At 68.4% G+C, this 82,140-nt stretch carries 78 protein-coding genes (1 of these 78 only partly in view); 54 read left to right on the top strand and 24 right to left on the bottom strand.

Features of this window, described 5'->3' with window-relative positions; translation table 11 throughout:
• Positions 1-194: 194 nt before the first annotated feature.
• Positions 195-833: a 2-phospho-L-lactate guanylyltransferase gene (gene cofC, locus ACLM5J_RS10910; protein ID WP_413656437.1), complete on the bottom strand. Its 639-nt coding sequence runs from the start codon at positions 831-833 to the stop codon at positions 195-197.
• A gap of 119 nt (positions 834-952) precedes the next feature.
• On the opposite strand from cofC, the gene ACLM5J_RS10905 reads away from it, so the two are divergent.
• Positions 953-1,720, top strand: coding sequence for a lysophospholipid acyltransferase family protein (locus ACLM5J_RS10905; RefSeq protein ID WP_413656436.1), 768 nt, complete (start codon positions 953-955; stop codon positions 1,718-1,720).
• Positions 1,717-2,718: an NAD(P)H-dependent glycerol-3-phosphate dehydrogenase gene (locus tag ACLM5J_RS10900; RefSeq protein ID WP_413656435.1), complete on the top strand. Its 1,002-nt coding sequence runs from the start codon at positions 1,717-1,719 to the stop codon at positions 2,716-2,718. Before ACLM5J_RS10905 ends, ACLM5J_RS10900 begins: the two co-directional genes overlap by 4 nt.
• Positions 2,719-2,746: 28 nt before the next feature.
• On the opposite strand, the gene ACLM5J_RS10895 is transcribed toward ACLM5J_RS10900, so the two are convergent.
• Positions 2,747-3,829 carry a trans-sulfuration enzyme family protein gene (locus ACLM5J_RS10895; protein ID WP_413656434.1) on the bottom strand — a complete coding sequence of 361 codons (1,083 nt, stop codon included), beginning with the start codon at positions 3,827-3,829 and terminating at the stop codon, positions 2,747-2,749.
• Between the two features lie 58 nt (positions 3,830-3,887).
• On the opposite strand from ACLM5J_RS10895, the gene pyrE reads away from it, so the two are divergent.
• Positions 3,888-4,442, top strand: a complete 555-nt coding sequence (pyrE, locus tag ACLM5J_RS10890) for an orotate phosphoribosyltransferase (RefSeq protein ID WP_413656433.1) — start codon at positions 3,888-3,890, stop codon at positions 4,440-4,442.
• 35 nt (positions 4,443-4,477) lie between these two features.
• Positions 4,478-5,605 (top strand): D-alanine--D-alanine ligase family protein, encoded by a 1,128-nt coding sequence (locus ACLM5J_RS10885; protein ID WP_413656432.1) that lies wholly within the window; start codon positions 4,478-4,480, stop codon positions 5,603-5,605.
• Here ACLM5J_RS10885 and ACLM5J_RS10880 read toward each other — a convergent pair whose 3' ends face one another.
• Complete coding sequence (locus ACLM5J_RS10880) at positions 5,606-6,115, bottom strand: DUF3515 domain-containing protein (RefSeq protein ID WP_413656431.1); 510 nt, start codon at positions 6,113-6,115, stop codon at positions 5,606-5,608. It lies immediately after the preceding gene.
• 2 nt (positions 6,116-6,117) lie between these two features.
• Positions 6,118-6,354 (bottom strand): Lrp/AsnC family transcriptional regulator, encoded by a 237-nt coding sequence (locus ACLM5J_RS10875; RefSeq protein ID WP_413656430.1) that lies wholly within the window; start codon positions 6,352-6,354, stop codon positions 6,118-6,120.
• A gap of 118 nt (positions 6,355-6,472) precedes the next feature.
• Between ACLM5J_RS10875 and ACLM5J_RS10870 the strand changes: the two genes are divergently transcribed.
• The gene (locus ACLM5J_RS10870) at positions 6,473-7,444 is read left to right on the top strand and encodes a thiamine-phosphate kinase (RefSeq protein ID WP_413656429.1); all 972 of its coding nucleotides are present in this window, start codon (positions 6,473-6,475) and stop codon (positions 7,442-7,444) included.
• Between the two features lie 108 nt (positions 7,445-7,552).
• Here the strand turns inward: ACLM5J_RS10870 and rpmB are convergent, their stop codons facing one another.
• The gene (gene rpmB / locus ACLM5J_RS10865) at positions 7,553-7,738 is read right to left on the bottom strand and encodes a 50S ribosomal protein L28 (protein WP_110205992.1); all 186 of its coding nucleotides are present in this window, start codon (positions 7,736-7,738) and stop codon (positions 7,553-7,555) included.
• A gap of 269 nt (positions 7,739-8,007) precedes the next feature.
• Here rpmB and ACLM5J_RS10860 point away from each other — a divergent pair, with 269 nt between their 5' ends.
• From ACLM5J_RS10860 to holA, 10 genes are all read left to right on the top strand, one after another.
• Entirely contained in the window at positions 8,008-9,681 is a 1,674-nt protein-coding gene (locus ACLM5J_RS10860; RefSeq protein WP_413656428.1) for a DAK2 domain-containing protein, read from the top strand.
• A gap of 13 nt (positions 9,682-9,694) precedes the next feature.
• Entirely contained in the window at positions 9,695-11,953 is a 2,259-nt protein-coding gene (locus tag ACLM5J_RS10855; RefSeq protein ID WP_413656427.1) for an ATP-dependent DNA helicase RecG, read from the top strand.
• Positions 11,950-12,513: a 16S rRNA (guanine(966)-N(2))-methyltransferase RsmD gene (gene rsmD, locus ACLM5J_RS10850; RefSeq protein ID WP_413656426.1), complete on the top strand. Its 564-nt coding sequence runs from the start codon at positions 11,950-11,952 to the stop codon at positions 12,511-12,513. Before ACLM5J_RS10855 ends, rsmD begins: the two co-directional genes overlap by 4 nt.
• A gap of 44 nt (positions 12,514-12,557) precedes the next feature.
• Complete coding sequence (gene coaD, locus ACLM5J_RS10845; protein ID WP_413656425.1) at positions 12,558-13,055, top strand: pantetheine-phosphate adenylyltransferase; 498 nt, start codon at positions 12,558-12,560, stop codon at positions 13,053-13,055.
• Positions 13,056-13,123: 68 nt separating this feature from the next.
• On the top strand, positions 13,124-13,690 hold the full coding sequence (locus ACLM5J_RS10840) for a YceD family protein (RefSeq protein WP_413656424.1): 567 nt from the start codon (positions 13,124-13,126) through the stop codon (positions 13,688-13,690).
• A 53-nt stretch (positions 13,691-13,743) separates the two neighbouring features.
• The gene (gene rpmF, locus ACLM5J_RS10835) at positions 13,744-13,929 is read left to right on the top strand and encodes a 50S ribosomal protein L32 (RefSeq protein WP_413656423.1); all 186 of its coding nucleotides are present in this window, start codon (positions 13,744-13,746) and stop codon (positions 13,927-13,929) included.
• 19 nt (positions 13,930-13,948) lie between these two features.
• Positions 13,949-14,659, top strand: coding sequence for a ribonuclease III (rnc, locus tag ACLM5J_RS10830; protein ID WP_413656440.1), 711 nt, complete (start codon positions 13,949-13,951; stop codon positions 14,657-14,659).
• Positions 14,652-15,524, top strand: coding sequence for a bifunctional DNA-formamidopyrimidine glycosylase/DNA-(apurinic or apyrimidinic site) lyase (gene mutM / locus ACLM5J_RS10825; RefSeq protein ID WP_413656422.1), 873 nt, complete (start codon positions 14,652-14,654; stop codon positions 15,522-15,524). The genes rnc and mutM overlap by 8 nt, the downstream gene beginning before the upstream one ends.
• Positions 15,525-15,611: 87 nt before the next feature.
• Entirely contained in the window at positions 15,612-15,821 is a 210-nt protein-coding gene (locus ACLM5J_RS10820; protein ID WP_413656421.1) for a hypothetical protein, read from the top strand.
• A gap of 50 nt (positions 15,822-15,871) precedes the next feature.
• On the top strand, positions 15,872-16,855 hold the full coding sequence (gene holA / locus ACLM5J_RS10815) for a DNA polymerase III subunit delta (protein WP_413656420.1): 984 nt from the start codon (positions 15,872-15,874) through the stop codon (positions 16,853-16,855).
• Positions 16,856-16,956: 101 nt separating this feature from the next.
• On the opposite strand, the gene rpsT is transcribed toward holA, so the two are convergent.
• From rpsT to ACLM5J_RS10800, 3 genes are all read right to left on the bottom strand, one after another.
• Entirely contained in the window at positions 16,957-17,217 is a 261-nt protein-coding gene (gene rpsT / locus ACLM5J_RS10810) for a 30S ribosomal protein S20 (RefSeq protein ID WP_413656419.1), read from the bottom strand.
• A gap of 136 nt (positions 17,218-17,353) precedes the next feature.
• Positions 17,354-18,280 (bottom strand): hypothetical protein, encoded by a 927-nt coding sequence (locus tag ACLM5J_RS10805; protein ID WP_413656418.1) that lies wholly within the window; start codon positions 18,278-18,280, stop codon positions 17,354-17,356.
• A gap of 72 nt (positions 18,281-18,352) precedes the next feature.
• Positions 18,353-18,832: a DUF4189 domain-containing protein gene (locus tag ACLM5J_RS10800; RefSeq protein ID WP_413656417.1), complete on the bottom strand. Its 480-nt coding sequence runs from the start codon at positions 18,830-18,832 to the stop codon at positions 18,353-18,355.
• Positions 18,833-18,989: 157 nt separating this feature from the next.
• Between ACLM5J_RS10800 and lepA the strand changes: the two genes are divergently transcribed.
• Both lepA and ACLM5J_RS10790 read left to right on the top strand, forming a co-directional pair.
• Positions 18,990-20,900, top strand: coding sequence for a translation elongation factor 4 (gene lepA, locus ACLM5J_RS10795; RefSeq protein WP_413656416.1), 1,911 nt, complete (start codon positions 18,990-18,992; stop codon positions 20,898-20,900).
• Entirely contained in the window at positions 20,897-21,553 is a 657-nt protein-coding gene (locus ACLM5J_RS10790; RefSeq protein ID WP_413656415.1) for an MOSC domain-containing protein, read from the top strand. Before lepA ends, ACLM5J_RS10790 begins: the two co-directional genes overlap by 4 nt.
• A gap of 17 nt (positions 21,554-21,570) precedes the next feature.
• Here the strand turns inward: ACLM5J_RS10790 and ACLM5J_RS10785 are convergent, their stop codons facing one another.
• On the bottom strand, positions 21,571-22,218 hold the full coding sequence (locus ACLM5J_RS10785) for a TetR/AcrR family transcriptional regulator (RefSeq protein ID WP_413656414.1): 648 nt from the start codon (positions 22,216-22,218) through the stop codon (positions 21,571-21,573).
• 92 nt (positions 22,219-22,310) lie between these two features.
• Here ACLM5J_RS10785 and ACLM5J_RS10780 point away from each other — a divergent pair, with 92 nt between their 5' ends.
• Positions 22,311-24,470: an arylsulfatase gene (locus tag ACLM5J_RS10780; RefSeq protein ID WP_413656413.1), complete on the top strand. Its 2,160-nt coding sequence runs from the start codon at positions 22,311-22,313 to the stop codon at positions 24,468-24,470.
• Positions 24,471-24,555: 85 nt separating this feature from the next.
• Here the strand turns inward: ACLM5J_RS10780 and ACLM5J_RS10775 are convergent, their stop codons facing one another.
• Positions 24,556-26,163, bottom strand: coding sequence for an ABC transporter substrate-binding protein (locus ACLM5J_RS10775; protein ID WP_413656412.1), 1,608 nt, complete (start codon positions 26,161-26,163; stop codon positions 24,556-24,558).
• Between the two features lie 326 nt (positions 26,164-26,489).
• Here ACLM5J_RS10775 and ACLM5J_RS10770 point away from each other — a divergent pair, with 326 nt between their 5' ends.
• From ACLM5J_RS10770 to ACLM5J_RS10755, 4 genes are all read left to right on the top strand, one after another.
• Positions 26,490-28,328 (top strand): AMP-dependent synthetase/ligase, encoded by a 1,839-nt coding sequence (locus ACLM5J_RS10770; protein WP_413656411.1) that lies wholly within the window; start codon positions 26,490-26,492, stop codon positions 28,326-28,328.
• Between the two features lie 171 nt (positions 28,329-28,499).
• The gene (locus ACLM5J_RS10765; protein ID WP_413656410.1) at positions 28,500-29,402 is read left to right on the top strand and encodes a 3,4-dioxygenase subunit beta; all 903 of its coding nucleotides are present in this window, start codon (positions 28,500-28,502) and stop codon (positions 29,400-29,402) included.
• Between the two features lie 12 nt (positions 29,403-29,414).
• Entirely contained in the window at positions 29,415-30,626 is a 1,212-nt protein-coding gene (gene hemW / locus ACLM5J_RS10760; RefSeq protein ID WP_413656409.1) for a radical SAM family heme chaperone HemW, read from the top strand.
• A gap of 27 nt (positions 30,627-30,653) precedes the next feature.
• On the top strand, positions 30,654-31,088 hold the full coding sequence (locus ACLM5J_RS10755; RefSeq protein WP_413656408.1) for an NINE protein: 435 nt from the start codon (positions 30,654-30,656) through the stop codon (positions 31,086-31,088).
• Between the two features lie 3 nt (positions 31,089-31,091).
• On the opposite strand, the gene ACLM5J_RS10750 is transcribed toward ACLM5J_RS10755, so the two are convergent.
• The 3 genes from ACLM5J_RS10750 to ACLM5J_RS10740 all read right to left on the bottom strand — a co-directional run bounded on the left by ACLM5J_RS10750 (position 31,092) and on the right by ACLM5J_RS10740 (position 33,664).
• A complete protein-coding gene (locus ACLM5J_RS10750) occupies positions 31,092-31,943 on the bottom strand; it encodes a DUF3097 domain-containing protein (RefSeq protein ID WP_413656407.1) in 852 nt (283 codons plus the stop codon).
• Between the two features lie 18 nt (positions 31,944-31,961).
• Positions 31,962-32,786, bottom strand: coding sequence for an MBL fold metallo-hydrolase (locus ACLM5J_RS10745; RefSeq protein WP_413656406.1), 825 nt, complete (start codon positions 32,784-32,786; stop codon positions 31,962-31,964).
• 191 nt (positions 32,787-32,977) lie between these two features.
• Positions 32,978-33,664 carry a hypothetical protein gene (locus tag ACLM5J_RS10740; protein WP_413656405.1) on the bottom strand — a complete coding sequence of 229 codons (687 nt, stop codon included), beginning with the start codon at positions 33,662-33,664 and terminating at the stop codon, positions 32,978-32,980.
• A gap of 137 nt (positions 33,665-33,801) precedes the next feature.
• Here ACLM5J_RS10740 and hrcA point away from each other — a divergent pair, with 137 nt between their 5' ends.
• From hrcA to ACLM5J_RS10720, 4 genes are read left to right on the top strand one after another with little or no spacing between them, the layout of a single operon-like run.
• On the top strand, positions 33,802-34,824 hold the full coding sequence (gene hrcA, locus ACLM5J_RS10735; protein WP_413656404.1) for a heat-inducible transcriptional repressor HrcA: 1,023 nt from the start codon (positions 33,802-33,804) through the stop codon (positions 34,822-34,824).
• A 29-nt stretch (positions 34,825-34,853) separates the two neighbouring features.
• Positions 34,854-36,026 carry a molecular chaperone DnaJ gene (gene dnaJ, locus ACLM5J_RS10730; RefSeq protein ID WP_413656403.1) on the top strand — a complete coding sequence of 391 codons (1,173 nt, stop codon included), beginning with the start codon at positions 34,854-34,856 and terminating at the stop codon, positions 36,024-36,026.
• Between the two features lie 19 nt (positions 36,027-36,045).
• Positions 36,046-36,810 (top strand): 16S rRNA (uracil(1498)-N(3))-methyltransferase, encoded by a 765-nt coding sequence (locus ACLM5J_RS10725; RefSeq protein ID WP_413656402.1) that lies wholly within the window; start codon positions 36,046-36,048, stop codon positions 36,808-36,810.
• A 35-nt stretch (positions 36,811-36,845) separates the two neighbouring features.
• Positions 36,846-38,102, top strand: a complete 1,257-nt coding sequence (locus tag ACLM5J_RS10720; RefSeq protein ID WP_413656401.1) for a cytochrome P450 — start codon at positions 36,846-36,848, stop codon at positions 38,100-38,102.
• 3 nt (positions 38,103-38,105) lie between these two features.
• Here ACLM5J_RS10720 and ACLM5J_RS10715 read toward each other — a convergent pair whose 3' ends face one another.
• Positions 38,106-39,143 (bottom strand): Gmad2 immunoglobulin-like domain-containing protein, encoded by a 1,038-nt coding sequence (locus tag ACLM5J_RS10715; protein ID WP_413656400.1) that lies wholly within the window; start codon positions 39,141-39,143, stop codon positions 38,106-38,108.
• A complete protein-coding gene (locus tag ACLM5J_RS10710; RefSeq protein WP_413656399.1) occupies positions 39,140-39,721 on the bottom strand; it encodes a SigE family RNA polymerase sigma factor in 582 nt (193 codons plus the stop codon). The genes ACLM5J_RS10715 and ACLM5J_RS10710 overlap by 4 nt, the downstream gene beginning before the upstream one ends.
• Before the next feature lie 140 nt (positions 39,722-39,861).
• On the opposite strand from ACLM5J_RS10710, the gene ACLM5J_RS10705 reads away from it, so the two are divergent.
• The 9 genes from ACLM5J_RS10705 (at position 39,862) to ACLM5J_RS10665 (ending at position 49,451) form a co-directional block, all read left to right on the top strand.
• Positions 39,862-40,890 carry a PhoH family protein gene (locus tag ACLM5J_RS10705; RefSeq protein ID WP_413656398.1) on the top strand — a complete coding sequence of 343 codons (1,029 nt, stop codon included), beginning with the start codon at positions 39,862-39,864 and terminating at the stop codon, positions 40,888-40,890.
• Positions 40,887-41,345, top strand: coding sequence for an rRNA maturation RNase YbeY (ybeY, locus tag ACLM5J_RS10700; RefSeq protein ID WP_413656397.1), 459 nt, complete (start codon positions 40,887-40,889; stop codon positions 41,343-41,345). The genes ACLM5J_RS10705 and ybeY overlap by 4 nt, the downstream gene beginning before the upstream one ends.
• A 6-nt stretch (positions 41,346-41,351) precedes the next feature.
• Complete coding sequence (locus ACLM5J_RS10695) at positions 41,352-42,665, top strand: hemolysin family protein (RefSeq protein WP_413656396.1); 1,314 nt, start codon at positions 41,352-41,354, stop codon at positions 42,663-42,665.
• Positions 42,658-42,963: a cytidine deaminase gene (locus ACLM5J_RS10690; protein ID WP_413656395.1), complete on the top strand. Its 306-nt coding sequence runs from the start codon at positions 42,658-42,660 to the stop codon at positions 42,961-42,963. The genes ACLM5J_RS10695 and ACLM5J_RS10690 overlap by 8 nt, the downstream gene beginning before the upstream one ends.
• Positions 42,964-43,024: 61 nt before the next feature.
• Positions 43,025-44,413, top strand: a complete 1,389-nt coding sequence (locus ACLM5J_RS10685; RefSeq protein WP_413656394.1) for an FAD-binding oxidoreductase — start codon at positions 43,025-43,027, stop codon at positions 44,411-44,413.
• Positions 44,410-45,693: a class I SAM-dependent methyltransferase gene (locus ACLM5J_RS10680; protein WP_413656393.1), complete on the top strand. Its 1,284-nt coding sequence runs from the start codon at positions 44,410-44,412 to the stop codon at positions 45,691-45,693. Before ACLM5J_RS10685 ends, ACLM5J_RS10680 begins: the two co-directional genes overlap by 4 nt.
• A 25-nt stretch (positions 45,694-45,718) precedes the next feature.
• Positions 45,719-46,492 carry a siderophore-interacting protein gene (locus ACLM5J_RS10675; RefSeq protein WP_413656392.1) on the top strand — a complete coding sequence of 258 codons (774 nt, stop codon included), beginning with the start codon at positions 45,719-45,721 and terminating at the stop codon, positions 46,490-46,492.
• Entirely contained in the window at positions 46,485-47,573 is a 1,089-nt protein-coding gene (gene era, locus ACLM5J_RS10670) for a GTPase Era (RefSeq protein ID WP_413656391.1), read from the top strand. The genes ACLM5J_RS10675 and era overlap by 8 nt, the downstream gene beginning before the upstream one ends.
• 465 nt (positions 47,574-48,038) lie before the next feature.
• Positions 48,039-49,451 carry an HNH endonuclease signature motif containing protein gene (locus ACLM5J_RS10665; protein WP_413656390.1) on the top strand — a complete coding sequence of 471 codons (1,413 nt, stop codon included), beginning with the start codon at positions 48,039-48,041 and terminating at the stop codon, positions 49,449-49,451.
• Positions 49,452-49,586: 135 nt separating this feature from the next.
• Here ACLM5J_RS10665 and ACLM5J_RS10660 read toward each other — a convergent pair whose 3' ends face one another.
• The 3 genes from ACLM5J_RS10660 to ACLM5J_RS10650 form a co-directional block, all read right to left on the bottom strand.
• Positions 49,587-50,417: a septum formation family protein gene (locus ACLM5J_RS10660; protein ID WP_413656389.1), complete on the bottom strand. Its 831-nt coding sequence runs from the start codon at positions 50,415-50,417 to the stop codon at positions 49,587-49,589.
• A 7-nt stretch (positions 50,418-50,424) separates the two neighbouring features.
• Positions 50,425-51,228, bottom strand: a complete 804-nt coding sequence (locus ACLM5J_RS10655) for a septum formation family protein (RefSeq protein ID WP_413656388.1) — start codon at positions 51,226-51,228, stop codon at positions 50,425-50,427.
• 126 nt (positions 51,229-51,354) lie between these two features.
• Positions 51,355-51,837, bottom strand: coding sequence for a flavodoxin family protein (locus ACLM5J_RS10650; protein ID WP_413656387.1), 483 nt, complete (start codon positions 51,835-51,837; stop codon positions 51,355-51,357).
• 180 nt (positions 51,838-52,017) lie between these two features.
• Here ACLM5J_RS10650 and leuA point away from each other — a divergent pair, with 180 nt between their 5' ends.
• Both leuA and ACLM5J_RS10640 read left to right on the top strand, forming a co-directional pair.
• Entirely contained in the window at positions 52,018-53,790 is a 1,773-nt protein-coding gene (leuA, locus tag ACLM5J_RS10645) for a 2-isopropylmalate synthase (protein WP_413656386.1), read from the top strand.
• A 222-nt stretch (positions 53,791-54,012) separates the two neighbouring features.
• Complete coding sequence (locus tag ACLM5J_RS10640) at positions 54,013-55,206, top strand: acyl-CoA dehydrogenase family protein (protein WP_413656385.1); 1,194 nt, start codon at positions 54,013-54,015, stop codon at positions 55,204-55,206.
• Positions 55,207-55,248: 42 nt separating this feature from the next.
• Here the strand turns inward: ACLM5J_RS10640 and ACLM5J_RS10635 are convergent, their stop codons facing one another.
• Entirely contained in the window at positions 55,249-57,903 is a 2,655-nt protein-coding gene (locus tag ACLM5J_RS10635; protein ID WP_413656384.1) for a LuxR C-terminal-related transcriptional regulator, read from the bottom strand.
• Positions 57,904-58,313: 410 nt separating this feature from the next.
• Between ACLM5J_RS10635 and ACLM5J_RS10630 the strand changes: the two genes are divergently transcribed.
• The 3 genes from ACLM5J_RS10630 to ACLM5J_RS10620 are packed head-to-tail and all read left to right on the top strand — an operon-like array spanning position 58,314 to position 60,933.
• Positions 58,314-58,709, top strand: coding sequence for a hypothetical protein (locus ACLM5J_RS10630; RefSeq protein WP_413656383.1), 396 nt, complete (start codon positions 58,314-58,316; stop codon positions 58,707-58,709).
• Between the two features lie 26 nt (positions 58,710-58,735).
• A complete protein-coding gene (locus ACLM5J_RS10625; protein ID WP_413656382.1) occupies positions 58,736-59,278 on the top strand; it encodes a flavin reductase family protein in 543 nt (180 codons plus the stop codon).
• 59 nt (positions 59,279-59,337) lie between these two features.
• The gene (locus ACLM5J_RS10620; RefSeq protein ID WP_413656381.1) at positions 59,338-60,933 is read left to right on the top strand and encodes a fatty acyl-CoA synthetase; all 1,596 of its coding nucleotides are present in this window, start codon (positions 59,338-59,340) and stop codon (positions 60,931-60,933) included.
• 3 nt (positions 60,934-60,936) lie between these two features.
• Here ACLM5J_RS10620 and ACLM5J_RS10615 read toward each other — a convergent pair whose 3' ends face one another.
• Positions 60,937-61,722: an ion transporter gene (locus ACLM5J_RS10615; RefSeq protein ID WP_413656380.1), complete on the bottom strand. Its 786-nt coding sequence runs from the start codon at positions 61,720-61,722 to the stop codon at positions 60,937-60,939.
• Positions 61,723-61,801: 79 nt separating this feature from the next.
• Between ACLM5J_RS10615 and ACLM5J_RS10610 the strand changes: the two genes are divergently transcribed.
• Positions 61,802-62,548 (top strand): enoyl-CoA hydratase-related protein, encoded by a 747-nt coding sequence (locus ACLM5J_RS10610; RefSeq protein ID WP_413656379.1) that lies wholly within the window; start codon positions 61,802-61,804, stop codon positions 62,546-62,548.
• Positions 62,549-62,659: 111 nt separating this feature from the next.
• Positions 62,660-63,316 carry a nitroreductase gene (locus tag ACLM5J_RS10605; protein WP_413656378.1) on the top strand — a complete coding sequence of 219 codons (657 nt, stop codon included), beginning with the start codon at positions 62,660-62,662 and terminating at the stop codon, positions 63,314-63,316.
• Positions 63,317-63,378: 62 nt separating this feature from the next.
• On the opposite strand, the gene ACLM5J_RS10600 is transcribed toward ACLM5J_RS10605, so the two are convergent.
• Positions 63,379-64,401: an NAD(P)H-dependent flavin oxidoreductase gene (locus ACLM5J_RS10600; protein WP_413656377.1), complete on the bottom strand. Its 1,023-nt coding sequence runs from the start codon at positions 64,399-64,401 to the stop codon at positions 63,379-63,381.
• A 108-nt stretch (positions 64,402-64,509) separates the two neighbouring features.
• Here ACLM5J_RS10600 and ACLM5J_RS10595 point away from each other — a divergent pair, with 108 nt between their 5' ends.
• The 12 genes from ACLM5J_RS10595 (at position 64,510) to ACLM5J_RS10540 (ending at position 79,344) form a co-directional block, all read left to right on the top strand.
• On the top strand, positions 64,510-65,403 hold the full coding sequence (locus tag ACLM5J_RS10595) for a ketopantoate reductase family protein (RefSeq protein ID WP_413656376.1): 894 nt from the start codon (positions 64,510-64,512) through the stop codon (positions 65,401-65,403).
• 37 nt (positions 65,404-65,440) lie between these two features.
• Positions 65,441-66,073 (top strand): TetR/AcrR family transcriptional regulator, encoded by a 633-nt coding sequence (locus ACLM5J_RS10590; protein WP_413656375.1) that lies wholly within the window; start codon positions 65,441-65,443, stop codon positions 66,071-66,073.
• A gap of 135 nt (positions 66,074-66,208) precedes the next feature.
• Positions 66,209-66,847, top strand: coding sequence for a TetR/AcrR family transcriptional regulator (locus ACLM5J_RS10585; protein ID WP_413656374.1), 639 nt, complete (start codon positions 66,209-66,211; stop codon positions 66,845-66,847).
• Positions 66,848-66,965: 118 nt separating this feature from the next.
• Positions 66,966-68,075, top strand: coding sequence for an enolase C-terminal domain-like protein (locus ACLM5J_RS10580; protein ID WP_413656373.1), 1,110 nt, complete (start codon positions 66,966-66,968; stop codon positions 68,073-68,075).
• Positions 68,076-68,102: 27 nt separating this feature from the next.
• Entirely contained in the window at positions 68,103-69,629 is a 1,527-nt protein-coding gene (locus ACLM5J_RS10575) for an ABC transporter substrate-binding protein (protein ID WP_413656372.1), read from the top strand.
• Positions 69,630-69,691: 62 nt separating this feature from the next.
• On the top strand, positions 69,692-70,636 hold the full coding sequence (locus ACLM5J_RS10570; RefSeq protein WP_413656371.1) for an ABC transporter permease: 945 nt from the start codon (positions 69,692-69,694) through the stop codon (positions 70,634-70,636).
• Positions 70,606-71,547 carry an ABC transporter permease gene (locus tag ACLM5J_RS10565; protein WP_413656370.1) on the top strand — a complete coding sequence of 314 codons (942 nt, stop codon included), beginning with the start codon at positions 70,606-70,608 and terminating at the stop codon, positions 71,545-71,547. Before ACLM5J_RS10570 ends, ACLM5J_RS10565 begins: the two co-directional genes overlap by 31 nt.
• Entirely contained in the window at positions 71,544-72,578 is a 1,035-nt protein-coding gene (locus ACLM5J_RS10560) for an ABC transporter ATP-binding protein (protein WP_413656369.1), read from the top strand. The genes ACLM5J_RS10565 and ACLM5J_RS10560 overlap by 4 nt, the downstream gene beginning before the upstream one ends.
• Positions 72,571-73,575 (top strand): oligopeptide/dipeptide ABC transporter ATP-binding protein, encoded by a 1,005-nt coding sequence (locus tag ACLM5J_RS10555; protein WP_413656368.1) that lies wholly within the window; start codon positions 72,571-72,573, stop codon positions 73,573-73,575. Before ACLM5J_RS10560 ends, ACLM5J_RS10555 begins: the two co-directional genes overlap by 8 nt.
• Positions 73,576-73,579: 4 nt before the next feature.
• On the top strand, positions 73,580-74,677 hold the full coding sequence (locus ACLM5J_RS10550; RefSeq protein ID WP_413656367.1) for an enolase C-terminal domain-like protein: 1,098 nt from the start codon (positions 73,580-73,582) through the stop codon (positions 74,675-74,677).
• A 111-nt stretch (positions 74,678-74,788) separates the two neighbouring features.
• Complete coding sequence (locus ACLM5J_RS10545; protein WP_413656366.1) at positions 74,789-78,304, top strand: indolepyruvate ferredoxin oxidoreductase family protein; 3,516 nt, start codon at positions 74,789-74,791, stop codon at positions 78,302-78,304.
• Between the two features lie 32 nt (positions 78,305-78,336).
• Positions 78,337-79,344 carry an NADP-dependent oxidoreductase gene (locus tag ACLM5J_RS10540; protein WP_413656365.1) on the top strand — a complete coding sequence of 336 codons (1,008 nt, stop codon included), beginning with the start codon at positions 78,337-78,339 and terminating at the stop codon, positions 79,342-79,344.
• 13 nt (positions 79,345-79,357) lie between these two features.
• Here the strand turns inward: ACLM5J_RS10540 and ACLM5J_RS10535 are convergent, their stop codons facing one another.
• The 3 genes from ACLM5J_RS10535 to ACLM5J_RS10525 form a co-directional block, all read right to left on the bottom strand.
• A complete protein-coding gene (locus tag ACLM5J_RS10535; protein WP_413656364.1) occupies positions 79,358-80,134 on the bottom strand; it encodes a 2-keto-4-pentenoate hydratase in 777 nt (258 codons plus the stop codon).
• Between the two features lie 103 nt (positions 80,135-80,237).
• On the bottom strand, positions 80,238-81,389 hold the full coding sequence (locus ACLM5J_RS10530; protein WP_413656363.1) for an acyl-CoA dehydrogenase family protein: 1,152 nt from the start codon (positions 81,387-81,389) through the stop codon (positions 80,238-80,240).
• Positions 81,386-82,140: the 3' portion of a crotonase/enoyl-CoA hydratase family protein gene (locus tag ACLM5J_RS10525; RefSeq protein ID WP_413656362.1), read on the bottom strand. It continues 157 nt past the right edge of the window; only the last 755 of its 912 coding nucleotides appear in the window; its start codon lies beyond the right edge, outside the window; the stop codon is at positions 81,386-81,388. The genes ACLM5J_RS10530 and ACLM5J_RS10525 overlap by 4 nt, the downstream gene beginning before the upstream one ends.

Raw genomic sequence — 82,140 nt, 5'->3', positions numbered from 1 at the left:
AGAAGGCCGCTGCCAAGAAGACGGCGACCAAGGCTGCTGCTCCGGCTAAGAAGGCCGCCGCCAAGAAGGCTCCGGCCAAGAAGGCAGCCAAGAAGTAACGACGTCGGTGATCGACTGACGTGCTTTTCGTTGCAGGCGCTCCACCGTGAGGTGGGGCGCCTGTCGCCTTTCAGCAGCGGCGTCGCCGGCCGGCGTCAGGAAGGCTCGTCGAGCCCGACCACTGCCCGGGTACGGGGACCTACACCCAGGGCGATCGCCTTAGCGAGATCGATCGCATCGTCGACGTCCTGGCGCAGCGTCCGCAACGCGCCGGTGATCTCGACGGCGCCGCCGTCCAGATGCCGTTGCGCGGAGCCGACTCCGTACTTCGGCGCGAACGCGGCCGCCTCGCTGGCCAGGTAGAGCACGGTTCCGGTCCCGGCGCTGTCGCGGACGAAGGCGGTCCCCGACGAGGGGGCCGACGCCAGCGCCTGGGCCAGGTCATCGCCTTGCAGTGCAGGGAGGTCGGCACACATCGCGGCCACCGGCACGCCGGGCCACCGGCGCTCGCTCTCCAACGCGGCCTGGGTCAGGCTCGCGTTCAGATCCCCGCTGACGCCGTCCGGCATCACCGTGCATCCGGCGTCGCGGGCTGCGGTGGCGAACTGGTAGTCGTCGGTGACGACCAGCACCTGACCGACGGTCTCGGCGCTGAGCGCAGCGCTGATCGCGTCGAGAGCGAACGCCGTCGCCAACGCCACCCGTTGCTCGTCGGGCAGATCGCCGAGACGCGACTTGCCGACCTGCGGCGGCTTGACCGGGATCAGGACGACGTACTGCACGGGGTTAGACATGATGCTCCGATTCTTTCATCCGCAAAGGAACTCTGCGTGGCCGGGAGCGCGCCAGGCCACCAGCGAGTAACCTGCAGGTTCAAGATGTGGTTCGTTGAGAGGAGCAGAGGCGAGTGAGGGTGCGCAAACTCGATCGCCCACGAGGCTGGGGCTTCGTGATCGGTGCGGGAATCCTCAAGCCGTTGCTCTACGCGACCACCAAACGTCGTTGGCTGGACGGGACGAAGATCCCGGCGACCGGTGGCTGCGTCGTCGTGGTCAACCACATGACCCACGTCGATCCGCTGACCACCGCCCACTTCGTCTACGACCACGGCCGGCTCCCGCGTTACCTGGCCAAGGCCGGCCTCTTCGACGTCCGGGTGCTGGGCACCTTTCTGCGCGGTGTCGGCCAGATCCCGGTAGCGCGGCTGACCAACGAGGCAGCCGGTGCCTACGACGCCGCGGTCGCCGCCGTCGAAGCGGGGGAGTGCGTGGTGATCTACCCCGAGGGCACGATCACCCGCGATCCGGAGTTGTGGCCGATGACCGGCAAGACCGGCGCGGCTCGGATCGCTCTGGCGACCGGCTGTCCGGTGATCCCGGTCGCGCACTGGGGCGCCCAGCAACTGCTGGCCCCCTACGCGAAGAGGCCGAGTCTCTTCCCGCGCAAGTTGGTCACCTACCAGGTCGGTGACCCGATCCAGCTGGACGACCTGCGGGCCAAGCCGATCAGCCCCGAGGTGATCCACCAGGCCACCGATCGGATCATGGACGCGATCACCGAGCTCTTGGCGGGCCTTCGTGGTGAAGAGCCGCCTGCCGTTCGATTCGACCCCCGGGCACGTGGGGTCAAGGAGATCGGCAATCCCCACACTGACGATGAGAAGGGCGGAAACCGTCGATGAGCAAAGTGGCGGTATTCGGAGCCGGTTCCTGGGGCACGGCCTTCTCCCTGGTGCTTGCGGACGCCGGCAGCGACGTCGCGCTGTGGGCACGGCGTGAGGATGTCTGCGCCAACATCAACGAGCGGCACGAGAACAGCGACTACCTGCCGGGGATCGCCCTGCCGCACCAGATCAGTGCGACCCACGACCCCGAACGGGCCGCGGCCGGAGCCGATGTCGTCGTGCTCTCGGTGCCGTCCCAGACGCTGCGCGAGAATCTGGTCAACTGGGCCCAGTTGATCCCGCCCGACGCGCTGGTCGTCTCCCTGATGAAGGGCGTCGAGCTCGGCACCTTGGAGCGGATGAGCGAGGTGATCAGTGACGTCGCCGGGATCGACCCGCGCCGGATCGCCGTCGTCACCGGGCCCAACCTGGCCAAGGAGATCGCGCGCCGTGAGCCGGCCGCCTCCGTGGTCGCCTGCTCGGACGACGACAACGCCCGCAGGCTGCAGAAGCTCACGCACAGCAAGGCGTTCCGCCCCTACACCTCCAACGACGTCGTCGGTTGCGAGGTCGGCGGCGCCTACAAGAACGTGGTCGGTCTCAGCGTCGGCATGGCGGTGGGCCTGGGCTTCGGTGACAACACCACGGCGTCGGTGATCACCCGTGGCCTGGCCGAGACCGCACGACTCGCGGTGGCACTGGGGGCCAACCCGATCACCTTGATGGGTCTGGCCGGCCTCGGTGACCTGGTCGCCACCTGCTCCTCGCCGCTCTCGCGCAACCGCAGTTTCGGCGAGAAGCTCGGCCAAGGGATGACCACCGAGGAGATCATCGCCTCGACCCGCCAGGTCGCCGAAGGCGCGAAGTCCTGCAAGTCACTGCTCGCGCTGGCGCAGCGACACGGCATCGACGCGCCGATCGCCGAGGCGGTCGACGCCGTGATCGACGGCAAGCTGAGTGCGAACGGCCTGATGGAGGCGTTCATCGCGCGCGACACCAAGGCCGAGCTGGACTGACCTGCCCGGCCACTGAGCCAGCTACGGCTCAGTGGAGATCGTCGAGGCAGCGCTCGAGGTCGTCCCAGAGGTCCTCGACGTCCTCGATGCCGACCGACATCCGGACCAGGCCTTCGGGGATGGTGGCCGGCTCCGACTTCCACCGCCGACGGCGTTCGAAGGTCGACTCGACCCCACCCAGACTGGTCGCGTTGATCCAGAGCGAGGTCTTGTGGGTCAACAGATCCGCGGCCAGAGCGCCCTCAGCCACCACGATCGAGATGATCCCGCCGAACCCGGGATAGCGGACCTCGCTGATCGCCGGGTGCGCCGAGAGGCGGCGGACCAACTCCTGGGCGTTGGCCTGAGCCCGCTCGACCCGCAGGTGGAGCGTGCGTAGGCCACGCAGGGCCAACCACGCCTCCATCGGGCCGGGGACGGCACCGATCAGGTCACGGCGTCCCTTGAGCACCCGGTACAGCTCCTCGTCCCGGGTCAGTACCGCACCCATCAGCACGTCGCTGTGCCCGGCGATGTACTTGGTGGCGGAGTGCACCACGATGTCTACGTCCAACTCCAGCGGCCGCTGGAGTACCGGGGTGGCGAAGGTGTTGTCGACGACGAGGTAGGCACCCGCTGCGTGGGCGGCCTCACGGATCGCCGGGATGTCGGCGACCTCCAACGCCGGGTTGGTCGGACTCTCGAGCCAGACCAGGGCGGCGCCCTCGCAAGCGGCGATGACCTCGTCGAGGTTGGTCAGATCGACGAGTCGGGCCTTCAACCGACCTCGGGACTCCAGGTCCGCCAACTGCATGATCGTCCCGTTGTACGAGTGCCGCGCCGCCACCACGACCTGGTCGGTGCCGACCAGGTCCAGGACCGTGGCCACCGCGGCCAGGCCGCTGGCGAAGCTCAGGCAGCGTCCGCCCTCCAGAGCGCCGAGCGCCTCCTCGAACGCTGCCCAGGTGGGGTTGCCGAACCGGCCGTACTCGACATCGCCGCCGGCGACATACGTCGAGGCGAAGGTGACCGGAACGTTCATCGGCGCGTCGGGTGTGCTCGGCGGACGTCCCACGGTGACGGCAACGGTCGCGGGTCGGTAGGAGGAAGCTGCGTCCTGGTCGTTGGCCATGGTTCTCACCCTAGTGGCGAGTTTCAGCGGCCACCGAGCGGTAGGCGATGATGGTCCGGTGACCGATGCGAACGCCGCCCAGCCCGACGCCACTCTCGCCGCAGACATCGACGCCTGCTGCCGTTTGAGCGGGGAGTTCACCCTCCGCTCCGGCCAGGTCGCGACGGAGTACTTCGACAAGTACCTCTTCGAATCGCAGCCGGCGCTGCTGGACCGGGTCGCCACGCAGATGGTCGGTCTGCTCCCTGCCGACACCGAACTGCTCGGCGGTCTGGAGCTCGGCGGTGTGCCGATCGCCACCATGGTCAGCGCCAAGACGGGTCTGCCCGCGCTCTTCGTCCGCAAGAAGGCCAAGGAGTACGGCACCTGCAAGCTGGCCGAGGGACCGGACGTCGCCGGTCGCCGGGTCACCTTGATCGAGGACGTGATCACCACCGGCGGCGCGGTCCGCGACGCGACGCGTGAGCTGCGCGCCGCGGGGGCGATCGTGACCACGGTGGTCTGCGCCATCGACCGCAGCCCTGCCGACGTGAACCCGTTGGCCGACGTCGAGCTCACCGTGCTGCCGGTTCTCACCAAGGCCGACCTCGACGCCGCGCGCGCCGAATCCTGAGCTGTTGTCGGCAACCGCTAAGGTCGGGGATCGTCATGAGTGATCCCCAGCGCCAGTCCAAGCCCGTCATCGCCGTCGTCTTCGGTGGCCGGTCCAGCGAACACGTGATCTCGTGTGCGACTGCCGGCAGTGTCCTGCAAGCGATCGACAGCGACGCCTACGACGTGGTGCCGGTCGGCATCGCGACCGATGGGCGTTGGGTCCTTCCCGACGCCGACCCGGAGAAGCTGCGGATCGTCAGCGCCACCGAACTGCCGTCGGTCCCCGGCGATGCGACGCCGGTGGCCCTCACCCCTGGCGACGGCGCGGCCCGGTTGACCAGCTCGCCCGCAGGTGAGCCGCCGCAGCTGCTCGGCAACGTGGATGTGGTCTTCCCCCTGCTGCACGGTCCGTGGGGCGAGGACGGGACCCTGCAGGGGATGCTGGAGATGTCCGGCGTCCGCTATGTGGGGGCCGGTGTCCTGGCCTCGGCGATCAGCATGGACAAGGCGTACATGAAGGTCGTGCTGACCGGTGCCGGTCTGCCGACGATGCCGTCGGTGGTGGTCACCGCCCGTGAGTGGAAGGCCGACGAGGCCGGCGCGCGGGCGAAGGTCGCCGAGCTCGGATACCCGGTCTTCGTGAAGCCCGCCCGGGCCGGCTCCTCGATGGGCATCTCCAAGGTGCACGACGCCTCCGAGCTGGAGGCGGCGATCATCGAGGCCCAGCAGCACGATCCCAAGGTTCTCGTCGAAGCGTTCGCCGAGGGTGCCCGTGAGATCGAGTGCGGCGTGCTCGGGCGCCTCGACGGTGGCGCCGACACCAGCGTCCCGGCCGAGATCAAGATCGGTGGCGACCACGAGTTCTACGACTTCGCCGCCAAGTACCTGCCCGAGGAGAGCACCCAGCTCGATGTGCCGGCCGACCTGCCGGACGCGATCGTGGCTCGGGTACAGGAGTTGTCGGTCGGCGTCTTCGAGGCGATGGGTTGCGAGGGTCTGGCCCGGGTCGACTTCTTCCTGATGCCCGACGGTTCGCTGGTGGTCAACGAGATCAACACGATGCCGGGCTTCACCCCGACCTCTATGTACCCGCGGATGTGGGCCGCCTCCGGCGTCTCCTACCCGGAGCTGGTGGAGCGTCTGATCGCGTTGGCGCTCGCCCGCGACACCGGCCTGCGCTGATCAGACACAGCGCTTGACCTGCTTGAGGTGGGCCAGCACCGCAGTGGAGACCTCGGAGAGGACCCCGGCCGGTGGGCGCCGCTCAGCGGGCACGTCGAGCCGGACGTTGGGGGTGATCCCGATCGTGGTCATGCTCAGTGGCGAGTCGGGGGAGCCGGCCTGGTCGGGGTCGATGAACCAACCCACCCCGTTGACCTCGTCGCAGGCCGAGTAGTCGTTGAACGCCGCCGGCATGTCGACGCCACAGGTGACGATCGTCGCGGGGTCACCCCACGCCCGGGCGAGCGCATCGGCGGGGTCGGTCTCGCGTTCCTCGTCGCCGTCCAGGGAGTCGGGGAGGGCATCGAGCAGCGCACGACAGGCGCGTTCGTCGGCGGCCGGCGGCCGGGGCGCGTCGACGTCGACGGCGTTGGAGCAGGCGCTCAGCGTGACGATGCTGAGGGCGGTGAGCAGGGCAGCGGGAAGAGAGGCGCGAGCGCGACGGCTCGTGCCGGTGGTGCGGTCCTTCATCGTCAGATATGCACCACAGGGCAGGTGAGTGTCCGGGTGATGCCGTCCAGGCCTTGAACCCGTGAGACGACGAGTTGGCCGAGTTCGTCGACGTTACGTGCTTCGGCGCGCACGATCACGTCGTAGGGGCCGGTGACATCCTCAGCGAGGGTGACACCGTCGAGGGCCGAGATCGCGCGGGCAACTTCTGCCGCCTTGCCGACGTCGGTCTGGATCAAGATGTAGGCCTGAACGACCATCGTTGCTCCCTGGGGTGATTTCCGGCGGTGGGACGGTGTGCCCCACTCCACGACAACCTACCTGCCATGAGGGCGTGTCGGCACCCGGCAGATGGTGGGCTGCTGGTGGGATGGGTCCATGTCTGCTGTGCCACTCGACCCTGCCCTGCCGATCTCCGAGGTCGGTGAATTCCCGCTGATCGCGGCGATCACCGAGATCTTCGAGCAGGGTGAGTCGGTGCTGGTCGGACCGGGTGACGACGCCGCGGTGGTCCGGATCCGCAACGGCCACATCGTGGTCTCCACCGATCTCCTCGTCGAAGGACGACACTTTCGGCGCGACTGGGTCCCCGCCGTCGACGTCGGTGCCCGCGCCGCCGCGCAGAACCTCTCCGACATCAACGCGATGGGCGGAGTGGCGCACTCGCTCACGATCGGCCTCGCCGCCCCCAGTGACCTCACCGTGGGCTGGGTCCTGGACTTCACCCGCGGCTTCGCGGCCGAATGTGCGAAGGTCGGCGCGAGCGTCGTCGGGGGAGACGTGACCGCGTCGAACCAGTTGACGATCGCGGTCACCGTGATCGGTGGCTGCACGGTCGCTCCGGTGCTCCGCTCCGGCGCTGAGCCCGGCGACGTCGTCGCGCTCTGTGGCCGTCAAGGCTGGTCGGCCGGTGGCTTGGCGGTGCTTGCCCGTGGTTTCCGTTCCCCCCGGGTCCTGGTCGAGGCCTACCGGCGTCCGGAGCCTCCCTACGACGCGGGACGGATCGCGGCTGAGGCCGGAGCGAGCGCGATGATCGATGTCTCCGATGGTCTGGTAGCGGATGCCGGTCACATCGCCCGCGCCTCTGGGGTCAGTATCGACCTCGTCGCGGAGAGCTTCGAGGTCGCCGAGCCGTTGCACGCCGTCGGCGCCGCTCTCGGCATGGACCCGCTCCAGTTCGTGCTCGGTGGCGGCGAGGACCACTCGCTGCTGGCGACGTTCGGTGCCGATGAGACGTTGCCGGCGGGGTGGCGGATCGTGGGTCGGGTCACCGAACCGGGCATGGACGGCCCGACGGTCACCGTCGACGGCGCACCCTATGAGGGAAGCGGAGGCTGGACCCACTTCTGACCGCGATGTCTGCGGTGCTCTGGTTCTGAGCACCGCAGCTACGCGTCGCGTGAGCGCAAACGAAAAGGGGCCCACACCGATGGTGTGGGCCCCTTTTCGTGTTCTGGGTTAGCGGGAGACCTTGCCCGCCTTAAGGCAACCGGTGCACACGTTGACGCGCTTGGGCGCACCGTTGATCGTGGCGCGGACGCGCTGGATGTTGGGGTTGAACCGACGCTTCGTGATCTTGCGCGACCACGGGCGGTTGTTGCCGAAGCCGGGCTTCTTGGCGCAGATGTCGCAGACGGCAGCCACCGTGTACTCCTGAATGGATCGAGGTTAGGAAACTTTTGAGCCGAGCTCCACACGCATGCGAGGGCCGCTCGAGCAACCGAAGTAGGTTATCCGATCAACACCGAAAGCCTGAAATCCGCAGGAATCACCGGTGCTGATACCCCTTGTCGCAGAGCTACGACAAGGGCCATCGTGCCACACCCGCGCGGAACGAACCATTAGGGTGACATCGCTGCCGGGATCGCCGGTCGCAGCGAACCGACGTCAGCTCTGTGGAGAGGGGGCCAACCGTGGTGGAGAACGCCCCCACAGATCTGCCCACGTTGGTTCGGTTCGCCGAGGCTGCGACCACGGCCCTGGCCGAGGCCCGCGAAGAGATCGACGCCCTCAACGTCTATCCGGTCCCGGATGGGGACACCGGCACGAACCTCTTCCTGACCGTCTCCGCCGCCCGGGATGCGGTGCTCGAGGTGTGCAGTACCTCGGTGGCCGCAGAACACGACAAGTTGTTGGCCGCCTACGCCGCCTTCGGTCGCGGGGCGCTGATGGGTGCGCGCGGCAACTCCGGAGTGATCCTCAGTCAGATGCTCGGCGCGATGGCGCAGCGGCTGGCCACGGTCGCCCGGGACGACGAGGCGCAGGCCGCAGCCTGGGCCGATGCGATGGTCAAAGCCACCGACGCCAGTTACGAAGCGGTCGGGACCCCCGTCGAAGGCACCATCCTGACCGTAGCCCGCGCCGCCGCGGATGCCGCCGTCGCGGCCGTTGCCGAGGCTGAGGCCGACGCCCCCACACCTCGGTTCGCGGTGGCCACCGTGATCACCGCAGCAGCCGAGGCGGCCCGCGAGGCGTTGGCGCGGACCCCGGAACAACTGCAGGTGCTCGCCGACGCCGGTGTCGTCGACGCCGGCGGCCGCGGCCTCTGCGTCGTCCTGGACGCTTTGGAGACGGTGCTGACCGGACGCCGACCGCTGGACACTGCCGTCCCGCGTGGACAGCGCACCATCCCGGTCCCGTTGCCGACCGGCGATCTCACCGCCGACGGACCCTCCTACGAGGTTATGTACCTCCTCTATGCCGACGACAAGGAGATCCCCTGCCTGCGGTCCACCCTCGCCGGACTCGGTGACTCCCTGGTCGTCGTCGGTGGCGACGGCCTATGGAATGTCCACGTCCACGTCGACGACGTCGGCGCGGCGATCGAGGCGGGGATCGACGCCGGTCGACCGCAGAGGGTCCGGGTGACCCACTTCGCGGAGCAGGTCGCCGAGGCGCGGACGCGGCCCGTCGCCGCGTCGGCCTCGGGCCGTCGGGTGGTGGCAGTGGCTGCCGGCGACGGGCTCGCCGAACTCTTCGCCGAAGCCGGTGCGGTCGTCGTCCGGGGTGGCCCGGGTGAGCGCCCCAGTACCGGGATGCTCCTGGCCGCGATCCGTGAGGCCGGCGTCAGCGAAGTCGTGGTGCTGCCCAACGATCCCGACTCGGTACGGGTCGCCGAGATCGCGGCGCGGACGGCTGAGGAAGAGGACGGCCTCCGGGTCACGGTGATCCCCAGCCAGGCGCAGGTCCAGGGGCTGGCGGCGATCGCGGTCCACGAGCCGGGGCGCTCCTTCGACCAGGACGTGTTGCACATGACGGCGACGGCGAGCCATGCGCGCCACGGCGCCGTCACCATCGCCGCCAAGCAGGCGATCACGATGGCGGGGCCCTGCGAGCCCGGCGACGTGCTCGGCGTGATCGAGGGCGACTTCGCGATCGTCGGCTCTGAGCTCGGCGCCGTCGCAGCCGGGATCGTGGATCGGCTCCTCGGCGGTGGTGGTGAGCTGGTCACCCTGGTGGCCGGAGCCGACGGTGCGGAGTTGGCGGCGTGGTGCGAGGAGTACGTCGAGTCGGAGCACCCGACTGTCGACGTGATGGTGTACGACGGGGGACAGGAGCGGTACCCGTTGCTGCTCTCGGTCGAATGACGTCGGAGGTGCGATGAGCACGATCACCCTGAACTCACCCATCGCTGCGGTGCTCGGGTCGACGGGCAAGGACAAGAAGAAGGCCGACGCCTTCATCTCCAAGCTCGGACTGGCCACCGTCGGCGACCTGCTGTGGCACTTCCCGCGTGCCTACCTGCCGACCGGAGAGATCACCGAGGTCGATCAGCTGACCGAGGGTCAGCCGTTGGCGGTGGTGGCCGAGGTGGTCAGCGCGAAGGCGTTCAGCTTCACCAACCGGGCCACCGGGCGGCAGGGTCACCGCACCGAGCTGGTGGTCACCACCAGCGGTCCGCGGCTCAAGCTCACTCTCTTCGCCAAGTCGAAGCACGTCGCCGAGTGGCATGTCAGCCAGTGGCAGCCGGGAACCAAGGGTGTCTTCACCGGCAAGGTCAGCCGGTTCCGGGAGGACTGGCAGTTGGCCCATCCGCAGATGGTGCGGATCACCGGCGACCACAACGACCACCGCGAGGAGTCGGCGCTCCTGCTCGCCGAGACGATGCGGGGTCTCTTCCCGATCTACCGGACCTCGGCACCGATCGAGACCTGGGACATCGCGCGGGTGGTCAACTTCGCGCTGAACGTCCTCGACGACCTGCCGGACCCGATCAGCAACCACGTCCGGGCCCAGCACGGGCTCGTCGATCTGAGCACGGCGCTCCGCGGCGTTCATCTGCCGGAGGAGAAGGCGGAACTCGACGCCGGGCTCCGCCGCTTCCGGTTCGCGGAGGCGCTGACCACGCAACTCGTGCTCGCGCGGCGGCGGGCCGCGACCCGAGTGCTCGGCGCGCAGCAGCGCACGGGTGGTGGCCGGCTGCTCGCCGAGTTCGATGCGCGGCTGCCGTTCACCCTCACCGACGGGCAACGCGAGGTGGGGGAGCAGATCGAAGCGGATCTGGCCCGCGCGCACCCGATGAATCGGCTGCTTCAGGGTGAGGTCGGTTCCGGCAAGACCCTGGTCGCCCTGCGCGCGATGATGCGCGTCGTCGACTCCGGTGGTCAGGCGGTGCTGTTGGCGCCGACCGAGGTCCTGGCCGCCCAGCACTACCGATCGATCGTCGCGATGATGGGCGATCTGGCTGCGGGTGGGCTGCTCGGCGGCTCCGAGCACGGAACCACGGTGACCCTGCTCACCGGGTCGATGAACAAGTCCCAGCGCACGGTCGCGATGTCGGCGATGGCGAGCGGCGAGGCCGGTCTCACCATCGGCACCCACGCCCTGCTGGAGGAGAACGTCCAGTTCGCCGATCTCGGACTGGTGGTGGTCGATGAACAGCATCGGTTCGGCGTCGAGCAGCGTGCCGCGCTCACCGACAAGGCGATCATGCCGCCGCACCTGCTGGTGATGACGGCGACGCCGATCCCACGGACCGTGGCGATGACGGTCTTCGGCGACCTGGAGGTCTCGACGCTGCGTGAGCTCCCGGCGGGACGCGCGCCGATCCAGACCAACGTGGTACCGCTGCGCGACCAGCCGGCCTGGTGGAACCGAGTCTGGGAGCGGGTCCGCGAAGAGGTCGCCAAGGGGCATCAGGTCTATGTGGTGGCACCCCGGATCGGTGGCGACGACGCCGAGGAGGGACAGGTCGACGCCGTCGACGTCGACGAGTCCGGCGAGGCGTTGCCCGGAGTCGCCGAGGGTTCGTTGACCGCGGTGGAGACGCTGCTCCCCGAACTCGTGGACGGACCGCTGGCGGGGCTCCGGCTGGCGATGCTGCACGGCCGTCTCGCCGGTGACGAGAAGGACCGGGTGATGCGGGCCTTCGCGGCCGGTGAGATCGACGTGTTGATCTCGACCACGGTGATCGAGGTCGGAGTCGACGTGGCGAACGCGACCACGATGGTGCTGATGGACGCCGACCGGTTCGGGATCTCGCAGCTGCACCAGTTGCGGGGTCGTGTCGGTCGTGGCGGGCTTCCGGGGCTCTGCCTGCTCGTCACCCGGGCCGAACGCGGTTCGGTGGCTCGTGATCGGCTCGCTGCGGTGGCTGCCAGTACTGACGGCTTCGAACTCTCCGTGCTGGACCTGGAGCAGCGCCGTGAGGGCGACGTCCTGGGCGCCGGTCAGTCCGGGTTCCGGAGCAGCCTGCGGCACCTCAAGGTGCTGCGCGACGAGAAGACGATCCTCGAGGCGCGGAGCGCTGCCGAGGAGTTGATGGAGGCAGATCCCGAGCTGCTCACCGAGCCTGGACTCCGGGCCGAGGTGGAGGCGTTGGAGCTGTCGAGCAAGTCTGACTACATGGAGCGTTCGTGACCAGGATCATTGCCGGAACCGCGGGCGGTCGTCGCCTGGAGACGCCGCGCACCGGTGAACTCACCCGTCCTACCTCGGACCGGGTCCGGGAGGCACTCTTCTCCTCGGTGGAGACCTGGTGCGGCTCGTGGTCGGGGCTGCGGGTGCTCGATCTCTATGCCGGCACCGGAGCGGTCGGTCTGGAGGCGTTGTCACGGGGTGCGGCGAGCCTCACCCTGGTCGAGCAGGACCGGGCGACGGCGGCGTTGATCAGCCGCAACGCCAAGACGCTCGGCTTCGACGCCACCGTGATCACCGCGAACGTGACCACCACACTCGGCGTTGCGCCGAGCGAGCCGTTCGACCTGGTCTTCCTTGACCCGCCCTACCCGATGTCGGACGCCGAGGTGGAGGAGACGCTGGCGGCTCTGGTCGCGAACGACTGGCTGGCCCCCGATGCGCTGATCGTGGTGGAACGCTCCGCCCGGAGCGGCGTGCCGACCTGGCCGGAGGGCATCGAGGCGGGCCGGGAGAAGCGCTACGGCGAGACCGTGCTGGGATATGGTCACACCTCACCGTGAGTCCTACTCCGACGGTGGAAGTCACGCAGCAGTTAGGGAGAACAGTGCGTAGAGCGGTCTGTCCTGGTTCCTTCGACCCGGTGACCAATGGCCACCTGGACGTGATCTCGCGGGCGGCCGACCTGTTCGACGAGGTGATCGTGGCGGTCGGCGTCAACGCCTCCAAGAACCGCTTGTTCACCCCGCAGGAGCGGATGGACATGATCTCCGAGGCCTGCCGCGATCTGACCAATGTCAAGGTCGACGGCTTCACCGGTCTGCTCACCTCCTACTGCCAGGAGCGGGACGTGCGGGCCATCGTGAAGGGCCTGCGCGCGGTCTCCGACTTCGAGTACGAGCTCCAGATGGCGCAGATGAACTCCTCCCTGGCCGAGGTCGAGACGGTCTTCGTGCCGACCAGCCCGGAGTACTCGTTCCTGGCCTCCAGCCTGGTCAAGGAGGTCGCCATGTTCGGTGGGGACGTCTCCGGTCTGGTGCCCGACTTCGTTCGGGAACGCCTGGTCGCCCGCCTGGAGGAGCGTCGGCGTGCCGGTGAGGGCTGAGCGTTTTGCTGCTGGGGCCCGATCCCAGGTAACCTTGGCGTGATTTGTACGGCGTGGGACGTGGAGAAGTGAACCAAACGCAATTGGACCCGAGAGCGCCGCTCGTGCTCGATACACGCGAGCTCGGCCGCCGCCCGGGGTCCCAGCATGAGGTACACCGATCCGTGCCTGCTCCCGCAGATCTCGGCATCGAGGTCCTCGCTGTCCCCGAAGGCTCGCCGGTCGAACTCGACCTGCGGCTGGAGGCGGTCATGGAGGGCGTGCTCATCACCGGTACGGCTACGGCCACACTGGAGGGTGAGTGTGTACGGTGCCTGGAGCCGTTGAGGGATGACCTCAACACCCGGTTCCAGGAGCTTTTCCTCAACGAGGACGGGGATTCCAACCCCGAAGACGACGAGGAGAGCGGTGTCGGTCGGCTGGTAGGCGACCTGATCGACCTCGAGCCGTTGCTGCGGGATGCGGTGGTGCTTGCACTGCCCTTCCAGCCGCTGTGTGAGGATGACTGCCCTGGGTTGTGCATCGAATGTGGTGTGCGGCTCAAGGATGATCCCGAGCACGGGCATGAGGAGCCGATCGACCCGCGTTGGGCGGGGCTGACGAGCTTCTCGGCCGAGCCGGACAACAAAGACTGATAAGCAAGTGGCAGACCGCGTGTGCGGACTGCTTGATCACGAGGAGAAAAACTGTGGCTGTCCCGAAGCGGAAGATGTCGCGCAGCAACACGCGTCACCGTCGCTCGCAGTGGAAGGCCGTCGCGCCGTCCCTGGTGAACTGCGCGAACCCCGCCTGTGGTGCCAAGCACCTCCCGCACCGTGCGTGCGGCGAGTGCGGCCAGTACGGCGCTCGTAGCGACCGTCGTCAGGTCCTCTGAGCCTTCGGGCACCAGAACCCTGATCGACTACGCAGGTCTTCGAGCGGCGCTCGGGAATCCGGAACTGGATCCCGAGCTGCTGGAGCGTGCGCTCACGCACCGCTCGTACGCCTACGAGAATGGCGGCCTGCCCACCAACGAACGCCTGGAATTCCTGGGCGACTCGGTGCTGGGTGTGGTCGTCACCGAAACACTCTTCCGGACCCACCCCGACCTGTCGGAGGGGCGTCTGGCGAAGTTGCGTGCCGCCGTGGTCAACGCTCGCGCGTTGGCTGTGGTGGCCCGCAACATCGGTCTCGGCGAGCACATCAAGCTCGGCCGGGGCGAAGACACCACCGGTGGTCGTGAGAAGGCGTCGATCCTCTCCGACACCGTCGAGGCTGTGATCGGTGCGATCTACATCACCGGCGGCTTCGAGAACGCCGGCCGGGTGATCCACCTGCTCTTCGACCCGCTGATGGCCGAAGCGGCGGAGTTGGGCGCCGGACTGGACTGGAAGACCTCCCTTCAGGAGCTGTCTGCCGAACGGAGCCTCGGCGTACCCGAGTACGTGATCGAGTCCGAGGGGCCCGACCACATGAAGTCGTTCACCGCCCAGGTGCGGGTCGGCGGAAGCATGTACGGCCACGGCGTCGGCCGCTCCAAGAAGGAAGCCGAGCAGCAGGCCGCCGAGACCGCCTACGGCGAGATCAAGGCGACGCCGGTGACCGGCGCTGCCGCCGATGCCTGAGCTTCCCGAGGTCGAGGTCGTCCGGCGTGGCGTCCAGAGCCATGCCGTCGGCGCCCGGATCGACGCCGTCGAGGTGCTGCACGACCGTCCGGTCCGTCGTGACCCGGGCGGTGCCAGCGGCTTCGTCGCGGCGATGACGGGACGCCGGATCACCGACGCCCGCCGCCGCGGCAAGTACCTGTGGCTCCCGCTGGACAACGGCGACGCCCTGATGACGCACCTCGGGATGAGCGGTCAGCTCCTCGTGCAGCAGCCCGGCGTCGCCGACGAGCGTCATCTGCGGGTCCGCTTCCTGCTCCGCGACGACGTCGGCGCGCATCGTGAGCTCCGCTTCGTCGACCAGCGGATGTTCGGCGGTGTCTGGTGTTCGCCGGGTGGGGCCGAACTGCCGGCCGAGATCGAGCACATCGCCCGCGACCTGCTCGACGAGGAGTTCGACCTCGACGCCTTCGTGGCCCGGGTCCGGCGGCGCTCCTCCGCGATCAAGCGGCTACTGCTCGACCAGACGCTGGTCAGCGGTGTTGGCAACATCTACGCCGACGAGGCGTTGTGGCGGGCACAGATCCACGGCGAGCGACCGGGGGAGAAGCTGACCGCCCGCCAGGTGCGCGAGCTGGCCGGCCACGCCCGTGAGGTGATGGAGGCGGCCCTCGCCCAGGGCGGCACCTCCTTCGACGCCCTCTACGTCAATGTCAACGGCGAGAGCGGCTATTTCGACCGTTCGCTGCACGCTTACGGACGCCAGGACGAGGCCTGCGAACGGTGCGGCACAGCGATCAAGCGGGTCGCCTTCATGAACCGCAGCTCCTACTTCTGCCCGACCTGCCAGCCGGCCCCGCGACGGCGTCGGACCACCTCAGATTGACGCTTGCGCTCCTGCGTGCGACTCTTGAAGACGGCCCGGTGCGCGCTTTCGCGACCGGCAGGTACAGGTTCTTCGAAAGGGCTTTTCATGGCCAAGGCGCTTCTCGGCTACATGAGCAGCGACCGCTCCACCGTTCGTCACACTGTTGAGCGCCTGGTTGCAGACAACCAGCAGCTGCGTCGTCAGGTGGCGGATCTGGAGGCACACCTCGAGCGGTTGCAGGCGGAGAACGCCCGGCTGACCAGCGCCGAGGCTGCGGTTCTGCTGGAGCCGATCGAGGAGATGCAGCCCGCCTGATTGATGCTCCCCGTCGTCTTGTCGGCGGGGTGTGACAGGCTGGCCTCATCATGGCTGGACCACGCGCAGCAGACGTCCTCGGACGCATCACCCTTGTCAGCGGCTCCGAGGAGTTCCTCAGCGAGCGCAGCGTCTCTGCGGTGCGTGCTGCGGTGCGCTCCCACGACCCGGAGTTCGAGTTCGCCGAGTCGATGGCGAGCGATCTGACGATGGCGACGCTGGGCGAGATGTCCGCCCCTTCGCTCTTCTCAGCCACCCGATGCGTTGTCGTCAGGGCCCTGGAGAACCTCCCCGACGAGTCCGTCGAGGGGTTGCTCGACTACGCCGCGTCCCCGGTCGAGGACGTCGCCCTGGTGCTCGTTCACGGGGGCGGCCAGAAGGGCACCGGAGTCCTCAACAAGCTCCGTAAGCTCTCCTCGGTGGTCGAGGTGAAGTCGCAGTCGCTGAAGGCCTCCGAGTTCGGCAGGTTCGTGGTCGGCGAGGCCCGCTCGGTAGGCGCTCGGATGGACGACGAGGCGGCTTCTTTCCTGGTCCAGGCGGTCGGTCAGGACCTGCGTGCGCTTGCCGCCGCGGTCGACCAACTCGCGAACGACTTCCACGGTGAACCGCTCGACGTCGAGCGGGTCAAGCGGTACTTCGGAGGTCGGGCCGAGGCGAAGTCCTTCGCCGTGGCCGACGCCGCCTTCTACGGTCGCCGATCGGCGGCCCTGGAGGAGCTCCGTTGGGCACTTGACGGCGGCACCGCCGCCGTCCTGGTCACCTCGGCGTTCGCCGGCAGCGCCCGTGGCCTGGCTCGGTACATCTCGGCGCCTCGTGGGCTCCGGGAAGGTGAGCTGGCCAAAGAGGTCGGCGTGCCGCCGTGGAAGCTGCGCACCCTGCGCGATCAGGTCCGCGGGTGGAGCCGTGACGGTCTGGCCGACGCGATCAATGCGATCGCGCGCGCGGACGCCGACATCAAGGGTGCAGCGCACGATCCTGCCTACACCCTGGAGCGACTGGTTCTGACCATCGCCGATCTGCGCGATCGTCACTAGGACGGATCGTCCCTAGGCGGCGTCAGTGCACGGGTCTAGGCTGCCAAATACAAGAAAGCGCCACTCCGGGGGAGCGGCGCTTTCTTACGAATGCAGGCGAATCAGAGGGCAGCAGCCTTCTTGCTGATCGCGGACTTGCGGTTCGCAGCCTGGTTCTTGTGGATGACGCCCTTGGAGGCAGCCTTGTCGAGCTTGCGGCCCGCCTCGCGTGCTGCAGCAACGGCAGCATCCTTGTCGCCGCCCTCAGCAAGCTCACGGAACTTGCGGATAGCCGACTTCAGACCGGTCTTGACAGCCTTGTTGCGCTCGCGAGCGATCTCGTTCTGTCGGTTCCGCTTGATCTGGGACTTGATGTTAGCCACTAGCCTGAGCCTCGATTTGTTGAAGGTACGTCGTCACGGGAAGTTCTGGGTGCGGTGCGTGCGCACGCCGCCAGGGCAGGCACCACACACGCGACTACGAACTTTAACAGTGGCCACGGGGTCGCCCAAATCGGAGTCAGGGCCGTGGCCACCCGCGTCGCTGGCAGAGCCAGTCGGCACAGGCCACGGTAAGGCGTCGTTGGTGCTCGCGCAGAAACGGCGAGTTGTGCGGGACCGGTCGGGAACAGGCCCGGGCGTACCAGGTCAGCTGGAGGGCCAGCAGAGCATCGATCTGCTCGGCGGGTACGTCCGCGGTCAGCGGTAGTGCCTCGAGCTGGTGCTGCGCATCGAGGCCGTCCGCGTAGGCCGTCGTCAGCAGCATCACGGTGTCGAGCCAGGCGGCACCGCGGGTCGGCCAGGACCAGTCGCAGAGCAGTGCCCGTTCCGGCCCGATCAGGAAGTTGTCGCCGCGGGCCTCGCTGTGCACCAGGTGATCGCCCGCGGTGGCGGTCGGGACCAGGTCGAGCAGGTCGGCGAGTCCGTCGATCGGTAGATCCGGGAAGGCGGCGAGCGCCCAGGGCAGGGAGGAGGTGACGTCGGCGTAGTCGTCGGCGAACGGAGTCAGCGCGAGGTTCGCGGGGGAGTGCGCGGCGAGTTGCCCGACGGCATCCAGGCAGCTGTCGAGTTCGGGCTGCTCCCACGGCGCGAGAGGCGTCAGTCCGGGAGCGTGCTCGATGACCAGCACGACCCAGTCGCTCTCGTGGAACCAGGTCAGCGCGGGGATCGGGAGGTCGGTACCGAGTCGGGCCAGCCACTCCGCTTCGGCGCGATACGAAGCCGCGACCGCCCGCTGGGCCTGGATCGAGGCGGCCTTGACGAAGTGTTGGGTGCCGCTGGCGGTGGTCAACACGGAGGCGAAGCCGGGGGTGAAACCCTGCTCGCATGAGGCGGCGTGGGTGACGGTGCCGATCTGCGTCTCGACCGCGCTGCGGATGTGCGGAGGCAGGAAGCGCCAGTCCAGACGGCGCGCGGTGCGCTCAGGGAGGACGGAGACGGTCAGCACGCCCCTATCCAACCCGACCGAGGCGCGAAAAGGCGCGACCACGACTCGTGTCGTGGTCGCGCCTTCGCGGGGTCAGCGGTAGCGGGTGGTGCAGACGTAGGTGTGCAGCTTCGCGCCGGAACCGACCTTCTTCTTGGCCTTGCGGACGGCGGCCTTCTTGGTGAAGGCGATGGCGCCGCGGTACTTGACGATCTCGCCGCCCTTGACCCGGACCGCGATCGCGCCGCACCCGTTGCGCACCCAGAGCACCGTGCGGCACCCGGCCGTGTCCGAGCGGCTCTTGCAGTGCCGGACGGCGGCCTTCTTGGCCTTCGCCTTGGTGGCCTTGTCGTAGGCCCATCCGCTCCAGCCGTCGTTGACGTTGAGTGCGATGGCGCCGAAGTTCGTGCGACGCGCGAGTACCGGGCTGGACTCCTGCGACCGCGCCGCGGTGGCGCCCTGGTTGCTGGCCGCGTTCGCCGGTGCGAATGCGGACAACATGCCGATGGCCAGCAGTAGAGCGGCTGTGAGGGCCCCCGCGCCTCGCAGAACGCCGTTCGTGTTCATCTTCATGGCTGTATCCCTCCGAGAACGAGTCGACGGAACTGTCGGCTCACCGCTGACCTACCCGAGTGGGCATGTGCCAAACCTAGGTTCGCGATTTCTTCGGCGCTTCCCCAACGTTCGGTAGTTGGCAGCGACTGCTGGTTCTGCGGCTCACCATGGGAGGATGGAGGTTCGTAGTCGATCAGTAGAAAGTGCACCCGTGAATAACGCACCCCAGCCCGGGCACACCGATCCCGCGATCATTCGGAACTTCTGCATCATCGCGCACATCGACCACGGCAAGTCGACCCTTGCCGACCGGATGCTGCAGCTCACCGGCGTCGTCGGCGCGCGTGAAGCCAAGGCGCAGTATCTGGACCGGATGGACATCGAGCGCGAGCGCGGCATCACCATCAAGAGCCAGGCGGTCCGGATGCCGTGGACCGTTGCCGAAGGCAACGAGGCCGGCGCCGAGCCGGGTACCTACGTGCTCAACATGATCGACACCCCTGGCCACGTGGACTTCACCTACGAGGTCTCGCGGTCCCTGCAGGCCTGTGAGGCCGCGATCCTGCTGGTCGATGCGGCTCAGGGCATCGAGGCCCAGACGCTGGCCAACCTCTACCTGGCGATGAGTGCCGACCTGCACATCATCCCGGTGCTCAACAAGATCGACCTGCCCAGCGCGAACGTGGAGAAGTACGCGTTGGAGCTGGCGAACCTGGTCGGCTGCGAGGTCGAGGACGTCCTGCTCACCTCCGCCAAGACGGGTCTGGGCGTCGAGGGGTTGCTGAACGAGATCGTCAAGCAGATCCCGGCGCCGGTCGGCGACGCCGAGGCTCCCGCCCGTGCCCTGATCTTCGACTCGGTCTACGACACCTACCGCGGCGTGGTCACCTACGTGCGGGTGGTCGACGGCGAGCTCTCGCACCGCGACCGGATCAAGATGATGTCGACCGGCGAGGTCCACGAGATGCTCGAGGTCGGCGTGATCAGCCCCGAGCCGGTCAAGGCAGGCAAGATCGGCGTCGGCGAGACCGGCTACCTGATCACCGGCGTGAAGGACGTCCGTCAGTCGCGAGTGGGTGACACGGTCACCGTCAGCACGCGGCCCGCAGAGCAGTCGCTCGGCGGCTACCAGCACCCGAACCCGATGGTCTACGCCGGTCTGTACCCGATCGACGGCGACGACTACCCGGTCCTGCGTGACGCGCTGGAGAAGCTCCAGCTCAACGACGCCGCGCTCACCTTCGAGCCGGAGACCTCAGGCGCTCTCGGCTTCGGTTTCCGGTGCGGCTTCCTCGGTCTCCTGCACATGGAGATCAGCCGGGAGCGCCTGGAACGAGAGTTCAACCTCGACCTGATCTCGACCGCACCCAACGTGGTCTACGAAGTGGTCATGGAGGACGGCTCACAGCACACGGTGACCAACCCGAGCGAGTACCCGGACGGCAAGATCCACGAGGTTCGGGAGCCGGTGGTCAGCGCCACGATCCTGGCGCCGTCGGACTACATCGGCACGATCATGGAGCTGTGCCAGCACAAGCGCGGCACCCTGCTCGGTATGGACTATCTCTCCGAAGACCGTGTTGAGATGCGCTACACCCTGCCGATGGGCGAGATCGCCTTCGACTTCTTCGATCAGCTCAAGTCCAAGACCAAGGGCTACGCGTCGCTGAACTACGAGCGCTCCGGTGACCAGGCGGCCGACCTGGTGAAGGTCGACATCCTGCTCCAGGGCGAGCCGGTCGACGCCTTCTCCGCGATCGTGCACCGCGAGTCGGCGTACAGCTACGGCGTGATGATGGCGGCGAAGCTCAAGGACCTGATCCCGCGACAGCAGTTCGAGGTGCCGATCCAGGCCGCCATCGGCGCCCGGGTGATCGCCCGCGAGAACATCCGTGCGATCCGCAAGGATGTGCTCGCCAAGTGCTACGGCGGTGACATCAGCCGTAAGCGCAAGCTGCTGGAGAAGCAGAAGGAGGGCAAGAAGCGGATGAAGATGGTCGGCCGCGTCGAGGTGCCCCAGGAGGCCTTCGTGGCCGCGCTCTCCACCAGCGGCGGCGGCGCAACGGACAAGTCTGCCAAGAAGTGACCGAGGCCGGCGCCCGGATCCATTCCGTCAATGTGGGTGCGGTCCGTGCCGTGCCCTGGGGCGGTCGCGGGCGCGGCACGCGGAGTGCGATCAGCAAGGGCGCTGTTCGTGGCGACGTCGCGGTGGGGCGGCTCGGCCTGGCCGGCGACGAGCAGGCCGATCTACGGCACCACGGCGGACCGGACCGTGCGCTCTACGCCTTCGCGCTGGAGGATCTGGAGCGCTGGTCGGGTGAGCTGGGCGGCCCGCTGGCCCCTGGCGATTTCGGCGAGAACCTGACGACGGTCGGGATCGATCCGAACGCGGCGCTGGTCGGGGAGAAGTGGCGGATCGGTACTGCCTTGGTGCAGGTCTGCTGGATCCGGACACCGTGCTTCAAGTTCCAGGCCCGGTTGGGGGAGCTGGGTTTCGCGACCGCCGGGTGGCTCAAGCGGTTCACCGCCGACCTCCGGCCGGGACCCTATCTGCGGGTTCTCGAGGAGGGGACGCTCCGGGCCGGCGATGTGATCGTCGTCGAGGAGCGCCCCGAGCACACGGTGAGCGTCTCGGAGATGTTCCGGATCGTCACCACCGAGCGCGAGCGGCTGCCTGAGCTCCTGGCGATCGACGCCCTGCCCGCGTTCGCGCGCGAACAGATCACCGCAGTCGACTGAGGATCCCTTGGTCAGGGTCACGCGGCCCGGAGTAGCGCGGTCAGCATGGTGACCAGTTCGCTGACCAACTGTTCGGTGGCGACGTCGAGGGTGCCCTCGGTCGCTTCGCGTTCCTGGTCGGCCAGGGTCCGGGTCGCGGTCTGCGCCAACCAACGCATCCGGCGCGCGAAAGTGGCGTCGTCCAACTCCGGCAGCTCGGTGCGCAGGGCACCCTCGAGACGACGGATCTGGGTGGGCCGGGTGGCGAGCTCGGCGGCTGCGTGACCGCCGCGCAGAGCGACCAGTTGGGCCAGGAAGCGCAGGTACCAGCTGGGGTTCTCCGGCGACGCGGCAGCTGCCAGTTCGGCGAGCGGAGCGACGAAGCACCGGACGAGATCGGCGAGTGGGTCGGCGGACGGTGTGCGCTGCATCGCGTCGAGCAGTGCACCTCGGCGCTCCTCGACCGGGGTCGACCGCTCGGCGACGATCGCGCCGACCAGGCCGTCGCGGGTACCAAAGTGGTACTGGGCGGCGGAGTTGTTCCGCTGCCCGGCGGCCTGCCCGACCGAGCGGAGGGAGACGCCCTCCAAGCCGTGCTCGGCGAAGAGTCGTTCTGCCACCTCGAGCATGTGCTGGCGGGTCTGCGCGCGCGGGGCAGGCGCGGGGGAGGGCACGGTGCTGGTCACGGGCTGCAGGCTACCGCGCCTGGGAATCGACGTTGACACCGGATTGAGACATGTGTCTGAATCGGGGGAGTTTCCCCTGCCTGAGGAGTTCCATGACCGCCCCGCGTCCCAACATCGTGGTCGTCCTGCTGGACGACGTCGGCTTCGGTGCCGCCTCCACTTTCGGTGGCCCGATCCACACCCCCACCCTGGACCGGCTGGCCGCCCGCGGCCTGCGCTACAACCGGTTCCACACCACGGCGATCTGCTCGCCGACCCGAGCTTCGCTGCTGACCGGGCGCGACGCCCACGCCACCGGCGTCGGCACTGTGCTCAACTCGGCCTTCGACCATCCCGCCTACCGCGGCGTGCTGCGTGAGGAGACCACGCTGGTCGCCCGCCACCTGTGCGACGCCGGATACAGCACCGCCTGCATCGGCAAGTGGCACCTGGCGCCCACCTGGGAGAGCTCTCAGGCAGGCCCGTTCACCCGCTGGCCCACCGGTCGCGGCTTCGACCACTTCTACGGCTTCCTCGGTGGCGAGACCCACCAGTTCGAACCGACCCTCTACGAAGGCACCCGGCCGGTCGACCGCCCGGACCGCGAGGACTACCACCTCACCGAGGACCTGGTCGACCGTTCGATCGAGTGGGTGCAGATGCGCCAGTCGATCACCCCCGACCGGCCGTTCTTCCTGTACCTGGCGCCCGGCGCCACCCACGCCCCACTGCACGTCCCGCCGGCCTGGAGCGCCAAGTACGCCGGCGCTTTCGACCAGGGCTGGGACGCCGTCCGCGAGCAGACCTGGCAGCGTCAGCAGGCCGAGGGCGTCGTCCCGGGCGACACCACGCTGACCCCGCGCCCCGAGGAGATCCCGGCCTGGTCGGAGTTGAGCGACGACGAGCGCACCGTGGCGACCCGCCTGATGGAGGTCTACGCCGGATTCCTGGAGCACACCGACACGCACCTCGGCCGTCTCGTGGACGCGCTGGAAGAGAGTGGCGAGCTCGACAACACCCTGTTCTGCTACGTGGTCGGTGACAACGGCAGCAGCGCCGAGGGTGGCCCCGCCGGGGCGCTCAACTACATGGGCACGCTGCAGGGCCTGCCGGAGCCGACGGAGCTGCGGATGGCGGCGCTGGACCGGATCGGCACCGCCGACTCCTACGCGCAGTACCCGGCCGGTTGGGCCTGGGCGATGACAGCGCCGTTCCAATGGATGAAGCAGGTCGCCTCGCACCTCGGCGGTACCCGGAACCCGATGGTCATGTGCTGGCCGGACGGGATCACCGGGGCCGGCGAGTGGCGGACCCAGTTCGGCCACGTCAACGACCTCGTACCCACCTTCTTGGAGGTCGCCGGGGTCAGCGCTCCGGAGTCGGTCGACGGCGTCGAGCAGTTGCCGTTCGACGGCACCTCGATGACGGGCACCTTCGCGGCGGCCGACGCGCCCGAATATCACCGCACCCAGCTCTTCGAGGTGAACGGTCACCGGGCGATCTATCACGACGGCTGGCTCGCCAGCGCCCACCACGGCGGAGTGCCGTGGACCGTCGGTCTGCCCGGCAAGCCGCGTGAGTTCGAGGCCGACACCTGGGAGCTCTACCACCTGGAGACGGACTTCAGTCAGTCCCAGGACCTGGCCGCCGAGCGCCCTGAGCTTCTGGCCGAACTTCAGGAGCTCTTCGACACCGAGGCGACGCAGCTCGGGATCCTGCCGCTGCAGGACGCCCGGATCCGGCGTCCCGGCCTGCCGAACCTGGTGGAGGGCCGGACCAGCTTCACCTTCCACGCCGGCATGGTCGGTATGCCTGAGGGTCAGGCGCCGCGCTTCGTCGGTCGGTCCTGGCACCTCTCGGCCCGACTGCAGGCCGACGACGCGGTGGCCGGTGTGATCGCGACGGTCGGCGGCCGGGCCGCCGGGTGGTCGCTGTGGATCGACGCCGAGCGGCGTCCGGTGATCAGCTACCGGACCTTCGAGGTCGATCAGGCCGAGGTTCGCGGTGAGCCGCTGGCGGCGGGGGAGCACGTCGTCGAGGTGGTCTTCGACTACGAGGGGCCCGGGTGGGGACGTCCGGCCACGCTGCGGCTGGTGGTCGACGGCGCCGAGGTCGGTCACGGTCGGGTGCGGGCCACGCCGCCGGCGATCTTCTCCATCGACGAGACGTTCGACATCGGCTGCACCACCGGTTCGCCGGTCGGTGACTACCCGGTCCAGTACCCGTTCGTCGGCGGGCGCCTGCTGCGGGTGGACCTGGAGCTCGACGGCTGAGCCACGGCTCGCTGCGAACCCCTGGAACGCACGAAGTGCCCGCCCCGATCGATCGGGGCGGGCACTTCGTCGTTACTCAGTCAGTTCAGGACTTCCATGCCTTGTGGAACAGCAGCATGTTCACACCGGTGGGAACGACGCCGTGGACGTTCTTGCCCCACGGCGAGAAGAAGCCGCCGGCGGAGATGACGGCACCGGGCACGGTCTCCTGCCACAGGGCGTTGATCTCGGCCAGCGTGTCGACGGCCTCGACCGGCATCTTGGTCTGGAGGTCGGCGACGAGGGCGTCCATCTCCTTGTTGGCGTAGCCCGAGGGGTTGGCCGGGGAGGTGCTCACCACGTTGTTGGCGAAGCTCATGTACGGGTCCTCGGAGAGGCTCATCGAGCCCATCGCCAGGTCGAAGTCCTTCTTCACGTACAGGCGGGTGGTCTGCTCGGTGATGTCGCGGAGCAGCTCGACCTCGATGTCGAAGCCGACAGCCTCCAGCTGGGCCTCCAGCGTGACGGCACCGGTCTGCGAGGTCTGGTCGGACTGGGTGATGTAGCTCAGCGAGGTGTCCGCGCCGTCAGCCTTGGCCTCGGCGACCAGCTTCTTCGCCTCGGCGATGTTCTGCTCGGGGAGCTCGATCTCCTTGTAGTAGGCGAACGCCTCGCTGTAGAGGCCGCGGGTCGGCTGACCGGCGCCGCCCTGGGTGCGGTCCAGGTACTGCTCCGGGTTGGTGGCCAGGTTGATCGCCTTGCGCAGGCGCTCGTCGCTGCCGCCGCGACCCTCGCGGTTGTTGATCCACACGACCTGGCTGATGCCGGCCGGGCTCATCGCGCCGGCGAAGCCGTCCTTGCGGGCGTTCTCCAGGACGCCGGCGGTGCGGACGCTGATCACGTCGGCCGAGCCGGCCTTGAGGCTGTCCAGCTTGGCCTGGTCGGCCTGGACCCAGGTGAAGCGGAGCTTGTCGAGGTTCGGAGCCTCGCCGAAGTACTTCTCGTTGCGGCTGAGGATGAGCTCCTCGGCCGGCTTGTAGGTGTCGAACTTGAACGGGCCGGCGCCGATCGGCTTGAACTTCTCCGGGCCGCCCGCGATCGCGGCCGGTGCCAGGATCATGCCGGGGCCGGCGGCGAGCATCGCCGGGAAGGTCGCCCACGGCTTGTTCAGGGTGAAGACGACGGTGTTGTCGCCTTGCGGCGTCATCTTGGAGATGTTGGTGTGCAGGAGCAGGGTGTTGAAGCCCTGGTTCTGCATGTAGTACCCGATGCTGGCGACGACGGCCTGGGCGTTGAGCGGGGTGCCGTCGGTGAAGTTGACGCCGTCGCGCAGGGTCAGGGTCCAGGTCTTGCTGTCCTTGGTCTCCAGGGACTTGGCCATCAGCGGGGAGTACTCGCCGGTCGCCGGGTCGTAGGACATCAGCACGTCGTAGATGGCGGCCAGGGCGTTACCGCCGACGGCGCCGTTCGGAATGGTCTTGGTCGGGTCGAGGCTGCGCGCCTCGCCGTACTCGATGACCTCGAGGGTGCCGCCCTTCTTCGGGGTACCGGCGCTCTGGTCACCGACCAGCCCGGCCACGTACATCGCGCTGTTGTCGGTCTTGTCCGAGGAGGACGACTTGTCGTCGCCGGTGTCGGCACAGGCGGTCAGCACGAGCGCGCCGGCGAGCGCGGCGACGGCGAGGCGGGAATAGCGGGCGGGGCGGTTACGCATGGGTCCTCCATCAACGGGGGCCGGCGCAGGCGTGCGCTCGGCCGGCTCAATCGACTTCACGCTAGGTGCGAGTTGGATCACGTGTCGGATGTGATCCCGCTCATCGGAAGACGCATGACTTAAAGGTGCGAAATGGTGCGATCGGGCGCGTGGCATCGCCGTCGACCGGCTCAGGCATGGGATCGAGTCCCCATTGCAGGGCAGCAGTCTGGCCTCAGAGCAGCGAATCCCGTGCGTTCTGGGCCACAGTGATCTAGGTTACGTACTGCCCAGTAAGCGGTCCCGTTACGGAGCAGACGGGATGTACCTGCAGGAGATGTTTCCCCATGCCGATCAACCGTGACGCTGCCTTTGTCGATGCGATGCCGCCGAGCGTGGCAGCCCAATTCCTGGACCGAGTGCGTCGGTCCGGAGACCGAGAGGCATACCGGTTCCCGGTCGGTGAAGGGTGGCAGTCGGTCACCTGGAAGGAGACCGGCGACCAGGTCAACCGGCTCGCCGCGGGCCTGATGGCTCTCGGTGTCCAGCCCGAGGAGCGGGTCGGCATCCTCTCCGGCACCCGCTACGAGTGGATCGTCGCCGACCTCGCGGTGATGTGCGCAGGTGCCGCGACCACCACGGTGTACCCGACGACGCACGCCACCGACACTGCGTACATCCTCGGTGACTCGGAGTCGCGGGTCGTCTTCGCCGAGGACGACGAGCAGGTCGCGAAGCTGATCGAGACGAAGGCCGAGCTGCCGCACCTGATCAAGGTCGTGGTCATCGACGGCACGGCCGACGGCGACTGGGTGATCGGTCTGTCCGACCTCGAGAAGCTGGGCGAGGAGTTCCTGGCGGCCAACCCGTCGGCCGTCGAGGACCACGTCGCCGAGATCACCGGCGAGCACCTGGCCACCCTGATCTACACCTCGGGTACCACCGGTCGCCCCAAGGGCGTCCGCCTGCGGCACCGTTCCTGGGTCTACGAGGGCGAGTGCATCCGCACCCAGGGCATCCTCACCGAGGACGACCTGCAGTTCCTCTGGCTGCCGATGGCCCACTCCTTCGGCAAGGTCTTGCTCTCCACCCAGCTGTCGATCGGCTTCGCCACCGCGATCGACGGTCGGATCGACAAGATCATCGACAATCTGGCCGTCGTCCGCCCCACCTTCATGGGTGCGGCGCCCCGGATCTTCGAGAAGGCCTACGGCCGGATCATCACCATGCAGGCGGCCGAAGGCGGCCTCAAGGAGAAGATCTTCCACAAGGCGTTCGAGGTCGGCACCGCCGTCGACCGACTCAAGCGCAACGGCAAGCCGGTCCCGTTCCTGCTCAACCTGCAGCACGGCCTCTTCGACAAGCTCGTCTTCTCCAAGGTGCGCGACCGCTTCGGCGGACGGGTCCGGTTCTTCATCTCGGGCGCGGCCGCGCTGAACAAGGACATCGCCGAGTTCTTCCACGCCGCCGGCATCCTGATCCTGGAGGGCTACGGCCTGACCGAGACCGCCGCCGGTGCCTTCGTCAACCACCCCGACAGCTACAAGTTCGGCACCGTCGGCATGGTCTTCCCGGGAAGCGAGGTCCGGATCGTCAACGAGTTCGGCGAGGACGCCACCGAGGGTGAGGTCTGGGTCAAGGGCCCCGGCATCATGGAGGGCTACCACAACCTCCCCGAGGAGACCTCGAAGGCGCTCTCCGACGGCTGGCTGCGGACCGGCGACAAGGGTTCGCTGGACGAAGAGGGTCACCTCACCATCACCGGCCGGATCAAGGAGCTCTTCAAGACCTCCGGCGGCAAGTACGTCGCACCGCCGGCGATCGAGGCCAAGTTCAAGGCGATCTGCCCCTACGCCAGCCAGTTCATGGTCTTCGGCGCAGAGCGCAACTACGTCGTCGCGCTGATCACCCTCGACCCGGACGCGATGGCGGGCTGGGCCGAGGAGAACGGCATGGCCGGCAAGTCCTACACCGAGGTGGTCAACTCGGAGGCCGTGACCAAGATGGTCGACGACTACGTCAACGAGCTCAACGGGCAGCTGAACCGCTGGGAGACGATCAAGAAGCACGTCATCCTCGACCACGACCTGACCGTCGAATCGGGTGAACTCACCCCCTCGATGAAGGTCAAGCGCAACGTCGTTGAGCAGAACAACAAGGAGCTCATCGAAGCGCTCTACACCTGAGCCGAACCGTCAGGCACACGCGCCGAACCGTCAGTAATACGCGCCGAACCGTCAGGCAAACGCGCGGACGCCGGGTCACAGGCCGGGCACAGGTGGGGCACAGCATGACGCGCTGCAATGGGTGTCGACCGGATCACCGGTCGGCACCCATCGCCGTTTCGGGAGACAGAGATGACTGACGCAGAGATCCACGACCACGATCGCGGGTTACAGCACGACCTGCCCAAGCTGGCCGCCAGCGGCTTCGGGCGACGCCGCCTGTTGGGACTCTTCGGTGCCGCCGGCGCGGCGGCTGTGTTGAGCGCCTGCGGTGACGACGGCTCGTCGGGCAGTAACGGAACGAGCAGCTCCAGCTCTGCCGGTGGCCCACCGGCAGGTGGCCCGAACTCGGGAGGTGCGCCGCCGGGAGGTGGGATGGGTGGAGACTCCAGTGTCGAGGTCGCCGAGGGGGAGATCCCGGAGGAGACCGCCGGGCCCTACCCGGGCGACGGCTCGAACGGGGTCAACGTGCTCAGCGAGAACGGGGTGGTCCGCAGTGACATCCGGTCCAGCTTCGGAGCCGCCAGTGGGGTCGCCGCAGGGGTGCCGATCACGGTGAAGCTGCGCGTCCTCGACCTCAACGGTGATGAGTCGGCACCGCTCGCCGGTGCCGCGATCTACCTGTGGCACTGCGACCGCAACGGCGACTATTCGATGTACTCCGAGGCGATCAAGGACGAGAACTATCTGCGCGGCGTCCAGGAGACCGATGCGCAAGGGCGGGTCGAGTTCACCACCGTCTTCCCGGCCGCCTACTCCGGCCGCTATCCGCACATGCACTTCGAGGTCTATCCGAGCCTGGCCGAGGCGACGTCGTCGACCAAGAAGCTGCGCACGTCCCAACTGGCACTGCCCGAGGACGTCTGCGCCGAGGTCTACGGCAACGCCGAGGGTTACTCGGCGAGCCTGGACCGGTTGACCCAGACCCCCTTGGACTCCGACGGGATCTTCGCGGACGGGTACTCGTTGCAGATGGCGAAGGTGACCGGCAGCATCACGCAGGGGTACGTCGCGACGCTCAATGTGCCGATCTGATTTGATGGAGGGGTGCCCTCAACCCCACCCGTCGGTGAGCCGGCGCCCCTCGACGGGCAGCTCCCCGCAAGCGCGCTGAACGGTCAGGCCGACCGTCCGTTGGCGTTCTACGTCCACGTGCCCTACTGCAGGGTGCGCTGCGGCTACTGCGACTTCAACACCTACACGGCGTCCGAGCTCGGTGGCGGCGCCTCCCAGGCGGGTTACGCGGACACCGCGATCGAGGAGATCCGGTTGGCCCGTCGCGTTCTCGGCGACGTCGACCGGCCGGTGGACACCGTCTTCTTCGGTGGCGGCACCCCGACCTTGTTGCCGCCCGGCGACCTCGGCCGGATCCTCGGTGCGATCCGGGACGAGTTCGGCCTGCTGCCCGGCGCGGAGGTGACCACCGAGTCCAACCCCGACAGTGTGGATGCGGTCGGCCTGGCGGTGCTGGCCGAGGGCGGGTTCAACCGGATCTCCTTCGGTATGCAGTCGGCCGTGCCCCGGGTGCTGGCCACCTTGGAACGCTCGCACGACCCGGAGCGGGTACCGCATGTGGTCCGCTGGGCGCGTGAGGCCGGGATCGAACAGGTCAGCGTGGACCTGATCTACGGCACCCCCGGGGAGAGCCACGCGGACTGGGCGACGTCGCTGGAAGCGGCGCTGAGCACCCGGCCCGACCACGTCTCCGCCTACTCGTTGATCGTGGAGGAGGGCACCGCCTTCCACCGTCGGGTACGGCGCGGTGAGCTGCCGATGCCCGACGAGGACGATCTGGCCGAGAAGTACCAGATGGCCGACGACGCGATGCGCGGTGCCGGCCTGGAGTGGTACGAGGTCTCGAACTGGTCGCTCGGTGCCGACACCCGCTGCCGGCACAACCTGCACTACTGGCGTGGGGCCGACTGGTGGGGCGCCGGGCCCGGCGCGCACTCGCACGTGGGCGGCGTCCGGTGGTGGAACGTGAAGCACCCGTCGGCTTATGCGAACCGGTTGGCGGCCGGCGAGAGCCCGGCGCAGGGGCGCGAGGTGCTGACCGAGGACAACCGATACCTGGAGCGGCTTCTGCTCGAGGTCCGGCTCGCCGAGGGGATCGACGTCGCGGTGCTTGCCGCCGAGGGCGTGGCCGCGCTGCCCGGTCTGCGGGCCCGGGGGTTGATCACCGAACGGCCGGACCGGGTGGTGCTGAGCGACGCCGGCCGGCTGCTCGCCGACGGTGTCGTCCGCGATCTCCTCGGCTGAGGGGCGCGCGGCGCTTAGGCTTGCGCCATGAGTGAAGGTCCAGAGAACCCCCAGCCGCCGTACGGCGAGCAGCCGCAGCAGCCCCAGCCGCCCTACGGCGAGCAGCCCCAGCCGCCCTACGGACAGCAGCCCTACGGGCAACAGCCGTACGGCCAGCAGCCCTACGGTCAGCCGGGCTACGCCCAGCCCTACGTCAACCCGGCGGCCCCGTACGGCGTGCACCCGGTGACGGGGATCCCGTACTCCGACAAGTCCAAGCTGCTGGTCGGCCTGCTGCAGCTGCTGGTGCCGCTCGGTATCGGGCGGATGATGATGGGCCAGACCGGGATGGGCGTCGCCCAACTCCTGGTCACCATCTTCACCTGCGGTATCGGCGCCCTGTGGCCGTTCATCGACGGCATCGTGATCCTGGTGAGCGACGATGTCCGTGACTCCCAGGGCCGCCCGCTCCGCCCGAACTGACGGTTACGTCGTCACGAAGTCGATCAGTTCCTCGACCCGGCCGAGTAGGGCCGGGTCGAGGTCGGCGAACGAGTCGACCTTGGAGAGGATGAACTGCCAGGCGCGCGCGATGTCGGCCTGATCGCGGTGCGGCCAGCCGAACTGCTGGCAGACACCCTTCTTCCACTCGAGGTGCCGTGGCACCTTCGGCCAAGCGGTCTTGCCGATCCGCTCCGGCTTGACCGCCTCCCAGACGTCGATGAACGGGTGGCCGACGATCAGCACGTGTGCGCCATGCGGGCCACGCTGCACGGCTTGCGCGATCTTGCTCTCCTTGGACCCCGGTACCAGGTGGTCGACGAGGACTCCGACCTTCCGCTGCGGGCCCGGCTTGAAGTCGCGCAGCGCCTCGGAGAGGTCGTCGACGCCGCCGAGGAACTCGACGACGACGCCCTCGATCCGGAGGTCGTCGCCCCACACCTTCTCCACGAGTTCCGCGTCGTGGCGGCCCTCGACGAAGATCCGGCTGGCGCGAGCCACCCTGGCCTTGGCCCCCTGGACGGCGATCGAGCCCGATGCGGTCCGCGTCTTCGCGGCGGGCGCCGCGATCGTGACCGGCGGAACGAGGACCACCGGCTTGCCGTCGATCAGGAAACCCGGGCCGAGCGGGAAGGTCCGGCGCTTGTTGCGGCGGTCCTCCAGGGTGACGGTGCGCAGGTCACGGTCGATGCCGACCACTTCACCGCACCAGTCGGTGGTGATCTCCTCGACGACGAGGCCGACGGTGGCCTCGGTCTCGGTGGAGCGGCCGCGCTTGGGCACGCGCCAGTCGCCGGAGAGGACGTCGGAGCCATAACGATCGTGCGGGGAAGTCACCGCGCCACGCTAGCCGGGTCAGGCCATCGGGAGACGGAGCGACCCGCGGGGGAGTTGGGCCCAACCCCGGGCTACGGCGTGCCGCAGCGCCTCACGTGGGAAAGGCCACGTCCCGGAGTCGAGGACCGCGTCGGCGCGGACGCCGTCAGCGGCGAGGATGCGGATCGTCTCGGCGACGGTGGCGATCTGGTCGCGCTGTTCGGCGACGAATGCCGCGTCGACGACGGCGCCGTGACCCGGGACGTAGCGGGCGGCAGGAGCCAGTGAGCTCACCAGGTCGAGGGAGGCGGCCCACTCCAGGGGGAAGGAGTCGGGACCGTAGGCCGGTGGTGCGGACTCCTCGATCAGGTCCCCGGCGATGAGGAGGTCGGCGTCCGGGATCAGGGCGACGATGTCGCCGCCGGTGTGGCCCCGGCCGGGGTGGACCAGTTCGATCTGGCGCTCGCCGAGGTCGAGCGCCCGGACCGAGGCGAAGGTCTCGGTGGCGGGGACGATCCGGGAGCTTCGGATCTCGTCGGCGCGGACGTCGTCCACGGTCTCGGCGATGCCGCGGACGGCGGCCTCCGGGGTGTTTGCGGCCGCGGTCTCGTGGGCGATGATCGCGACGTCGTCGAAGGCGGCGTTCCCGAGCGTGTGGTCGAAATGCTCGTGGGTGTTGACCACAGCGATCAGCGGCGTCGAGGTGAGGGCGCGGACCTGGTCACGCAGCCCCCGTCCGAAGAGCTCCGAGGCCCCGGTGTCGATCACCGCGACGCCGGTCGTGCCGGCGATCACGGTCAGGTTGAGGTCGAACCATTCATGCCGTTGCACCCAGACCCGGTCGGCGACCTCGATGAACTCCATGCGCCCAAGCTACCGACCCGAGGCCGCACAAATAGCTCCCGAGGGCGCAGTAATAGCGATCGAAAGTGCAGAACTCCGAATCTCGAATGCTATTTGTGGGCCCTCGGGCGTGTGGCTGACGGTTCGGGGCGTATGCCTGACGGTTCGGGGCGTATGCCTGACGGTTCGGACCGTATGCCTGACGGTTCGGGCTAGCAGAGGCCTGCGTGGAGGTGGCGGCTGAGCAGTTCGGCGAGCTCCTCGGGGGAGTCGGCGGCGCGGTCGAAGGTGACCTGGCGCTGGTGGGCGCCGGTGTTGTCGACCCAGGCGAGCCAGACGCCGTCGGCGGTCAGGTCGAAGAGCCGGACGCCGGCGATCGCGTGTGGACGGGTGCCGGTCGCCATCGAGACCGCGGAGCGGAGCTCGTCCTGGTGGCAGTCGTTGGCATGGGCCAGCGAGCGGTGCAGGTAGCCGCGGTTGAGCCGGAACTCGGGCCGGGTGAACTCGTCGGCCGAGACGTGCAGGTGCCGGGCCGGGTGGGGGGTGTCGCGGCCGTCGACCAGGGAGACCATCGAGACCCGTAGTTCGACGACGACCCGGCCGCCGTGGTCGCGGTGGTGGGTGGTCAGCTGGCCGGCGATCACGATCGCGCGCTCGGCGTTGAGGCTGCTGGTGACCCGGAGCAGGGCGTTGCTGTTGGCGAGCGCGGCACTCTCCAGCAGCGAGCCGGCGAGGGTGAGGAAGACCGGGGTGCCGTTGTCGTCGATCAGACCGAGGTCGTCGTCGATGGCATCCTCGACTCCTTGGACCACGAGGCTGGCGCCGGCGGGGCAGGAGAGGATGCTGCGGGCCTCTGCGGCGATCTCCGCGGGCTGGTACGACGGCGTTGCGGTCGACATGGTCTTCCCTTCGCTGGACTACTTAGGGAAGCCTAACCTATGGCGCTCTGTGGCGGAAGCCCCTGATCCACCGACTGGCGGGTATCCTTGGCACTCGTGCACAAGGAGTGCCAGTGCCCGCGTCCAGGAGGTGGCCCGTGGTAGTCGAAGACCGTCGGCTTGCCGTCTTGCGCGCCATCGTCGAGGACTACGTCGCCACCGAGGAGCCGGTCGGCTCCAAAGCTCTGGTCGAACGTCACCAACTCGGTGTCTCCCCGGCAACGGTCCGCAACGACATGGCGGTGCTGGAGGAGGAAGGGTTCATCACCCAACCGCACACCAGCGCAGGCCGAGTGCCTACCGACAAGGGGTACCGGCTCTTCGTCGACCGGTTGACGGCGGTCAAGCCGATGAGCACCGCGGAACGCCGGGCGATCTCCTCCTACCTCGACGGCGTGGTCGACGTCGACGACGTGGTCCAGCGCAGTGTCCGGCTGCTCTCCCAGCTGACCCGGCAGATCGCGGTGGTCCAGTACCCGACGCTGAGCCGAAGCACGGTGCGCCACGTCGAGCTCGTCGCGCTCACCAGCACCCGGGTGTTGGCCGTCCTCATCCTCAGCTCGGGTCGGGTCGAGCAGCGTCTCGTCGACCTTGACGACGGGCTCGGCGACGAAGAGCTCTTCGAGCTGCGCACCGTGATCAACGGAGCGGTCGCCGGCAAGATCATCGCGGACGCCGCCGCGGCGGTCGGCGAGATCGTGGAGGAGCTGCGCCCCGGAACCCGGAGCGCCGGGACCGCCGTTGCGCTGGTCCTTGCCGAGGCGATGTCGGACCACCGATCGGACGAACGGGTCGCCGTCAGCGGCGCGGCGAACCTGACCCGGTTCGGCGAGTTCGACACCAACATCCGCCCGATCCTCGAGGCGCTGGAGGAGCACGTGGTGCTGCTCAAGCTGCTCGGTGAGACCGAGGCCGACGGCATGGTCACCGTGCGCATCGGGCATGAGGGTCCGCTGCCGCGGTTCGCCACCACCAGTGTGGTCTCGGCCGGCTACGGCCCCGGCGACACTGCTGTCGCCTCGCTGGGCATCGTCGGTCCGACCCGGATGGACTACCCGGCCACCATGGCCAGCGTGCGCGCGGTCGCCCGCTACGTTTCCCGCATCCTTGACGAAGCCTGATCCCAGGCCCAGCTGAACCAGAAGGACTCATGAGTCAGGACCTCTACGAAATGCTCGGTGTCGCCCGCGACGCCGACGCCGACACCATCAAGAAGGCCTACCGGCGGCTCGCGCGCCAGCTGCACCCCGACGTGAACCCGGACCCGGAGACCCAGGAGCGGTTCAAAGAGGTCAGCCACGCCTATGAGGTGCTCAGCGACCCGCAGAAGCGGGCCGCCTACGACCGCGGCGGCGACGCCTTCGGCGGTATGGGCGGAGCTGGGGGCTTCGGTCAGGGTGCCGGCTTCTCCTTCACCGACATCATGGACGCCTTCTTCGGCGGCAACGCCGGTCAGGGCGGAGGACGCGGTCCGCGGCCCCGCACCCGACGTGGCCAGGACGCCCTGATCCGACTGGAGATCGAGCTCGCCGAGGCTGCCTTCGGCGTGACCCGTGAGCTCAAGGTCGACACCGCTGTCGTCTGTGAGGCCTGCCAGGGTGACGGCGCCGCACCCGGTAGCAAGCCGGTCACCTGCGAGACCTGCCATGGGGCGGGCGAGGTGGCGCACATCCAGCGCTCGTTCCTCGGCGAGATCCGCACCTTGCGCCCCTGTGCGCCGTGCCGCGGCTTCGGCACGATCATTCCCGAGCCGTGCCGCGAGTGTGCCGGCGACGGCCGGGTCCGCTCGCGCCGTTCGCTGACCGTCAAGATCCCCGGCGGCGTCGACACCGGCACCCGGGTCCAGCTCTCCGGTCAGGGTGAGGTCGGTCCCGGCGGCGGCCCCGCCGGCGACCTCTTCGTCGAGATCCAGGTCGCTCCGCACGAGACCTTCGTCCGCCGTGGCAACACCCTGCACTGCACGGTCACCGTGCCGATGACCGCAGCCGCGCTGGGCACCACGCTGCAGCTCCCTACCCTGGAGGCCGACCTGGCCGGGGAGGAGAGCGAGGTCGAGACCGAGTTCGATCTGGAGATCAAGCCGGGCACCCAGTCGGGCACCGACCAGGTGCTCCGCGGGCGGGGTGTGCCGGGCCTGCGCCAGGCGGCACGCGGCGACCTTGTGGTCACCGTCATCGTCGAGACGCCGAGCAAGCTGGACGCACGCCAGGAGGAGCTGCTCCGCGAGCTGGCAGCGATCCGTGGTGAGGAGGCGCCGACCGGAAGCGTGTCGGGTACCTCCAAGTCGGTCTTCGGGCGTCTGCGCGACGCGTTCAACCACTGAGCGCGCTGACAGCGATCCGATGACCGCACACCTGCATTGGGCCCCTGACCTGGCCGGCGTCCGCGTCGGCTCCCAGGTCGAGGTCACCGGCGAAGAGGCGCACCACGCCGTGGTGGTGCGTCGGCTGCGCGACGGCGAGCCGGTGCTGCTGACCGACGGTCGCGGCACGATGCTGACCGGCGTCGTCGAGGCGACCAGCAAGCGCTCCTTCACAGTGCGCGCCGAGCAGGTTCAGAGTCATCCGGAGCCGGTGCCGGCCCTGACCGTGGTCCAAGCGCTGCCCAAGGGCGACCGTGGCGAGCTCGCCGTCGAGGTGCTCACCGAGATCGGGGTCGCTCGGATCGTGCCCTGGGCGGCGAGCCGATCAGTCGCCGTCTGGCGCGGGGAGCGCGCGGCCAAGTCGCACGCCAAGTGGCAGGCCACCGCGCGCGAGGCCGCCAAGCAGGCGCGCCGCCGCTGGTTCCCGCAGGTGCCGGAGCTGGCGCAGACCGACGAGGTCGTCGGTCTGATCGCCGCTGCCGATGTGGCGCTGGTCCTCCACGAGGACGCCGTCGCAGCGCTGCCCGACCTGAGGTCCGGCGCCGCGATGCCGCAGCAGATCCTGCTGATCGTCGGGCCTGAAGGCGGGGTCTCGGAGGAGGAACTGACGGCGTTCGTCGACGCCGGAGCCACCTCGGTCCGGCTCGGTGCCGAGGTGCTGCGTACCTCCACGGCGGGTCTGGCAGCCAGCGCCGCGCTGCTGGCCCAAACCGAACGTTGGCGGGGATCCACCGGAGATTCCTGACGTGCTTCCAGCCGCTCTAGTGGCACGCTGGAACCATGATCCGACACCTCCAGGGAGTGTTGCGCCACACGCTGCTTCGGCTCAGTGGCCCACCTGACCTGGCCCGGTTGGACCGGGTGCCGGACCGGATCGTGTGGCCGTTGGAGCGCGACGGAGTCGAGTTGTCGCAGCGGTTGCTCGATCTCAACGCCGCAGACCCGGTCCACGAGTTGGGCTCGCTGCTGGGCACCCGGATCTGGCTGGTCACCGGGTGGCAGGAGGCACGCCAGGTGCTGAGCGACCCCACCTCGTGGAGTACCGACATCCGGCCGTATCTGGGCCGCCGCGCCGCCGACGAGGTGGGTGGGCTCGGCTTCACCGACCCACCCGACCACACCCGGTTGCGGCGACTGCTGACCCCCGAGTTCACCCGGCACCGGCTGCGCCGGGTGGAGGAGTCGCTGCAGCAGATCGTCGCCACCCAACTCGACGCCATCTCCGAGCGGACCGACGCGGACGGCGTCGTCGACCTGGTGGAGACCTTCGCCTTCCCGGTGCCCTTCCTGATGATCTGTGAACTGCTCGGCCTGCCGGACCGGGACCGCGAGACGTTCCGCGGTCTGGGCCAGGCCCGGTTCGGCGTCGACGAAGGGGGAGTGGGGACGTTCGGGGCGATCTCCTCGTCCCGCGAGTTCCTCAAGGAGGCCACCGCCCGGCAGCGGCACGAACCCGGTCCGGGGTTGATCGGGCAACTGATCCGCGAGCACGGTTCGGAGATCACCGACCTGGAGCTGGCCGGGCTCGCTGACGGCGTCTTCACCGGCGGGATGGAGACCAGCGCCGGGATGCTGGCGCTCGGTACCGGCCTCCTGCTGCAACGCCGGGACCTGTGGCAGCGGCTCCCCGACGACGCCGCGCTGGTCGAGCCGCTGGTCGAGGAGTTGCTCCGCCACCTCTCGGTGGTGCAGGTGGCGTTCCCGCGGTTCGCGCGCAGCAACGTGCTGGTCGGCGAGCGTCAGGTCCGGGTCGGTGACGTCGTCCTGGTCTCGTTGCCGGCGGCCGACCATGACGCCGTCTTCGGCACCGCGCCGCGGGAGTTGGATCCGATGCGAGGCGGTCCCGCCCACCTCGCCTTCGGGCACGGTCTGCACCGATGCGTCGGGGCAGAGTTGGGGCGCCTCGAGCTGCGGACCGCCTACCCGGCGCTGGCCCGGCGCTTCCCGAAGATGCAGCTCAGCGGTGACGACCCCGGCTACCGGGCGCGTTCGCTGGTCTTCGGTGTGGACCGGCTTCCGGTGCGCCCCAACGGCTGAGCCTCAGCCGACCTGGAAGAGCTTGGTGTCCTCGAAGGGGCCGTTGCCCTCGGCGCCGCCGCTCGGGTCGTCGGTGCGTGCGACGAAGGTGTACTCGCCGGGGGAGAGGGCGGAGAGGTCGATCTCGGTCTGCCAGGGATAGAGCATCTTGCTCGCCCAGCCCTCTGCCTGTGCCCAGCCGGAGTCGACCACGCTGCCGTCGGCGTCGAGGATCTCCCAGGGCACGGTGGCCTCGAAACTGTTCGCGACGCCCTGGGCCTGCAGGGTGTTGCCGAACCCCTGGTTGCTCTCCGGCCTGGTGATGTTGACCAGGGAGAGGGTCTTCAAGACCGGAGCGTTGCCGACCGGACCGTCGGTGGCGACACCGAGGACGCGGGTGGCGGTGCGGGTCTGGTTGCCGTCCTCGTCGATCAGGAACGCGACCGGTGCCCGGTCGCCGACGGTCGCCTGCAAGGTGTAGACGACCTGCTGCACCGCGAGGTGGGCCTCGCGCGGCGTCAGCTCCGAGGGCCGGTCGCCGGCGACCGTGGCGGCCACCTGGACGGTGATCTCCTCGCCGTCGTAGGCAGCTGAGTGCAGATCGCCGGCCTGCCACGCGGTGCGGTAGTCAGGGTCGGCGGGGGTCTCCATCAGAGCCGCGATCCCTTGGTCGAGACCTTCGATGGGCGTTTCGGATCGCCGGAACTCGCGGAACAGGACCGGTCCCCGCGGCCCTTCGCCGAGGTAGTAGGCGGGGACGGCATGGGTACCGACGAAGCTGCCCGGGTCCTCGCCCCAACCGTCCGCGGTGCGCTGCTGCTCGGGGGTGGGGTCGCTGGCCAGCGGAGAGTTAGGTGTGTCGTCGTCGCCGTTCAGCGCGGTGACGCTGCCGAAGACCGCCGCGGTGGCCGCGGCGACGCCGACCGCGCCCATCAGCCACGGCTGGTAGCGCCGAGCTGGGGCCTGCGTGCGCTGGCGGATCGCCTCCAGCCGATCGTTCGGCTCGACCTCGGCCGCGGCGTCGTCGAGGATCCGGCGCAGCCAGTCGTCGTTGTTGGTCATGACTCTTCCTTCCAGAGCCCGCCGAGTCGCTCGCGCAGTGCGGCGGCCCCTCGGGAGGCGTGGCTCTTCACGGCTCCGCGGCTGACGCCGAGCGCATCGGCGATCTGGGCCTCGGAGAGATCGAGGTAGTAGCGCAGTACCAGCACCTCGCGCTGGCGCTGGGGGAGTTCGGCGAGCGCGGCGATCACCCGGTCCCGTGTCTCGGCCTGCAGCGTGGGGTGCTCGGCACTCGGTGCCACCGGCTCCCCGGACTGCGCCTCGCGGAGCAGGTGCCGGTCGACCACCTTGCGGTGACGCAGCACGGACCGGGAACGGTTGACGACGCTCTGCCGCAGGTAGGCCAACGCCTTCTCGGGCTCGCGGAGCCGGTTCCACCGGCCGTGCATGGCGACGAAGGCGTCCTGGACGACCTCTTCCGCGGTGCCCTGGTCGCGGACCAACAGGACCGCGAGTCGGACCAGGGAACGCCAGTGTGCGGCGTACAACTCGGAGACGGCGGTGTCGGCGTCCCAGGACCAGGCGGACGTCACGACCACACCAGAGCACGGGAGCTGCGGAACCAACACATCGATCGTCACGCTATCTCCACGCCCGAGCCCGGCAGGTGGTTGACACCCGCGGAGATCGAATTCCCGACACTCGGATCCAGCCCCCGGCGGCGCCGCGGTGCTAAAGGAATGTCGGCTCCACCCGGGTCCGCCGTAGCATGGGTGTCACGATGACTGAGAGCAAAACCGGCCCCGCCCCGCAGCCTGAAGGCACCCGACACACCGTCGTGGTTCCTGCCAGCATCAACATGGTCCAGTTGCTCGGGCCCGCCGACGAGAATCTCGCCAGGATCGAGCGTGCTTTCAACGCCGACATCCACGTCCGCGGCAACCAGATCACCCTCTACGGTGACCTGCGCGAGATCGCGTTGGCGGAGAAGGTTCTCGAAGAGCTGGTCGCGATCATCCGCACCGGTCAGGGGCTCGCCCCCGAGACCGTGGAGCGCGTGATCGCCATGCTGCGCGCCGAGATCAAGGAACGACCGGCCGAGGTACTGAGCGCCAACATCCTCAGCAACCGGGGCCGCACGATCCGGCCCAAGACGCTGAACCAGAAGCGGTACGTGGATGCGATCGACGCGAACACGATCACCTTCGGGATCGGGCCCGCCGGTACCGGCAAGACGTACCTGGCGATGGCGAAGGCCGTGCAGGCGCTGCAGAAGAAGAACGTGAACCGGATCATCCTCTCGCGTCCCGCCGTCGAGGCCGGCGAGAAGCTGGGCTTCCTGCCCGGCACGCTGACCGAGAAGATCGACCCGTACCTGCGTCCGCTCTACGACGCCCTGCACGACATGATCGACCCGGACTCGATCGCCAAGCTGTTGGCTGCCGGAACCATCGAGGTCGCACCACTCGCCTTCCTACGTGGACGGTCGCTCAACGACTCCTTCATCATCCTCGACGAGGCGCAGAACACCACGCCCGAGCAGATGAAGATGTTCCTGACCCGGTTGGGCTTCGGCTCCAAGATCGTGGTCACCGGTGACGTCACCCAGGTCGACCTCCCCGGTGGCACCAAGTCCGGCCTGCGGGTGATCGAAGGGATCCTCGACGGAGTCGACGACATCTCCTTCAACCGCCTGACCAACCACGACGTCGTCCGGCATCGCCTGGTCGGCGAGATCGTGACCGCCTACGAACGCTTCGACGAAGAACGAGCGAAGCGCGCTGAGAAGAACCGAGGAGAAACCCGGTGAGCATCGAGATCCTCAACGAGTCCGACTACGAACTCGACGTCGAGAACCTGGCGTTGCTGGCCCGGTTCGTGATGGATGAGATGCGGGTTCACCCGTTGGCGGAGCTCTGCATCAAGGCCGTCGACGAGGAGACCATCGCCGAGCTCAACGAGCACTGGATGGAGAAGGAGGGACCGACCGACGTGTTGGCCTTCCCGATGGACGAACTCCGCCCCGGCCTGGTCAACGAGGAGCTCGAAGAGGGCGTCCTCGGCGACCTGGTGCTCTGCCCGGTGATCGCCGAACGGCAGGGCGAGACGGCCGGTCACGGCACTGTCGCCGAGATCGAACTGCTGACCACGCACGGCATCCTGCACCTGCTCGGCTACGACCACGCCGAGCCGGAGGAGCACAAGGAGATGTTCGGTCTCCAGGCGGAGCTGCTGCAGCGGTGGCGCAGCCGCGCCCAAGGCTGATCCTCGATGACCGCTTCCGACCTATGGCTGCTCAGCGCAATCCTGGGCCTGGTCCTGCTGGCCGGAGTGATCACCGCTTCGTACGCGGCGCTGAGCACCTTCTCGCGGGCCCGGGCAGCCGAGATCGCGGCCGAGAAGCGGGCCGGTTCGCGGGCCCTGCTGGTCGTCCTGGACGACGCCCCGCGGTTCCTGAACACCGCCCTCTTCCTGCGTATCCTCTGTGAGGTCGCCGCGATCGTGGTGGCCACTCAGCTGGCCGCCTCGCTGATCGACGGCTGGTGGCAGACGTTGGGGATCACCGTCGCCGGCATGACCGTGGTCTCCTTCGTGGTGATCGGCGTCGCCCCGCGCACCCTGGGCCAGCAGCACTCGGTGCCGGTCGCGCTCTTCTCGGCCGCGCCGTTGATGTTCGCCACCAAGATCCTCGGCCCGCTACCGAAACTGATGATCCTGATCGGCAACGCGTTGACGCCGGGCAGGGGTTTCAGCGACGGCCCGTTCTCGACCGAGACCGAGCTGCGCGAGATGGTCGACCTGGCCGAGGCGTCCAGCCTGATCGAGAGCGGCGAGCGGAAGATGATCCACTCCGTCTTCGAACTCGGTGACACCACCGTGCGCGAGGTGATGGTGCCCCGCAACGACGTCGTCTTCGTGGACCGGCACAAGAACCTGCGGCAGACCATGTCGCTCTTCCTACGCAGCGGATACTCCCGGCTGCCGGTGATCGGCGAGAACCTCGACGACGTGGTGGGCTTCGCCTACCTCAAGGATGTCGCCAAGCGCGACTTCGACCATGCCGAGGCTCAGCTCACCGAACGGATCGACGAGCATCTGCGTCCGGTCCACTTCGTCCCCGACAGCAAGCCGGTCGACGAGCTGTTGACCGAGATGCAGGCCCGCCGCCAGCACGTGGCGATGGTGGTCGACGAGTACGGCGGCACCTGCGGTCTGGTCACCATCGAGGACCTTCTCGAGGAGATCGTCGGCGAGATCACCGACGAGCACGACCAGGAGGAGATCGAGGTCGAGGTGCTTCCCGACGGTGCGTTCCGCGTCTCGTCGCGATTCCCGGTCGACGACCTGGACGAGCTCTTCCCCGAACATCCGGTCAACGACGAGGAGGTGGACTCGGTCGGCGGCCTGCTGGCCAAGGAGCTGGGCCGGGTCCCGATCCCCGGTTCGACGGTCGAGGCCTACGGGCTCCGCTTCGAAGCCGAGGGCACCCGCGGTCGACGCAACCGGATCCGCACCGTGGTGATCAGCCGGGTACCTGTCGCCGACCCGGAGCCGAGCGCGGACTACGCTGATCCGCATGCCTGAGGAGCTCTCCGCCGAAGACCGCAAGCTGCAGACCCTGGCCCGGGCGACCCGGGCCCGGACCGGCGCCGCACAGGGCGCCGCGGTCCGTGACACCGACGGCCGTACCTACGCTGGCGCCACCGTCGAGCTGCCGTCGCTGCAGGTCTCCGCGATCGGTGTCTGCATCGCGATGGCGGTGGCGTCGGGCTCCCGCGGGCTCGAGGCTGTCGTGCTGATGGGCACCGACACACTGCCGCCCGCAGACGCCGCCGCGATCCAGGAGTTCGCCGGCGATCAGGTGACCGTCCACCTGCGCTGAATCGTCGCGCCGCGGATCTTAACCACTGGTCGGAGTGGTGCCCGGGCGCTAGCGTGGGGGCGTGACCTCCGCCGGGTGGAGCCAACATCAAGCAGCCGTCGACCGGCTGCTGGCCTCGTATGCCGCGATCGCACCGGGTGCCGAGGTGCGGTTGGCGAAGCGGACCTCCAACCTCTTCCGGCCGCGTCACGAAGCCCGCGCGGGCCTCGATGTCAGCGGTCTCAACGGGGTGATCGAGGTCGACCCGACCACGCAGACCGCTGAGGTGCAAGGGATGTGCACCTATGAGGACCTGGTCGCAGCGACTGTGCCGCACGGCCTGATCCCGTTCGTGGTGCCGCAGCTGCGGACCATCACGTTGGGCGGCGCCGTCACCGGGCTGGGGATCGAGTCGACCAGCTTCCGCAACGGTCTGCCGCACGAGTCCGTGCTGGAGATGGAGATCCTCACCGGCGCGGGGGAGATCGTCACCGCGCGCCGGACCGGCGAGCATGCCGATCTCTTCGCCACGTTCCCCAACTCCTATGGCTCCCTGGGCTATGCGACCCGGCTCAGGATCGAGCTGGAGCCGGTGCCCAACGCCGTCCGGCTGCGGCACCTGCGGTTCGACGATGCGGCCCAACTGGTCAAGGCCGTCGACACGATCGTGGAGTCGGGGAGCTGGGAGGGCGAACGCGTCGACGGCCTGGACGGCGTCGCCTTCAGCCCCGATGATCTCTACCTGACGCTGGCCACCTGGGTGGAGGCCGGTCCGCAGGAGCCGCGCAGCGACTACACCGGCAGCGAGATCTACTACGCCTCGCTGCAGCGTCGTCGCCACGACCTGCTGGCGTTCGAGGATTACATCTGGCGGTGGGACACCGACTGGTTCTGGTGCTCTGGTGCCTTCGGTCTGCACAACCCACGGATCCGTCGGCTCTGGCCACGGCGTTACCGGCGCTCTGACGTCTACCACCGACTCGTCGCCCTCGAACGTCGTTATGGCGTGGTGGACCGCCTCGACCGGTTCCGCGGGCGGCCGCAGCGGGAACGGGTTATCCAGGACGTCGAGGTGCCTCTCGATCGGCTGCCCGACTTCCTGGCCTGGTTCGATCTCAACGTCGGGATGCGTCCGGTCTGGCTCTGCCCGCTGCGGCTGCGCAACGGTTCCGCGGGACGGACGCGGCCCTGGCCCACCTATCCGCTCGACCCCGGAGTCACCTATGTCAACGTCGGCTTCTGGGGCACGGTGGCGGTCGGTGATGGCGCTGAGCAGGGTCCGCGCAACCGCGCCGTCGAGGCGTACCTCCAGGAGTCCGGCGGGCACAAGTCGCTCTACTCCGAGGCGTTCTACGACCGCGCCACCTTCGACCGCCTTTACGACGGCCCCCATCTGGAGACGGTGAAACGACGCTACGACCCCAGGCACAGGTTGACCTCGCTCTACGACAAGGCGGTTCGACGACAATGAGCTCGACAACTCCGATCACCATCGGCGACGCGGTCGCCTCCCTGCTGCGGGACGGGATGCCGTTGCGGTTCACGGCCTACGACGGGAGTACGGCCGGACCGGCGGACGCCGAGATCGGCCTGCACCTGCGCAACGAACGTGGCCTCTCCTACATCCTCACCGCCCCCGGCGATCTCGGGATGGCACGCGCCTACGTCAGTGGCGACCTGGACATCGAAGGCGTCCATCCCGGTGACCCTTACCCGGCGATGCTGATGCTGCAACGACACCTGCAGTTCCGTCGTCCGAGCATCAGTGAAGCGCTCAAACTTGTGCGTGGCTTGGGGATCAGCCACCTCAAGCCGCCGCCTCCGCCGGTACAGGAGCACCTGCCTCGCTGGCGGCGGGCGGTCGAGGGCCTCCGGCATTCGATGGCGCGCGACGCCGAGGTGATCGCGCACCACTACGACGTCTCCAACCGGTTCTACGAGCTGGTGCTCGGTCCGTCGATGACCTACACCTGTGCGGTGTACGCAGACGAGGCGACGACGTTGGAGCAGGCCCAGGCCGCCAAGTACGACCTGATCTGCCAGAAGCTTGCGCTGCAACCGGGCCAGCGGCTGCTGGACGTCGGCTGCGGCTGGGGCGGAATGGTCCGGCATGCGGCCCGCGAGTACGGGGTGCGGGTCCTGGGGGTGACGCTCTCCCTGGAACAGGCGCTGTGGGCGAAGGAACGGATCGACGCCGAGGGTCTCAGCGATCTGGCCGAGGTGCGCCATCTCGACTACCGCGAGGTGGTGGAGCACAACTTCGACGCGGTCAGCTCGATCGGGCTCACCGAACACATCGGGGTCGGCAACTATCCGGCCTACTTCGGGTTCCTGAGAAGCAAGCTCCGGCCCGGCGGGCGGTTGCTCAACCACTGCATCACCCGCGCAGACAACCGACCGACCCAGACCGGCGCCTTCATCGACCGTTACGTCTTCCCGGACGGCGAACTCACCGGCTCCGGGACGATCGTCAGCGCCGTCCAGAACGCCGGCCTGGAGGTCCAGCACGCCGAGAACCTCCGGTTGCACTATGCGCGCACCCTGGCGGGCTGGTGCGCGAACCTGGAGACGAACTGGGACGAGTGCGTCGCCGAGGTGGGTGAGGGGACGGCCCGGGTCTGGGGGCTGTACATGGCGGGTTCGAGGATCGCGTTCGAGCGCGGTGAGATCGAGCTGCACCATGTGCTGGCCACCCGCAACCACGCCGATGGTCGTAGTGGCTTCCCGATGCGTCCCGACTGGCAGCCGTGACTCTGCGGCCCGGTAGCCTTGAGCGGTGAGTACCCGGGCCGAACAGCACACCGCAACCGTGCTGCAGCGTGAGCAGTTGTCGGAGCATCTGGTGCGTCTTCGCCTCGGTGGTGAGGGTCTGCGCACCTTGACCAGCACCGGCATCGCCGACGAATGGGTCGGCCTGATCGTCCCGGGCCAGTTCCAGAGCCGTTACTACACGGTGCGTGAGCTGGCCGACGGCGAGCTCACCCTCGACGTCGTTGTCCACGAGGTCGGCCTGGTCACCGAGTGGGCGTTGGGGGAGTGCGTCGGTGACGAGGTCACCCTGACCGACGCGAAGGGTTCCTTCCTGCTTCCTGAGGACGCCGAGTGGTTGCTCCTGGTCGGTGACCTGACCGCGATGCCGGCGATGGCCCGGATCGCCCGGGAACACCCGGACCTGCCGACCACGGTGCTGGCCGAGGTCCCCGACGAACTGCCCGGGTACCTGCCCGAGCATGTCGACCTGCACTGGCTTCCAGGCCACGGCGACGGCCTGGCTGCCGCCGTCGAGGGGCTGGAGTGGCCCGAGGGTCCCGGTTACTTCTGGATGGCTGGTGAGTCGGCGCAGATGCGTGCGATCCGCAAGCACCTGATGCGGGTCCGGAAGCTGCCCAGCACCCACTACGACGTGATGGGCTACTGGCGGGCGACGGCGGGGCGTCAGCCTCGCGCCGTCGACCCGGGCCCGATCTACCGAGCCGGCAAGGCTGCCGGCAAGACCGACCAGGAGATCTGGGCGGACTACGACGCAGCACGAGAGAAGAGCGATGACTGAGCCGCACGAGGACCCCGCCCACGAAGAGCCGGCGCTCGAGGAGCCCGAACTCGACGACGAGCTCGACGAGGATGAGCTTGAGGAGGACGAGGACGAGTTCGACGACGACTTCGACTACTCGCACTTCGCGGCTGCCGAGGCGACCGGTTTCTCGATCGACATTCCCGAAGGGCACCGCAGCGGGTTCGCCTCGTTCGTCGGGCGGCCGAATGCGGGCAAGTCGACGCTGACCAACGCTTTGGTCGGTACCAAGATCGTGATCACCTCGTCGCGCCCGCAGACCACCCGCACCGTCGTCCGCGGCATCGTGCACCGTCCCGACGGACAGCTGATCCTGGTCGATACCCCTGGCCTGCACCGGCCGAGGACGCTGCTCGGTGAGCGGCTCAACGACCTGGTGATGGCGACCTGGTCCGAGGTGGACGTCGTCGCGGTCTGTTTCCCGGCCAACGAGAAGATCGGCCCGGGAGACCGGTTCATCGTCAACGAGCTCGCCAAGGTGCGGAAGTCGATCCGGATCGCGGTGGCGACCAAGACCGACCTGGTCACCCCCGAACAGCTCGGCGAGCACCTGCTCTCGATCGCCGAGCTGGGCCGCGAGACCGGAACCGACTGGGCCGAGATCGTCCCGGTCTCCGCTGTCAGCGGCAACCAGGTCTCGCTCCTCTCCGATCTGCTGCTCGGCCTGATGCCCGAGGGGCCGCCGCTCTACCCGGACGGCGACCTGACCGACGCCCCGGAGCAGATCATCGCCGCCGAGCTGATCCGTGAGGCCGCGTTGGAGGGTGTCCGCGACGAGCTGCCGCACTCGATCGCGGTCGTGGTCGAAGAGATGCAACTGCGCGAGAACCGACCCAAGGACAAGCCGCTCCTGGAGATCCACGCCAACCTCTTCGTGGAGCGCGACTCCCAGAAGGGCATCGTGATCGGCCACAAGGGTTCGCGCCTGCGTGAGGTCGGCACCGCCGCCCGCAAGCAGATCGAAGCGATGCTCGGCACCCCGGTCTTCCTCGACCTCCACGTCAAGGTCGCCAAGGACTGGCAGCGCGACCCGCGTCAGCTGCGGCGGTTGGGCTTCTAAGCGCCGGTCGGACGTCGGACGCGCGGTGACGCGTCCGACGTCGCGCTGATCTGGCGGGTTCGCCAACTCGGCGTCGCGGCGGTTTCGGCGGACCGCTGGCTGAGAGTTGACGGCGACCTTGCCTCCGGCGCTGTGCGCCAGAGAGCAGCCGTGATCTGGTTGCGCCGAGGTCCCGGCCACTCGAGCAGATTGCGGCCAGTGTCTCGGAAACGGATCGAGACCCGGTGCCTTGGGGGACATCCCGCCAGGTCCGGCTCCGATTCTGATGCTCCTAGGTCTGGACAAGCGCCAGGGAACCAGGTGCGGTTGCTGGGAGCGGGTTCGAAGTCGAGGCGGGCTTCGGTGCGCGCCTTGAGCTGGCGGGGAACGGCTCCGATTCCTTGGGCGTAGGGCAGTCGGAGGCTCGGCCACGACAGCAAGAACTCACCCGGGGATTCTGTCGGGGGTCTCTGGTGGACTGGTTGCATGATCGAGATCGACGCCCGGCATGTTCCGTATGAGGTCACTGACCTCGATGCGGGGTGCTTGCTTGCGGTGATCTCGGAGAGCCGCGAGTCCGCGTTGGTGCTGGCTCGGCGGCAGCTGCGGTTGGCGTACCAGTGGTGCGTGCTCAACCCCGTGGTGGACGGCTGCGCGGCAGCCTCGTGGTGCGACGACCACGCGCTCGCCTCCCTCGACCTCGACGACGTGCTCGGTGGCGCTGGGACGCCGACTGTTGCTGCGTTCGCGGCCGAAGAGTTCGCCGCCGCCTCCGGGGTGTCGCGGTTCGGGGCGTTGTCGCTGCTGGCCGATGCGTTGGACCTGCACCATCGGCTCCCGCGGTTGTGGATCAAGGTGGAGCTGCTGGAGGTGCCGGGCTGGAAGGCACGTCGGGTTGCGGAGCTGACCCGGAAGCTCTCCGCGGAGGCGGCGGCCTGGTTCGACCTACAGCTCGCGGTTGGTGAGCGGTACGGCTGGCCGACCATCGAACGGTTGCTGGCTATGGCGGTCGCGAAGTTCCACCCTGAGTTGATCTGCGACAAGACCGGCCCGCTCTCCAAAGCCGACTGGGGTGTCACGCTCACCCACAAACACGGCCCGGAGGGCACCGCCTCAGGTACCTCGACTCTGGACGTCGTCGGGGACTCGCTCGACCTGGCCCGGTTCCACGACCTGGTCTGCGAAGAAGCCGAACGGCTCCGCCGCGCAGGCGACGTGGACACGTTGGGCCAGCGGAAGGCGAAAGCCCTTGGCTCAATTGCCGAGGTTCAAGACACCCTCGACTTTGGAGGTCTCGACAAGCTCGACCACCGGAGTTCCGTTGATCGAGCCACCGTTGATCGAGCTTGTCGAGATCGCTCCCGGGCTTCGACGGCTCGGCGCGGTCTGCGGGTCTTCGTCCACACCGCCCTCGCCGATCTCTTCGGCACCGACGACCTCGCGCTCGCCGACGCCGACAAGCTCGGCCCGGTGCTCGTTACCCAGCTTGAAGATTGGCTAAAGCGTCACGGCTCCATCGCCAGCGTCACCCCGGTCATCGACCTGAACCGCACCGGTGCCGTCGACCGGCACGACCCACCCGCCTGGATGGCCGAGCAGGTCCGCCAACGCGACCCACACTGCGTCTTCCCACACTGCACTCGTTCATCCGCCGACGCGGACCTCGACCACATCGAGCCGTACGACAGTGGTGCTTCGGAGCGACGCGGGCCACCGGGCAAGACGCCGCTCGGCCAAACCGCGCCCGAGAACCTGGCGCCGCTCTGCAGACGGCATCACCTGGCCAAGACCCACGGCCGCTGGAAGTACCAACGCACCCGCGACGGCAACTACCTCTGGACCGACGCCCACCAGAACCTCTGGCTGGTCACGGCCGTCGGCACGGTTCAGTTGAACTGACCTCAACCGAACTGGCCTCAGCTGTGCCGACCTCACCTGTGCCGACACCACGAACCGCAGCACCGCTTCCTCCGTGGCCGAACCGGCGACCGGAGGTAGCGGCGCGCCACCAGCACGCTAGATCAGCGGGACGGGTCAGGCCGGAGCCCAGCAGATGCCGTAGCGGCGGCCGGACTTCCACTGCTCAGCGGTGGGCCACTCGTAGCCCCAGCGGTAGTTGAGAGCGTCGCTCGCGCCCCGACGGGCCAACTCCTTGCAGCGTTCGGCGCCGGCCTTCTCAGCAGCAGTCCTACCGGGCCACTTGTCTCCCTTGGCGCCCTTCACCTCGATGGTGCCGGTCGCCCGCCAGGAGTGGCTGCTGGCGCACTGCACCCGCTTGAAGGCCGGGGTGCCCGGCTGGGCGGTGCCGCACATGCCGTAACGGGTGCGACCCGCATCCGAGTTGAGCACTCCCTTGAGTGAGCCGGGGAGGGGAGCGAGCTTCTCCGGGGCCGCGATCACCACGACGTCGCAGCGGTACCACTGCTCGCCGGCGTCCGAGGCCTCCACCGTGGGGGCGAACCAGACCGAGGTGATCATCGAGAGCCGACGCTGCTCGGCCGAGCCACCCAAGTAGGAGTCGACCGCCCGGGCGCACCGAGCCGGAGGCTGCTTGCGAACATACGCAGAGTCGACCGCCAGCAGATGGCCATCGACCACCGTGTCCAGCTCGCCGACGGCGACGGTCCGGGTGGTCGGTGACTTCTTGCACGAGCTCGGCTCGACATCGGTCGTCGGCTCCATGATCTGCGCCCAACTCAGCTGGTAACAGGCCCCCACCTTCGGGGGCGGGGGAGGCGTGAGAGCGGTCCGAGCCACTGTCGGCGATGCGCTCGGCTTCTCCGCCTGCTCATCGTCCGAGCCGCCGCTGCACGCGGTGAGCGCCAATACGGCGGAGGCCAGGATCGCGGTCAGGGAGCGGATCATCGCCGACTCACTTGGTCGTCTTCGCCCAGCAGACCGAGCGGCGATTGCCGGCTTCCCACTCAGCCTCGTGGAACCACGTGTAGCCGAACTGGTAATCCGGCGGGTAGTTCAGCCAGGCCACCACGGACTTGGAGCAGAAGTCACGCGACTTCACCTCCACCAGTCGGTCGCCCGGATACTCCGCGGTGTCGGCACCGACCTTGATCGTGGTCACCGCGCGCCAGGTGTGTGGCTCCGAGCAGGGCACCTTGACCGAGCCGGCGACCGACGCGCCGTCCGCGCAGACCATCCACTTGTCGTTGGGCTTGCCGAGCATCAGGTCCCGGGTGGTGGCGGGCAGGTTGACGTACTCCTTGGACTGGTCGCCGCCGCCGATCACGTCGCAGCGGTACCAACGGGCGCCGTCGTCCCAAGCCTTCTCGCTCGGCCGGAACCACGCCCAGCTGAGCACGGTACGCATCACCAGCGAGTCGTCGGCGCCGAGGAACTTGCTGTAGTTCTCCGAACAGGTCTGGTAGGCGAACTTCCCCAGGGCCTTGTCGTCGTAGTCGACGTCGTCGAACGACTCCGGAAGCGCACCCACAGCGAAGGTCTCCGCCGTGTGCGGCTTGGCGCAGTCGACGGTCTTGGTGGCGTTCGAGCTCTTCGCGACGTCGTCGGGGGAGAGGACCCGGCAGGCGCCCAGTTCGGGCTGCTCGACGGCGTCGACCTGGTCGGGATCGACATCGGCGCCGGCGTCTCCACTGCAGGCGGCGAGCGCGGTGAGGAAGAGGAGCGCGACCGAGTAGCTGCGCAGCCGCTTGATCAGCACGTCGTCTCCCCTTTGGTGGCCCCAGCCTCGGTGGCCGTAGTCGTCCAGAATCTTACCTGGGCCCGGTGTGCTCCCACGGTGCAGTCGGGGAACTGAGCGGCGCGTTCGCGACCGCTGCGGGCAGGGTCACTCCATCAGCAACGCGGAGAGGGTCGCGCCCAGTTCGTAGGCGGCGGCCTCGTCGTCGGCGTCGACGTCACCGAGGATCGAGAGCACCGGGGCGGCCAGGTTCCAGCCGAGCGCCGCAGTGATGCTCTGCACGCTGCGGATCCCGCCCTCGGTGTCGTAGCGACCGTGGATACAGAGGCCGTACGGCTTCCGCCCGGCCTGGGCCGCGCCACCGCCGTGCTCGTCCAACGCGCCGCCGATCTCCAAGAAGGTGCGGTCGAAGAGATCCTTCGTCATCCCCGCCATGTACCCGAAGTTGGTCGGGGTCACCAACAGGACGCCGTCAGCGGCGTTGATGTGTTCGGCAAGCGTCTCGCCGACCGGCCTGACGTCGACCTCCACACCCTCGATCGCCTCGTCGCGAGCCCCCGCCTCGACGGCGCGCAGCAGGGTCGCCAGGTGAGCGGTCGGGGAGTGGTGGGCAACCAGGAGACGGGCCATGTCTCCCATTGTGACCCGGACCGGGTGTCATCGGTGGGGCCTCGTCGGTTACAGTGGGTCTCGTCATGAACAACGTGCTCCTGCTTCGCTGCCGCAGCAAGGTCTGAATCTGCCGGACCCCCTTGCTGCGGAGTTCTTGTGCGCGACCGGCGCCGAACCCATCTCGTCAGCGAGGACACCATGACCAATCTGAGCAACTCCGCCAATAGCCAACGCCCCAGCGGAATGCCGTTCCAGCGTTACACCGCCTTCGTTCCGGTCGACCTGCCGGACCGGACCTGGCCGACCAAGAAGATCACCGTCGCCCCCCGCTGGTTGTCGACCGACCTGCGTGACGGCAACCAGGCATTGGTCGAGCCGATGAGCCCGGCCCGCAAGCTGAAGATGTTCGACCTGTTGGTGAAGATGGGCTACAAGGAGATCGAGGTCGGTTTCCCGAGCGCCAGCCAGACCGACTTCGACTTCGTCCGCCAGTTGATCGAGGGCGACCGGATCCCCGACGACGTACAGATCTCGGTACTGACCCAGGCCCGCGAGGACCTGATCGAGCGCACTGCCGAGTCGCTGGCCGGCGCGCCCCGAGCCACGATCCACCTCTACAACGCCACCGCTCCGCTGTTCCAGCGCGTGGTCTTCGGCGTCACGCCGGCCCAGTGCACCGAGATCGCGGTCCGCGGTACCGAGATGGTCGTCAAGTACGCCGAGAAGTACCTGTCCGACATCGTCGGCTCCGAGCAGTTCGGCTACCAGTACAGCCCGGAGATCTTCACCCAGTCCGACACCGACTTCGCACTGAGCGTCTGTGAAGCGGTCTCCGACGTCTGGCAGCCGGAGGCAGGTCGCGAGATCATCCTGAACCTGCCGGCGACCGTGGAGATGTCCACGCCGAACACCTACGCCGACCAGATCGAGTACTTCAGCCGTGGCCTGACCCGGCGCGAGCACTCGGCGATCAGCCTGCACCCGCACAACGACCGCGGTACCGCGGTCGCGGCCAGCGAGCTGGGCCTGATGGCCGGTGCGGACCGCGTCGAGGGCTGCCTGTTCGGCCACGGTGAGCGCACCGGCAACGTCGACCTGGTCACCTTGGCGATGAACCTGTTCAGTCAGGGCATCGACCCGCAGGTCGACTTCTCCGACATCGACGAGGTCCGCCGCACGGTCGAGTACTGCACCCAGCTGCCGGTCCACCCGCGACACCCGTACGCCGGCGACCTGGTCTACACGGCTTTCTCCGGCTCGCACCAGGACGCGATCAAGAAGGGTCTGGAGGCGCTGGACCGTGAGGCCGAGGCGCAGGGCATCTCGGTGCGTGACATCGCCTGGGAGGCGCCGTACCTGCCGATCGACCCCAAGGACGTCGGCCGCAGCTACGAAGCCGTGATCCGGGTCAACAGCCAGTCCGGTAAGGGCGGCGTGGCCTACATCCTGAAGGCCGAGCACAACCTGGACCTGCCGCGCCGCGCCCAGATCGAGTTCAGCCGGGTCATCCAGCAGCACTCCGACGCCGAGGGCGGCGAGGTGACCCCGGAGAACATCTGGAGCATCTTCAGCGCCGAGTACCTGGAGCGCGAGGCTCCGTTGAAGTTGAACTCGGTACACACGTCCTCGGCCGCCGGCGCCCAGGACCAGCTCAACGTCAACGTCTATGTCGACGGCGAACTGCGTGAGCTGAGCGGCAGCGGCAACGGACCGATCAACGCGTTCACCAACATCCTGTCCGACCTGGTCTCCAGCGAGCAGGCAGCCGGTAACCCGCTCTACGCCAACCGTGGCGACGTCCGGGTCCTGGACTACGTCGAGCACGCCCTCTCTGCGGGCGGCGACGCGATCGCTGCCGCGTACGTGGAGTGCGCGGTCGGCGACAAGGTGCTGTGGGGGGTCGGTCTGGACGCCAACATCGTGACGGCGTCGCTGAAGGCCGTGATCTCGGCGATCAATCGGGCCGCCTGACGCCTGAGCCGACGTAGACGGCGCCCGTCCCGAGCAATCGGGGCGGGCGCCGTCCGTTGTCTGCGGGGTGGCCGCCTGCTGGCGAGGTGGGGTCCGGATCGGGTGGAACAACTACGTGGCGGACCACGTAGTTGTCCGGATCCGGGGAGCGGGTGACCTGGACCACTGTGGTGGCCATCACAGATCATGTCGGGCTCGTGCCCGCGTCGAGAAAGGCCAGCCATGTCCGCCGTACTCACCGCGCCCCCCGCCCTCGAGGGCGACCACCTGACCCGTGCCCGTGCCGTCGCCGAGATCGTCGAATCCGAGGCCAACGCGATCGAGGCACAGGCCACCATCACCCAGCCGGTCTACGACGCGCTTGTGGCGAGTCGGCTCTTCTGGATGCTCGTGCCCCGCGAACTCAACGGTGAGGGACTGAGCCTGGTGGAGAGCTTCGAAGTGATCGAAGAACTCTCCCGGGCGGACGGCTCCACGGGCTGGGCCTTCATGGCCAACAGCCTGAGCACGTCGCTGGCGGCCGGCTTCCTGGCCGACAAGGGCGCCCGCGACCTCTTCGCCCATGACGTGCCCGGCATCACCGCAGGGATGATCCTGCCGACCGGCTCCGGTCGCCGGGTCGAGGGCGGCTACGTGGTCACCGGCAACTACCAGTTCGCGAGTGGCTCAGCGCACGCCTCCTGGGTGGGGGCCGGTTTCATCGTCAAGGACGAGGAGGGGAACCCGCTCACCTCGGCGGACGGCCAGCCGGTCTGCCGTACCGCCTTCGTGCCGCGGGAACAGGTCGAGTTCCGCGGCAACTGGGATGTCTGGGGCCTGGTCGGCACCGGCTCCTACGACTACGGACTGACCGAGGTCTTCATCCCGGAGGAGCACGCCTTCGACACCTTCTCCACCACGCCGGTCCGTCCCGAGCCGGTCTATCGCTTCGGCCTGCTCGGCATCGGCGTCGGCGGGCACGCTCCGGTCGCGCTCGGTATCGCCCGTCGGGCGCTCGACGAGATCGTGAAGATCGCCAGCGTCAAGGGACGGGTCGGCTATCCCACCGTGATCGGCGACTCCGAGCTCTTCCGGCTGGAGTTCGCCAAGCACGAGGCGCTCTACCGGGCGGCGCGCGCCTACGTCTACGAGGTGCACGGTGAGGCCGAGGAGTGGATCAACGCCGGCAACGAGCTCACCCAGGTGCAGGGTGCCCGGCTGCGCCAGGCGGTGACCTGGGTCCAGGAGGTGGCGGCCGAGGTCACCGACTTCGCGCACCGCTGGGGCGGCAGCCAGTCGTTCCGCAACCCCACCGCGCTGGGTCGCGCCACCCGCGACGCCGCGGTCGCCACCCAGCACCTGCTCGTCGACCCGATGACCATGGTCGACGCCGCGGGTCCGATCATGGGCGAGTACGGCGCAGGTCGTCAGGCCTGACGACGATGAGCCCGGCGGCGCGGCGTTGTCCGCGCCGCCGGGTCAGCCCCGCAACGCCGCAGCGACCTGGGTGCGGTTGGTGACGCAGAGCTTCTGCAACACGCGCTCGACGTGCCCCTCCACCGTCCGCGGTGAGAGCACCAGACGGGCCGCGATCTCCTTGTTGGACAGGCCGTCGGCAACCATCGCCGCCACCTCGTTCTCGCGGCGGGTGAGGTCGTTGACGCCGGGCTGGCCACCGGTGCCGAGAGGTGCCTCCTCCGTCTCATCGAGAGCGAAGGCGATCGCCGCCGTCACCGACTTCAGGGCGCCTTCGGCCTGCAATCGGGTGTAGCGGTCGGCTCCGAGTTGGTGGCGAGCTGCAGCGACATGGCGTTCGCGGACCTCGACCCAGTGCCGGGAACCGTAGAGCTGACGGCCGAAGCCACCCCAGAGTTTGGCGGCGGAGCCGGCCAGGATCGCCGCCCGTTCGGCTTCGCTGAGGACCGTCTCGGACCAGCCGAGCAGGTCGAGCAGCAGGGTCGCGCCGATCTCGTCGTCGAACTCCCGGATCCGGCCGAGGCCGGCGCGGGCCAACTCCCGGGCCCGCTCGGCGTCGCCCGAGCGCAGGGCCACCGAGCCGAGGCCGAACTCGGCGTAGGCGCGGTACCAGCGCTCGCCGGTGGCCTCGGACTGGGCCTCGACGGCGGCATAGTGCTGTTCGGCGAGCTCCACCTCGTCCTTCGATGCATGCAGCATTCCCAGGTGCACGCCGAGCGCGGAACGCAGACCACCGCGGGGCGGGCGCTCGCGGTAACGGGCCAAGGCGTCGAGCAGCAGGGGCTCGGCGCGGTCGAACTCTCCGGCGAAGTACGCGATCAGGCCACGCCCGTGTTCGACGAAGTCGAGGGTCCGGAGGTCGTCCGCGGCCTCCGCGATCCGCCCCGCGACGTCGAGTGCAGTCGCCGCACTGGCGCGGTCTCCCTGAAGGGTCTCGACGAAGGCCAGGGTGGCCAGCACCTCGCCCTGCACGGGAGTTCCGGCGACGCTGTCGGCGAGGCGGTCCAGCCAGAGCCGGTGCTCACGTACCGAGAAGCCGCCCGCCCACAGGAACCAGGGCTCGGCGACCACCTGGGCAGCCGTCGTCCGCACCTTGGGATCGGTCTGACTCTGTGCCGCCCACTGCAGCGCTGTACGGAGGTTGGCGCGGTTCGCCCGGAACCAGGCGTTGATCCGGACCTGGTCGGGACCGGTCCACGCCGTCACCAACTCCCGGACCTTGGCATGGATCCAGGTCAGCAGACGGCGGTGCAGGTCGTCCGTCGCCGTCTCGTCGAGGCGGCTCTGCCCGTACTCGCGGATCGTCTCCAGCATCCGGAAGCGGACGGCGCCCGCCCGCTCCTCGCGCAGCAGGATGGACTTGCCGACCAGCGCCATGATCGCGTCGAGGACCCGGGGTGCGGGCAGGGAGGCGTCGGCGCAGACCTCTTCGGCCATCACCAGGTCGAAGCCGCCGGCGAAGAGCGAGGCCCGTGACCAGAGCAGTTGCTGCTCGGGCGTGCACAGGTCGTGGCTCCAGTCCAGGGTGGCGGCCAGCGACTGGTGCCGGCTCGGCGCGGCCCGGTTGCCGGTGGTCAGCAGCTCGAGACGGCGATCGAGGCGGTCGGCGAGCTCGGAGACCGACAGCACCGGCAGCCGCGCACAGGCCAGTTCGATGGCGAGGGGGAGGCCGTCCAGGCGGGCGCAGACCCTGCGCACCGCCTCCCGGTTGCTGTCGTCGATCCGGAAGCCGCCGAGGACGGCGTCAGCACGGCTCTCGAACAACGCCACGGCAGTCTCCGTGGTGTGGTCGTCGTCGGCCGCGCTGCCTGGGCCCGCCACCGGGAGCGGGGCGAGCGGGAAGGTGAACTCCTCCGGGAGCGAGAGCACTTCGCGGCTGGTCACCACGATGGTCAACGACGAGGTCTCCTGGAGCAGGGTCCTGACCAGCGCCGCGCAGGCGTCGACGACGTGCTCGCAGTTGTCGATCACCAGCAGCATCTGACGATCGGCCAGATACTCGACCAGAGCCGCCTCGGCCGTCGAGCCCTGTTGGTCGCGCCCGGCCAGTTGAAGACCTTCGAGCACGGCCTGGGGGAGCAGCTCCGGGCTACGCAGCGCGGCCAGTTCGACGAACCTGACGCCGTCCGGGAAGGCGCGACGGACCTCGTGAGCCAGCCGGGTGGCGAGCCGGGTCTTACCGATCCCACCGATCCCGGTGATCGTGATCAGCCGGTGGCCGCCGAGGAGGGTCCGGAGCCGGGAGAGCTCGGCACGCCGTCCGACGAACGCGGTGGAGAACCGGGGGAGGCCGACGGGCGGCGTCCCGGTGCCGGTGGGTTCGGGTTCCGGCTCGCTGACGGCGCCGGGGTCGGCCTGACTCTCCAGCCGGGCGCGGGCGATATAGCCGGCGAGGGTGGAGGCTGCGTGCTGCCAGTCCAGCGCTTCGGCGACGTCGGCCACGCGGAGGTCGGGATCGGCGGTGAGCAGACCCCGGATCTCGGCGCCGTAGCGGTCGTAGAGGGTGCTGCGCGAGCCGCGGGCATCCTCGGGGGCGGTGCTGAGGGAGAGTGCACGACGGACGGTATTGCGCGACATGCCCAATTTGCGGGCAATTCCCTTGATGGATTCGCCCGAGGTGTGGAGCGCGTTGATTCGCTCCCACTCGTCCTGGTTCATGAAGTCGGCTCCGCGCAGTGTGAATGAGGGGTGATTGCTATCACTTTTGTCGACTGATCGCAGGAAGTCAAGGAGGGCCATCGCGGCTCTTCGTGGCGTCGACCGCAAGGGGGTCAACTAGTGGAGGCGTGGGTGCCAGCAGTGCTCCGCCGGGCGAATCTAGACACGTCGGTGAGCGTGAAATCCAGGCCGAACCGGTGGTTGCGCGGGCTCGGGTGGTGGACCACGTAGTTGCCCGGTTCGCGTGGGTCGCGCGACTCGGCAGAGTAAGCCACATCACAGCCGAGGCAACGGTGCCTCTGCGGGTGGTTCCGCATCATTTCCGGGTATTTCGATGACCCTGAAAGCGGGATGAATTCGTTGTCTCGAGCCCATTCTTTTGGGTGCCGAAAACTAACTGAGGAGTGGTTATGGAAAGCGCGAACATCAAGGCTCTCAAGGATGCATTCGCGGCAGCGGACGCGGGCGACGCCGGCCCGTTGGTGGCGCTCTACGACGACAACCTCTCGTGGGCGGGCTTCACCCTGGCCGGCACGCAGACCGTCTACACGAAGGGCTCCTTCCTCGAAGCCTTCGGCGTACTGGCGAAGCTCGATGAGTCGGCCAACGAGGTGCTGGCGGCCACCGAGACGCCCGAAGGCATCGTGACGGCGACGCTGCGGCTCTACCGCCGGCTCGGCGAGCGGGAGCTCGACGTGCAGGCCGTCTTCACCCACCGGTTCGTCGACGGCAAGGTGACTCACGGCTCCGACGTGGTCCCCGCCGCCTTCGAACAGTTCTGGGCCGAGACCGGCCTGAGCGCCTGATCCAGCACGAGAAGAGGAGTGAGGCGATGACGATCATGGCGAACCGACCCGCGAGCGCAGCCGCACTCGGACGCGTCGTCCGACCGGTGCAGGCCACCACGCCGACCTCGGCGTTCCGTGACGTCATGGCCAACATGGCTGCCCCGGTCTCGGTGATCACCGCTGCCCACGACGGCGTGGGCAGCGGTGCCACGGTGAGCGCGCTGATGTCGCTGTCGATGGAGCCGGAGCTGATCGTGGTCGCGCTGGACCGGCGGTCGGCGACCCTGACGATGATCCAGCGCACCCGGCGCTTCGGCGTCAACATCCTCGCCGCGGACCAGGGCCAGGTGGCGATGGGCTTCGCAGCCAAGGGCGAGGACAAGTTCGCGGGCCTGGCACACACCCTCGAGTCCGGCGTTCCGCGCTTGGCGGGAGTCTCCGGATGGGTGCGGTGCACGGTGGAGCGGATCCAGCCGGGTGGTGACCATGTGCTGATCTCGGGCCTGGTGGAGAGCTCGTTCCACGACCCGGAACGGGCCCCGATGACCTATCAGGGCCGTCGCTTCGGTACGCACCAGCCCTGCTGAGGCGGACCGCTCCCACGCCGCGACCGGCGCCGGGCATCAAGATCGTGGAAGGGAAGAGCATGTTTCACTCAGGGAGCGGCACCGACGTCGTCGCCGCACGCCAGCAGCGGATCGGCGACCTGTCACGTCGCGCCGCGCGGCGCGCACCGGAGAAGGTGGCGATCATCGACGGGCCGACCCGGCTCACCTTCGCTGAGCTCGACGACCGGGTCAGCCGCTTCGCTGAGGCGATGGCGTGCGCCGGCCTGGTCCGCGGCGACACGCTCGCCCTGCTCAGCCACAACTGCTGGCACTTCCCGGTGCTGGCGATGGCCGCGGCACGGCGCGGGGTCGCGCTGGTCCCGATCAACTTCATGTTGGGGGCGGACGAGGTGGCCCACATCCTGGACCACTGCGGGGCCATGGGATTCGTCGTCGAGGACGCGTTGCTCGACGTCGCCACCCAGGCGTTGGCGCTCAGTGGCCTCGAGGTCCCGATCCGGCTCCGGATCGACCTCGACCCGGCGCTGAGCGCGGAGCCCGAGAGCGGCTGGACGCCGATCGAGAGTTGGCTCGATCAGCGGCTCACCGGGCTTGCCGACGTCGAGCTGGCGGACGACGAACCGGTGCGGATCATGTACACCTCCGGTACCGAGTCGCGACCGAAGGGCGCGCTGCTGGGCAGCCGCTCGCTGTTGTGGCAGTACACCTCCTGCATCGTCACCGGGCAGATGGAGCCGAGCGATGTGGAGGTGCACTCGATGCCGCTCTATCACTGCGCGCAGCTGGACAACTTCCTGTTCACCAAGATCTATCTCGGTGCCACCAGCGTGATCCTGCGTCGTCCGGAGCCGACCGAGATCCTGGCCGCCGTCGAGCGGCACCGGGTCAGCAACCTCTTCCTGCCGCCGACGGTATGGATCAGCCTGATGGCGACTCCCGAGTTCGCGACCACCGATCTCTCCAGCCTGCGTAAGGGGTACTACGGTGCTTCGGCGATGCCGAAGGAGGTGCTCCGCGAGCTCACCGAGCGGATGCCGGAGCTGCGGCTCTGGAACTTCTACGGGCAGACCGAGATGGCGTCGCTGGCCACCGCCCTGCCGCCGGAGGAGCAGTTCAGCCATGGCGGCTCAGCCGGGTACCCGGCGCTCAACGTCGAGACCCAGATCGTCGACGACGACGGGCACCCGATGCCAGCCGGGACCGTGGGCGAGATCGTGCATCGGAGCCCGCACCTGATCCAGGGCTACCTCAACGATCCGGAGCGGACCGCTGAGGCGTTCCGCGGCGGCTGGTTCCACTCCGGCGACCTCGGCTACTTCGACGCCGACGGTCGTCTCTATGTGGTGGACCGGAAGAAGGACATGATCAAGACCGGTGGCGAGAACGTCTCGAGCCGGGAGGTCGAGGAGGTCTTCTTCGAGCATCCGGCGGTGGCCGAGGTCGCCGTCTTCGGTGTGCCGCACCCGCGCTGGATCGAGGCGGTCGCTGCCGTCGTCGTGCCGCGCCCCGGTGTCGAGGTGAGTGCTGAGGAGTTGCAGGGGTTCGCCCGGAGTCGGTTGGCGGCGTTCAAGGCGCCCAAGTACGTCGTCCTGGCCGACGTGTTGCCGAAGAACCCGAGCGGGAAGGTGCTCAAGCGCGAGCTGCGCACCGCGCACGCTGCCATCGCCGGGTGATCATCAGGGCCGGGCCGCGAGGCCTTCGTCGTTGTCGGTGGTCTCCCGGGCGCGGACGGCCTGGCGCATCTGCGCCAGGTTCTCCTCCAACAGGTCGGCCACCAGTTCGTCGGTGCGCGGGTCGTTGAGGACCTCGAAGGTCAACCGGAAGACGGTGTCGCTGACCAAACGGACGATGTCGTCGTGGAACGGGAGTCGGCGCAGTCGCCCCAACCGGGCGTCCTGCTTGACCAGTTCGACGATCATCTCGTCGATCTCGACCCGGTTCTGTTGCAGAGCTGAGGCGATGTTCTGGGTGTAGTGGCCGGTGCGCAGCACCGCGGAGACCTCGTCCATCACCGCGATCGTGACGGGACGTTTGATCGCTTCGACCAGGGTGTCGGAGGCGTGTGCGACGACAGCGGCGGTGACCCGGTCCCCGAAGGCTCGGTCGGCGACCCGGCCGAGGCGGGCCAGCACGATGAAGATCCGGAGCAGCCGGAAGCTGCGGAAGGCGGGATGGGCGATCGGGATCATGCCGAGCACCTCGTACCAGTACCGGCCGAGGAAGCGCCATCCCTCCCGGCTACGTCGCCACCGCCATCCGAACTCGATGGCGAAAAGTGCACAGATCGCGATGTCGACCCCGACCACCCAACGGGTGGTCCGCGCGGAGACCGAGAAGAAGGTGACCCAGGTGAGCAGACCGACCGAGATCGCGGCGATGATCAGCATCGTCCAGTCCAGAAGGCCGACCGGTGGTTTGGAGGGGTAGTCGGCCAGCCGGGGTCTGGAGCTGCGTTCACGCATTGGCCCAGGATCGCAGGTGGGTGGCCACCAGCCAGTACCTGGCGTGCGGCACGCGGACCGGTTCAGGCATCATCGCGCCATGACTGCGCTGCGCACCGAGACGACCGGCTACGTGCGGGTCCTGCATCTGTCCCGGCCCGAACGTCGGAACGCGATCAACCAGGAGCTGGCCGACGAACTCTCCGTCGCCTTCGCCGAGGCCGAGGCCGACCGTGGCGTCCGGGCGGTCGTACTGACCGGCGACGGCGGCTACTTCAGTGCGGGCACCGACCTCACCTCGACGGCACCGCCACGGACCGAGGAGGGCGGCGCCTACGGCTTCTTGGCACGGGTCCGCCGCACACCGCTGATCGCTGCAGTTGAAGGGTTCGCCTACGGCGGCGGCTTCGAGTGTGTGCTGGCCTGCGACCTGGTGGTGGCGAGCCGGGAGGCGCGGTTCGGACTGCCCGAGGTGAAGCGGGGGCTGGTGGCGAACAGCGGGGCGCTCTTCCGGGCGCCGGCACGGCTGCCGCTGAACCTGGCCACCGAGATGCTCCTCACCGGCGACCCGATCGCCGCCGAACGCGCCCACCTGCACGGCCTGGTCAACGAGCTCTGCGAACCGGGCGGCGCGCTGACGGCCGCGCTCGCGTTGGCGGAGCGGATCGCGGTGAACAGCCCGGACGCCGTCCAGCAGTCGCTGCAAGCGATCGCTGTCGAGGTGGCCGAGCGTGAAGAACGCGGCTGGGAACTGACCCGAGCGGCCGACGAGGAGAACGCGGGATCGCCCGATCGGGTAGAAGGCGTGACCGCCTTCTTCGAGAAGCGTCCGCCCAACTGGGCCTGACGATCGGGGGCTGACGCCCAGGGTCCGGCCTGACGCCTCGGGCCTGCCGAGGCTGCTTTACGCTCGTGACAGCTGTGATGGGCGACGTGACTGTGATGGAGGAGTGGCGCTATGGAGCTGGAACAGATCCTCGACCAACGATGGAGCTGCCGAGCCTTCGAGGCCGAGCCCGTCGCCCAGGAGACCCTGGACGGGATCTTCGCGCTGGCGCAGCGGACGGCGTCGTGGTGCAACACCCAGCCGTGGCGCGTCCACCTGCTCAGTGGCGACGCGCGCGATGCTCTGTCGAAGGCGCTCATCGAGTCGGTGTTGGCGGGCTCCGGCGGGACCGACTACCCGATGCCGGACTATGTCGGCGTCAGCGATGACCGGCGCAAGGTGGCAGGGTTCGGGCTCTATGCAGCATTGGAGATCGCGCGTGAGGACAAGCTGGCCCGCGGGGCGCAGATGCTCAAGAACTTCGAGTTCTTCGGGGCACCCCACGTCGCGGTGATCACCAGCGATGCGCCGTTGGGCTTCTACGGCGGTGTCGACTGCGGCGGCTTCGTGGCGAACCTGGTCAACGCCGCCCACGCGGCCGGGTTGGGTACCTGCGCGCAGGGCGCGATCGCGATGCAGGCCCCGGTGGTCCGTGAGTTCCTCGACCTGCCCGAGGACCGGTTGGTGGTCTGCGCCGTGGCGATCGGACGCCCGGACTTGAACGACCGGGTCAACGACTTCCGCACCGAGCGAGCCGAGGCGGAGCAGGTCGTCACGTACCTGTCCTGAACCTAAGAACGTAGCGAAGGGCTGCCGTCGAGGATCGACGGCAGCCCTTCGTCGTGGTCGGCTCAGGCCGGGACGGGCGTCTGCACCATCGAACCGAGGCGCTGGGCCAGGAGCTCGGCGGCCTCGCTGGTGATCCGGTCCAGCAGGTCGGCACAGGTCGGGATGTCGTTGATCAGGCCCTGGACCATGCCGACCGACCAGACGCCCGCCTCCGGGTCGCCGGTCTCGTAGACGGTCCGGCCGCGGATCCCGTTGACCAGGTGCTGCACGTCCTCGAACTGGCCGCCGTCCGCCATGATCTCCACGGCTTCACGTGCCACCGCGTTGGAGTGCACGCGGGAGGTGTTGCGCAGCGGGCGGAAGAGGAGTTCGGTGTCGCGTTCGGTGGCGGCGACGATCGCCTCCTTGACCCGGTGGTGGATCGGCGACTCCTGGGTGCACAGGAACCGGGTGCCCATGTTGACCCCCTCGGCGCCGAGGGCGAGCGCGGCGACCAGGCCGCGGGCGTCGGCGATGCCGCCGGCGGCGATCACCGGGATCTCCAGCTGGGCGGCGGCTGCCGGGATCAGGACCAGGCCGGGGATGTCGTCCTCGCCGGGGTGCCCGGCGCATTCGAAGCCGTCGATGCTGACCGCGGTGACGCCGACGGCCTGCGCCTTGAGGGCGTGCCGCACGCTCGTGCACTTGTGGATGATCTTCACGCCGTGCTGGTTGAAGTAGTCCATGTACGGCCCGGGGTTCGCCCCAGCGGTCTCGATGACCCGGACTCCGGAGTCGACGATCGCGTGGCGCAACTCGTCGTGGTTCACCGTGCGCATCGAGGGCAGGATCGTCAGGTTCACGCCGAACGGGTTGTCGGTGTGCTCGCGCACCTTGCGGATCTCAGCTGCGAGCAGCTCCGGGTCGGGGAAGGTGAGGGCGGTCAGCATGCCCAGCCCGCCGGCCTCGGCGACCGCGCCGACAAGCTCGGCCTTGCCGACCCACTGCATGCCGCCCTGCATGATCGGGTGGGCCACTCCGAAGGTCTCGGTGAAGCGGGTCCTCAGTCGAGGAGTCACGGTCGCGGGGCCGGTTGCAGTTGCCATGAGGGGACCTTCCAGGACGGGGATGGCATCAAGTTGACGCGTGTGTCAACATAGGTGTGGGTTGACGTGCTTGTCAATCGTGGCGGTGTTGAAGGGGAGGTGATGTGCGTGACGTCTCCGGTACGCGTACTGGTGCTGGGTAGTGGGGGGATCGGAACCCTGATCGCTGCGCGGCTCGCGGTCGATCCACAGGTGCAGGTGAGCCTCGCGGTGCGCCGTCCGACGCCTTCGGTCGTCCTGGTCGGCGACGGCGAGGAGCGGGTCGCGCCGGTCGAGATCGTGACCGACGTGGCCGGCCTGGCGCCGTTCGACTGGGTGGTCGTCGCGACCAAGGCCTACGACGTACCTGGGTTGGCGGACTGGTTCGCGGCTCCGGCCTGCCGCGGCGCCCGCTACCTGGTCGCCCAGAACGGCGTCGAGCATGCGGAGCGGTTGGCGCCTTGGATCGAGGTCGACCGGGTCCTGCCGGCGATCGTGACCTATGGCGCCGAGCGGACGGCGCCCGGCCGGGTGGCCCAGACCTTGTCGGGCGTGGTTCGGCTGCCGCAGACGCCGTTGGCCCAGGCGTTCTCGGCGCTGGCTGCTGGCGGGGCACTCAATGTGGAGGTGACGGCGGAGTTCGCCGTCGCGCTGTGGACCAAGCTCGCTCACAACCTCGCCAGCAACTCATTGACCACGATCGCCGATGTCAGTGTCCGTGAGGTTGCGCTGCGGCCGGGGCTACGGGCCGCGGCGATCGCACTGGTGGCTGAGTGTCGTGCGGTTGCGGCCGCCGTCGGGGTGCGGCTGGACGAGCGGCTGACGGAGGAGATGCTGACGCTCTTCGCCAGTTTTCCAGCCACGGTGCACTCCTCGATGTGGCAGGACCGCCAAGCAGGGCGTCGGTTCGAGCACGACGCAATCAGTGGTGCCCTGGTCAGGATCGGGGAGGCGTGGGGTGTCGCCACGCCGCGCGTGCATCTGACGACCTGCCTTCTCGACGGCCTTGAGATGGGATACTGACGCCCATGCGTGCCGCCTGCTCCCGAGGGAGTCTCTGATGCCTGCCCCGACCGAGTCGCAGCAGGCGAGACGTGACCAGGGGCCGATCACCGACCGCGGGGCCCAGCGTCGCGCTGCCCTTCTGGTGGCCGCGCGGGCGGTCTTCGAGCGCAAGGGGTTCATCGATACCAAGGTGAGCGACATCGCCAAGGAGGCCGGCGTTTCGCACGGCACCTTCTACACCTACTTCGACACCAAAGAAGCGGTGTTCCAGGAGGTCTCCAAGGAGGTGATCGAGTCGATGCTGCTCTCGATGGCGACGCCGGTGCCGACCGATGACTTCCATGCCCGGATCAAGGATTCGGTGCGCCGCTTCGTCCATGCCTACCGCCCGAACGCCACGATGATCGGGTTGATGGAGCAGGTCGGCACCTTCTCGCCGGAGCTCCGCGATCTGCGCCTCGATATGCGTGAGACCTTCGTACGGCGCACCCAGCGGGGGATCGGTCGCCTCGTCGAGGCGGGGCTGACCGCGTCCGACATCGACATCGAGTACACCGCGGAGTCGCTCGGTGCGATGCTCGAGTACATCTGCTACGTCTGGTTCACCTTGGATCGGCAGTTCGACGAGGACCGGTTGATCGAGACGCTGGCCGGCATCTGGGAGAAGGTGCTCGCGCCGGCGCGCTGACCGTCCGCGATTCGCTGCGCCTGACGGGCGGGGACTTCGGTCCCCGCCCGTTCTGCATTTCCTTGACATCGAGGCTCGTGATGTGGCTCACTGTCATTGGCTGACACTGCGTCAGTGAATGAGGGAGGTTACTCGATGAAGGACGACGTTCCCGCTCAGGTCGGGATCGCTGGGCAGGGCACGATGCGGAGCCGCTACAAGGCGCAGACCCGGCAGTTGCTTGCCGAGGCCGCGGTTGCGGAGTTCGAGGCCAGTGGCTATGTCCAGGCCAAGATCGAGGACATCGCGCGGCGCGCAGGGACCAGCCGGGCCACCTTCTATGTGCACTACAGCGGCAAGGCCGAGGTCATGGAGAACATGTGGGACCTGGTCCGCCGCGAGTTGGTCGTGCTCTATCGCAAACTGGTGGCGACTCCGGTCCGTGACGTGGCCGCGCTGACGGCCTGGCTGGAGGAGACGTTCGCCTTCTATCAGAGCAATCGTGAGCGTCTTTTGGCCGTGCATGAGGCGATTTCGGTCGAAGCAGAGCTGGCTGATGCCTACGCCGAACGCCTCGGCGGGCTGGCCGAGATGGTGGCCCCTTTGGTGCGTCCGGAGCTGGGTGCGACGCCGGAGTCGGCGCGGACCCGGGCCGCGATGTTGACCATCCAGCACGAGCGGGTCTGCTTCCTCTGGCTGCTGCGCGGCGTGCCCTTCGAGCGCGAGGAGGCGACCCGGACCCTGGCTGCGCTCTGGTTCGAACAGATCGGTACCTCGGCGGCCGCGACAACTTGAGAACTGCGTCAATTTGTTCCCGCTGAACTCTTGACGTGGCCCGTGACCGGGGCCACACTTGACACGCACATCACTTGATATCGGCGTCAAGTCGCCGGAAGGGGAAGAGGACCAGAAGATGAAGATCCAGGATGTAAGGCTCACCTCGTTCCGCATTCCGCTGCCCGGCGGGATGGAGGAGGTGATGATCAAGGGCCAGTCGATCGCGCCCTACGTGACCGACTTCCTGGCGGTCGAGGTCGTCTCCGACGACGGTCTGGTCGGTGAAGCGATCAGCCCCTACGGCGGACTCAGCCTCGGGCACTCGATCGCCGACCGGATCCGTCCCTTCCTGATCGGTAAGGACCCGGGCAACCGGGAAGCGATCTGGCAGGAGATCTGGAAGCTCGACCGCCTGCTCTACACCACCCAGTTCGCCATCGGCACCGTCGACCTGGCTATCTGGGACCTCTACTGCAAGTCGCTCAACGAGCCCCTGTACCGGGTGCTGGGCGCGGTCCGCGACAAGGTGCCCGCCTATGCCAGCGGGATGACCCTGCCGGATCCGGCCGGCTTCGCCGAGGACGCCTTGAAGTACAAGGAGGCCGGCTACCAGGGCTACAAGCTGCATGTGAAGGGGGAGTGGAAGGAAGACATCGAGGCCTGCGCCGCAGTGCGCGAGGCGGTCGGTGACGACTACACCCTGATGATCGACCCGGCCGGCGCCTATACCCAGACCCAGGCGCTCAAGGTCGGCCGTGCGCTCGAGGAGCTCGACTTCCACTGGTTCGAGGAGCCGCTGCGCGACTGGGACATCCACGGCTACAAGATGCTGGCCGACAAGCTCGACATCCCGGTGATGGCACTCGAGGTCATTCCCGGCGCCGTCTACGCCAAGCCCGAGTACATCGTGAACCGGGCCGTCGACATCGTCCGCGGCGACATCTCCTTCACCGGCGGCGTCGGTCAGGTGATGAAGACCGCGCACCTCGCCGAAGCGTTCGGGATGAACATGGAGGTGCACACGAACGCCAACAGCCACATCGATGCGGCCCACCTGCACTGCATCGCGGCGATGAGCAACAGCGAGTTCTTCGAGCAGCTCGTCCCCGAGCGCTTCTTCCACTTCCCGGCATGCGAGCCGATCAAGATCGACTCCGAAGGCTTCGTGCACCTGCCCGAAGGCCCCGGGATCGGCGTCCCCCTCGACTGGGACTACATCAAGGCACACAAGGTCGCCGAACTCTGATCTCGGGATACCGAAAGGAACAGGGCAATGAAACTACGTAAGACCCTTGCTGCGATGGGGACCGGTGTCCTCCTCGTCGCTGCCGCAGCCTGCGGCGGTACGTCCTCGAGCGCCAGCGGCGGCGACGGCGTGCTCAATGTGGCCTACCACCTGGCCCCGGGATCGCTCGACCCGCTCGAGGTGCCGATCTGGCAGCTCACCACCTACACCGAGCCGATGTACGACGCCGTCACCTACATCGCGCCGGACGGCACGGTGCAGCCGATGCTGGCCACCGAGTGGAGCTTCACCGACACCACGCTGGACCTCACCTTCCGCGACGACGTCACCTTCCACGACGGCACCCCGTTCAACGCCGAGGCGTTCAAGGCGAACATCGAGCGACTGTTGGCCGCAGAGGCCTCTCCGGTCGCCACCATGTTCGCCGCGGTCGACGGCGTCGAGGTGACCGGCGAGTTCACCGCGAGCCTCAAGCTGAACAAGGTGGACTCCTCGCTGCCGGCCGCGCTCGGTGACCGCGGCGGCCTGATGGTCAGCCCCAAGGCGATCGCCGACGGCGTCGACCTGACCAGTAAGGACGCCGGCTCCGGCCCCTACAAGCTGGTCGAGTACAAGCCCGGCGAGAAGGCGGTCTACGAGAAGGTCGACGGCTACTGGGACAGTTCGGCCCAGGGCGTCGACAAGATCGAGATCGAAGCGATCGGCGATGGCCAGGCCCGCCTCAACGGCGCAACCTCGAAGAAGTACGACATCACCTACCTGACCCCCTCGCAGTTCGAGGCGGCCAAGGGCGCCGGTCTGAACGTCGAGCAGAAGACCGGCCTGTGGTTCATCAACATCTTCACCAACCGTCAGCGCAGTGATCTGGGCAACCTCAAGGCCCGCCAGGCGATCGCCCACGCGATCGACCGTGAGGCGATCTGCAAGGCCGTCTACTTCGAACGCTGCAAGCCGACCTCGTCGATCTTCCCGTCCGAGTTCTGGGCCGGCTCCGATGAGGTTCCCGCCGACTACTTCAACTACGACCCGGCCAAGGCCAAGAGCCTGCTGAAGGAGGCCGGGCTGGAGAAGGGCTTCGCCTTCGAGATGCTGTTCGCTGCCGGTGCCGACCCGTACCCGCAGTTCGCCGAGCTGCTGCAGAGCCAGCTCAAGGCCGTCGGCATCACGCTGAACCTCAAGCCGGTCGACATCAACCAGCTCTCGCCGACCTACTTCTTCGACAAGAAGGCCGACGCGATGCTCGGTGGTGGTGGACAGGTGGCCGACCCCGGTCAGTCGCTGCAGAAGGAGTTCGCCAGCGGCAGCACCCTGAACGCCAGCGGTGATGCTCCCGGTGGGCTCGATGAGGTGATCAAGCGGCTCGCGAAGGCGACCGAGCAGTCCGACCGCGAAGCGATCGCCCAGGAGGCGACGAAGATCGCCGCCGAGCAAGTGCTCAACGTGCCGTTGGTCCAGCCGGAGGTGCTGTTCGCGCTCAACCCGGACACCGTCGCTGGATATGACGCCTCCTACGTCGGCGCCTACGCGCCGACCCGGGGCGTGAAGCTCAAGTAGTGCCCGCGGGGTGGCGGACGTCGTCCGCCACCCCTGAGGGACCTTTCAGAAGGGACAGCCTGATGGGCAAACTCCTCATTCGCCGGATCCTTGCGATCATCCCGGTGCTCTTCCTGGTGTCGATCCTGGCCTTCTCGCTGGTGCAGCTCGTGCCCGGCGACCCAGCGGTCACCCTGGCCGGTGACTCGCCCAGCGACGCCCAGATCGCCTCGATCCGGGAGAAGCTCGGCCTCGACCAGCCGCTCTACCTGCAGTACTTCAACTGGCTGGGGTCGGTCCTCACCGGCGACTTCGGGGTGTCCCTGTTCAGCTCACAGCCGGTCATCGAAGCGATCACCCAGCGTCTCTCAGCCACCTCATCGTTGATCGTCGGCGCGCTGATCGCCGCGATCCTGATCGGCCTCCCGCTCGGCGTCATCTCGGGCTCGCAGCATGGCCGCTGGGCCGACCGGATCTCCAGCGTGGTCACCGCGATCAGCCTCTCCGCGCCCAGCTATGTGATCGGCCTGGTGCTGATCGTCGTACTCGCCAACAAGATGCAGATGTTCCCCTCGACCGGCTACGTGCCGATGAGTGAGGGGGTCGGGCTCTGGGCCCAACACCTGATCCTTCCCTCGATCGCGCTTGGCATGGTGCCGGCCGCGATCCTGGCCCGGCAACTGCGCAGCGCGCTGATCGGCGTCCTGGCTCAGGACTACACCCGGACCGCCACGGCCAAGGGGCTCCCCGGATCGGTGGTGCTCCTGAAGCATGCGCTGCGGAACGCGGCGATCCCAGGCGTCACGGCGCTCGGCACGCAGATGGCGGTGGTGATCGGTAGCACCGTCCTGATCGAGCAGATCTTCGGCATCCAGGGGCTCGGAAACCTGGCCTACAACGCGGCCCTGCAACGGGACATCCCGGTGATCCAGGGCGTCGTTCTGGTCTGCGCCGTCGCGGTCCAGATCATCAATCTTGGAGTAGATGTCATGTACGGATGGCTCAACCCGAAGCTGAGGGCGTCATGAGCGCCGTGGCCGGGGTCGCCGGCAGGCGGTTCGCCCCGCTCGCCGCGATCGGCCGGATCCGTCGCTCCCGAGGAGTGCGCCGCTTCCTGCGCAACGTGCCCGCACTGATCGGGTTGGCGATCCTGGTGGTGCTCGTGGCGACCGCGATCTTCGAGCCCTGGCTGCTGCCGCAGGACCCGAACGCCCAAGACCTCAACAACACCTTCGCGCCGCCGTTCGCGGACGCCGCGCATCTGCTCGGCACCGACAACCTCGGCCGTGACGTGCTCTCGCGGATCATCGCTGCTGATCGGGTCGCGCTCAGCGCCGCGGTGACCGCGGTCTCCGTCTCGATGGTCGTCGGGATCCCGCTCGGTTTCCTTGCCGCCTACTTCGGCGGCTGGGTCGACGTGATCATCGTTCGCTGCACCGACGCTCTACAGAGCCTTCCGCCGCTGATGCTGGCGATCGCGCTGCTCGGCGCGGTGGGCCCCGGGCTCACCAATGCCATGGTGGTGATCGGGCTGGTCTTCTCCCCGGCCTTCCTGCGGATCGTGCGCGCCGCCGTCATGGAGATCCTCGGTGAGACCTACGTGGAGGCGAGCCGGAGCATCGGCACCCCCACCCTTCGACTGATCCGGACCAGGCTGCTGCCGAACGCGCTGCCGCCGGTCCTGGTTCAGGCCTCGATCGTCACCGGTATGGCCCTGATCGCCGAGGCGAGCCTGAGCCTGCTCGGTCTCGGCGTCGCTCCGCCGCAGGCGAGCTGGGGCTTGATGATCTCGCAGGGCTACAACTTCATCTATCAGCAGCCTGCCCTGGTGATCGTGCCGGGCACGGTGCTGGCGATCGCCGTGCTCGCGCTGAACCTGGTCGGGGACGGGCTCCGCGACTCGATCGGCCGCGTCACCGGGGAAGGAGCGGACCGATGAACCAGCCTGCCCAGAACGACCCGATCCTCTCCGTACGTGACCTGACTGTGGAGTTCCGGATCGCCGGTAAGTGGACGCCGGTGGTCACCGGCGTCTCGCTCGACGTCGCGAGTGGCGAGACCCTCGCCATCGTCGGCGAGTCCGGCTCCGGCAAGTCGGTCACCTCGATGTCGTTGATGCGACTCCTGCCGCCGCGGCAGTCGCGGGTCTCGTCGGGCTCCATCGACTTTGCCGGCACGGACCTGCTGGCGATGAAGCGACGCGACCTCAATAGCGTGCGTGGCGCTGGGATCTCGATGATCTTCCAGGAGCCGATGACCAGCCTGAACCCGGCGTTCACGGTCGGTGAGCAGATCGCCGAGGTGGTACGCCGGCACAAGAAGGTCGGTCGTCGTGAAGCTCTCGGCACGGCGATCCGCACGATGGAGGCGGTGGGCATCCCGCAGGCGGCACGCCGTGCCCGTGCCTACCCGCACGAGTTCTCCGGCGGCATGCGGCAACGGATCATGATTGCGATGGCCGTCTGCTGCGAGCCCCGGCTGCTGATCGCCGACGAACCGACGACGGCGCTCGACGTCACGATCCAGGCCCAGATCCTGGACCTGCTCCGCGAGCTGCAACACGAGACCGGGATGGGCATGATCTTCGTGACCCACGACCTCGGCGTGGTGGCTGAGGTGGCCGACCGGGTCGTGGTGATGTACGCCGGCAACATCGTCGAGCAGGCCTCGGTCCACGACCTCTACGCCGACGCCGCCCACCCGTACACGCACGGCCTCCTGAAGTCGATGCCGACCGGTGCCCGCACCGCACGCGAAGGGATCTACTCGATCCCGGGGGCGCCGCCCCGGCCTGTGGAGTTCCCGGTGGGGTGCCGTTTCGCGCCGCGCTGTTCCTTCGCAACTGCCGCGTGCTCCGCTCCTGCGGAGCTCATCGAGGTGGGCGTCGAGCACGTCGCACGCTGCCTGCGCCACGGCGAGATCGACCTACGGATCGAACCGTCCCGACCGGAAGGAGCCCTCCATGTCTGAGGTCGCACCCGCGCTGAGCGTCGAGGCTGTCAGTGTCGACTTCGGGAAGCGCAAGAAGATGCGCGCGGTCAGCGAGGTCAGCCTCGAGGTGGCACCGGGCCGGACCCTGGCGATCGTGGGGGAGTCCGGTTCCGGCAAGTCCACCCTGGCCCGGGCGATGGCCGGCCTGGTGCCGATCGCCGGCGGCTCGGTCTCGTTGCTCGGCGAGGAGTTCACCAAGCCCCGGCGTGCGCAGCGGCGCAACATCCAGATGGTCTTCCAGGACCCGTACTCCTCGCTGGATCCCTCGTCCACGGTGGGCAACTCGCTGGAAGAGCCACTCATCGTCCATGAGCGGATGTCACGTCCGGAACGTGCGAAGCGGATCGCCGAGCTGCTCGACAGCGTCGGGCTCCCGGTTGATGCGGCGCGTCGCTTCCCGCACGAGTTCTCCGGCGGTCAACGGCAGCGGATCGCCATCGCCCGCGCCATCGCTACCAACCCCAAGGTGCTCCTCCTCGACGAGGCGGTCAGCGCGCTCGACGTCTCCACCCAGAACCAGATCCTGGTCCTCCTGCACGACCTGCAGGTGCAGTACGAACTGGCCTACGTCTTCATCTCCCACGACCTCGGCGTCGTGCGCTGGCTGGGTGACGAGACGGCCGTGATGTACATGGGCCGAGTCGTCGAGCAGGGACCGACCGAAAGGGTCCATAGCGACCCGAAGCATCCGTACACCCGGGCCCTCACCTCGGCGATGCCGATCGCCGATCCGGTGGGCCGGGAGGAGCGCAAGCGGATCCCGATCACGGGGGAACCGCCCAACCAGTTCGAGTCCTTCGCCGGCTGCATCTTCTCCAGCCGGTGCCCGGTCGCGACGCCGGAGTGCAGCACCACGCCGCCTCCCGTCGTCGTCGACCAGGCCGGTGGCTCCGCACGGTGCCACCACATCGACGCATACCCAATCCTGGCCAGCCTGCCGAAGCACGCCGCCACCGCCGCACTCACATCGGAGTAGTCAGATGAAGATCGAAGACGTCAAGATCACCGTGTTCCGACGTCCCGGGGACGGGACGATGATCAAGGGCCAGTCGATGGCCCACCTCACCAGCGACATCGTGGCGCTGCAGCTGATCAGCGACGAGGGCCACGTGGGGGAGACCTTCAGCCTGGGCGGTGGCCTGGGCATGGGCCACTACCTGGCCTCCTCGATCCGGCCGATGCTGCTCGGTAGGAACCCGCTGGAGCGGGAGGCGATCTGGAAGGACATGTGGGACATGAACCGGTTGTGGTTCAGCCCGCTCTTCATGGTCGGCACCGCCGACGTCGCACTCTGGGACCTCTACGGGAAGATCCGCAACGCCCCGATCCACGAGGTCCTGGGTACCTTCCGGACGAAGATCCCGACCTACGCCAGCTCGATGACGCACAGCACGGTGGACGCTTTCGTGGAGGAGGCGGTCAAGTTCCAGAAGCTGAACTACCACGGTTACAAGCTGCACGTGCTCGGTGAGGCCGACTTCGACATCGAGTGCTGCCGGGCGGTGCGCGAGGCCGTCGGCGACGGCTTCAAGTTGATGGTCGACGCCGTCTCCGCCTACGACCACGCCGACGCCCTCAAGGTCGGCTATGCGCTTCAGGACCTCGGCTATCACTGGTTCGAGGAGCCGCTGCGCGACTACGACCTGGCCGGCTACCGGATGCTCACCGAGCGCCTCGACATCCGGATCGCCGGCACCGAGACCAACGAGGGTGGCCTGATGGCGCGGGCCGAGTTCACCGCGTCGAACGGCTGCGACATCGTCCGTGCCGACCCGTCGTTCACCTACGGGATCACGCACACCAAGAAGATCGGTGCGTTGGCTGAGGCGTTCGGCAAGAACCTGGAGATCCACACCAACCCGAACCCGATGATGGACGCCGCCGCGCTGCACGTCGCGCTCTCGCTGCCGAACACCGAGTTCTTCGAGCAGCTGGTGCCGACCGAGACGTTCCACTTCGGCGTCGACCAGCCGGTCCAGGTCGACGAGGACGGCTACGCGGTCGCCCCCGAGGGTCCGGGTCTTGGCGTCAACATCGACTGGGACTACGTGAACGAGTACAAGATCGCCGAACTCTGAGGCCCTGCCTCCGTCCTTGACCGCGGGCGCCAGCGCCCACCCGAGCATCCTTCACAGTCCACGCGTGCGGCCGTACGCGCGCTGGGCCCTGCCCTGAAAGGCCGAATCACCATGACGCTCACCAGCCGTCCGGAGGCCCGTCACTCGTTGGCGGACCGCTTCGACGAGCAGGCGGAAGGTGCGTACCTCACCTCCATCCAGGCCCTCGTCCGGATCCTGGTCGACCAGCGGCGCCGCGACGTCGCCAGCGGCCTGAACACCGGCGGACTGGTCTCCGGCTACCCAGGGTCGCCGCTCGGCGGGGTCGACGACGAGATGGTGCGCCAGGCGACCCTCCTGGCCGAGCACCGGATCGTGCACCGGCCCGGCCTCAACGAGGAGTTGGCGGCGACCGCGTTGTGGGGTGCGCAGACGGTCAACGAGATCCCGGGCGCCACCGTTGACGGCGTCTTCGGGATGTGGTTCGGCAAGGCCCCGGGTGTCGACCGCGCCGCAGATGCCTTGCGGCACGGCAACATCCGGGGCACCGGTCGCCATGGCGGCGTGCTGGTCGTGGCCGGCGACGACCCCAACGCCGGGTCGACGAACTTCCCGACCGACAGCAACGGGATGTTCATCGACTGGGGGATGCCGCTGCTCTTCCCCGGTAACGTCCAGGAGATCCTCGACCTCGGCGCCCACGGTTACGAGCTCTCCCGGATCAGTGGGCTTTGGATCGGGTTCAAGATGGTGACCGAGACGGCGGACGCCTCCGGCTCCGCGGACGTCGACGCTGCCCGGCTGAGCTTCGTGCATCCCGAGGCGGTGCGCTCGGGGCGGTTCACCCCGACCTTGCGGGTGAACACGCCGGGAGGTCCGATGCGTGAGGCTGAACGGGACCTGGTCTCGGAACGGAACCAGATCGCGGCCGAGTACATCCGTCTCAACAATCTGAACCCGATCACGGTCGCTCCCGAGCAGGCCCGGATCGGCATCGTGGCGCCGGGCAAGACCTATTACGACCTGCAGAAGGCGCTGGTCGAGATGGGGCTCGACGAGGCGACCCTGATCCGGCTCGGGATCAGGCTGAAGCGGATGGGTGCGCTCTGGCCGGTGAGCCGCCAGGAGTGGCAGGAGTTCGCCGAGGGGCTGGAACAGATCTTCGTCGTCGAGGAGAAGAAGTCGTTGATCGAGCGGCTCCTCAAGGAGGCGCTCTACGGCAGCCCGGCCGCCCCCGCGATCTACGGCAAGCTCGGTCCGGACGAGAAGGTGATGATCCCCGAGTACGGCGCGGTCAGCTCCGACGTCGTGGTCCGCAGCCTGGGTCCGGCGTTGCACAGCCTGCTCGGCGACGTCGTCACCCTGCCGAAGGTGCGTCGCTCCCGGCCGCTGCTGCCGCTGATCACCGACCGCAAGCCGTTCTTCTGTTCGGGTTGCCCGCACAACCGGTCGTTGATCGCGCCGGAAGGTGCCACCGTTGCCGCTGGCATCGGGTGCCACATCCTCGAACTGGTGGTCCCGCGCGACGAGTACGGCGAGATGGCCGGCTACACCCAGATGGGCGGCGAAGGTGCCCAGTGGGTGGGGATGGCGCCGTTCACCGAGACCGCCCACATCTTCCAGAACGTAGGCGACGGCACCTTCCACCACTCGGCGAGCCTGGCCCTGCGCTCGGCGGTGGCGGCGAAGGTGAACATCACCTACAAGCTGCTCTACAACAGCGCCGTCGGGATGACCGGTGGACAGAACGTAGAGGGCGGGATGAGCGTCTCGTCGCTGACCCGACTCTTCGAGGCGGAGGGCGTCGCCCGCACCATCGTGACCACCGACGACCCCAAGAAGTACCGACGCACCCGACTGGCCAAGGGGGTCCAGGTCTGGCACCGGGACCGGCTGCTCGAAGCCCAGGAGGTGCTTGCCGAGGTGCCGGGAGTGACCGTGCTGCTGCACGATCAGTACTGCGCAGCAGAGAAGCGTCGTCTCCGTAAGCGGAAGAAGATGGTCCAGCCCACCCGCCGGATCTGGGTCAACGACCGGGTCTGCGAAGGCTGCGGAGACTGCAACCGCAAGTCGCAGTGTCTCTCGGTACAGCCGGTGGAGACCGAGTTCGGCCGCAAGACGGCGATCCACCAGTCCTCGTGCAACTTCGACTACTCGTGCGTCGACGGCAACTGCCCGTCGTTCCTCTCCGTCGAGACCAAGGACGCCGTCCGCAAGGAGCGGTCGGTGGCCCAGGCCCCGGAGGTCGACGCGCCGACGACACTGGTTCCGGACGACGCCTTCAACATCACCATGACCGGCATCGGCGGCACGGGGGTGGTCACCAGCAGTCAGGTGCTCGCCAACGCCGCTGCCTTCGACGGCAAGCTGGTGCGGAACCTCGACCTGACCGGATCCAGCCAGAAGGCCGGCCCGGTGGTCTCCCAGCTTCAGGTCTACAGCGACGCGGCGCAGGAGCCGGCCGCCCAGATCGCCGAGGGGGAGACCGACCTCTTCCTCGCCTTCGACCTGTTGACCTCGATGGCACCGAAGAACCTGGCACTGGCCGGTGCCGAGCGCACCATCGTGGTCGCCTCGACGTCGCCGACGCCGACCGCCGATCAGGCGATCGACCCGAGCATCCCCTACCCGGAGACGGAGGTGCTGCTGGGTGAACTGGCGGAGGTCTCCCGCGCCGACGAGAACGTGGCGATCGACCCCAACCGGATCGCCGAGGCGATCTTCGGCAACCACCTGATGACCAACACGGTCCTGGTCGGCGCCGCCTACCAGTCCGGCGCGTTGCCGATCACCGCCGCCTCGATCGAGGAGGCGTTGCGGGTCAACGGTGCTGCGGTTGAGGCGAACATCAACGCCTTCCGTTGGGGCCGGGCTGCGGTAGCGGCACCGGAGGTGGTCGCCGAGGCGCTGAAGAACGGTGAACGGCAGCCGGCCGCCGCGATCTCCGCCGGTCTCCGCTCCCGGCTCGACGGGTACCCCGACGGCTCGCCGCTGCGCGAGTTGCTGGAGGTTCGGGTGCCGGAGCTGGTCGCCTTCCAGAACGAGAAGCTCGCGGGCAGTTACCTCGACGTCGTCGACCAGGTGGCCAGCGCGGAGGAGGCCGCCTACGGCAATGTCGGTTCGCTGAGCGAGACCATCGCCTTCCAGCTGCACCGACTGACCGCGTATAAGGACGAGTACGAGGTTTCGCGCCTACACCTGCTCGACACCGAGCGGCAGCGGATCGAGGAGGAGTTCGGCGTCGGCGCCAAGGTGAGCTTCCACCTGCACCCGCCGGTCTTCAAGGCACTGGGCATCGATCGCAAGATCAAGGTCGGCGGCTGGTTCCGTCCGCTCTTCGCGCTGATGGCACGGCTGAAGTTCCTGCGCGGCACAGCGCTCGACGTCTTCGGAATGGACCGGGTACGGCGCGTCGAGAAGGCGCTCGTGCGGCACTATCGCGCACTGGTGTTGGAGATCGTCGCGCAGATGCCGATGCGGCAGCGGGCCGAACTGACCGACGTGGTGGCCCTGGTCGAGGAGATCCGCGGCTACGACGACGTGAAGCTCGGCAACGTCGTCGACTACGTCGAACGGATCCGTGAGGCGTCGCTGCGGCTGGGCCTCGAGGCCCACCTGGAGACGACCCTCTCCGACCTGGAGCGCTGAGCCGTGACCGGCCCCGGCGGAGCCTGTCACCGATGGTGAGGAGCCGCGAGATCCAGTTGGTGGCCCGCCCTGACGGCGCGGCCACCCTGGATCTCTTCCGCATCGTCGAGGTGGATCTGCGTGATCCGGGGCCGGGCGAGGTGCTGGTACGCAACGAGGCGCTCTCCGTCGATCCCTATATGCGGCCCAAGATGGATGACGTCGTCTCCTACACACCGCCGTACGCCCTGAACGTGGCGATGGAGGGCCGGGCGATCGGAACGGTGGTCGCCTCGGGCGCAGACGCCGTCAGGGTCGGCACGTTGGTGGCCCATCGCGCCGGTTGGCGCGAGTACGGCCTCCTGCGGGCCGACGAGGTGGAGGTGCTGCCCGATCTCGGACTGCCGCCCACGCTCCATCTCGGCGTCCTGGGTATCACCGGATTCACCGCCTGGGTAGGGCTGAGCGGCTTGGCCGGCCGGTCCAGCAGCGAGCGGGTCTTCGTCTCCGCAGCCGCAGGGGCGGTTGGTTCGGTCGCCGGTCAGCTGGCCAGGCTGCGGGGCGCTCGGCAGGTGGTGGGCAGCGCAGGGAGCCCCGAGAAGGTGGCCTGGCTGCGCGACGAGCTCGGCTTCGACGCAGCGCTCGACTACCGAGCGGCACCGATCGGCGCCACGCTGCCCGGCGTGATGCCGGAGGGCTGTGACCTCTACTTCGACAACGTCGGCGGCGAACAGTTGAGCGCCGCCCTCGAGGTGATGAACGACTACGGGTCCATCGTGGCGTGCGGTTCGATCGCGAGCTACCAGACGCCCGGCACCTCATCCGCGCCTGCAAACCTGCACCAGGTCACTCGGAGACGGCTGACCATGCGCGGATTCATCGCCTCGGACCATCTGCACCTGCGCGAGGAGTTCCTGACCGAGGTCGTGGGGTGGGTGCGGAGCGGCGAGCTGATCGGCAAGGAGTCGGTCAGCGATGGGCTCGCGTCGATGCCGCGGGCGTTCCTCGGCATGCTGCGCGGCGCCAACATCGGCAAGACGGTGGTGCGGCTCAGCGGGTGAGCCCCGCTCGTCCTCAGCCGGCGCGGGTGAAGGTCGCGCTGACGGCACCTACCCGGCTGAACTCGGCGACGAAGCGTCCGGGCATCGCGTGGCTCGGCGGAGTGAAGGTGCCGGTCGAGATGACGGCACCGCGAGGAACCTGGAGATCCCGGGAGTGGAGGTCCTCCACCAGCCAGGCGAGCGCGTTCAACGGCGAACCGTAGACGTTCTGGGCCGTGCCCTGGTGGGTGACGCCGTCCGGCAGGGTCAACGTGCAGGTGACCTCGGCGAGCTCAGCCACGGTGAGCCGGTGCCAGGTCGTGGCGGCGACGACTCGGAAAGCGGCGGCGTTGTCGGCGACCAGCAGCGGCAGGGTCACGTTCGGTGCTCCGCCGGCCGGCCACCAATCGCGAAACCTGGACTGTGGGATCTCCAACGCAGCAGCTACCTCGACCGCCGCGGCCAACTCGTCGCTCGACGGGCGCGGCCCCAGCTCGTCCACGACGCGGAGCAGGAGCTCGGCCTCGACGAGGAGACCGTTGCTCCCGTCCAGGGCGATGACGGCGCCGTCGGGGAGCAGCGCGGTGGCAGGAAGGACGCCGCGGGTGGGCTCCGGGCCCTGGGTACCGCTGAGCTTCCACCCGATCGGGCCCCCGCCGTCGGAGATCTGGGCGGCGACGACGCGCTCCTGGACGCGGTAGGCGTCGGCGAGGTCGAGGGCGCGGAGTTCCTCGGTGATCGTGACCGGCTGCCCCCTCCTCCGCGACCTGATCAGGTCGTCGGCCAGGTTCTCGATGAGGTGGTCGTTCACTGCGGCTCCTGAACGTTCGGACTGTTGCTTCCCGCCGGGAGTCCCGGACCTGGGACCGCTGCTCGGCGGCCCACGGTCCGGGACAACGTGCCGGGCCAGTTACTTACGGGCGACCGACGATCTTGCGGCCGATGATGAGCTTCATGACCTCGTTCGCACCACCGAAGATCCGCTGGATCCGGGCGTCCTGGTAGGCCCGACCGACCGGGTACTCCAGCATGAAGCCGTAGCCGCCGTGCAACTGCAGGCACCGATCGATCACGTCGTTCTGGAGGTCCGAGGTCCACCACTTGGCCTGAGCGGCGTCGACGTCGGTGAGCTCGCCGGCGTTGAGGGCCAGGATCGCCTGGTCGACGAAGACGCGAGCGACGTTGACGATGGTGTGCATCTCGGCCAGCTCGAACTGGGTGTTCTGGAAGTCCGCGATCCGCTGGCCGAAAGCCTGACGGTCCTTGGTGTAGGCGATGGTGTCGCTCAGCACGGCTTCGGCCACCGCCACGGCGTGGGCGGCGATGGAGATCCGCTCCAGGGGGAGCATCGCCTTCAGCTGCCCGAAACCGCCACCGATCTCGCCGAGCACGTTCGCGGTCGGGACGAAGACGTCCTCGTAGACGAGCTCTGCTGTGTCCTGGGCGTGCAGCCCCACCTTGTTCAGCTTGCGGCCGCGGGAGAAGCCCGGCATCTCCCGCTCGACCACGAAGAGGCTGAAGCCGCGGGGCCCGCCCTCCGGATCGGTCCGGGCGACGGTGATCACCAGGTCGGAGTTGATGCCGTTGGTGATGAAGGTCTTGGCGCCGTTGAGCACCCAGCCACCTTCGACCTCACGGGCCGAGGTCCTGATGCCCTGCAGGTCGCTGCCGGTCCCGGGTTCGGTCATCGCGATCGCCCCGATCAGCTCGCCGGCGATCATCGGCGGGAGCCACCGCTGCTTCTGCTCCTCGTTGCCGATCTCAGCGATGTAGGGGATCGCGATGTCGTCCTGCAACGAGAAGCTGGAGGCCAGCGAGGTGGCATGGACCCGGGCGAACTCCTCCAGGATCACGTTGCGGAACCGGTAGTCGCCGCCCGCGCCGCCGTACTCCTCGGGTGCGGCGAGGCCGAGCAGCCCCTGCTTGCCGGCCGCGAGCCACACCTCACGGTCGATGATCCGCTGCTCCTCCCAGCGTTCGAGGTGGGGTACGACCTCGCGCTCGACGAAGGCCGCGACCGTGCCGCGGAAGGCCTCGTGGTCTTCGGTGTAGAGCGTGCGCTTCATCGGGGGTCCTCCAGCATGGTCGGGTCGAAGATGGGAGCGGGCAGGGTGCCCAGGATCTCGGGTAGGTCGGCCGAGACCCGGTCGGGGAAGGCGGCGGGACGCCGCTCGACGAACGAGGCGAACCCCTCGTGGCCGTCGGCGCTGACGCCGCGCAGGTTGAGGCCGAGGGTCTCGGCGTGGTGGGCCTCCATCGGGTGCGCGGCACCCTGCATCCGCCAGAGCAGTTGCCGGGAGAGGGCCGCGGAGACCGGGGCCGCGTTGTCGGCGATCTCACGGGCGATCTCGGTGGCCGCGCCGAGCAGCTCGTCGACCGGGTGCAGGCTGCGGACGAGTCCCTTCTCCAGGGCCTCGTCGGCGGTGAAGATCCGGCCGGTGAAGACCCACTCCAGGGCGGTCTGCATGCCGACCAGACGCGGCAGGAACCACGACGAGCACGACTCGGGGATGACGCCGCGGCGAGTGAAGACGTAACCGAACTTGGCGTGGTCGGCGGCCAGTCGGATGTCGGCGGCCAGGATCATCGTTGCGCCGACCCCGACCGCGGGGCCGTTGACGGCGGCGATGATCGGCTTCAGGGAGTCGTACATCCGGAGCACGACGCGGCCTCCGCCGTCGCGGCGGCGCGGCATCTCGTCTCCGGGTACCTGGAACTGGGTGCCCGCGGGGGCTGTCGGGCTGGTCCGCCAGGCGGTGAACGCGTCACCGCCGTCGGAAGCGTCCATGCCGGCGCAGAAGCCACGGCCCGCGCCGG

Source organism: Nocardioides sp. Bht2 (assembly GCF_047308515.1).
Lineage (GTDB): Bacteria > Actinomycetota > Actinomycetes > Propionibacteriales > Nocardioidaceae > Nocardioides.
Note: the sequence above shows the minus strand (reverse complement) of the source record. Positions and strands in the feature narration are given on the sequence as shown.

Coding starts and splice junctions, on each gene's coding strand:
- ACLM5J_RS10705 (WP_413656398.1), top strand. CDS start 39,862: ATGACTGAGAGCAAAACCGGCCCCGCCCCGCAGCCTGAAGGCACCCGA.
- era (WP_413656391.1), top strand. CDS start 46,485: ATGACTGAGCCGCACGAGGACCCCGCCCACGAAGAGCCGGCGCTCGAG.
- ACLM5J_RS10755 (WP_413656408.1), top strand. CDS start 30,654: ATGAGTGAAGGTCCAGAGAACCCCCAGCCGCCGTACGGCGAGCAGCCG.
- ACLM5J_RS10900 (WP_413656435.1), top strand. CDS start 1,717: ATGAGCAAAGTGGCGGTATTCGGAGCCGGTTCCTGGGGCACGGCCTTC.
- ACLM5J_RS10550 (WP_413656367.1), top strand. CDS start 73,580: ATGAAGATCGAAGACGTCAAGATCACCGTGTTCCGACGTCCCGGGGAC.
- ACLM5J_RS10590 (WP_413656375.1), top strand. CDS start 65,441: ATGCCTGCCCCGACCGAGTCGCAGCAGGCGAGACGTGACCAGGGGCCG.
- ACLM5J_RS10530 (WP_413656363.1), bottom strand. CDS start 81,389: ATGAAGCGCACGCTCTACACCGAAGACCACGAGGCCTTCCGCGGCACG.
- ACLM5J_RS10680 (WP_413656393.1), top strand. CDS start 44,410: ATGAGCTCGACAACTCCGATCACCATCGGCGACGCGGTCGCCTCCCTG.
- ACLM5J_RS10720 (WP_413656401.1), top strand. CDS start 36,846: ATGATCCGACACCTCCAGGGAGTGTTGCGCCACACGCTGCTTCGGCTC.
- ACLM5J_RS10585 (WP_413656374.1), top strand. CDS start 66,209: ATGAAGGACGACGTTCCCGCTCAGGTCGGGATCGCTGGGCAGGGCACG.
- dnaJ (WP_413656403.1), top strand. CDS start 34,854: ATGAGTCAGGACCTCTACGAAATGCTCGGTGTCGCCCGCGACGCCGAC.
- ACLM5J_RS10855 (WP_413656427.1), top strand. CDS start 9,695: ATGAGCACGATCACCCTGAACTCACCCATCGCTGCGGTGCTCGGGTCG.
- ACLM5J_RS10690 (WP_413656395.1), top strand. CDS start 42,658: ATGCCTGAGGAGCTCTCCGCCGAAGACCGCAAGCTGCAGACCCTGGCC.
- ACLM5J_RS10780 (WP_413656413.1), top strand. CDS start 22,311: ATGACCGCCCCGCGTCCCAACATCGTGGTCGTCCTGCTGGACGACGTC.
- ACLM5J_RS10880 (WP_413656431.1), bottom strand. CDS start 6,115: ATGAAGGACCGCACCACCGGCACGAGCCGTCGCGCTCGCGCCTCTCTT.
- ACLM5J_RS10605 (WP_413656378.1), top strand. CDS start 62,660: ATGGAGCTGGAACAGATCCTCGACCAACGATGGAGCTGCCGAGCCTTC.
- ACLM5J_RS10545 (WP_413656366.1), top strand. CDS start 74,789: ATGACGCTCACCAGCCGTCCGGAGGCCCGTCACTCGTTGGCGGACCGC.
- ACLM5J_RS10895 (WP_413656434.1), bottom strand. CDS start 3,829: ATGGCCAACGACCAGGACGCAGCTTCCTCCTACCGACCCGCGACCGTT.
- ACLM5J_RS10555 (WP_413656368.1), top strand. CDS start 72,571: ATGTCTGAGGTCGCACCCGCGCTGAGCGTCGAGGCTGTCAGTGTCGAC.
- ACLM5J_RS10800 (WP_413656417.1), bottom strand. CDS start 18,832: ATGAAGATGAACACGAACGGCGTTCTGCGAGGCGCGGGGGCCCTCACA.
- ACLM5J_RS10650 (WP_413656387.1), bottom strand. CDS start 51,837: ATGGCCCGTCTCCTGGTTGCCCACCACTCCCCGACCGCTCACCTGGCG.
- ACLM5J_RS10580 (WP_413656373.1), top strand. CDS start 66,966: ATGAAGATCCAGGATGTAAGGCTCACCTCGTTCCGCATTCCGCTGCCC.
- ACLM5J_RS10620 (WP_413656381.1), top strand. CDS start 59,338: ATGTTTCACTCAGGGAGCGGCACCGACGTCGTCGCCGCACGCCAGCAG.
- ACLM5J_RS10665 (WP_413656390.1), top strand. CDS start 48,039: ATGATCGAGATCGACGCCCGGCATGTTCCGTATGAGGTCACTGACCTC.
- ACLM5J_RS10875 (WP_413656430.1), bottom strand. CDS start 6,354: ATGGTCGTTCAGGCCTACATCTTGATCCAGACCGACGTCGGCAAGGCG.
- ACLM5J_RS10775 (WP_413656412.1), bottom strand. CDS start 26,163: ATGCGTAACCGCCCCGCCCGCTATTCCCGCCTCGCCGTCGCCGCGCTC.
- ACLM5J_RS10540 (WP_413656365.1), top strand. CDS start 78,337: ATGGTGAGGAGCCGCGAGATCCAGTTGGTGGCCCGCCCTGACGGCGCG.
- ACLM5J_RS10565 (WP_413656370.1), top strand. CDS start 70,606: ATGGCTCAACCCGAAGCTGAGGGCGTCATGAGCGCCGTGGCCGGGGTC.
- holA (WP_413656420.1), top strand. CDS start 15,872: ATGGCTGGACCACGCGCAGCAGACGTCCTCGGACGCATCACCCTTGTC.
- ACLM5J_RS10870 (WP_413656429.1), top strand. CDS start 6,473: ATGTCTGCTGTGCCACTCGACCCTGCCCTGCCGATCTCCGAGGTCGGT.
- ACLM5J_RS10575 (WP_413656372.1), top strand. CDS start 68,103: ATGAAACTACGTAAGACCCTTGCTGCGATGGGGACCGGTGTCCTCCTC.
- lepA (WP_413656416.1), top strand. CDS start 18,990: ATGGAGGTTCGTAGTCGATCAGTAGAAAGTGCACCCGTGAATAACGCA.
- ACLM5J_RS10885 (WP_413656432.1), top strand. CDS start 4,478: ATGAGTGATCCCCAGCGCCAGTCCAAGCCCGTCATCGCCGTCGTCTTC.
- ACLM5J_RS10630 (WP_413656383.1), top strand. CDS start 58,314: ATGGAAAGCGCGAACATCAAGGCTCTCAAGGATGCATTCGCGGCAGCG.
- ACLM5J_RS10640 (WP_413656385.1), top strand. CDS start 54,013: ATGTCCGCCGTACTCACCGCGCCCCCCGCCCTCGAGGGCGACCACCTG.
- ACLM5J_RS10610 (WP_413656379.1), top strand. CDS start 61,802: ATGACTGCGCTGCGCACCGAGACGACCGGCTACGTGCGGGTCCTGCAT.
- ACLM5J_RS10570 (WP_413656371.1), top strand. CDS start 69,692: ATGGGCAAACTCCTCATTCGCCGGATCCTTGCGATCATCCCGGTGCTC.
- ACLM5J_RS10625 (WP_413656382.1), top strand. CDS start 58,736: ATGACGATCATGGCGAACCGACCCGCGAGCGCAGCCGCACTCGGACGC.
- ACLM5J_RS10660 (WP_413656389.1), bottom strand. CDS start 50,417: ATGATCCGCTCCCTGACCGCGATCCTGGCCTCCGCCGTATTGGCGCTC.
- ACLM5J_RS10725 (WP_413656402.1), top strand. CDS start 36,046: ATGACCGCACACCTGCATTGGGCCCCTGACCTGGCCGGCGTCCGCGTC.
- cofC (WP_413656437.1), bottom strand. CDS start 833: ATGTCTAACCCCGTGCAGTACGTCGTCCTGATCCCGGTCAAGCCGCCG.
- ACLM5J_RS10740 (WP_413656405.1), bottom strand. CDS start 33,664: ATGTCGACCGCAACGCCGTCGTACCAGCCCGCGGAGATCGCCGCAGAG.
- ACLM5J_RS10715 (WP_413656400.1), bottom strand. CDS start 39,143: ATGACCAACAACGACGACTGGCTGCGCCGGATCCTCGACGACGCCGCG.
- ACLM5J_RS10765 (WP_413656410.1), top strand. CDS start 28,500: ATGACTGACGCAGAGATCCACGACCACGATCGCGGGTTACAGCACGAC.
- ACLM5J_RS10745 (WP_413656406.1), bottom strand. CDS start 32,786: ATGGAGTTCATCGAGGTCGCCGACCGGGTCTGGGTGCAACGGCATGAA.
- ACLM5J_RS10600 (WP_413656377.1), bottom strand. CDS start 64,401: ATGGCAACTGCAACCGGCCCCGCGACCGTGACTCCTCGACTGAGGACC.
- ACLM5J_RS10615 (WP_413656380.1), bottom strand. CDS start 61,722: ATGCGTGAACGCAGCTCCAGACCCCGGCTGGCCGACTACCCCTCCAAA.
- ACLM5J_RS10560 (WP_413656369.1), top strand. CDS start 71,544: ATGAACCAGCCTGCCCAGAACGACCCGATCCTCTCCGTACGTGACCTG.
- ACLM5J_RS10635 (WP_413656384.1), bottom strand. CDS start 57,903: ATGAACCAGGACGAGTGGGAGCGAATCAACGCGCTCCACACCTCGGGC.
- ACLM5J_RS10695 (WP_413656396.1), top strand. CDS start 41,352: ATGACCGCTTCCGACCTATGGCTGCTCAGCGCAATCCTGGGCCTGGTC.
- ACLM5J_RS10770 (WP_413656411.1), top strand. CDS start 26,490: ATGCCGATCAACCGTGACGCTGCCTTTGTCGATGCGATGCCGCCGAGC.
- mutM (WP_413656422.1), top strand. CDS start 14,652: ATGCCTGAGCTTCCCGAGGTCGAGGTCGTCCGGCGTGGCGTCCAGAGC.
- leuA (WP_413656386.1), top strand. CDS start 52,018: ATGACCAATCTGAGCAACTCCGCCAATAGCCAACGCCCCAGCGGAATG.
- ACLM5J_RS10820 (WP_413656421.1), top strand. CDS start 15,612: ATGGCCAAGGCGCTTCTCGGCTACATGAGCAGCGACCGCTCCACCGTT.